Origin of the sequence: Prauserella flavalba (genome assembly GCF_003202235.1) — a bacterium.
In the GTDB taxonomy this organism is placed as follows: domain Bacteria; phylum Actinomycetota; class Actinomycetes; order Mycobacteriales; family Pseudonocardiaceae; genus Prauserella_A; species Prauserella_A flavalba.
The window spans coordinates 55821-169103 of sequence record NZ_MASU01000006.1; the positions used below are offsets into that span (position 1 = coordinate 55821).

Below are 113283 nucleotides of genomic sequence, written 5' to 3' on the forward strand. Positions count from 1 at the left end.
CAAGGGTTCGACGATCCATAACTTGAAAGAGCTGCGCCCCGCTTCTGCAGGACGGAGTGAGGTTCGAATCCTCTTCGTGTTCGATCCCGCTCGGTGCGCGATCTTGCTCGTCGCTGGAGACAAGCAGGGACAGTGGAAACAGTGGTACGACGATGCAATTCCGCTAGCGGAGCGGCGTTACCGAAAACACTTGACCGCACTGGAGGTCGATACAGATGGCTAAGTGGGAGGACGTCAAGGCGCGTAAGCGTCAGCTTGACGAAGCCTCTGGCCGAGATGTCGACGCGTCCGTGGCCGAGGCTAAGGACCGCACGTCAGCCTACGTGCTGGGTTACCGGCTGAAGGAACTGCGCGAGCGAGCGGGTCTCAGCCAAGTGGAAATCGCCCGACGTATGAGCGTCAGGCAGCCGCGAGTGAGTGCCATCGAGAACGGCGACTTGGCTCAGATGGAGGTCGAGACGATCCGTCGCTACGTTGCCGCGCTCGGTGGCGAGCTTCGCCTTGTCGCCGGCTTCGGTGACCATGACGAGATCGTTTCGACGACGGCGGTCGACAGGAGCGAACTCGCGGTGGGCTAACCATCGCCCACCAGCACTGGTCGACCTGCATTCGTTCAATCAGTCGTCAGGAAATTTGCGGCGCACGGCAAGCGACCGTCGCCGACGATCTTGGGATGCCCGGCTCGGGCCGCGCACTCGAGCGTTCCAGCTAGCTTTTTGTTCCTCTTCAACGTCTGAGCCGGGCCTGCTCGGCGGCCATGTACCGCATCACGGCCATCGTTTCCCCGGTTCCGCGAAAGATCAGGGCGAACCCGGAGGTCGCCGGCCTCGGTCGGAACTAGCGTGACCGGCATGGGGGAGTCCGTCGCACTGTCCACCGTTCAGCGGCTCGCTCGCGCCGAGCAGCTGAGGCGCGACGGCGTGCTCGTGTCGGACTGGGAGGCCCTTTCCGCGTTCGAGCGCGCCACCTATCCCGCGATGGTCGCCGCCATGGAGCGCGCGGGGGTGCCTACCGACGGCCGGCCGCCGGTGTGGGCGTGGAGCGGCGTGCCGACGCCGCTCGACATCACGTCGTTGTTGGACCCCGAGCACCAGCTGAGCGCCGGCTATGCGCTCATCGAGTTCGCCGCCCCGGACGGCCTGGTGTTCCTCTCCGACTACGGCTCGTGGAACGACTACCTGGCCGCGTGGTTCGACGACCCCGAGGCCGTCTGGGCGCCCGGTCAACCTGCCGAGTTCACGAGGCTGCCCCAGGCGTGCGTGCCCTACCTGCGGGGCGAATGGGTGCGCACGGTGCGGCCGTTGCCGACGTCGGGGTGGGAGGACGTCTGACGGCACGCTTGCGCCGGGGCCCCCGGGCGGACCCGGTGCCCCGGCTTCGGCGGGTGGTGTCTCAGCCCGCCGCGGCGAGCAGGATCACGAACAGGAGAGTGATGGTGACCGCGAACGCGGTCACGACGGCCTGCTGACCCGGTGAGAGAACGGGGGCGCGGTTCATGTGGTCCCCAAAATGACTGGTAGTGGGCGATTCACCCCTGAAAGCGCCCGACCCGTCCCCATTGTTAGCTTCGGCGGCGAACTGTGGTCCGATTCACAATCGGCGGCCCTTCGCGGTGTAGAACAGCACCGCACCGGCCAGCGCGATCATGAGTGCGAACGCCCCGCCGCCGACGACGAGCGCCTGCGTGATGTCGCTGTCCCCGGCCGTGGCCGCCCGCTCCCGCGTCTCCGCCGCCGCGGGCAGCGCCCCGACAACGAGGACCAGCAACGCCAGCAGGCCCGAGACGATCGAGAGCCTGCGATGGGTCGCGGCACCCGAGGTTCCGGACGTGTGGACAGACTTCTTCGAACGGCTCATCGCGCACTCCCTTCCACCCTCTTGCGGCTACCCGGGGAACGCGCGACGACACTCTGGCGGTTGCCGTCCCGGCGGAGATCACACCGAGTCGATCACCCCGTCGATCTCGCTGGCGAGCGAGATGTCCCGCTCCGTGATGCCGCCCTCCGAATGGGTGCTGAGCCGGAAAGTCAGTGTGCGCCAACGGATGTCGATGTCCGGGTGGTGGTTCTCGTTCTCCGCGATCTCGGCGACGCGGTTCACCACCTGGATCGCCTGCGGGAAGGACGCGAGCTTCGCCTCGCGCCGGATGGCGTCGCCTTCCCGCTGCCATTGGGGCAGGTGCCCCAGCGCCTCGTCGATGCGTTCGTCGTTGAGTACCTCTGCCATGCGTCCATGGTGGTACCGAGGCGAGTACGCTGCACGTTTGCCACGGGAGTCCGGCGAGGGCCGGGCTGAGAGGTGGGCGAGAGCCCACGACCGTTCGCACCTGATCCGGATCATGCCGGCGCAGGGAGGCCACCACTCCTTGCCGGTACGACGCCGGTCACGACAAGGAGGGTTGATGAGGTTCCTTCGTGCGGCGGCCGCACTGTCCCTGACCGGGCTGCTGACCGCCGGCTGCACCCTGACCGGTGGGGAAGACCAGGAGGCCGAGGGGCCCACCACGGTCACGCTCGTCACGCACGAGTCGTGGGCGGCCCCGCAGGAGGTGCTCGACGCCTTCGAGCAGCAGTCCGGCATCCGCATCCGCGTGCTCAAGGAGGGCGACGCCGGTGAGCTGACCAACAAGCTCGTGCTCACCAAGGCCAACCCCATCGCCGACGTCGCCTACGGCGTCGACTCGACGTTCGCGTCGCGGGCCCTCTCGGAGAACGTCTTCGAGCCCTACACCAGCCCGGAGGCCGACCGCGGCCCGCAGCGGTACTCGGTGGACCCGCGGCACCGGCTCTCCGCGGTCGACGTCGGCGACGTGTGCGTGAACATCGACACCGGGTGGTTCGCCGAGCGGGGCCTGCCGGAGCCCGCGACGTTCGACGATCTCACCGATCCGAGGTACCGCGACCTGCTGGTGGTGGAGAACCCCGCGACGTCGTCGCCAGGGCTCGCGTTCCTGCTCTCGACCGTCGCCCGCTACGGCGAGCAGGGCTGGGCGGGCTACTGGCAGCGCCTCAAGGACAACGGCGTGCAGGTGGTGAGCGGCTGGACCGAGGCGTACACGCAGGAGTTCTCCGGCTCCTCGGGCCAGGGCCCGAGGCCGATCGTGGTGTCGTACGCGTCCTCACCCGCCGCGGAGATCGGCGAGGACGGCAAGCCGCGCACCAAGGCCCTGCTCGACACGTGCTACCGGCAGGTCGAGTACGCCGGGGTGCTCGCGGGCGCCAAGCACTCCGACAAGGCGGGCAAGGTCGTCGACTTCCTGCTCTCCCAGCAGTTCCAGAGCACGGTCGCCGACAACATGTACGTGTACCCGGCGCGGGAGGGCGTGGCGCTGCCGTCCGGCTGGGCGCAGGCCGCCCCGCTGCCGGACAACCCCGCGTCGCTGCCCGGCGAGCAGGTGCAGGCGGGGCGTGAGCGGTGGATCGAGCAATGGCGCGCGCTGCTGGAGGGCTAGGGAGGCCCGGACTCCGTGCGGGTCCGCGATCCTCCGCCGTGGGCGTCACGGCGCTCGCGGTGGTGCCCATCGCGTTCCTTGTGCTCTTCTTCGCGTGGCCGGTCGTGGCGATCCTGCGGCTCGGCTTCGCCGACGGCGGTGTCGCCAAGGCGCTCGCCGAGGCGCAGACGTGGCAGCTCGCCGCGTTCACCGTGGCGCAGGCCGCCGCCTCGACCGCGGTCGCCGTCCTGCTCGGCTTCCCGGTCGCCTTCCTGCTGGCTCGCGTGCGCCTGCGCGGGACGGCGCTGGTCCGCACGTTCGTGCTGGTGCCGTTCGTGTTGCCGACCGTGGTGGTGGGGCTCGCGTTCCGGGCGCTGTGGCCGGGCGGCGGCGTGGCCACGATCGTGCTGGCCAACGCGTTCTTCAACGTCGCCGTGGTCGCGCGCACCGTCGGCGGGCTGTGGGCGCATCTCGACCGGCGCGCCGAGGACGCGGCGCGGTCTCTCGGGGCGTCACCGTGGCGGGCGTTCCGCGGGGTCACGCTGCCCGCGCTCGCCCCCGCCGTGGCGTCGGCCGCCGCGGTGGTGTTCCTGTTCTGCGCCACCAGCTTCGGTGTGGTGCTCATGCTCGGCGGGTCCCGCTACCGGACGCTGGAGACCGAGATCTACCTGCGCACGGTGAACCTGCTCGATCTCTCCGGTGCCGCCGCGCTCTCGCTCGTGCAGCTCGCGGCCGTGCTCGCCGCACTGGCCGTCGGTGCGCTGGCCCGCAGGCGCAGGGAGACCGCGGTGCGGCTGCGGTCGAAGGCCGAGACGGCGCGCCGCCCCGAGGGCCGCGAGTGGTGGGTCGTCGGGGTGGCGTTCGGGGTGCTCGCACTGCTGCTGGTGCCGATCGTGGCGCTCGTGCTGCGGTCGGTGTCCTCGCGCGACGGCTGGAGCCTGGCCGGCTACCGCGCGCTCGCGGGCAGCGGGGAGAACGGCACGCTCAGCGTCACCGGCTGGGACGCCGCGCTGAACTCGCTGCGCACGGCGTCCGACGCGACCGTGCTCGCGCTCGTGATCGGTGTGCTCGCGGCGGGGACGCTCGTGGCGCTGCGGCGCTCGCCGGGTCGGGGTGCGCGCGCGACCGGCGAGGCGATGGACGCGGCGCTGATGCTCCCGCTCGGGGTGTCGGCGGTGACGGTGGGCTTCGGTTACCTGATCACGCTCGGCGAGCTGCCGGGCGACCTGCGGACCTCGCCACTGCTCGTGCCGTTCGCGCAGGCGCTTGTGATCATCCCGCTGGTGGTGCGGATGGTGCTGCCGGTGCTGCGGTCGGTGGACGAGCGCCTGCGTCAGGCCGCGGCGACGCTCGGCGCGAGCCCGGCGCGGGTGTGGCGGGAGATCGACCTCCCGCTGGCCGCCCGCTCGCTTGCCGCGGCCGCCGCGTTCGGCTACGTCGTGGCGCTGGGCGAATTCGGCGCCACGAGCTTCCTCGCCAGGCCCGACGCGCCGACGCTGCCGGTGGCGATCGGTGCGCTCGTGAGCAGGCCGGGTGAGCTGAACAGCCAGATGGCCTACGCGGCGTGCACGTTGCTGATGCTGGTGACCGCGCTCGTGGCGACGTTGATCGAGCGGTTGCGGGCACCGCAGGCGCAGGTAGGGGAGTTCTGATGCTGACGGTCGACGGGCTGACGGTGACGTACGGGTCGTTCACGGCCGTGCGCGACGCCGCGCTGGAGATCGCCGACGGCGATGTGCTCGCCCTGCTCGGCCCTTCCGGCTCCGGCAAGTCCACACTGCTGAGGGCGATCGCCGGCCTGGAGCCCGCCGCGACCGGCTCCGTGCGCTGGGACGGCGCCGACCTCGGGCGCGTCCCCGTGCACCGGCGCGGCTTCGGGCTGGTGTTCCAGGACGGGCAGCTGTTCCCGCATCGCGACGTCGCGGCCAACATCGCGTTCGGCCTGCGCATGCACGGCATCGCCAAGCCGGCGCAGCGGCAGCGGGTGCGCGAGCTGCTGGAGCTGGTTGGGCTCACCGGCTACGAGCGGCGCAAGGTCACGGAGCTCTCCGGTGGTGAGGCGCAGCGGGTGGCGCTCGCGAGGGCGCTGGCGCCGAGGCCGAGGCTGCTGCTGCTCGACGAGCCGCTGTCGGGGCTCGACGCGGAGCTGCGTGAACAGCTCGCGCTCGACCTCGCCCAGGTGCTGCGCCAGGCCAAGATCACCACGCTGCTCGTGACGCACGACCAGGAGGAGGCGGTGACGCTCGCCGACCGGCTCGCCGTGCTCGACAGTGGGCGGATCCAGCAGATCGGCGACGTGCTCGACGTGTGGCGCCGCCCGGTGGACGAGCGGGTCGCGCGGTTCCTCGGCGTGACGACGGTGCTGCCGGGCCGCGCCGCGAACGGCACCGTCACGTCCGCGTTGGGCGACGTGCGCCTGCCGTGGGCGCCGGACGGCGCGGTGTCACTCGGCCTGCGCCCCAACGCCGTGCGCGTCGCGGCCTCCGGCGTGGATGCCGAGGTACTGAGCCGGGTGCAGCGGCGCGATCACGTGCGCCTGGCGGTGCGGCCGGACATGGGACCGGAAACGCTGGACGCGGTGGCCCCGATGGCCGAGCGCGCGCGGGCAGGCGAGCGCGTGCGGCTGGTGCTCGATCCCGACGGCGTCGCCGTCATTTCGGCGTAGCCGGCGGCACCGTCTTCGCCCACTCCGCCCAGTCGGCGAGCGAGTCGTAGAGGCGGATCGCCGCCTCGACGGTGACCCGCAGCGAGCGTGTCTGAGGGTTGTCGCCGAAGTCGCCGCGGTCCTTCGCCTCGGCGTAGCCGCGGTAGAGCTGAGCCTTCTCGCGGTAGAACTCCGCCTCCTCGGTGAGGTGCTGCTCCAGCTCGGCCGGGCTCATCAGCCAGAAGAACAGCGAGCGCAGCACCGGGTCGAGGCGCATGGTGTGGTCGACGTCGACGTCGGTGAGCCAGCGGCGCAGCTCGGTGAGTCCGGCGTCGGTGATGCGGTACTCCTTGCGCCGCCTCGGGCCCTCCGCCTCGGCCTCGATGAGGCCCTCCGAGGCGAGCCGGGTGAGCTCGCCGTAGATCTGCGGATGCTTGGCGGGCCAGATCGAGCCGAGCGTGTCCTCGAACCGGCGCGTGAGGTCGTAGCCGCTTCCCGGTTCGCCCGCGAGCAGTCCGAGCAACCCGTGGCGCAGCGACATCTCCCCGCCTTTCCGTGATCCGTGACCGGCTGGAGCGTACCTCCGCCTGTTCCTTCCGACCTGTCCTCCTTGACATCCAAGGTAGGTCGGCATAGACATGTAAAGAGAGACATGTTGTTGAGATCATGTTGGAGTCGTCATGTCAGACGAGGTAACCAAGGCCGTGCTCATCACCGGTGCCGGAGGCGGCATCGGCGTGCCGATGGCGACGGCGTTCGCCGAGCGCGGCTACCGCGTCTACGCCGGGGTACGGGACCTGAACGGCACCCCGCGGCTCGACCGGACCGGCATCCGGCGCGTGGAGCTCGACGTCACCGACCCGGCCAGCGTCCTGCGCGCGCTGGAACGGATCGCGGCGGAGCGCGGCGCGAACGGGCTGCAGGTGCTCGTCAACAACGCGGGCGTGATCGTGCGAGGACCGCTGGAGCTGGTGCCCGACGGGGAACTGCAGCGGCAGTTCGACGTCAACGTCCACGGCCCGCACCGCGTGCTCAAGGCCGCACTGCCGATGCTGCGCACGGGCAGGGGTCGGGTGCTCAACATCAGTGCCGCGAGCGCGCAGACCGCGATGCCGTTCCTCGGCCCGATCTCGGCGAGCAAGGCCGCGCTGGAGTCGCTGACGCACGCGGCGCGCGTCGAGCTCGCGCCGTGGAACATCCCGGTGGTGATCGTCGAGCCGGGCGCGGTGCGGACGTCCATCTTCGCCAAGGCGGAGGAACAGGAACGGAAGGCGCTGGCCGTCGCCGACCCCGAACGCGTCGCCCTCTACCGAGACCAGCTCGGGGCCGTGGGGGAAGCGCTGGGCAAGCAGACACTGGGCTCGGCGGACACCGTGGTGAAGGCGGTGCTGCGCGCGGCGGAGGCCCGGCGCCCCAAGCCGCTGTACGTCACCAGCTCGGACGCCCGGCTGCTGCGCACGGTCTCGCGGCTGCCGTTCGGGATGCGGGACCGGATGCTCGCGAGCACGTTGGGCGTCGCCAAGGTCAGGCCAGTCGCCGGGGCACCCCGGTGAGCGTGATCGTTCTCGCCGGGCGACGTCGGGTCTGGGCAGACAGGCCGCGCTCCGGCTGGCGAAGGAGGGGCACGAGCTGATCCTGATCGGCCGCGACGCCGAGCGTGGCCTGCGGCTCGAACGCGAGACGGGAGCGCGGTTCGTACGGGCCGACCTGTCCACGATGGACGGTGTCACGCACGTCGCCGGGCGCGTGGCCGCCGAGGTGGACCGCGTGGACGTGCTGATCAACAACGCGGGCGTGATGACGCCGAAGCGCATCGCCCATCCGCAGTGAAGGCCACCTTGCCTGCGTTCAACGCAGTGAAGGTGGCCTTCACTGCGGTCAGGTCAGCGCGGCCCCGGTCAGCCGTCCTTGGTGCTGAGGCGGGCGTAGGCGAGGGACAGGGCGATCGCGATGTAGCACCCGGCCCGCAGGGCTCCCTCCGCCAGCGGCCCGCCCGGCATCGGGTCGCGCAGCACGTCGCCGAGGTCGGTCCAGGAGTGGTTGAGCAGGAACGGGTGCAGCCAGTCGAGCGCGTCGAGCAGGCCGAGCACGGAGAACACGATCACGCCGCCGAGTACGGAGGCGAGCACCACCATCGGATGCTCGGTCCACGCCGAGATCGCCAGCGCCACCGCGCCCACCGCCCACAGCTGCAGCGCGACCCAGCCCGCGGCGATGGCGACCTTCAGCATCGCCGCGGGGAAGGACAGCGTGGTGCCCGACAGCGTGAACAGCGAGCCGGTCCCGTTGATCACGAGCCCGGTGAGCACCCCCGTCAGCGCCATCACCACCGTGGCCGTCACCGTGAAGACGGCGACCCCGATGGACTTGACCAGTAGCAGCCTGCCCCTGCCCACGGGCGCCAGCAGCCAGCCGCGCAGCGTGCCGTGTGCGGTCTCGCCCGCCAGCGCGTCGGCACCCGACATCGCCGCGCTGAGCGGCAGCAGCAGGCCCAGCGCCATCGCGAGCGTGCCGACGGGCAGCACGAGCGCGTTGCCGCCCGCCGTGGCGAGCAGGGACTCCCCGCCACCGTCGCCGCCGGGGCCCCCGCCCGGCGGACCCGGCGAGTCGACCAGCGTCAGCGCGATCCCGACGATCACCGGGATCACCGCGAGCAGGCCGAGCACCACGAGCGTGCGCGGTCTGCGGAAGATCCACCGCAGCTCGGCGCGCACGAGGCGCGCCAGCGACGCGTGCGCGCGCCCGGTGACCGGCACGGCGGGAGCCGTCGCGACCTCGGTCATGACCTGACCTCCCCCTGTGGCTCCTGCGTCAACCGGGCGAAGAGGTCCTCCAGCCCGGTGCGGTCCCGGCGGGCCTCGTGCACCTCGACCCCCGCGTGCACGAGGGCCGCGATCACCTCCGGTGGCGTGGTCGCGGTCAGGTCCACGCGCACGCCCTCAGGGGTCAGCCGCGACGGGATCCGCTTGCCCCGCAACGCCTCCATCGCGGCGGTACCGTCCGGTGTGGACACCAGCAGCGCGGGGGAGCCGGACTCCAGCAGCTCGGCCAGCTCCCCCTGCGCCACGACGCTGCCCGCCTGCAGCACGGCGACGTGGGTGCACGTCGCCTCCACCTCGGCCAGCAGGTGTGACGAGACGAGCACGGTGACCCCGGCCGCGTGCAGCTCGGCGATGATCGCGCGCACCTCGCGGGTGCCCGCCGGGTCGAGGCCGTTGGTCGGTTCGTCGAGCACCACCATGCGCCTCGGCACCAGCAGCGCGCCCGCGAGCCCGAGTCGCTGCTTCATGCCCAGCGAATAGCCGCGGTAGCGGCGGTTCGCCGCGTCCGAGAGCCCCACCCGCTCCAGCGCGCCGCCGACGGCGCTCGCGATGTCCGATGTGGCCAGTCGCGGTTCCGCCGCCGCCATGCGCAGCAGGTTCTCCCTGCCGGAGAGGAACGGGTGGAAGCCCGGCCCTTCGACGAGCGCGCCGACGTCCGGCAGCGCGTGTCCCGCGTGCTCGGGGACGGGGTGGCCGAGCAGGCTCACCGCTCCCGCCGTCGGCCGGACGAGGCCGAGCAGCATGCGGATCGTGGTGGTCTTGCCGGAGCCGTTGGGGCCGAGCATGCCCAGCACCGCGCCCTCGGGGACGTCGAGGTCGACGTGGTCCACAGCCACCGTGCGGCCGTAGAGCTTGCGCAGCCCCCTGGTCCGTGCGGCCAACGGCACGGGCGGTGCGGACGCCGCCTCGGCGACGTCCACACCGGTGACCGAGGTCGACGTGCTCACCGCTGCGCCAGCGCGTCCGTGAGCACCTGCTGCGGCACGGCGCCGACCGCGAAGCGGCCGTCGTCGGTGACGATCGCGGTGCCCACCTTGGTCTCGATCGCGTAGCCGGAGCCGAAGTCGCCGCTCACGCGCGTGCCGAACTGGTCGAGCATGCCCTGCACGTCCCGGCCCTCGGAGCCCGGTGCGGCCGTCAGCTCGGCGGGCACGGTGCCGACGTACACGGTGTCCCAGCCCTCACCGGAGAACTCGCCGATCGCGCCTTCGGGCAGCCGCTCGTCGTGGGCCTGCGGCCGCTCCTCGGTCACCGTCGCACCCTGCGGCGGCGTGAACTGGAACAGGTTCGCCGGCTGCTGCGCGAAGTCGATGTCGGTGAAGCCGATCTCCAGCGCGGGTTCGGTGGTGCCGTTGGTCAGCACCGACATCCGCAGCGGCACGCGGGTCTCGGAGTCGACCGCGATCCGCACCTCCCGCAGCAGCGTGCGCTCGGTCGGCTTCGGCGTCAGCACCAGTTCGTAGGCGGGGCGGTCAGCGACCGATGCGGTGCCGTCCACGCTCACCGTGCTGCTCTGCCGCACGTAGTCCAGCATCCGTCCCGCCGCGGACGCCGGGTCCGAGAACTCCTCCTCGGCGTGTGCCCGGTGCTCCCGTGCCTCGGCGGGCACCGTCAGCTTCGTCGCGGAGTTCTCCGCCGAGTCGTAGGACCACACGGTGTCGCCGCTCTGCACCACCGTCAGCTCGCTGCTGCCCTGCTCCAGCGCGATCCGGCTGCCCTCGTCGCCGTCGTGGTAGACCCGGGCCGAGTCCGCGTCGAGCACCGGCAGCCCCGGCATCGACGGCAGGCCGAGGTCGTTCTCGATCCGCACGGTGCCCGCCAGCGCGGGAACATCGGCCCGCAGCACCGAGCTGACCAGTTCCTGTGCGCTGACCGGCGGGAGCTCCGGTGCCTCCCCCGCACCGGCCGGCATCGCCATGACGGCCAGCCCCGCCGCCCCGATCGCGGTGCCGGCCACGGCGACGGTCACTGCTCGCTTCTTCGGGTTCACTGCCCCTCCTGTGGTCAACGTAAAGTGTGCCCCTTCTCGGCTTCGAGCGTGCGCCCCTCGTTCTGAGACCGGCCTGAGATGCTGAGAACCGGCTGAGAGCACGCGCGGGCAGGAGCGGAAACCGGCATCCTGAGAGCGTGAAGCCTCGAGTTCTGGTGGTCGACGACGAGCCCGGCGTGCGGAAGGCACTGCAGCGGGGCCTCGGCGCCGAGGGCATGGACGTGGTGACCGCGGCCGACGGGCCGAGCGCGCTGCGGCTGGCCCAGACCGGTGCCTTCGACGTGCTGCTGCTCGACATCATGCTGCCGGGACTCTCGGGCTACCGCGTGCTGCAGGCGCTGCGGGCGCAGGGGGTGCACACGCCGGTGCTGCTGGTCTCCGCGAAGGACGGCGAGATCGACCAGGCCGACGGTCTCGACCTCGGCGCCGACGGCTACCTCGTGAAGCCGTTCTCGTTCGTGGTGCTCGTCGCGCAGGTGCGGGCGGTGCTGCGCAGGGCCGCCGCGCAGGGGATGCGCGGGCCGCTGCGGATCGGCGGGCTGACCGTGGACCGTGCCGCGCGGGAGGTGCGCTGGCACGACGATCCGGTGGCGCTGAGCCCGAGGGAGTTCGCGCTGCTGGAGGTGCTCGCCGGGCGGGCGGGCACGGTGGTGACCAAGGACGAGCTGTTGCGGGCCGTGTGGGGCGATGAGCAGGCGGCCACCCGCAACGTCGTCGAGGTCTACGTCGGGTACGTGCGGCGCAAGCTCGACGCCGCGGGCGCGGGCGCGTTCGTCCGCACCGTGCGCGGGCACGGCTACGTCGCGTCCGACCCGGAGCTCGACCAAGTGACCACGGGGTGATCTCTCCGCGCCGCTGGTGGCTGCGGCGGACGCTGCGGTTCCGGATCACGCTCGTCGCCACCACGATCACGCTGGCCCTGCTCTTCGGGCTCGCGCTGCTCGCGGGCAAGGCGCTCGGCCCGCTGCTGGTGAACTCCGTCGACGCGGAGCTGCGTGCCGCGCTCGAGACCGCGAGCGCGACGGTCGAGCGGGGCAGGGCGCCCAGCGCTCCCGAGGGCATCGACGTGCGCGTGCTCGACACCGCGGGCATGCCGGTCGACGGCGGCGAGCCCGCGCGGCTCGGCGCAGCGGATGTGAGCGAGCTGAAGGCCGGGCTGCCGGTGAGCACCGAGTTCACCGGTGAGGTCACCACCAAGCTGCGCTGGCTCGGCGCCGTGGCGACCGCACCGGACGGCTCGCAGCGGCTCGTGGCGGTCGGCACGGCGATGGTGGGCTCGGGAGCGGCGAAGGCGAACGGCGCGCGCTGGCTGCTGCTCGTCGCACTGATCGGCGCGCTCGTCGCGACGCTCGCGACGTGGCTCGGGGTGCGCTCGGCCCTGGGGCCCGTCGGCAGGATGCGGCGTTCGGCGAAGGATCTCCCGCCCGGGGGCAGGCTCCCGCTGCCGGAGGCACACGACGAGCTGCGCGCGCTCGCGTCGGATTTCAACGCGCTGCTGGCGCGGCAGGAGGAGATCAGCGAGCGGCTGCGGCGCTTCACCGGCGACGCCGCGCACGAGCTGCGCTCGCCCGTCGCGTCGATCCGGGTGCAGGCCGAGGTGGCCGTCACCAACCCCGATCCCGGGCTGGCGCAGGAGACGCTCGGCGACATCCTGGAGGAGGCCGAGCGGCTTTCCGCGCTCCTCGACGGCCTGCTCGCGCTCGCGCGGTCCGACGCGGGCGAGGTGCCACCCGCCGAGCCCGTCGAGCTGGTCACCGAGGCACGTGACGCCGTGTCCAGGCTGCCCTCGGGTTCGCCACCGGTGCGGGTGAGCGCTGTGGTGCCGCAGGCGTGGGCGCTCGCGACGCACGCCGAGGTGGAGCTGGTGCTCAACAACCTGCTGCGCAACGCGTGCCGCTACGCGGACTCGCAGATCGTGGTGTCCGTGCTCGCCTCGCGCTCCCGCGTGCGCGTGGTGGTGGACGACGACGGGCCCGGCGTCGCGCCGGAGCACCGCGAGCACGTGTTCGACCGGTTCTACCGGGTCTCCGACGACCGCGCGCGCACCTCGGGTGGCACCGGGCTGGGGCTCGCGATGGTGGCCGAGGCCGCGCGCAGGCGCGGTGGGAGGGTGACCGTGGGGGAGTCGCCGGACGGCGGCGCCCGGTTCCAGGTGAGCTGGCGACGGCACGCACGCTAACGTCCACTCGCGTGGAGCCCGTGGTGATCGTCGGAGCCGCCATCGTCCGCGACGGTGCGCTGCTCGCCCAGCAGCGTGCCTACCCCGAGGAGGCGGCGGGGCTGTGGGAGCTGCCGGGCGGGCGCGTCGAGGCGGGTGAGCCGGAGGAGGCAGCCGTGCGCCGCGAGTGCGCCGAGGAGCTCGGCGTCGCGGTCGAGGTGGGCGGGCGCGTCGGCGCGGACGTGCCGCTGCCGGGCGGCAAGGTGCTGCGGATCTTCGCGGCGAGGCTCACCGATCCGGCGGCCAGGCCGCACGCCGTCGAGCACCGGGCGCTGCGCTGGGTGGGTCCCCCAGACGTGGGCGATCTCGACTGGCTTCCCGCCGACCGGGTGCTCGTGCCCGACCTGGAGAAGTTGTTGCGCGACACCGGGTTCGCATGATCGAAAACGCAGGTCAGAGGGCGGTTAACAGGCATCACCTGGCGGTCGCGGGCTTACCGTGAAGGTATGTATGTCGTGCTGCTCACGTACACCGCGCCCCTGCCGGAGATCGACTATGTGCTGCCCGACCACGTGGAGTGGGTCGCGAGGCAGTACGACCACAACCACCTGCTGGCCTCGGGCCGCAGGGACCTGCACCTCGGCGAGGTGATGATCGCCAGGCCGATGGCACGGCTGAAGCTCGACGCGATATTGGCCACCGACCCGTTGGCCGTCAAACACCTGGCCCACTACGAGGTGGTGGAGTTCTCGGCGACCCGCACGTGCCCGGAACTACGCCTGCTCAACGAGGCCATTCCCCACTAGCGCAACCGCTCACGCGGCCTTGGCGATGTCGGCCTTGGCCTTCTTCAGCGCGAGCACAGGACACTTCTTGCAGCGCGGCTTGGACTTGCAGCACTTCTTCTTGACTTTGCCCGATTTGATCAGCTTGCGGACGACGGCCTTGGGGTCGTCTTCGCCCCCGTGCTTCTTGCCCACGGATCACACTCCACGCCGGTCGGCTCCTCGCATCAGGTTAGGTGAGGCTATCCTTGATCGAGGTGTGGCGCTGGGCACAATGGTAGCCCGGCTATCCTGGGTACGACCATCGTTGGCCTCGAGAGCCGATGGCCGCCCCCGTTCTCTTCCCACAGGAGTCGACGCGTGCCCGCAGTCACCGCCGAGAAGGTCCGCACGGACCTCCGAAACATTGCCATCGTGGCACATGTCGACCACGGCAAGACGACCCTGGTCGACGCCATGCTCCGGCAGTCCGGCGCCTTCACCGAACGCGCCGAGCCCGTCGACCGCGTGATGGACTCCGGCGAGCTGGAGCGGGAAAAGGGCATCACGATCCTGGCGAAGAACACCGCCATCCGCAGGCAGACGCCCGACGGCGCGGTGACGATCAACGTCATCGACACCCCCGGCCACGCCGACTTCGGCGGCGAGGTCGAGCGCGGCCTCTCGATGGTCGACGGTGTCGTGCTGCTGGTGGACGCCAGCGAGGGCCCGCTGCCGCAGACCCGGTTCGTGCTGCGCAAGACGCTGCAGGCCGGCCTCCCGGTGATCCTCGTCGTGAACAAGGTCGACCGCGCCGACGCGCGCATCGCCGAGGTCGTCGAGGAGACTCACGACCTGCTGCTCGACCTGGCCTCGGACATCGAGGACGCCGATCTGGACGCGGTGCTCGACCTCCCGGTGGTCTACGCCGCCGCGCGCGACGGCAGGGCCAGCCTGGAGCAGCCCGCCGACGGCGCCGTGCCCGACAGCGAGAACCTCGACCCGCTGTTCGAGGTGCTGCTCAACCACATCCCGCCGCCCACCGCCGACCCCGAGGCCCCACTGCGCGCGCTCGTGACGAACCTCGACGCGTCGAGCTTCCTCGGCCGCATCGCGCTCGTCCGCATCCACGCGGGCAAGCTGCGCAAGGGCCAGACCGTCGCGTGGCTGCGCGAGGACGGCTCCGCCCAGTCCGTGCGGATCTCCGAGCTGCTGGTCACCGAGGCACTCACGCGCGTGCCCGCGCAGGAGGCGAGCGCGGGTGACCTCGTGGCCATCGCCGGCATCCCGGACATCACCATCGGCGACACCCTCGCCGACGTCGAGGACCCCGAGCCGCTGCCGAGGATCACGGTGGACGAGCCCGCGATCTCGATGACGATCGGCGTCAACACCTCGCCGCTGGCGGGCCGTGGCGGCGGCGACAAGCTCACCGCCCGCATGGTCAAGGCGCGGCTCGACGCCGAGCTGGTCGGCAACGTGAGCATCCGCGTGCTGCCCACCGAGCGGCCCGACGCGTGGGAGGTCCAGGGCCGTGGCGAGCTCGCGCTCGCGATCCTGGTCGAGCAGATGCGCCGCGAGGGCTTCGAGCTGACCGTCGGCAAGCCGCAGGTGGTCACGCGCACCATCGACGGCAAGCTGCACGAGCCGTTCGAGCGCCTCTACGTCGACGCGCCCGAGGAGCACATGGGCGCCATCACGCAGCTGCTCGCGTCCCGCAAGGGCCGCATGGAACAGATGGACGGCCACGGCACCGGCCGCATCAAGCTCGAGTACGTGCTGCCCGCGCGTGGCCTGATCGGCTTCCGCACCGACTTCCTGACCGAGACGCGCGGCACCGGCATCGCCAACCACGTGTTCGAGGGCTACTTCCCGTGGGCGGGCGAGATCCGCACACGGCACAGCGGTTCGCTGGTCGCCGACCGGTCGGGCCCGATCACCAGCTACGCGATGCTGCAGCTGGCCGACCGCGGCACGTTCTTCGTGGAGCCGGGCGCCGAGGCGTACGAGGGCATGGTCGTGGGCGAGAACCCGCGCGCCGAGGACCTCGACATCAACATCACCAAGGAGAAGAAGCTCACCAACATGCGGTCGTCGACCGGCGACGAGCTGGAGCGCCTCGCCCGCCCGCGCAAGCTGGGCCTCGAGGAGGCGCTGGAGTTCTGCGCCGTCGACGAGTGCGTCGAGGTGGCGCCGAACGTGGTGCGGGTGCGCAAGGTCACCCTCGACGTGTCGCAGCGGGCCAAGGAGCGTTCGCGCGCGAAGAGCCGCGACAAGAACGCCTGACGCTCGGCCCGATCCCGGCCTGCCGGGAACCGCGTGGTTGGATCATGCGTCACCCAAGTGGCGGTACCTGGTCCAGTACCTCGGTTTGACGTCCGGTCTGGCAGTCTTCGGGTTCCGGCGTTACTGACGGTGCCGATCACGGCAGGTTCGACGAGCAGGAGGGGCTGCGGCGTGCGCGCGACTGGCGGGAGGGCGAGGGTGCGGTTGCTGGCGCTCGTGTTCGCGCTGGTGACCGTGGTGCTCGCGGCCTGCACCAACACCCCGCCGCCGCCCGTGGTCAGCTCACCCATCGCGGAGACGTCCACGCCCGAGGCCGAGACGCCGTCGCAGATCGTGGTGAGCCTCGACGACATCGCGGGCGGGTACAACCCGCACAACCTGGCCGACCTCTCCACGGTCACCTCCGCGCTGGCGCAGATGTTGCTGCCGTCGGTGTTCCGGCCCGCGGAGGACGGCACGCTCGAACTCGACGAGAGCCTGATGACCTCGGCCGAGGTCACCTCGCAGGAGCCGTTCACGGTCTCGTACCAGATCAGGCCGGAGGCGTCGTGGTCCGACGGCGCGCCCATCGCCGTCGAGGACTTCGCCTACCTCGCCGACGCGATGAAGAACCAGCCCGGTGTCGCCGACGCGGCCGGGTACCGGCTGATCACCGGCATCCAGCCGGGTGCGGGCGGCAAGCGGCTCGACGTGACGTTCAGCGAGCCGTACCCGGGCTGGCAGACCCTGTTCGACAATCTCCTGCCCTCACACCTGCTCAAGGACGCCCCCGGAGGCTGGCAGGGCGCGCTCGCGGACAGCTTCCCCGCCTATGGAGGACCGTTCTCGATCAAGACGCTCGACAAGGAGCGCGGCGAGATCGTGCTGGAGCGCAACGAGCGCTACTGGGAGAAGCCGGCCGCGGTCGACCGGATCGTGTTGCGCAGCTCCGACCACGCCGGCATGGTCGCGGCGCTGCGCAGCGGCAACGACCAGTTCGCGCTGGCCGGCACCGACGCGACGGGCCTGGAGCTGTTCTCCGAACTCGGCAAGGACGTCGACCTGCACACCGTCGCCAGGCCGTACCTCGCCTCGACGCTGCTGCGGCCGGTGGGCGTGCTGGCCGACGACCAGGTACGCGCCGGTGTCGCCGCGCTGCTCGACCGCGAGAAGCTGATCGCCGAGGGCACGCGCGGCGGTCCGTCCGAGCAGCTGCGGGCCGGCGCGCATGTGCTGCCGCCGTCGGCGAAGGACTACCGGCCCACGATCCCGCGCTCAGGCTCGCCGCTGACGCCCTCGCCGCGCAAGGCGGAGCAACTGCTCACCGCGGCCGGATACACGCGCGAGGCGGGCACCTGGACCCGCGAAGGGGTGCCCCTGTCGATCGTGGTCGCCTCGCCCGGGCAGCAGGAGCCGTACGCGAGCATCGCGCACGAGCTGAGCAGGCAGCTGATCGCCGCGGGGGTCGAGGTGACGACCGTGAACCCACCCGCCCGCGAGCTGTTCGACTCGCTGCTGCCGACGCCGGTGAGCGGCACGTCCTCCGAGGAGGAGCCGCAGCCCGAGGCCGGTGGCGAGGGCACCGCGACGCCCACCACCGAGCCCACCACCACGACGCCAGCGCCGTCGCCCAACGGCAACGTGGCGGTGGACATCGCGGTGGTGCCGCAGCCGGTGAGCTACGACCCGGCGTCGACGCTGGCGTCGACCTTCGGTTGCCCACCGGGCTGGGACGCCGACCCGGACGGCGAGTCCTCACCGCAGGTGCCGGTCAACACCGCGGCGTTCTGCGACGAGGTGCTCCAGCCGACGATCGACGCCGCGCTGAGCGGAGCCGAGCCGCTGGGCGACAGCCTCGCCTCGGCGGAACCGGCGCTGTGGCAGGCGAACGTGTCGATCCCGCTGTTCCAGCTCGCCGACACGATGGCGATCGGCAAGACCGTGTCCGGCGTGACCGCGGGCCCCGCGATGGCGGGCCCCTTCTCCAACGCCGTCAACTGGACCCGCGCCCCCCGCTGACTCGCTTGAGGCCCGAACGCAGTGAAGGCCACCTTCACTGCGTTGAACGCAGGCAAGGTGGCCTTCACTGCGGAAGGGCGGGCCGCCTCAGAGGAGCTGGGCGGTTTCCGCGTAGTGGCAGGCCGAGGGGTGGCCCTGGCCGCGGTCGACCAGCTCCGGCACCTCGTCGATGCACAGCTTGCGCTCGCCCTCGCTCAGCTCGTTCGCGAACTTCGGGCAGCGCGTGCGGAACCGGCAGCCGCTCGGCGGGTTGGCCGGGCTCGGCACGTCACCGGTGATCACGATCCGCTGCCGGGTGCGCTCCTTGCGCGGGTCCGGCACCGGGATCGCCGAGATCAGCGCCTGCGTGTACGGGTGCGCAGGCCGCTCGAACAGCTCCTCGGCCGGGGCGAGCTCCACGATCCGGCCGAGGTACATCACCGCGATGCGGTCGGCCACGTGCCGCACTACCGACAGGTCGTGGGACACGAACAGGTAGGACAGTCCCAGCTCGGATTGCAGGTCCTGCAACAGGTTCAGCACACCGGCCTGAATGGACACGTCCAAAGCGGACACCGGCTCGTCGAGCACCAGCACCTTCGGCTCCAGCGCGAGCGCCCTCGCGACGCCGATGCGCTGACGTTGCCCGCCCGAGAACTCGTGCGGGAAGCGGTTGCCGTGCTCCGGCCGCAGGCCCACGGTGGCCAGCAGCTCACGCACACGCTCCTTGCCGCCGTTCTCGTAGAGCCCGTGGATCCGCAGCGGCTCGGCGACGATCTCGTTGACCGGGATCCTCGGGTCGAGCGAGGCGTACGGGTCCTGGAACACGATCTGCATGCTCCGGCGCAGCCGCCGCATCTCCTTGCGGCCCAGCGTGTTCAGGTTCTGTCCCTCGAAGGAGACCTCACCGGCGGTGGCGGGCTGGAGGTTGAGCACCACACGCGCGGTGGTGGACTTCCCGCAGCCGGACTCACCGACGAGGCCCAGCGTCTCGTTCGGATAGAGGTCGAACGAGACACCGCACACCGCGTGCACATCGCCGATCCGGCGCCGCAGGATCCCGCCGCCGTGCACGGGGAAGTGCTTCACGATGTCGCGAGCCGAGAGCACGGGCGTCCGGCTGGTCGTCGACTCGACGTCGAGTGCCGTCTCGGTCATTCGCGGACCTCTCCTTCGGTCGCGCCGGCCGGCAGCGGGTCATCCGCCACCGGACGGAACAGGTCGGTGGGCTCGTGGCCCTCGACCCGGTAGCTGAAATGGCAGGCCGCGAGGTGCTCGGGGTTCGACCCGGGCTCCAACGGCGGCTCCTCCTGGTCGCAGATGTCCTCCGCGAGCGGGCACCGGGGGCTGAACGGGCAGCCCGGCGGCATGTTGATCACCGACGGCGGCGAGCCCGCGATGGGCGTGAGCCGGTCCGTTTTGATGTCGAGGCGAGGCAGGCTGCCGAGGAGCCCGAGCGTGTAGGGCATCCTCGGCGTGTAGAACACCTCGTCGGCGGTGCCCTTCTCCACGGGCTTGCCCGCGTACATCACCATCACCCGGTCGGCCTGGCCCGCGATCACGCCGAGGTCGTGGGTGATCAGGATCATCGCCGCGCCGGTCTCCTTCTGCGCGGTCCGCAGCGCCTCCAGGATCTGCGCCTGCACGGTGACGTCGAGCGCGGTGGTCGGCTCGTCGGCGATGATCACGTCCGGCTGGTTGGCCATCGCGATCGCGATCACCACGCGCTGGCGCATACCGCCCGACAGCTCGTGCGGGTACGCCTTCGCCCGCTGCTCCGGGTTCGGGATGTGCACGGTCTCCAACAGCTCCACGGCCTGCTTGCGCGCCGCCTGCTTGGTGATGTCGTTGTGCACCAGGATGGTCTCGGCGATCTGGTCACCGATGGTGTAGACGGGGTTCAGCGACGTCATCGGGTCCTGGAACACCATCGAGATGCCCCGGCCACGGACCCGGGAGAGCTCCTTGTCGCCCGACTCGAGCAGCTCCGTGCCGTTGAACCGCACGGAGCCGGACACGCGGGCCGTCTTGGGCAGCAGGCCCATCACGGCCAGCGACGTCACCGACTTGCCCGAACCCGACTCGCCGACGATGCCGAGCACCTCGCCCCGGCGCAGCTCGTAGCTGACGCCGCGGACGGCCTCGACCAAGCCCTCGTCGGTCGGGAACTGCACGGTCAGGTCCTCCACCTCGAGGACGGTGTCGCCCGTCGTCGCGGCGGGGTCTGTGGGGGTCATGCGCGTACCTTCGTCTGCTGGGGGTCGAACGCGTCCCGCAGTCCGTCCCCGATGAAGTTGATCGTCAGCGCGATCAGGATGATGAACAGGCCCGGGAAGTAGAACAGCCAGGGCCGCGTCGACACCGCGGTCTGGTTCTGGCTGACGAGCAGGCCGAGCGAGGTGTCCGGCGGCTGGACGCCGAAGCCGAGGAACGACAGCGACGTCTCGATCAGGATCGCGATCGCCACGAGGATGGTGGCGTTGACGATCACCGAGCCGAGCGCGTTGGGCACGAGGTGGCGGAAGATGATCCGCGAGTCGGTGGCGCCGAGCGCCCTCGCCGCCTCGATGAACTCCTTCTCCCGCAGGGAAAGCACCACGCCGCGGGCGACGCGTGAGACGTAGGCCCAGTAGAGGCCCGCGATCACGATCGCGATGAGCCACCATGCACCCTGGGTGTTGTGCGCGAGCACGGCGGCGACCGCCAGCAGCGGCAGCGTCAGCACCAGGTCGGCGATGCGCATGAGGATCGTGTCGACCCAGCCGCGGTAGAAGCCCGCCACCGCGCCCCAGATCGTGCCGACGATCGTGGCGAACAAAGCCACGAGCACCGCGATGCCGATCGAGATCTGGGTGCCGCGCAGCACCTGCGCGAAGCTGTCGTGCCCGATGGCGTCGGTGCCGAACGGGTGGTCCCACGACGGCGGCTGCGAGTGGTCGCCGGTGAGCTCGGAGACGTCGTACTTCCACAGCCACCCGCCGACGAAGGCGAGCAGGACGATCAGGACCAGCACGACGAGGCTGCCGACGGCGAGCTTGTGCTGCAGGAACCGGCGGATGACCAGCTGGGCCTGGCTGCGCTCGGCAACGGTGAACTCGCGTTCGACGCGGGTCCGCTTCTCGGGGCCGCTCGGCTTGGTCGGGACGGGCGCGACGTCGCTGTTGATGTTGTCAGGCATAGCGGATCCTCGGGTCGAGCACGCCGTAGAGCAGGTCGGCGACGAGATTGAGCACGATGATGACGGTCGCCGAGATCACGAGCCACGCCATGATCGAGTAGACGTCGTCCTTTTCGATGGCCTCCAGCAGGAACGTGCCGGCCCCCTGCCACTGGAACACCGTCTCGGTCACGACGGCGCCGGAGATGATCGAGCCGAGGTCGAGTGCGGTCACGGTGGTGAGCGGGATGAGCGCGGTGCGCAGCGCGTGCTTGCGCATCACCTGCCCTCGCCGCAGGCCCTTGGCCCTGGCCAGCCGCACGTAGTCGCTGTTGAGCACCTCGAGCATCGCGGCGCGCTGGAACCGGCTCCAGGCCGCGAACGACAGCAGCGCCAGCGAGATGGTCGGCAGGATCATGTGTCCCGCCGTGTCGAGCACTTTGTCCCAGGCGCCGCCCGCCACGTACACGGAACTGTCCCCGATGGTGAACAGCACCTGCTCGCCGACGGCGTTGTTGAAGCTGATGCCGGCTTCCTTCAGCAGGATCGCGAACCAGAAGGTGGGCATCGCGAGGAAGAGGAAGCCGATGAAGGTGAAGGTGTAGTCGACGCCGGAGTACTGCTTCACGGCGCTCACCACACCCGCGATGATCGCGAGGATCAGGGCGAGGAGCATGGCCAGCAGCACGAGCCGCAGCGTGACCATGTAGCGGCTCATCACCTCGTTGCCGATGTCCATGGTCGACTCGGTCGAGGGGCCGAAGTCGCCACGGAAGAGGCCGGTGAGCCAGTTCCAGTACCGCTCGAAAATGGGCTGGTCGAGGTGCAGGCGAACCCGCTCGGCCTCGATGGTCTGTGGTGGGGGCGGCGGGCTGATCGCGAGGAGCCGGTTGAGCGGGTTGCCCGACAGTGCCGCCATCAGGAAGACGACGAACGTCGAGGCGATGAAGATCGGCACCGAGATCAGCAGTCGGCGCAAGGAATAGGCGAGCATGGAGGTCTTCCTGCTGGAACGGGTCAGCGAGCGGCGAAGCCGCTCGTGGCGGTACCGCCGATCAGGGTACGTTCTTGATCTTGTTCTCGCCCGATGGGGGAGGCCGCCGGTGAAAGGCGACCTCCCCCATCGGGATGTCGGATCAGGAGGTCACGCGCCGGGCATCAGCCCTGGCGGATTCCCCACTGGCCGATGTTGTACACCGGTCCGTCCAGTGTCGAGTTGTTGCGCACGTTCGCGAGGTTGTCGTACGCGGCGATGAACGTCGGCTTCTGGTACAGCGGGAGCACGTAGGCGTCCTTGGCCATGATGCGGTTCGCCTCGTTCACCTTGGCGAGCGCGTCCTGGCGGTCGGTCGCCGCGGCCGCCTCGTTGAGCAGGCGGTCGACGTCCGGGTTGCTGTAGTTACCGAAGTTGTTGCCCTGACCCGTGGTCCAGTTCTGGACCGCGTTCGCGAACGGGTACGGCGAGGCGACCCACGCGAACAGCATGATGTCGTACTCACCGCTCTCGAGCGTGCCACCGAGGTCGTCGGTCGGCGAGACGTTCACCGTGACGCCGAGCTGCTTGGCGGCCTGGGCGAACAGCTCGCTCGAGTCCTGGCGGATCTGGTTACCCGTGGTGTAGCGGATGGAGAGCTCCGGAACGGGCTGGCCGTTCGGGGCCATCAGGCGGTCGCCCTGCTGCTGGTAGCCGGCGTCCGTGAGGATCTGCTTGGCCTTCTCGATGTCACCAGTGCCCTGACCGGTCTCGCTGATGACGTCCTCGTAGCCCTCCTGCTGCGGCATGAAGTTGTTGCTGTTCAGCGGCTCGACCTTGTCGGTGAACTGGCCGACTGTGCCGTCGATCAGCGCCTGCCGGTCGACAGCGGTGAACAGCGCCTGGCGCAGTGCCTTGTCCTTCAGCGCGGGAGTGTCGAGGTTGAAGTCGAAGTGCTCCCAGGTCAGGCCGAGGCCGACGTAGGACGACACGTTCGGGATGTTGCGCACCTGGTTCACGAGGTCCACCTGCGGCTGCGGGTAGATGATCTGGACCTCGTTGTTCTGCAGGGCGGTGGGCTCCTGCGCGGCGTCGGTGATGATCCGGAAGATCACGCGGTCCAGCTTCGGCTTCTCGCCCCACCAGCGCTCGTTCGGCACCAGGGTCAGCGACCGGTTCTTCTGGAAGTTCTCGATCTTGTACGGACCACCGGAGAAGGTGGGCATGTTGGCGCCGAACCAGTCGAACGCCGACTTCAGGCCCGCCGGGGTGTTGAGGTCACCGTGCTGCTTGGCGATGTGCGCGGGGTAGATCGGCTGGCCCGACTCCCACAGCTGCTGCCAGTCGGTGAACGGCTTCTCGTAGGTCACGGTCACGGTCTTGCCGTTGTCCGAGCCCTCGACCGAGCGCACCTGGTCGTACCCGGCCGTCGTGGCGACCGCGCAGTCCGGGCAGTCCTTGCCGTTCTGGGTCTTCCAGATGTAGATGAAGTCCTCGGCCGAGATCGGCGTGCCGTCCGACCACACCGCTTCCTGCTTGATCTTGTACTCGATCGTCTGCGGGTTGGTGCTGACCTGCTCGGCCGACTCCAGGACGTCCTCGTTCATCGCGAACTTGAGGTCCGGGTTGCTGCTGAAGGTCGAGGGCAGCACGCCCTTCAGCGCCATGCCGGTCTCGAAGACGTTGCCCTCGGAAGAGTTGAGGTTCCAGTTGGCGATGTCCTTCTCCAGCGCCATGGTGACCTCGCCGCCGTCCTGCAGCTGGTCGGCAGGCGCGGAGTTGCACTCGTTGGGGTTCGCATCGCACTCGGCGAAGATCTGCCCGGTCTGGGCGCCATCCCCGTCGCCTCCGCCGTCGCCACCGCTGCACGCGGACAGGACGAGCGCCGCCCCTGCGACGAGCGCGGCCGCCCGCGCCGCGCCTGACTTACTTCTCAACATTGACTCTCCTTGCTGGACGCCATCGGGGTTCGAGGCGATCTCTCCCCTTGTCGGTGAGCCGTCGATGTGATCGATGGTGCTCGCCGTAACCGTGAACGCTAAGCACAGTTTCGGCGACCGTGCCGCTTCGGACAGCGATCGTGATGCAACGGTGATTACCCAACGATTACTCCGAACGAGTGACGTGGAGCATACCCTCGAACTGGAGCGTCACCGTGTGTCGGTATCCCACCCGCCGTCTTCCCACCACCTCGACATGGCGCTATGCATGACGCGGGGAGAATAGCCCAGTGATCCCGGCATGTGGACACGACGAAAGAACTAAATGCCAATCGGTGACCTTTTGGCGGCCGATCAGTGAACTCGCTACGCCGTTAGGGCCAGTCCGGTCGTCGCACGCGCGCCCGTAGGCTGGCGGCGTGAGGTTGCTGCTCGTGCACGCGCACCCGGACGACGAGAGCATCACCACCGGGGGCACCATCGCGCGCTACGCCGCGCAGGGAGCGGACGTCACCGTGGTGACGTGCACGCTCGGTGAGGAGGGTGAGATCATCCCGCCCGGTCTGGACCAGCTCGGTGCGTGGGCGGGCGATCAGCTCGGCGGCTACCGCGCGGGGGAGCTCGCCGCGGCGGGCGTCGCGCTCGGCTGGAGCCGGCACCGGTACCTGGGAGGGATCGGCCGCTGGCGTGACTCCGGCATGGCGGGCACCCCGTCGGCGGAGCACCCGCGCGCCTTCGTGCGCGGCTCCGTGGCCGAGCAGGCCGGGCAGCTGCTGGACGTGCTCGACGAGCTGCGGCCCGAGGTCGTGGTCACCTACGACTCCTTCGGCGGCTACGGCCATCCCGACCACATCCGCGCACACGAGGTCACCATGATGGCGGCGAAGCGGGCCGGATCGGTGGTGCGCGTCTTCCACACGGTGTCCTCCGCGAGCGCCACCGCACGCGGGCTCGCGCGGTTGCGTGCCGAGGGCGCGCCCTTCCGCGTGCCCGCCGACGGCGAGCTGCCCACCGTCCCTGACGAGCGGATCACCACGGTCGTGGACATCGCGGCCCACCGCGAGCGGAAGCTCGCCGCGCTGCGGGCGCACGAGACCCAGGTCAGCGTCGGCGGCGACTGCTTCGCCCTGTCCAACGGAATCGCTCAGCCGGTGCCGCCCGCGGAGTACTTCGTGCTCGCGCACGGGCCGGCCGACGGTGCGGAGACCGACCTGTTCGGAGGACTCGGGTCGTGACCGGGTCCGTGCGGCCCGCCGACCGGGTCCTGCTCGTCGTGCTGGCGATCGACGCCGCCCTGCTCGCGCTGCTGGAGATGTTCTTCCTCCCGCTGCGGCTCGACGGCCTGATCCTGCCGAGGGCGGGTGACGTGCCGTTGCCGCTGAGCGTGCTCGCGGCACTGGTCACGACGCCGCTGCTGGTGTCGGCCGCCGCGCGGCTGGGAAACCGCAGGTTCGGGATCGTCCCGCTGGCGGTCTGGATCCTGACGCTGCTCCTGGTGGGCGTGCAGGGTCCCGGCGGAGACGTGATCCTGACGCTCGACTGGCGGGCGCTGCTGCTGCTCGCCGCGGGCGCGTTGCCCGGTGCGCTGGCGGTCGGCGGCTCACTGGCGAGGCCGCGAACCGACGCGAGGAAAGGGAGCTGACGATGGCTGAGCCCATCTCCGACAAGCAGGTCGTCGGCGTGCTGCGCCCGTTCGTCCGCGCGACCGGGCCGGTGGTGGACGCGCTGCGGGACGCCGACCCGTTCGGATTCATCGCGGGCGAGCGGGAGCAGGCGGCGAAGGTGGAGCCGAAGCTGCGCGACAAGCTCCTCGACGTCGCGAAGTCGATGAAGGTGCCCGGCACGCGCGTGTGGGCCGCGATGAACGTCGAGCAGCGCACCAACTGGTGGATCAACCGCGTCGGCCGCGTCACCTCTCTCGTCACCGCGGTGCCGGGGCTCGGCGGTGCGCTCGCCGACCGCCTGCCGATCCAGGACACGCTCGGCGCGGCGTCGCAGGGCCTGCTGCTGTGCGCGATCGCGGGCGAGCACGGGATCACCGGCACCGGCGACCGCGTACGGCTGCTCGCGTGGGTGCTGTTCGAGCGGGAGGTGAGCCCGGACCTCGCTGAGGGCACCGCCGCCGACCGGGCGGCGGAGGACGCCGAGACCGAGAAACTCACCGAGGAGCTCGACGAGGCGTCCCGCAAACACGGCAAGGTGACGTTCAAGGCCGTCGCCCGCACGCTCTGGCGGCTCGGCCGCTCCTTGCTCGCCGTGACCGACGAGCTGGAGAAGCGGCCGAGCGGACGCTTCTACCACCAGGCGATCGGTGTGCTTCCCGTCGTCGGCATGGTCGGCGACTACCTCGGCGAGCGCTCCGGGCTGAAGCGTGTCGCCAAGCGGGCCGGCAAGTGGTTCGCCCGAGAGGTCAGTAACGCCAGAACATGAAGCCCATCTGACCGAAGTCCGACAGGACCTCGTCGCCGCCGACCGCGCCGAAGATGAAGTCGGTGAAGTCCCAGAGCACATCCGCGAAGCCGGGCAGGCCGATGATCAACGCGAAGAGCACCAGCGGCGCCCACGGCCGCGCCTTGGCGCCGAACTCACGTGCCTGCGGCGAGAGGTACGGCTCGATCGCGCCGAAGCCGTCGAGGCCGGGCACCGGCAGGATGTTGATCACGAACGCGAGGATCTGCAACGAGGCGAGGTACGAGAGCCCCATCGCGAGTCCGATCGGCATGTCGATGAACACGACCACGACGGTCAGCACCACGCCGATCGCGAGGTTGCTCAGCGGGCCCGCGAGCGACACCCACGAGGCCACCGACCGGTTGCGCAGCGCCCAGCGATTGATCCACACCGCGCCGCCGGGCAGCGGGATGCCCCCGATCGCGAGGATGATCAACGGCAGCACGAGCGACATGACCGGGTCCGTGTAGCGCCGGATGTCCATCGTGAGGTAGCCCTTGTGCGCCACCTCGTGGTCGCCGCCCTTGTAGGCCACGATCGCGTGCCCGAACTCGTGCAGCGTGAGCGAGAGCGCCCAGCCGCCGAGCACCAGAACGACGATGCCGAGGGTGCCGAGTGCGTCGCGTTCGAGCATGCCGGTCGTCGCCGTCCACGGCGCGACGAAGGCGGTGAGGACACCTCCGGCGATGGTGGCCAGCAGGATGGCGTAGAAGAGCAGGCTTGGGCGAACCACTGATCGTTGCACGGCCACAGTCTGTCCTATCCGTTGTGGGGTGCGTGTCCGGCGTTGTCGGATCCTCGTGAGCTTCTCTCGGCGTGTCCGCTTGCGCGCGGCGCCCAAAGTATCCCCCAACCTTGCTACTCGGCTTGACCTGGCCGCACTACACAGGTGTAATCACATTGATGTCATTCGCCGCCGTAAGGGGGGTGGTGGATGGCAGTTACACCGCCAGCCTGGGAGTGCGTGAGAGCGAGGAGGCGGACGTGCGGTTGGACACTAGTGGAAGGGAATGGGGGCACGTCATGGATTGGGGTGGGCACCCGGAGGAGGATCTGGGCGCGCTCACCGATCTGCTCGACGTGACGGAGGAGCAGGACTGGCAGGAGCGCGCGCTGTGCGCGCAGACCGACCCGGAGGCGTTCTTCCCCGAGAAGGGCGGATCGACGCGGGAGGCCAAGCGAATCTGCCAGGGCTGCGAGGTGAAGGACGACTGCCTCGAGTACGCCCTCGCTCATGACGAGCGGTTCGGCATCTGGGGCGGGCTGTCCGAACGAGAGCGGCGCAAGCTCAAGAAACGCGCTGTGTGACACCGGTTTCGAGTCCGGGCCGGGCCGCGATGGCGATCGCGGGCCGGGCCTGGGCGGCCCGGTCCGGGGCACGTCGGTGCTCCGCTGTGTCTCTCGTAGGGTGAGCGCACCCGCCCGCCCGCGATTCGCCTGACACACGGAGATGTCCTTGCCCCGGACGCCCACGCCGCCCCCGGTTCGAACGGCACCGGTTCTCGCGATTCTGGTGTGCCACAACGGAGAAGACTGGCTGCCGCTGACGCTGTCCGCCCTGCGGCGCAGCACGATCAGGCCGAGGCACGTCCTCGCGGTCGACACCGGTTCCACGGACGGCACCGCCGCGCTGCTCGAGGCCGCGGCGGCGGACAGTGCCGACGGCGGCGTGGCGGGGCCGCCGGTTCTCGACGGCGTCATCACGCTGCCGGACACCACCGGATACGCCTCCGCGGTCGCGGAGGCCGTCACCCGGGCGAGTGAACGTTGGGGCGATCCCGGGCAGTGGATCTGGCTTCTCCACGACGACAGCGCCCCGGAACCCGACTGTCTGGACCTCCTCCTGCGGGCCGCGGACACGGCGCCCTCGGCGGGCGTGCTCGGCCCGCTCGCGGTGGACTGGGCCGATCCGAGGCTGATCGTGGAGGCCGGGCTCTCCACCGACGCGTCGGGGCACCGGCAGCCCGCCGTTCCGCGAGGGCTCGGCGACGAGGAGTCGCCGGAGCAGAGCACGGAGGTCCTCGCCGTCCCCAGCGCGGGCTCGCTCATCCGGCGCACGACGTGGGAGGAGCTCGACGGCTTCGACCGCGAGATCGCCTTGCTGCGCGAGGACATCGACTTCGGCTGGCGGGTCAACGCGGCGGGCGGGCTCGTGCTGTGCGTGCCGGTCGCGCGGCTGCGGCACGTGCGCGCGGCAGGCACCGGCAGGCGGCGGGCGAGCGCGCTGCCCGGTTCGTTCGCCGGGGTCGAGGAGGCCGACCGCGTCTACGGGGTGCGGACGTTCCTCGTCAACTCCTCCACCGTCTCCTGTGTACTCGGGCTGCCCCGGCTCCTGCTGCTGTGCGTGCTGCGGGGGCTCGGTTTCGCCTTGCTGCGCAACGGAATCCGTGCGAGGGCCGAGTTCGCCGCCGCGGGTTACGTGCTCGGCGGCTCGGGTGGACTGCGGGCGGCGAGGGCGTCCCGGCGGCATGGCACGGCGCGTGGTCTGCTCACGAGCCGGTTCGCGCGGCTGCGCGGCGCGCTGCGTGGTGGCGTCGTGCATCTCGTGCGCAGGCGCGTCGAGAGCGAGGCGGCGCTCGGCAGGCTGCCGGAGACGATCGCGGACGACACCACGGCGTGGATCCCACCCGAGGTGCGCTACTCGCGTCCGGTTCCGGTGGGCCCCGACGCGTTGCCTGCCGGGGCGGCCCGCCTGCCGCGGTCGAGGGCGACGGGGCTGCGCAGGCCGGGCGAGGTGGTCGCCGTGCCCCTGCCGGAACCCGAGCCGGCCGAGCCGGAGCGGGACACCTCCGCGCGGCCCTCGCCCGGCGGCGAGGCGGCCGAGCGCGAGCTGGTGTTCGTGGAGGTGGACCGGCGGCGGATCCTCGCCGCGACACTGTTCGCGCCACCGGTGGTGCTGCTGGTGGTGCTCACCGCGCTGGCGCTGGTGTTGAACGGCGGCAGGCTCGGGCTCGACCTCGCGGGCGGCGGTCTGCTGCCGGTCGGCGACCTCGCGCAGACGTGGTCGACCTACCTCGACTCCTGGCACGCCGTCGCGGGCGGCACGGCCAGTGCCGCTCCGGTGGCGCTGCCGGTGCTCGGCCTGCTGGGTGCTCCGTTCGCGCCGCTCGGCGGACCCGCCGCGCTGGTGTCGCTGCTGCTGATCGCCGACATCCCGCTCGCGGCGCTCGTCGCCTACGCGGCGACCCGGCGGCTGCGCGTGGACCGCTGGGTGCGGGCCGGTGCCGCTGCGGCGTACGCGCTGCTGCCCGCCGCCACCGCCTCTGTCGCGCAGGGCCGGATCGACGTCGTGGTGGTGCACATCCTGCTGCCCGCGCTGATCGCCGGCGTCGGCGCGGTGCTCACCCGCGCCGACGCGAGGTGGCTCAGCACGAGTGTGCTGAGCGCGCTGACGCTGGCCGTGGTGGGGGCGTTCTCGCCGCTCGCGCACGGCCTCGCGCTCGTGGCGCTCGTGCTCGGCTTCGTGGTGCTGCCCCCGCCGGGCGACCGGCCCGCCCGAGGCGTGCCCGCGGTGGCGATCGTCGTGCTGTTGCCGCTCGTGCTCCTGCTGCCGTGGCTGTCGACGCTGCTGACCCACCCGTCGCTGCTGCTGCACGGCCTCGGCGCCCCCGCCGCCTCCACGGTGGGCGCCGACCTCGCCGGGCTCGATCCCGGCGGGCCCGGCGGCTTCCCACTCGGGCTCGTCGTCGTGGTCGCCGCGCTCGCCGCCGCGGTCGCGCGGCCGACGGCGAGGGTCGTGCCGGGGCTCGCGGTGCTCGTGCTCGGTGTCGGAGGCACCGCGGTGACGCAGCTGGTGGAGCTCGCGCCGCCGAGGGGCGGCGAACCCGCCCCCGCGTTCGCGGGTGTGCCGCTGCTCGTCACGGGCGCGGGCCTGTTGCTCGTGGTGCTCGGCACGTGTGCCGCCGGGCTCGGCACGGCGCCGAGGGCGCTCGCGAGGGCGGGCGCGCTCGGCGGGGTCGCGGTGCTGCTCACGCTCGCGGCTGGTGGGGTCGCGACCGGGCGCGAGGGCTCCGTTCGCGCCTGGGGCGGCTGGACGCTCGCCTCGTCGTTGACACAGGAGCTCGCCGGCACCGGGCGCGGGGTGCTCGTGCTCGCCGGTCCCGGCGAGCCGGTGCGGCAGTCGGGCGGCCGGCTGCCCGCCTACGGCGACGACGCGCTCGTGCCCGTCGCCGGTGCGCCGGAGCGGCTCGACGCGTGGCAGCGCGAGCTGCTCGGCGGTTCGCGCGAGGCCGTCACCTCGGCCGCGGCCGCGGGCGTGCTGTTCCTCGTGCTGCCACCCGGCGAGGAGGGCGCCCGGCTGCGGCAGGCCGCCTCGGACCTCCTGCACGACGCGCCGAGTACCAGCGACGGCCGCGTGGTGCTCCGGCTGACGCCCGCGTCCGGCCAGGTCACGCTGGTCTCGCCGGAGCAGGCGCGGCGCGCCGTCAGCGGTGAGCCGCCGAGCGGAGAGCTGATGACCGGCTCGTCGGTGGCCGAGGTCGAGGCGCGGTTGCCGGACGTGCGCGTGCGGGTCTCCGACGGTCCCGACGGCCGCCTGCTGGTGCTCGCCGCCGAGCAGGAGGCCGGCTGGCGCGCGACCGTGAACGGCGAGCCGGTGCCGATCGTGCCCGCGTGGGGTCACCAGGTCGCGGTGTCGGTGCCGCCGAGGCAGTCCGAGGTCACCGTCGAGTACTCGCCCGCGCTGCACAACGTGCTGCTGCTGGTGCAGGTGGCGGCCCTGCTGTTCACGGTGCTCACCGCGATCCCGGGCCGCCGCGAGCCTCACTCGCCGTCGATGATGTCCGGCTCCACGCCGAGGTAGCTCGCGATCTGCTCGACGAGGACGTCGTGCACGAGGTCCGCCAGCTCGGCCGGGTCCTTGGCGCGGGCCTCCAGTGGGCGCCGGTAGAGCACGATGCGCGCCCTCGTCGGCAGGCCCGCCCTGTCGACGCCCGCCGGGACGAGCCTGGACAGCGGCACCGCGCCGTCGTGGAGCACGCCCTCGGCCTGTGCCGGGGGCAGGTCCTCGCGCACCTCGGGCACGTCGTCGACGGCGACGTCGAGCCTGGTCAGCTCCGTGCGCCAGCGGGCCTCGATGGGCTCCAGCGCGTCGAGGACGAGCGCGTCGAACTTCTCGGCGCGGCTCGCCGCGGCAGGCAGCGACGCGGGGTACAGCGGACCGCGCAGCCCGCGACCGTGCCGGTCGCGGCGCAGGCGCTGCCGATGCCGGGAACTGCGTGCCATTGCCACGTGGGGAAGCCTAACGCGGCCGGGTGCGGGCACACCGGTGTGTCATCGGCGAGCCAGTGCGCCGAGGGACTATCGTGATCAACCGTGCCGAGCGTACGGAAGTGTTCGCGGACGGGCTGCCTCGAGCCCGCAGTCGCCACGCTGACCTACGCCTACAGCGACTCCACCGCAGTGGTGGGACCTCTCGCGACGGCGTCGGAACCCCATTCGTACGACCTCTGCGAGGCCCACGCCCTGCGGCTCACCGCGCCGCGCGGGTGGGAGGTCGTCCGGCACGAGGGCGAGTTCGCCGCACCTGAGCCCTCGAGCGACGAGCTGACCGCGCTGGCCGAGGCCGTGCGCGAGGCGGGTCGCTCCGACCCGCCGCCCGCCCCCGAGCAGCCGGAAGCGACCTCGGGCAGGCGGGGTCACCTCCGCGTGCTGCCCGGCCGCGCCTGAGACTCAGCGGCGCGTAGCGCCTTCTTGGGGGGCGGTGGTCGGGCGAGGGCCTGGCCCCGTACTGGGTAGGCTTCCCCCGAGTACCGAGGCTTGCGGAAAGCCGACCAATCGGACGACCACCGGGGAGAGGGCGTGTCAGACCTGTCGGGCATCGTGAAGGCCTACGACATCAGGGGCGTGGTCGGTGACCAGCTGAACGCCGACCTGGTCAGGGACTTCGGCGCCGCGTTCGCCCTGCTGATCAAGCCGGACTCGCCGTCGGTGGTCATCGGCCACGACATGCGCGAGTCGTCGCCGGGCCTCGCCACCGCCTTCGCCGAGGGCGTCACGTCGCAGGGGCTCGACGTCGTCTCCATCGGTCTCGCCAGCACCGACCAGCTGTACTTCGCCTCCGGCAGGCTCAACATGCCCGGCGCGATGTTCACCGCGAGCCACAACCCCGCGCAGTACAACGGCATCAAGCTGTGCCGCGCCGGTGCGGCCCCGGTCGGCCAGGACAGCGGGCTCGCCGAGATCCGCGACACCGTCGAGCAGGGCGTGCCGGAGTTCGCCGGGCAGGCGGGCACCGTGGTGGAGCGCGACGTCCTCGCCGACTACGCCACCCACCTGCGCACGCTGGTGGACCTCACCGGCAGCAGGCCGCTCAAGATCGTCGTCGACGCGGGCAACGGTATGGGCGGGCACACGGTGCCCACCGTCTTCGAGGGCCTTCCTTTCGAGCTGGTGCCGATGTACTTCGAGCTCGACGGCAGCTTCCCCAACCACGAGGCCAACCCGCTCGACCCGAAGAACCTCGTCGACCTGCAGGCGAAGGTGCGCGAGACCGGCGCCGACGTGGGCCTCGCCTTCGACGGCGACGCCGACCGCTGCTTCGTGGTCGACGAGAACGGCGACCCGGTGTCGCCGAGCGCCGTCACCGCGCTGGTCGCCGTGCGCGAGCTGGCGAAGGAGCCGGGCGGCACGGTGATCCACAACCTGATCACGTCGAAGGCCGTGCCCGAGATCGTGGCCGAGCACGGCGGCAACGCGGTGCGCACTCGCGTCGGGCACTCGTTCATCAAGGCCAAGATGGCCGAGACCGGGGCGATCTTCGGCGGCGAGCACTCCGCGCACTACTACTTCCGGGACTTCTGGCGCGCCGACACCGGCATGCTCGCCGCACTGCACGTGCTTGCCGCGCTCGGGGAACAGGACGGCCCGCTCTCGGAGCTGACCAGGGAGTACAGCCGCTACGCGGCGTCGGGGGAGATCAACTCGACGGTCGACGACCAGGTGGCGAGGCAGCTCGCGGTGAGGGACGCCTTCGCGGGCCGCAACGGTGTCACGATCGACGAGCTCGACGGTCTCACCGTGGACCTCGGCGAGAAGGGCTGGTTCAACCTGCGCCCGTCCAACACCGAGCCCCTGCTCCGGCTCAACGTCGAGGCGCCCGGCGAGGCCGCGGTCAAGGCGCTGACCGACGAAGTGCTGGCGATCGTCCGCGACTGAACCGACCGGGCCGACCGATCGTGATAAAGAGGAAAGATGGCTGTCACCCTTGATCCGCAGCTGCTGGAGATCCTCGCGTGCCCCTCGCCGGACCACGCGCCGCTGACGCCCGGCACGCAGGACGACCCGGCGGCCGACGCGCTGACCTGCACCTCCTGCGGGCGGACCTACCCCGTTCGCGACGGCATCCCCGTCCTGCTGCTCGACGAAGCGACCCCTCCGACGGACGGCGAGCGAGACTCCCGTGACGAACCCAGTTCCGATGGTGCTTGACGACACCCTCCTCGACGATCCCGCCCGGCTGACCGAGGCCGACCGCGCGGGCCTGCTGCGCTCGGCCGCCATGGCGGGCGCACAGGTGCGCGCCACGATCGAGGCCGCCGCCGAGCTCGAGCTGTCCGACCGCCTCGACATCGGCCGCCCCCGGTCGGTGGTGCTCGTCGTGCGTCCCGGCGTGAGCCGCAGCGCGACGTTCCTGCTGAACGCGCTGCTCGCGCCCGCGTGCCCGGTGCCGGTCGTGATCGCGGACAACGTGCCCGGTTGGATCGGCGCGCTCGACGTGGTGCTCGCCCACACCGACGACCCGTACGACAGCGACCTCGCGGCGTCGCTGGAGCGGGCCGCGCGCTACGGCGCCACCGTGGTGCTCTCCGCGCCCCCGGACGGGCCCGTGGCCTCGGCGATCGCGGGCCGCGGCCTGCTGATCGCGCCTCGGGTCATGGTGCCGCCGGAGCTGTCGTTCGCGAGGGCGTTCGCGGCCGGGCTGCTGACGGCCAACACGCTCGGCCTGCTCGTCGCCGACGTCGAAGGGCTCGCCGACCGGCTCGACAGCGAGGCTGAGCGCGGGCATCCCGGCCACGAGTCGTTCGTCAACCCGGCCAAGGCGCTCGCGCTGCGCATGGCCGAGCACACGCCCCTGCTGTGGGGGCTCGACCACGTGGGCGTCGCCGTCGCCCACCACGCGGCGTACGCGCTGGGTGCCCACGCGGGTGTGGTGAGTGACGCCGCCGACTTCCGGCAGGCGCTCGCGAGGCCCGCGTTGCACCGTGCCGCCGCGAGAAGTCTCGGAGAGCGCAACATCTTCGCCGATCCAGACGACTCACATGCCGAAGCCCTGCCACCGCGGGTCTTCCTGCTCGCAGTCCGCACCGGCCCGGCGGCGGACGGCGCGCGGTACCGAGCGAACGAGATGCTGCCCTCAGCCGACCTGCTGGCGCCCGCCGACGAGATCACCGCCGACGACGCGGGCTGCGCGGCTGTACTTGCACTGCGGTTCGAGCTCGCGGCCGTCTACCTCGGTCTCGCGGCTGGAACCATCGGGGGAGCTGGCCGGTACACGCCGGCGACGGCGTAGGCCAGCGATCGAGGAAAGGCCGGTTACCGACAACGGCCGGCGAGGAGTGGAGTTGACCGTGGAACTGCTGCGCAACGCCGTACGGCCATATGCGTGGGGGTCCCGAACCACGATTCCGGAGCTGCTGGGGCGTCCGGTCCCCTCGCCGCACCCGGAGGCCGAGCTGTGGATGGGCGCCCATCCCGGCGACCCCTCGCACGTGATCGGCCCCGACGGCACCGAGCGGAGCCTCCTGGAGCTCGTGGAGACCGACCCGCTGGGCCAGCTCGGCGCGCGCTGCGCCGACCGCTGGGGTGGCAGGTTGCCGTTCCTGCTCAAGATCCTGGCGGCGGAGGAGCCGCTGTCGATGCAGGCGCACCCCTCGGCCGAGCAGGCCGCGGAGGGCTACGCGCGTGAGGAGGCCGCAGGCATCGCACGGGACGCGGCCAACCGCAACTACCCGGATCCCACCGCGAAGCCCGAGCTGGTGTGCGCGCTCACCGAGTTCCACGCGCTCGCCGGGTTCCGCGATCCGCACCGGACCCTCGAACTGCTGCGCGCCATCGACACTCCCGGCCTGACGAAGTACACGGAGCTGCTCGCCGCCCAGCCGGACCCCGACGGGCTGCGGGCGCTGTTCACCACGTGGATCACGCTGCCGCAAGGCGCGCTGGACGAGCTGCTGCCCGAGGTGCTCGACGCGTGCGTGCGGCACGTCAAGGAACGCGGCGAGTTCGGCACCGAATGCCGCACGGTGCTCGAGCTCGGCGAGGCGCACCCGCGCGACGCCGGGGTGCTCGCGGCGCTGCTGCTCAACCGCCTCACGCTGCGGGCGGGCGAGGCGATCTACCTGCCGGCCGGGAACCTGCACCTGTACCTGCACGGCACGGCGGTGGAGATCCTCGCGAACTCGGACAACATCCTGCGGTGCGGGCTCACCCCCAAGCACGTGGACGTGCCCGAGCTGCTGCGTGTGGTGGACTTCGCGTGCGGCGACATGCCCGTGCTCTTGGGCGAGGCCGTGGGCCGGACCGCGGTCTACCGCACGGAGACGCCGGAGTTCGAGCTGTCCAGGGTCGAATGGGCGGCCGGCGACCGGGGCGAGCTCGACGTTCACGGCACCGGCCCGGAGATCCTGCTGTGCACGGCGGGCGAGCTGCTGCTGTGCTCCGATGACGGCACGAAGCTCGAGCTGCGGAGGGGCGAGTCGGTGTGGCTGCCCGCCTCCGATCCGGGTGTGAAGGTGCGGCCGGTCGGTCAGGAGCCCGCTCACCTGTTCAGGGCAACAGCGGGGACCTGTCCCGGCTGATCTCCACACACTGTGTTCGCTCCGTGTGGTGCCGTTCTCCATAGTCCTCTGTACGGGTGACGAACTGCGTCATCCACCAGGGGATCGATTCAAGGAGAACAACGCAGTGACATCGCAAACCGCGGCCGGTGCGGTGCAGGCGGCCCCGGCGGCCAGCCGTCCCGGCACGCTGCTCGCCGCGATCGTCGTGGCGGTCGCAGGGGGACTCGCCACCGTGGTCAACGGCATCCTCATGACCACCGGTGGTGACGACCTGGCCATCGACATCCTCGCGTCGGCACTCGGCGAGCCCGCCGAGTCCATCCGCGCGGCCGGTGCCGACTTCGTCGTCACCGAGGTGGCCGACACGCTCTCCAGCCGGGGCGCCATGGCGCTCGCGTTCGGTGGTGGCCTGCTCGTCTTCGGCCTGCTGCTGGCGCGCGCGGCCATGTGGGCACGCGTCCTGGTGACGGTGTTCGCGCTCGCCACGGTGCTGATCGCGGGCCGTGTCGCCACCGACGACGGCACCGGCACCCTGATCGCGCTCGGCTTCGCCGGGGTGCTGTGCGCACTCGTGGCGATCGTGCTCACGTGGCTGCCCGCCAACGGCCGCTACGGCAAGGCGCTGAAGAACGCTCGCTGACTCACGGGCACTGACTGGGGGTGACGCCGGGCGTGTGCGGGCTCCCCGTGAGCGCACGTCCGGCGTCCCGGGTCAGCTCCAGCAACAACCCGACGAGCGTGGCCGCGCTCGCGTCCCTCGGGTCGCCGAGCCGGTCGGCCTCGGCCCGCGCCTCCCGCGCGCGGGCGTCCTCGCCGACGGCCTCGTACGCCGTCGCCAGCACCCGCAGCGAGATCACCGTCGACGCCACGCTGCCCATCGAGCGGAACTCGGCGAGCCCGGCGCGCAGCAGCGGAACGGCTTCGTGAGCCAGGCCCTCGCCGATCAGGCTCGCCGCGATGGCCCTGGCACAGGACAGCTCCCTCGGCCGCTCGTTGAGCGCCCTCGCGAGATCGTGTGCCTCGGTGTAGGCGGCCACCGCCGCGTCACGCCGTCCCAGCCCCGCGTTGATCGCGCCGAGGGTGCGCAGGCAGCGGGCCAGCGCCGAGCGCGTCGGCAGCTGCCGCAGCAGTGCGACGGACTCCTCGGCGGGCTCCCTCGCCGCCGCGGGCTCCCCGGCCAGCGTGAGCGACCAGGCCAGGTCGCTCAGCGCCAGCGCGATCGCGGCCGGATCGCCGGAGCGCCGGGCCGCGGCCAGCGTCCGCCGGTTGACGCGCACCGAGTCGCCCGGCCTGCCGAGCCGGTTGAGCGCCTCGGTCCTGATCCGCTCGACGTGCCGCAGCGCGGTCTCGTCCGGTTCGCCGTCCAGCAGCGCCAGCGCCTCGTCGGCGACCTCGAGCGATTCGCCGGGCCTGCCGAGCCCGATCAGGCACCGGGCGAGGTTCGCCGTGACCCACGCGGCCGACCGCCGGTCGCCGAGTCCGGTCAGTGCCCCTGCGCACGCGCGGTAGCGGCGCTCGGCCTCCTCGTGCTCGCCCCTCGCGTGCACCACGACCGCGAGGTTCGCCTCGGCCCACGCCGCGACCCTCGGCTGCCCGGCCAGCTGCGCGAGCTGCCGCAGGTTCTCGTGGCAGGCCCGCAGGTCGGCGTACTGGCCGTGCAGCCACAGGTAGCCGGTCAGCCGTTCCAGCAGCAGCACGGCCTCGCGGTGCCAGCCGATGCGGAAGATGGAGCCGACCACCGTGACCAGGTTGGCCTGCTCGGTCGCGAACCACGTGTGCGGGTCGTCGACGAGCCGGGCGACGGTGTCGCGGGCGAGCGACTGGTCCGGCACGTCGTCGGGCCACCTCGGCAGTGGCACCGTCCACGGCAGCTGTTGCCCCGCGGCTTCGGCGAGCCCGACGGCGGCGTGCACCAGCGTGCGGATGCCCGGCGAGGGGCCGCCCTGCTCGCGGGCGAAGACGCGGACGAGGTCGTGCAGCCGGTAGCGGGGCTCGCCGGTGGGGTCAGTGCCGATGGGGGCCAGCAGGCTCGCCTCGATCAGCTCCTCGACGGCTCCGTCCGCGCCGGGATCGTCGATCAGCACCGCGATGGCCCACGCCGGTGCGCTGATGTCCCCGCACAGCGCGAGCGCCCGCACGCCCGCGCGGGCGAGCGGGCTCAGTGCGTGGAAGCTCAGCGCGATGCTCGTGCGGACCTGCCGGTCGCTCACGGCGAGCTCGTCGAGCCGGTTGCGCTCGTCGTCGAGCCGGTCGGCGAGCGTCGCGAGGCGCAGGTTCGGCCGGATCGCCAGGCGCGTGCCCGCGATGCGCAGCGCCAACGGCAGGTTGCCGCAGGCGGCCGCGATCCGGGCGGCGGCCCCGGGCTCGCCGTCCACGCGCGCGGACCCGACGATGCGGGCCAGCAGCGCCACCGCCTGCGCGTCGCTCAGCGGACCCAGCGGTACACGGTGGGCGCCGTCGAGCGCGCTGAGCCTGCGGCGGCCGGTGACCAGCACCGCGCTGCCCGGCGTGCCGGGCAGCAGCGGCAGCACCTGTTCCACCGACGCGGCGTCGTCGAGCACCACGAGCACCCTGCGGTCGGTGAGCCTGCCCCGGTAGGCGGCGGCCCGCGCGTGCGGGTCGTCGGGGATCGCCGGGCCGGTCACGCCCAGTGCGCGCAGCAGGTCGGCGAGCACGTCGGCCGGGTCCCGTGGCTCCGAGGAACCGCTGAGCTGCACGAACAACTGCCCGTCGGGGAACTCCTTCCGCACGCGGTGGGCGACCCGCACGGCGAGCGTGCTCTTGCCCGCGCCGGGTTCGCCGCTGAGCACGGTCACCGGCACGGCGCCGGGTGCGCCGGTGACCGCCGCCGCGACCGCGTCCACCTCGTCCTCGCGGCCCGCGAAGTCGGCGAGATCGGGCGGCAGCTGGCAGATCGGCCACACCGGCGTGGCCTGCACCGGGTGTGTCTCCTCGCCACGCAGCACGGCCTCGTGGGCACGGCGAAGCTCGGCACCAGGGTCGACGCCCAGCTCGTCGAGCAGCGCGGCACGCGTGCGGCCGTAGACGGCGAGCGCGTCGGCCTGCCGCCCCGCCCGCCGCAGCGCGAGCATCAGCAGCGCCGCCGCCCGTTCCCGCAACGGGTTCGCGAGCAGGAAGCTCTCCAGCTCGGCGACGAGCTCGCCGGGCACGCCCGCCGCCAGCTCCGCCTCGGCGCGGTCCTCGAACACCGTGAGCCGCTCGGCGTCCAGCCTCGCCGCGACCGGCGCCAGCAGCGGCACGCGGACGTCGGCGAGTGCGGGTCCCCGCCACTGGTTCAGTGCCGTGCGCAGGTGGGCCGCGGCCGACGCGTGCTCACCGGCCCGTGCGGCACGGCGGCCCTCGGCGACCTCGGTCTCGAACCGCACCAGATCGCTCTCGGCCGCGAGCAGGTAGCCGCCCGCGCCGTGCTCGATGGGCACCGCGAGCCGCTCGCGCAGCCGCGAGACGTAGGTGTGCAGGTTCGAGGCGTACGACTTGGGCGGCGGCTGCTCCGGCCACAGGGCCTCGACCAGCTGGTCGACGGGAACGGTGGAGCCGGGATGGGCCAGCAACATCGCGAGCAGCGACCGCTGCCGCTCGCCCCGCAGCCGGACGGACCGCCCCTCGGAATCGGTGACGAGCAGTGGCCCGAGCACACCGAAACTCGCCATCACGTCCTTCCCCAGGCCGAAGGTCCGACATCTTACGCACCCGCCGGGCAAGCCCTCTAAGCTGCACGCCGTCACGCAACGAGACCCAAGGGGGTAAGGGTGGCAGCAAGTGGTGGCACCAAGGCGATCCTCGCCGCGCTCGGCGCCAATGCGGGTATCGCGGTGGCCAAGTTCGTCGGCTTCCTCATCACGGGTTCGTCGTCGATGCTCGCCGAGTCGGTGCACTCCGTGGCCGACACCTCGAACCAGGGCCTGCTCCTGCTCGGGCAGAAGACCTCGCGGCGCAAGGCCACGAGGGAGCACCCGTTCGGCTACGGCCGCGACCGCTACTTCTACTCGTTCATCGTCGCGCTGATGCTGTTCACGCTCGGCTCCGCGTTCGCGCTGTACGAGGGCATCCACAAGGTGCAGCACCCCGAGGATCTGACCTCGCCGATCGTGGCCGTGGTGATCCTCGTCGTGGCGATCGGCCTGGAGACCTACAGCTTCTACACCGCGATCGTCGAGTCGAAGAAGATCAAGGGCGACAAGACGTGGTGGGGCTTCATCCGCCAGTCGAAGACCCCCGAGCTGCCGGTCGTGCTGCTGGAGGACGCCGGGGCCCTGTTCGGCCTCGTGTTCGCCCTCATCGGTGTGGGGCTCTCCGTGCTCACCGGCAACCCGGTGTGGGACGGCGTCGGCACGATCATGATCGGGGTGCTGCTCGGCGTCATCGCGATCACGCTGATCATCGAGATGAAGAGCCTGCTGATCGGCGAGGGCTCCGGCGAGCGCGAGCTGGAGACCATCGTCGGCGAGCTGACCTCCGGCGACGTCGAGCGCGTGATCCACATCCGTACGCAGTACATCGGCCCTGACGAGCTGCTCGTCGCGGCCAAGCTGGCGCTGCGCAGCGGCCTGCCGATGGCCGACGTCGCCCGCGCGATCGACGAAGCCGAGCGGCGGGTCCGCGAGAAGGTGCCCGTCGCGCGGCTCATCTACCTGGAACCGGACCTGGACCGGACCTTGGCCTGACACCGTCAGGGTTACGGGTTAGGGTCTCGACCGGTCCTGTAACCCAGGCGTTTCAAGGAGGAGACCGTGCCGGGAACCGGTATATGGCGAACGAAGTCGGTGGAGCAGTCCATCGCGGACACCGATGAACCGGATACCCGGCTACGGAGAAACCTGGGTGCCTGGGACCTGACGGTCTTCGGTGTCGCCGTGATGATCGGCGCGGGGATCTTCACGCTCACCGCGCGCACCGCGGGTGACCTGTCGGGCCCTTCGGTGTCGCTCGCGTTCGTGTTCGCCGGCATCGCGTGTGCGCTCGCGGCGCTCTGCTACGCCGAGTTCGCCTCCACCGTGCCCGTCGCGGGCAGCGCCTACACGTTCTCCTACGCGACCTTCGGCGAGTTCCTCGCGTGGATCATCGGCTGGGACCTCGTCCTGGAGTTCTCGGTGGCGGCCGCCGCCGTGGCCAAGGGCTGGTCGGTCTACCTCCAGGAGGTGCTGGTCGCGGCGTTCGGCGACGGCATCACGACGACCGTGGACCTCGGCGGCGTCAGCTTCGACTGGGGCTCCCTCATCCTGGTCGCCGTGCTGGCCGCCCTGCTGACGGCGGGCACCAAGCTGTCCTCGCGGTTCAGCATCGTGATCACGGCGCTCAAGGTCGTGATCATCCTGTTCGTGATCATCCTGGGCATCGCCTACATCAGCCCGGACAACTACACGCCGTTCGTGCCCCCGGCCGCCGAGGGCGGCGAGTCGGGCGCCGGTGTCGAGCAGTCGCTGTTCTCCGTGCTGGTGGGTGGTTCGAGCAGCGTCTACGGCGCGTTCGGGCTGTTGGCCGGTGCCTCGCTGGTGTTCTTCGCGTTCATCGGCTTCGACATCGTCGCCACCACCGCCGAGGAGACCCGCAACCCGCAGCGCAACGTGCCGCGCGGCATCCTCGGCTCGCTGGCGATCGTCACCGTGCTCTACGTCGCGACGTCGCTCGTGGTCGCCGGGATGGTGCCCTACACCGAGCTGGCCACCGACGCCGAGCCCGAGGGCCGCAAGACGCTGGCGACGGCGTTCTCGCTCAACGGCGTCGACTGGGCCGCGCACATCATCTCCATCGGCGCGCTCGCCGGTCTCACCACGGTGGTCATGGTGCTGATGCTCGGCCAGCAGCGGGTGCTGTTCGCGATGTCGCGCGACGGCCTGTTGCCGCGCAACCTGGCGAAGACCGGCTCGCGCGGCACCCCGGTGCGCGTCAACATCCTCGTCGGCATCGTCGTCGCGGTCGCCGCGACCTTCTTCGACGCGAGCAAGCTCGAGGAGATGGTCAACGTCGGCACGCTGTTCGCGTTCGTGCTGGTGTCGGCCGGTGTGCTGGTGCTGCGCAAGAAGCGGCCGGACCTGCCGCGTGGTTTCCGTGTCCCGTGGGTGCCGGTGATCCCGGTCGTGGCGATCATCGCCTGCCTCTGGCTGATGCTGAACCTGACCGTGCTCACGTGGCTGCGCTTCCTCGCGTGGATGGCGCTCGGCGTGCTCGTCTACTTCGCATACAGCAAGCGCCATTCCCTCCTCGGGAAGCGCGAGCAGGAGAAGGTTCCCGCCGAGGAATGACGCGGCGTGATCACTGAACGGAAACGAATAGGTCACTAGCATGAGGTCGGCGTAAAGGCGTCACCCGGCCGAGGTACTGTCCGTGCGGTTCGTACGCCGGAATCGGCGTTTTCCCCGTTGGCTCCCACCCCCGCACGGAGTACCGCATGTCTGTGACCAAGAGATTGCCCCTTCGCGCTCTCGCTGTCGCCACGCTGACGGCCGGCCTGTTCCTCGGGTCGGCCGTCAGTGCTGTCGCGACCGAGCACGAGGACCCGCGTGCCGAGTCCTTCGAGGGCAACGCCGTCACCTGTGAGGACGCCGGTCTCGACGGCGACCTGATCGACAAGGGCGACCTCACCTTCACCGGTGGCAAGGAAGAGCAGGACCAGTACGTGACGATCACCGATGTCGCCGACGGCATCACGGTGACCGGCATCGTCGTCAAGGGCGGCGACAACTACAACGTCTACGTGCCGGGCGAGAAGGGTCTCTCCGAGACGCCGCCGTGGGAGGAGCTCCGTTCGCCGCTGAACAACGGCGGCCAGGTCCCGCAGATCAGCCACTGGTACGTGTGCGGCACCGAGACCACCACGACCACCACCTCCACCACGACCTCCACCACGGAGACCACCACCTCGGAGACCTCGACGACCACGTCGGAGTCCACCACGGCCGAGAGCACCACGAGCGAGCGCGACGACACGACCACGACCACCACGTCGTCCGTCGCGGGCGGAGCCGTCGCCCCCACGAGCGAGGCCCCGGTCTCGCCCGCGGGTGACAGCGGCGACCTGGCCTCGACCGGTTTCAGCGGGGCGTGGCTCGTCGGCCTCGGCGCCCTGCTGCTCCTCGGCGGTGGCGCCCTGGTCTTCCTGACCCGGATGCGCCGCAGCTCCTAGCGGGATCGCCACCCGCAGTGAAGGCCACCTTGCCTGCGTTCAACGCAGTGAAGGTGGCCTTCACTGCGGTGGTGGGCCACGGATGTGCCGTGGGTCCTAGCCTTCCCTGACGCGCGGCTGGCCGAGCAGACCCTCGAAGAGGGGGACCTGTTCGGCCAGCCGCGCCGTCATGTCGGCCCTTTCCAGCCCGGCGGCCAGCACCACGGCGCGGTCCCACTCGGGGTCGGCGACGTAGTCCGCGTGCCTGCGCACCCCGGCCACCCAGCGCCTGCCGTTGATCGGCTCGCGCATCGGGTCGGGCAGCCAGTGGTCGCCGCCGAGCACCAGCGCACCGGTCGGCCCCTGCACCGCGGGCTCCAGTGCGCCGACGCCGCCGTCCGGCAGGTAGCCGATGCCCAGCAGCTTGTCGTCGGTGACCTGGTGGCGCCACGTCGTCGCGCCGCCGCCGAACGTGTCGGTGCCGCGGCACAGCCCGCGCCAGCGCCCGTCGAGCTGCCCGAAGAGGCGGGCGAGCGAGTCGTGCGGGAACACAGCGGGGAACGCGCGCTGGTAACCCCATTGCAGGGGCGCCCCGGCGGTCACCACGCCGACGCGTTCCCGGTCGGCGGCGGGCAGTTCGGCCGCGAGCCTCGCCGCGCTCATCACCGCGAGCAGCCCGCCGACGTGGTAGCCGGCGAGCACCACGCGGGCGCCGGGCTCGGCCAGGTGCTCGCGGGCCCGCTGGGCGAGCTCCGGCACCACCTTGAGCGCATACGACGGCGGGACGGCGGGGTGCGCCGCCCTCGGCCAGAAGCACACGAGGTCGGAGAACGCGCCGAGGTGACGGCTCCGTTCGGGCCCGGTCGCCGCCGTGTAGACCACCCGCAGCAGCCCTGCCGCGAGCCCGCCGAGCGTGAGCACGCCGACGCCGGAAAGCGGGTTCAGCGCGGTCGGCACCGAGCCGTAACCCAGCCGCACCGCGAGCAGCGCGGCCACGCCGACCGCGAGCACGACGACGATCGTGAGCACGATGCGGTGCAGGTACTTGCGTTCCCAGCTCGACCGCGCCCACGCCGCGGCCGCCTCCTCCTCGTCCTCCTCGTGCGTCTCCATGAGCCTGACGACGTCGGGGATGCCGCGACGAGCGCGCCGCAGCGGTACCGCGACCGCGAACCCGAGCACGGCGAGCAGCGCGCCGACCGCGAGGCCCGCGCCCCACAGCAGCGTGATGAGCGTGTAGCTCTCCGGCAGCCGCAGCCCGCGGGTGCCGACGAGCTCGCGCAGCGCGATGGCGAGCCCGGCCCCGAACCCGCCGCCGAGCAGCCCGGCGAGCGCGAGCGCGGGCGCCGCGGCCCAGCCGCCCGCCCACGGCCGCAGGCGCCGCGGCAGCGTGGCCCACGCCGGCCTCGCCAGGAGCGCGGCCGGGATCAGCAGCAGCCCGAACAGCACGCACACGACGAGCAGTGCGGCGCCGATGCCCTCGACGGTGTCGTCGGTGCCCGTGAGCGTCACCGGAAGCGGGGTCCGCACCACCGCGGCCGCGACCGCGAGCGCCGCCGCGAGGCCCAGCAGCACCATGCGCGGCACGACGGGGAGCAGCCGGTGCGCGCGCACCGCCGTGGCGAGCACGGCGATGCCCAGCAGTGCGAGCGTGGCGAACCACAGCACGGCGTCGGCGGTCCGCTCCGGCACCCGCAGCGGGCCCCCGAGCAGCAGCAGTGCGACGCACGTGAGCGCGGCGACCGTGTGCACGCACCGCAGCATCGCGGTGTCGGCGCCGTCGACCAGCTGGTCACCGGGCAGCCCCTTGCCGGGCAGCGGACGTCGTTCCGGCGCCGTCACCTTCCACTTCGCCGACGACACCCGGAAGAGCACGAACACCACCAGCAACAGGGGCACCACGCCGAGCGCCATGCGCACGCCGTCGACGTCACGCACCCACGACGGCGCCAGCGTGAGGCACCCGCTGCCCGGGGCAAGGCACTGCGCGGCGAACAGGTCGAGGGTCACCACGGCGAGCTGGCTCACCAGCAGCATCGTGAGCAGCAGTGCGGCGAGCCGCAGCAGCCCCCGGCACAGCACGCCGAGCACCGCGGCGAGCCGTCTGCCCTCCGGCACCGGCGGCAGCATCCAGTGCGCCACGTTGGCGAGTGAGAAGGGGAACAGCAGCGCCCACGTGGCCTTGGCGGCGCCGCCCGAGGTCATCCGGTTCCAGAGGTAGCCCTCCAGGGTGCGCGGCACCGACCGGCCGAGCGCCTGCAGTACCGGGCCGGGCGCCGGCCTGCGCAGCCGGTCGGAGGGGCGGATCACGCGGCCGACTCCGTCACCGGCCACGTCGACCGTGCCGACGGAGTCGAGCAACGACTCGCCACTCGTACCTATCAGCCCCGGAACGCGCAGTTCGACGACGCGGGCATCGGGGCCGGGGAGGGGCACGTGGGGATCTCCTCGCTGGTTGGAAGGACGACGAACGAACAAACAACGGTAATGTGCTGGTGTCGGTCCGTCCGGTTGGCGGCACAGCGAGTCTGGAGGAATGTTCCGAGATGGCCCCTGAAAGCGTTGCTTCTCTGCACCAGACGCGAAACGGTGTGGAGTTCGCGGTCGCGGATCTGGCGCTCGCGGAGTTCGGTCGCAAGGAGATCCGGCTGGCCGAACACGAGATGCCCGGTCTGATGGCGCTGCGCAGGGAGTACGCCGAGGTGTACCCGCTGCGGGGCGCGCGCGTGTCCGGCTCGCTGCACATGACCGTGCAGACGGCGGTGCTGATCGAGACCCTCGTCGCCCTCGGTGCCGAAGTTCGGTGGGCCTCGTGCAACATCTTCTCCACGCAGGACCACGCCGCAGCCGCGGTGGTCGTCGGCCCGCACGGGACGCCGGAGGAGCCCAAGGGCGTGCCGGTGTTCGCGTGGAAGGGCGAGTCGCTCGCCGAGTACTGGTGGTGCACCGAGCGGATGCTGACCTGGGACGGTGAGGGTCCGAACATGATCCTCGACGACGGCGGTGACGCCACGATGCTCGTGCACAAGGGCACCGAGTACGAGCGCGCGGGCGTGGTGCCCTCCGCCGACGACAACGACCCCGACGAGTGGAAGGTCTTCCTGCAGTTGCTGCGGGACTCGCTGGCAGCCGACACCGGCAAGTGGACCAAGATCGGCGAGGGCATCCGGGGCGTCACCGAGGAGACCACCACCGGCGTGCTGCGGCTGTACCAGCTGGCCGCGGCCGGTGAGCTGCTGTTCCCGGCCATCAACGTCAACGACTCGGTGACCAAGAGCAAGTTCGACAACAAGTACGGCATCCGGCACTCGCTCATCGACGGCATCAACCGCGGCACCGACGTGCTCATCGGCGGCAAGGTCGCGGTGGTGTGCGGCTACGGCGACGTCGGCAAGGGCGCGGCCGAGTCGCTGCGCGGGCAGGGCGCGCGCGTGGTGGTCACCGAGATCGACCCGATCTGCGGGCTCCAGGCGGCGATGGACGGCTACCCGGTCAAGACACTGGAGTCGGTGCTGCCGGAGGCCGACATCGTGATCACCACGACGGGCAACAAGGACGTCGTGATGGCCGAGCACATGGCCCGGATGAAGCACCAGACGATCGTGGGCAACATCGGACACTTCGACAACGAGCTCGACATGGCCGGCCTCGCGCGCTACCCGGGCATCCGCAGGGAGAACATCAAGCCGCAGGTCGACGAGTGGACCTTCCCCGACGGGCACTCGATCATCGTGCTCTCCGAAGGCAGGCTGCTGAACCTGGGCAACGCCACCGGGCACCCCAGCTTCGTGATGTCCAACAGCTTCTCCAACCAGGTCATCGCGCAGGTGGAGCTGTTCACCAAGCACGAGGAGTACGACAAGGAGGTGTACCGGCTGCCGAAGCAGCTCGACGAGAAGGTCGCCAAGATCCACCTCCAGGCCCTCGGTGGCGAGCTGACCAAGCTGACCAAGGAGCAGGCCGAGTACATCGACGTCGACGTGGAGGGCCCGTACAAGTCGGACCACTACCGTTACTGATGTGATGTAGCAAGCTACGATATCATCGTCCCATGGATTGCTATCATGGCGCGGTGAAGCAGCTCATCACGCGCATCGACGACGAGTTGCACGCCAAGGTCAAGGCCAAGGCCGCGGCCGAGGGGCGCAGTGTCAACGACCTGGTGGCCGGGCTGCTGGAAGCTGCCGTCCGCGAGGATGAGAGCCCGCAGGAGTGGCACCGCCGCATGGTCGCGGAGGGCAAGGCGATCGCATTCGAGCCAGAGGTTCCTCCTCCTGGCAGGAAGCAGCTCGCCGAACTGATGCGAGGTACGGGTACGGCCGTCAGTGAGGCGCTCGACTGGACGAGAGGCGAGCGGTGACTGTCCTGTACGCGGACACCAGCGCCGTGGTGCGCGCCAACATGCCCGACGAGCCGGACTACGAGGAGCTGGCGACTCTGCTGTACGACAGCGGACATCGGGTGCTTACCAGCGAGCTGACCCGCGTCGAGTTCGCCAGCGCCGTCGCGACCGCACGCAATGTCGGTCGGATCCAGGATGCGCAACCTGCACTGGCCCAGTTCGATGGCGACTCGACGGCCGGTGTGCTGACGCTCGTGCCGTTCGTTCCACGGACAGTGTTGTCCGCCGCATACCGGCTGGCCTCCGAGCATCACACGCTACGCACCCTGGATGCGCTCCATCTCGCCGTGGCGCTGCACGACACGGCGGCACTCGTCGGCGGTGAACCGGTGACGTTCGTGACCCGCGAGGCGCGGCAGGCCGAGGTGGCGAAGGCGAACGGCCTCGAGGTGCGCTGACTACAGTGGCCACGTGGGTCGACTGGTGGTCATCGAAGGTCTCGACGGCGCGGGCAAGCGCACGCTCAGCGACGCGCTGACGAAGGCGCTGCACGACCGGGGCTCGAGCGTGGCGACGCTCGCGTTCCCGCGCTACGGCGAGAGTGTCCACGCCGACCTCGTGCGTGAGGCGCTGCACGGCGAGCACGGCGACCTCGGCGAGTCCGTCTACGGCATGGCGCTGCTGTACGCGTTCGACCGGCGCGACGCCGCGGAGGCCATCCGCGCCGACCTGCGCACCCACGACGTCGTGTTGCTCGACCGCTACGTGGCCTCCAACGCCGCCTACCAGGCCGCCCGCCTCCACGAGGGCGCGGACAGCCCTGTGGTGGAGTGGGTACGAGCGCTGGAGATCGACCGCTTCGGACTGCCCGTGCCCGACGCGCACATCCTCCTGCGCGTCGCGCCGGAGGTCGCCGCCGCCCGCGCCGAGAACCGGGCGCGGGCCGACGCCGAGCGCCGCAAGGACGCGTTCGAGTCCGACGACGACCTGCAGGCCCGGTGCGCCGGCGTCTACGACGAGCTGGCCGCGCGGGGCTGGCTCTCGCCGTGGCACGTCGTCGACGGCGCCGAGCGGGTCGACGCCGTCGCGCTCGCCGAGGCGATCACCCGGCCAGCCGCTTGAGCAGCCAGTCGTGGAACTCGCCGATGTGGTGCTCGGAGGGCACGAGCACTCCGCCGTCGGCGTAGGAGCGTGAGCTCATCGCGGGCTGGCAGCGCTCGCACGCAGCGAAGTCCTGCTCGTTCACGCGGTGGAACAGCTCCACCGACCGCGAGATGTCCCTGCCGGACCCGATGACCTCGGGCGAGTACAGCCAGTCGCACTCCACCACCGTGCGGTCGGCGGCGAGCGGGAACATCCGGTGCACGATCACGTGGTCGGGCACGAGGTTGACGAACACCTGTGGCCGCACCGTGATCGCGTAGTACCGGCGGTCCTGCCCTGCGGCGAGCCCGCTGAGCGTGCCGAAGCCCTCGCCGCCGTCGACGGTGAACCCGCGCACGTCCTCACCGAACTCCGCGCCGTGGCCCACGTAGTACTGGGCGGCGTAGCCGTCGGCGAACTCCGGCAGCACCTCGGTCAGCTCGGGGTGGATCGTCGCGCAGTGGTAGCACTCCATGAAGTTCTCGATGATCAGCTTCCAGTTGGCGCGCACGTCGTAGGTGACGCGCCTGCCCAGCGCCAGCGACTCGGTGCCGTACGCCTCGATCGCGTCGGCGGCGCCGAGCCGTTCGGTCACCGCGCCGATCACGGTGTCGGCGAATGATGGCGGCTCGTCGGCGAGGCACACCCACACGTAGCCGAGCCATTCGCGCACGGGCACGGTGCGCAGGCCGAACTCGGCGCGGTCGACGTCCGGCATGCTCGTGAGGTTCGGGGCCGCGATGAGCCTGCCGTCCAGGTCGTAGGTCCACGCGTGGTACGGGCACTGGAACGACCGGCGGACCGACCCGGACTCCTCGGTGCACAGCCGCGCGCCGCGATGCCGGCACACGTTGAGAAACGCCCGCACCGTACCGGACCTGGACCTGCTGACGAGCACGCTCTCGCGTCCGATCTGGACGGTCCGGTAGTCGCCGGGCGCAGGGATGTCGGCACCGCGCACGGCGCAGAACCAGAGCGCCTCGAACACGTTCTCCTGCTCGCGCGCGAAGATCGCGGGGTCGGTGTAGTACCTGCCGGGCAGGGTGGAGATCAGGCTGGCGGTCATGCGGCTCCTCTGCTGCCGGCGAGTCTGGCCGGGTCGAACAGGGCGATGGGGTGTTCGGTCGCGCCGTCGGTGACCAGGTCGGCGACCACCTCACCGACCACGGGCACGAACTTGAAGCCGTGCCCGGAGAACCCGCACGCCACCACCACGTTGTCGTGTGCGGGATGCCGGGCGATCACGAAGTGTTCGTCGGGGGTGTTGGTGTACATACAGGTCGCCGCGCGCCGGAACTCGCCGGGCAGCGAAGGGAGCCGCGCTCCGGCGAACGCGGCCATCTCGTCCACCTCGTGCGGATGCACGGTGCGGTCGATCGTCTCCGGCGTGCACGTCAGCCCGCCCCGGAAGAACGCGACCTTGGCCTCGCCGTCCACGGCGGGGAAGCCGTAGCACTGCCTGCCGTGCTCGTTCTCCCAGATGTAGACCGGATGCCGCTCCGGTGCGAACGGCTCCGCACCGCCGGCCGGGGCGAACCAGTACTGCACCTGCCGTTCGACGGTGAACGTCACGCCGAGGTCGGCGAGCAGTCCGGGAGCCCACGCGCCGGGGCACACCACGAGCCGCCCCGCCGTGTACTCGCCGAGCGGAGTGGTGACGCGCACGCCGTCACCGTCGTCCCGCCACGACAGCACGGGCTCGGTGAACCGCAGGTCGGCGCCCGCCCGTTCGGCCAGCCGCAGGTGCGCGGTGACGCTCGCCTCGGGGACCACGAAGCCCGCACCAGGCTCGTACAGTCCGATGTCGCCCTCGGCGGGCCGCATCGTCGGAAACCGCTCGCGGATCTCGGCCGCGGTGAGGATCTCGTGCGCGAGCCCCCACTTCTCCGCGCTGCGCACACTGCCCGCGACGGTCCGCGACTCGGGCCCGCCGACCATGAGGCCGCCGCACCGGGTGAAGATCGGCAGCCCGGCGTCGGCCTCCAGCCGGGGCCACAGCTCGTGCGCCCGCAGCAGCAGCGGCACGTAGGCGGGGTCCTCGAAGTAGGCCTGCCGCGTGATGCGGGAGCCGCCGTGGCTGGATCCCTTGGTGTGCACCGGTTCGTGCCGTTCGAGGCCGAGCACCCGCTGCCCGCGCTCGGCGAGCCGGAAGGCGGCGGCGCTGCCCATGCCGCCGAGCCCGATCACGATCACGTCGTACGCCGTCATGTCGTTTCCCCTCAGGACCGCACTCGCGTCATCGCCGGGTCGAACAGCGGCTCCTCCGCCACGACGGCGGGCACCCGCTCGCCGAAGTACTCGATCTCCACGGCGGTTCCCGGCACGGCGGCGCCCGCGGGCAGCCACGCGTAGGCGATGTTCAGCCCGGTGGTGTAGCCGTAGGCGGCGCTCGTGACGTAGCCGGCGGGCCTGCCGCCCGCGAACACGGGCTCGCTGCCGAGCACCACCGACTGCGGGTCGGCGATGGTGAGACACGTCAGCTTGCGCGTCACGGTCTCCGGCGAGCGGCCGGCGAGCGCGTCGCGGCCGATGAAGTAGCCCTTGTCCATCCGTACCGCGAAGCCGAGCCCCGCCTCGTACGGGTCGTGCTCGGTCGTCATGTCGGCACCCCACGCCCGGTAGCCCTTCTCCAGGCGCATGCTGTTGAAGGCGTCCCGCCCCGCCGCGAGTACGCCGTGTGCCTGCCCGGCCTCCCACAGCGTGTCCCACAGCAGGCGCCCGAGATCGGCGGTGGTGTAGAGCTCCCAGCCCAGTTCGCCCACATAGGACAGTCGAAGCGCGGTGACGGGAACGTTGCCCACGAACGTCTCCACGCCCTTGAAGTATCCGAGAGCCTTGTGTGAGAAGTCCGTTGTGGACAACGGCTGGAGTACGTCGCGCGCCCTCGGCCCCCACAGCCCGACGCAGCACGTGCCCGAGGTGATCTCGCGCAGGTTCACCGCCCCGTCTCCGGGTAGCCGCCTGCGCAGCCAGTCGATGTCGAGCGGGCTGTTCAGCCCCACCTGGAAGCGCTCGGCGTCGAGCCGGGCCACGGTCAGGTCGCTGCGGATGCCGCCGTCCTCCCCGAGGAGCAACGTGTAGGTGACCGTGCCGGGCTTGCGGTCCAGCCGGTTCGTGGTCAGCGCCTGGAGGAACGCGAGCGCGTCGGGGCCGCTCACCTCCAGCCGCCGCAGCGGCGTCATGTCGAACATCGCCACGCGCGAGCGCGCCGCGATCGCCTCGGCACCCGCGATCGGCGACCAGAATCGCGACGCCCATTCGCCGCGCGACGGGACCCGCTCCACCTCGGGCAGGTTCGCGTTCGCCGCGTACCAGTGCGGCCGCTCCCAGCCGCCTGACTCGAGGAAGTACGCTCCGAGCTCGGTCTGCCGCTCGTGGAAGGGGCTGGTCCGCAGGGGCCTTGGCCGCTCGGGCGGCTGCAGCGGGTGCAGGACGTCGTAGACCTCGACGAAGCTGCGGCAGCTGCGCGTGTGCACGTAGCCGGGGGAGAGCTGGACCCGCTCGAACCGGTTGAGGTCGCAGGCGTGCAGGTCCTGCTCGGGCTGGCCGTCGACGAGCCACTGGGCCATCGCCCTCGCGACGCCGGCGGAGTGGGTGATCCACACGGCCTCGGCCACCCAGAACCCGTCGAGGCCGGGGTGCTCGCCGAGCAGGGGCATGCCGTCTGGGGTGAACGAGAACAGCCCGTTGATGCCCTCTTCCGGCTTGGCGTCGCGCAGCACGGGCAGGAGCTCGCCCGCGGCGGCCCAGGACTCCTCGAAGTCCTCGGGGGTGAACTCCAGCTCCGACGGCATGCCCGTGGCCGTGCGCGGGTCGGCGATGTCGGCGGGGTCCACCGGCATCGGGCGGTGCCCGTACGCGCCGATGCCGAGCCGGTCGACGTGCTCGCGGAAGTACAGGTCGGCGTCCTGATGCCGCAGGATCGGCAGCCCGGCCTCGGTGGTCTCGTCGTTGCGGCCGCGCAGGACCGGTAGCGGGTTCGTCTTCGCGTACTGGTGCGCCATCGGCACCATCGGGATGGTGAGCCCGGCGAGCCTGCCGATCAGCGGCCCCCACATTCCCGCACACGAGACGACGACGTCGGCGCGGAACTCGCCGGTCTCCGTGGTGACCCCCGTGACGCGGCCCTTCGCTCGCGAGACGCCGGTGACCTTCTGGTGTTCGAGGAACCGCGCTCCGCGCTCGATCGCCCTGCGGGCCTGTGCTTCCGCGGCGCGCAGCGGCTTGGCGAGGCCGTCGCTCGGGATGTGGAAGCCGCCGAGCACGCGGGAGGCGTCGAGCAGCGGGTGCAGCTGAGCGCACTGTTCGGGCGTGCGGAGGTAGCTGCGCACGCCCCACGACGTCGCCCAGCCGTGCCTGCGTTTCAGATCGGCCCAGCGCAGCGGCGTGGTGGCGATCTCGAGCCCGCCGAGCTGCTGGAAGCACCACGCGCCGTCGAGCGTGAGACCGCTGAGCTTCGCCACGGTGTAGCTGGCGAACTCGGTCATCGTCTTGTTCCCCGTCGTCTGGAAGACCAGCCCGGGGGCGTGGGAGGTGGAGCCGCCCGTGGCGAAGAGGCGGCCCTGTTCCAGCACGGTGATGTCGGTCCATCCCCGTTCCGTCAGCTCGTCGGCCAATGAGCAACCGACGATCCCCGCTCCGATGATGACTACTCGCGGTCCGGTACCCATCGCGGAACCTCCTGCTCAGGCGATGAGATTGACTGTCCATAACGGACTGAAGCCACCCGGCGTGCGCGCGAGAACGTGCCCCTCGGCTACGGCGCTGGGGTGGTGAGTTGTTGCGTATGGGGAGACGAGTTCCGTGCTGAGCAACACGGTGAGGCACGCGAGACGGGCGTGTCAAGGGGCTTCTTCGGGGCACGATCCGGGGCTTGTTACCGGAAAATTTCCCGGTAACAAGCCCGTTCTGGCATGTGGGTTACCCGGGGAAGTGGCCGAGCTGGCCGGACAGCTCCGCGGCCGCCGCGGTCATCGGCCGCACGAGCTGGCGGATCCGCTGGCGGGAGAGCCGGTACGAAGGGCCCGATGCGCTCATCGCGGCGATCACCTCGCCACCGTTGCCGTAGATCGGCACCGCGACGGCGTGCAGGCCGAGCTCGAACTCCTCGAAGCACGCGGCGTAGCCGTCGTCGACGATGCGTTCCAGCTCGGCGGTCAGCTCGTCCGGCGTCGTCAGGGTGCGCGGGGTGAACTCCTCCAGCCTCCGATGCAGCACCTTGCGCCGCTCGCCGCCATTCATGAACGCCAGCAGCACCTTGCCGCTCGACGTGGCGTGCAACGGGGTCCGCCTGCCGGTCCAGTTCTGCGCCGCGACCGAGGCGGTGCCCACGGCCTGGCTGATGTTGATCGCGATCCCGCCGTCCGCCACGGCGATGTTCACGGTCTCGCCGAGGGAGTCGGCGAGCGACTGGCAGGTCTGCGTGCCGAGTCTGGCGAGGTCCATGCGCCCGGTCGCGGCGCCGGCGAGCCGCACGATGCCGAACCCGATGGCGTACTTCCCGCGTTCTCCGAGCTGTTCGACGAGGTTTCTGGCCTCCAGCGCGGCCACGAGTCTCGACGCGGTCGACTTGTGCACGCCCAGTTCGTCCGCGATCTCCGTGATCCCCGCTTCCCCGCTGCGAGCGAGCAGTTCGAGCACGTTGATCGCCCGGTCCACGGACTGGACCGGGCTGGCGGCTCCCTTGGCCTCATCGGAGTTCCGCATGGCGCAACACTAACTCGTGAACGCAAGACCGCTGGGCCGTCCGGGGGACACCGGCGAGTAAGAAGCAGGTGAACTCCTTGACGGGCAAGGGAGCCGGCGCGGATTGTTGCGTATGGCGATATTGATCGCGCAATACGCAACAGATCGTTTCTCGGAGGTCAGGAATGATCCGAGCCTGCGATGTCGCGGACCTTCCCGAGGGGGAGGCCGTGCGCATCCTCGCGCACGTACCGATCGCCGTCTTCAACGCCGAAGGCGCCTACTACGCCGTCGACGACACCTGTACCCACCAGGACGCCTCGCTCGCCGACGGCTGGCTGGAGGGGTGCCTCGTCGAGTGCCCGCTGCACGCGGCCTCGTTCGACCTGCGCACCGGTGAGCCCACCTGCCTGCCCGCCAAACGTCCCGTGCGCACCTACCCGGTGCTCGTGACCGACGGGGTGATCTACGTGGACACGAACGTGCGAGAAGAGGTCGCATGAGGACGGTCGTGGTCGTCGGCACCTCGCTCGCAGGGCTGCGTGCCGCGCAGGAACTGCGGGCGCGGGGCTACTCCGGGCGGCTCGTGCTGGTGGGGCGGGAGCCGCACCGGCCCTACGACCGGCCGCCGCTGTCGAAGGACTTCCTGCTCGGCAAGGTGCGGGCGGCGGATCTCGAACTGGGCGACGCCGACGACCTGCTCGCCCTCGAAGCGCAGTGGCACCTCGGCGTCAGTGCGCGGCGGCTCGACACCGCGACGGGCGAGGTGGTGCTCTCCGGCGGTACCCGCGTCGCCGCCGACGGCGTCGTCGTCGCCACCGGGGCCACGGCGAAAACCCTTGCGGGCACGGAGGAACTGCTCGGTGTCCACACGCTGCGCACCCTCGACGACGCGCTCGCCCTGCGGGCGGAGCTCACCGCAGGCGCGCGGGTGGTGGTGATCGGAGCCGGGTTCGTCGGCGCCGAGGTGGCGTCGGCCTGCCACACGCTGGGCTGTGCCGTCACCGTCGTGGAGGCGGCGTCCGTTCCACTGGCGGGGGTGCTGGGCGCGCGGATGGGCGCCGTCGCGGCGGGGCTGCACGGCGACAACGGCGTCCGGCTGCTCGCGGGCACCGGCGTGGCCGGGGTGACGGCCGCGGGCGGCCGCGTCACGGGGGTCTCGCTCGCCGACGGCTCGTGGCTGCCCGCCGACGTCGTGGTGGCCGGTATCGGGTGTACGCCCGCGACGGATTGGCTCGCCGGTTCGGGTATCGCCGTGGACAACGGGGTCTGCTGCGACCGCGGCGGTGTCACGAGCAACCCCAGCGTCGTCGCGGTCGGCGACGTCGCTGGCGGTGAACATTGGACCACCGCGAGTGAGCAACCCCGCGTCGCCGTGCGGAACCTGCTCGCCGGCGCGACGGTCGAGCACCACACCCGCCCCGGCTACTTCTGGTCCGATCAGTACGGCACGCGCATCCAGTTCGCGGGCACCGCGGGGGACGGCGCCGAGGTGCGGGTGGTCGACGGCGACACCGAGGAGCGCTCCTTCGTCGCGACGTACCACCGCGACGGCGTGCTCACCGGCGTGCTCGCGATGAACCGGCCGAGGCCGTTCCTGCGGCTGCGCAAGCGCCTCGAACACGACGCCGCGATCGTCCAACTGGGCTAGTCTGGGCACCAGATCGCCGGGTCGTGCGAAGTGACGTGCGAAGTGGTGCGAATATGTGGTCATGAAGGCACGTGTGCTGGTCGTCGACGACGACCCCGCCCTGGCTGAGATGCTGACCATCGTGCTCCGCGGCGAGGGGTTCGACACCGCCGTGGTCGCCGACGGTTCGCGTGCGCTGCCCGCGCTGCGTGAGCTGAAGCCCGACCTCGTGCTGCTCGACCTGATGCTGCCGGGCATGAACGGGATCGACGTCTGCAAGGCGATCAGGGCCGAGTCCGGCGTCCCGATCGTGATGCTCACGGCCAAGAGCGACACCGTGGACATCGTGCTCGGCCTCGAGTCCGGCGCCGACGACTACGTCGTCAAGCCGTTCAAGCCCAAGGAGCTCGTCGCGCGCGTGCGTGCCCGCATGCGCCGCACCGAGTCGGAACCCGCCGAGAGCCTCACCATCGGCGACCTGACCATCGACGTGCCGGGCCACGAGGTCACCAGGGAGGGCAAGGCCATCCCGCTCACGCCGCTGGAGTTCGACCTCCTCGTCGCGCTGGCCCGCAAGCCGCGCCAGGTGTTCACGCGCGAGGTGCTGCTGGAGCAGGTGTGGGGTTACCGGCACGCCGCCGACACCCGCCTGGTGAACGTCCACGTCCAGCGCCTGCGGTCCAAGGTGGAGAAGGACCCCGAGCACCCCGAGGTCGTGCTGACCGTGCGCGGTGTGGGCTACAAGGCCGGCCCACCATAATCGAGCCATGAGACAACGACTGGCCTCCTTCGGCTGGTCGGCGATAGCGCTGGCCCGTCGCGCGGCGACGTACGGCCGGCGCAAGGTCGTCGCGTTCGGCGAGCTCTGGCGGCACTCGGTGCAGTTCCGCGTGACCGTATCGACGCTCGCCCTGTCGTCGGCCGTGGTGTTCGTGCTCGGCATGGTGCTGCAGAACCAGATCACCGAGCGGCTGATGGACACCAAGGAGCGGGCCGCGATCGCCCAGCTCCAGGTGGTCGTGCAGACGGCGGAGAGCGAGCTCGTCGGTGACGCGGGCCAGGACGAGGCGCTGCGCAACCGGCTGAACAACGCGATCAAGAAGATCACCAGCAGCTCGACGGCGACCCAGGACACCGCCAGCTCCGCGGCGGGCGCGTTCGAGCCGGTGCTCGCCGCGGGCGATCCCGACGAGGCCTCCGAGCACGCGGTCTACGCGGGTCCCTACGACAAGGTGCCGGGCGGGCTGCGCAACTTCGTCGAGAACAACTCGCAGGCCAAGCAGATCCACACCGCGGAGGGCATCACCTACCTCGTCGTCGGCACCCCGGTGACCACGACGACCCGCCCGTTGCAGCTGTACCTGCTGTTCCCGCTCACCACCGAGCAGAACACCGTCGCGACGGTGCAGAACACGCTGCTCGTCGGTTGTCTGGTCCTGCTGCTCCTGCTCGCCGGCATCACGAACATGGTCACCCGCCAGGTCGTCCGGCCCGTCCGCCGCGCCGCCGAGGCCGCGGAGCGCTTCGCCGAGGGCGAGCTGGACCGCAGGCTCGACGTGGTCGGCGAGGACGATCTCGCCAAGCTCGCGCTGTCCTACAACGAGATGGCGGCGAGCATCCAGCGGCAGATCCGCCAGCTGGAGGAGTTCGGTCAGCTGCAGCGCCGGTTCACCTCGGACGTCTCCCACGAGCTGCGCACCCCGCTCACCACGGTCCGCATGGCCGCCGACGTCCTGCACGCCTCGCGCGAGCAGTTCCCGGCCGGTCTCGCGAGGTCGACGGAGCTGCTGGTCGACGAGCTGGACCGGTTCGAGACCCTGCTGGGCGACCTGCTGGAGATCAGCAAGCTCGACGCCGGGGTCGAGGAGCTCTCGGCCGAGCTGATCGACGTCCGCCCGATCGCGCGCAGGGCCGTCGAGCAGGTCAAGGTCATCGCGGGCACCGCGGGCAGCGACATCGAGCTGGACCTGCCCGACGAGGAGGTCACCGCCGAGGTCGACGCCCGCAGGGTCGAACGGATCCTGCGCAACCTGCTCGCCAACGCCGTCGACCACGGCGAGGGCGAGCCGGTGCGCCTTCGCCTGGTGGCGACCGACGACGCCGTGGCGCTGACCGTGCGCGACTACGGCGTCGGCCTGCGGGCAGGGGAGGCCGAGCTGGTGTTCAACCGGTTCTGGCGTGCCGACCCCTCGCGCAACCGGCGCACCGGCGGCACGGGCCTCGGCCTCGCCATCAGCCAGGAGGACGCCCGCCTGCACGGCGGCACCCTCGACGCGTGGGGCGAGCTCGACCGCGGCTCGTGCTTCCGGCTGACGCTGCCGAGGCGCGTCGGCGAGCCGCTGGGGGAGAGTCCGCTGCCGCTGCCACCCGAGGACGCCGCTCCCGCCCGCGCCCCGCAGCCCGTGCAGCGCAACGGGCACGCCGAGTTCACGGTCACGGTGGTGGAACACGAGGAGGTCCGGTGATCCGGGGCAGGTTCCGCGTGCTGCTCGCGGTGTTCGCGTGTGTCGTGACCCTCGGCGGGTGCGCGGCCATTCCCGCGGAGTCGCAGCCGGAGGCCATCCCGCGCGAGCGGCTGGGCCAGCCGACCCAGGAGGTGCCGGAGCCGACGCCAGATCTCGACCCGCTGTCGGTGGTGCGTGAGTTCGTCCGCGCGAGCGCCCAGCCCACCAACGACCACGCGGCCGCGCGCGCCTATCTCTCGGGCAACACGCGCAGGGAGTGGAAGCCCGACCAGTCGCTGGCGATCATCGAGGACGAGTTCGGCACCGTCTACGGGCCGGGCACCCAGCAGTCTCCCGACGCGGACGAACGGCTCGTGATGCTGCGCGGAAACTTCGTCGGCAGGCTCGGCTCGGACAGCGCGTTCATTCCCTCCGACGAGCCGGTGCAGGTGCCGGTGCGGTTGCGGCTGCAGGCCGACGGGCAGTGGCGCATCGTCGACCCGCCCGACAGCCTCCTGGTGACCTACAGCGACTTCAACGACAGCTACTTCCGCGTGCCGGTGTACTTCTTCGCCCCCGACTCCAGCGCGCTCGTGCCCGACCTGCGCTACGTCGTCGCGCGGCCGCAGTCCGGCCTGCCCGCGCGGGTGATGGACCTGCTGCTCGCGGGGCCGTCGAACGGGCTGAGCGGCGCCGTGCGCAACCCGCTCGGCGAGTCGGCGACGCTCGAGAGCAACGTGACGGGTGCGAACGACGGGGCTCTCGTGGTGCCGCTGACCGGCGTCGAGGAACAGAGCCTGCAGGACAAGGAGCTGATCGCCGCGCAGGTGGTCCGCTCGCTGCAGTACGTGACCACGAGCCGGATCAGGCTGCTCTCCGACGGCACGGCGCTCGTGCCGGGCCACATCGACTGGCGGCCGAGCGAGGTGCCCGCGTACGAGGCGCAGGCGTCACCCAGCTCGGAGCTGCCGGGGCTGATGGCGGTGGAGGGCGTGCTCCGCTCGCTGGGCACGGGCGCGCCGATCGACGGCCCCGCGGGCGACGGCGCGTACAAGGTGGAGAGCGCGGCGCAGTCGATCACCGGCGACCAGCTCGCGGTGGTGGAGCGGGTCGGGCCCGCCGTGCGCCTGCGGGTCGGCGACTACGGGGCCGAGGACCGGATCGTCGACCTGCCCGGCCTGACGATGACGCGGCCGAGCTGGCGGCCCGCGACGTCCAGCGGCGGCAAGTCCGGCGAGCTGTGGACCGTTGTCGACGGGTCCAACGTCGTGCGGGTGCTGCGGGGGCCCGACGGCAGATGGCTGCCTCAGTCGGTGAACGCCTCCGAGGTTCTCGCGGTCGGCCCCATCACGGGCCTGCGCCTGTCGAGGGACGGCTCGCGCGTGGCGATGATCGCGGGTGGGCACGTGGTGGTCGCGTCGGTGGTGCGGGCGCCCGACGGCTCGTCGGTGACCCTGCGCGCGCCGAGGATCCTGCAGGCAGGGGAGCTGCACAGCGTGGTGGACGTCGACTGGATCAGCCAGGACACGCTCATCGTGGCGACGGCCTCCGACTCGATCCCGGTCGCCCGCGTGCCGGTCGACGGCTTGCGGCTCGACCAGTTCAACAGCTCCAACCTCACACCGCCGATGCGGGCCATCACGGCGGCACCGGGCAGGCCGATCGTCGTGGCCGACGCGAGCGGGCTCTGGACGGCGAGCGACGTCGGTGACGTGTGGCGCCCGCACCCGCACACCCGGCCGGAGGCGAAGCCCTTCTATCCCGGCTGACCCGGAACTGTCGGTGGGAGACCGCATGCTGTCGGCGTGCTCACCCGGCGACTCTCCTCGATGGGCCTGGCCACGCTCGACCTGCTGCTGCCCTCCACGTGCGCGGGCTGCGGGCGGCGCGGCTCCCCGTGCTGCCCCGGGTGCGCGGCCGTGTTCGGCACGCCCCGGCCCAGCGGTCAGGGCGGCTACGCGCTGGCCGCCTACGACGGCGTGGCCAGGCGGCTCGTGCTCGCTTACAAGGAGCGCGGGCGCCGCGACCTCGCCGCACCACTGGGGCGCCTGCTCGCCTGCGCCGTGCCGTACCTGCCCGGTGCGAGGCCGGACGAACACGGCACGTGGTGGCTCGTGCCGGTGCCCTCCCGCAGGTCGGCGGCCCGGGCGCGAGGCGGGCCGCACGTGCTGGGCCTGGCCCGGCGGTGCGCGGCCGTGCTCGCCGAGGGCGGGCACCCGTCGGCCGTGGCCCCCGCACTGGAGCTGGCGCCGGGGGCGCGGGACGCCGTCGGCCTCGCCCGCGCGCAGCGCGCCGCCAACCTGGAGGGCAGGCTGCGGCTGCGGCCCGCCGGAGCCCCGCCGGCGGGCGCTCCCGTCGTGCTGCTCGACGACGTCGTGACCACGGGGGCCACGCTCGCCGCCTCCCGCCGCGCACTGGCCCTCGCCGGGTACGACGTGACCGCGGCGCTCACCCTCACGGCGGCCTGATCGAAGAGCCTGTCGGAAAGTTTCACTCGATCGGGTGGGTGGGAACCCGGCGGCGCTGCCCGCGCGTTGGAGGGGTATGAGGCGGCCCGCTGTCACCCCGACGCAGGCAGGTGTGAGCCGCGTGCGCCTGGGGGATGCCCGCAGGGGCGGCGCGCTGCTCCGAACGGGGTCCGCGCGAGCCCGGAACTCCGTGCGTCCATTGCGGATCGTGACCGCCACTCACCGTTCGACGTCCCCCGCCTCGGGGGCTGTTGTAAGTGCGACAAGCGGGCTAACGTGCTCCGCTAACAGCTATCCCGGCACGCAGGGAGGTGACGAGCCGATGCCCCTAGCGCCGGAGGAGCCCTGAAGTTCTCGGGAGCGCGCACGAGGAGTCGTGCCGGCGTGATCCCTTGTCCCCCCGGCGCTTTTCGTCCAGAAGGTAACTCGCCGCAATCAGCGAGGGAGGTCGTGTATGGACATCGTCGTCAAGGGTCGCAACGTGGAGGTGCCTGAGCACTACCGGCTCCATGTCAGCGAGAAACTGGCGCGGCTGGAGCGTTACGACAGGAAAGTGATCCGGTACGACGTGGAGCTCTTCCACGAGCCGAACCGGCGGCAGTCCAAGAACTGCCAGCGCGTGGAGATCACCGGCAAGGGCAAGGGCCCTGCCGTCCGGTCCGCGGCCTCTGCGGGCGACTTCTACGCCGCGCTCGACTCCGCCATCAGCAAGCTCGAGAACCGGCTGCGCCGCATGCACGACCGGCGACGGATCCACTACGGTCGCCGCTCCCCGGAGTCCGTCGCGGAGGCCACGTCCGCGGCCGCGATGGCCGGAGGCCCCGGCGGTCCCACCACGAGCGGGCGGCGTTCGGCCGCGACCGCCGTGATGGAGGCGCCCGCCGAGTCCGCGGCGCCCACGACGGCCATGTCCGCCGAGGAGATCGAGCTCCCCGAACAGCGCTGGGACGACGGTGTGGCCGACTACGAACCCGGCCGTATCGTGCGCGAGAAGCAACATTCCGCGGAACCCATGAGCGTCGACCAGGCCCTTTACCAAATGGAGCTGGTCGGGCACGACTTCTACCTCTTCAACTGCTCCGACACCGGCAAGCCGAGTGTCGTCTACCGCAGGAAGGGCTTCGACTACGGCGTGATCCGCCTGGGCTGACCGTCCGTCAGTTCCTCGACCATTCCAGCCGACGGCCCGTGCGCACCCCGCGCACGGGCCGTCGGCCTGCGCGGACGCCGGCGGCGTGTGGTGCCCGTTCGCGACGCCGTGTGCACGCGGGTCCCGAGATTCCCTACGATGGGGAGTACTGCGTGGTCCCAGGGCCGCGCGTGCCAAGCTGCCCGGCACCCGCTGGGGTGCTGCGACGACGACCACCGGATACAGCTAGCGAGGTCGACCCGGATGCTTCTGAACCGCCTGCTCCGTGCGGGCGAGGGCAAGATGGTGAAGCGGCTGCGCCGCATCGCGGACACCATCAACACCCTCGAAGACGACGTCAAGGACCTCTCGGACGCCGAGCTGCGGGCGAAGACCGCGGAGTTCCGCAAGCGGCACGAGAGCGGCGAATCGCTCGATGACCTGCTCCCCGAGGCCTTCGCCGTCGCGAGGGAGGGCGCCAAGCGGGTGCTCGGCCAGCGGCCTTTCGACGTCCAGCTCATGGGCGGCGCCGCCCTGCACCTCGGCCAGGTCGCCGAGATGAAGACCGGTGAGGGCAAGACGCTGACCTCGGTGTTGCCCGCCTACCTCAACGCCATCTCCGGCAAGGGCGTGCACGTCGTCACCACCAACGACTACCTGGCCAAGCGTGACGCGGAGTGGATGGGCCGCATCCACCGCTTCCTCGGCCTCGAGGTCGGCTCGATCCTGTCCGACATGCCGCCGTCGGCCCGCCGGGAGGCGTACAAGGCCGACATCACCTACGGCACCAACAACGAGTTCGGCTTCGACTACCTGCGCGACAACATGGCGTGGAGCCTCGACGACTGCGTGCAGCGCGGGCACAACTTCGCCATCGTCGACGAGGTCGACTCGATCCTCATCGACGAGGCGCGTACCCCGCTGATCATCTCGGGTCCCGCCGACCAGTCCTCGCGCTGGTACACCGAGTTCGCCAGGATGGCGCCGCTGATGAAGCGCGACGTGCACTACGAGGTGGACGAGCGCAAGCGCGCCGTCGGTGTCACCGAGCAGGGCGTCGAGTTCGTCGAGGACCAGCTCGGCATCGAGAACCTGTACGAGGCGGCCAACACCCCGCTCGTCGGCTTCCTGAACAACGCGCTCAAGGCCAAGGAGCTCTACAACAAGGACAAGGAGTACATCGTCCGCAACGGCGAGGTGCTCATCGTCGACGAGTTCACCGGCCGCATCCTGGCGGGCCGCCGCTTCAACGAGGGCATGCACCAGGCGATCGAGGCCAAGGAAGGCGTCGAGATCAAGGCGGAGAACCAGACGCTCGCCACGATCACGCTGCAGAACTTCTTCCGCCTCTACGACAAGCTCTCCGGCATGACCGGTACCGCCGAGACCGAGGCGGCGGAGTTCCACCAGACCTACAAGCTCGGCGTGGTGCCGATCCCGACCAACCGGCCGATGGTGCGTGCCGACGAGGCCGACCTCATCTACAAGACGGAGCCCGCCAAGTTCGAGGCCGTCGCCGAGGACATCGCGGAGCGCCACGAGAAGGGCCAGCCGGTGCTGGTCGGCACCACGAGCGTCGAGAAGTCCGAGTACCTCTCGAAGCTGCTGCTCAAGCTCGGGGTGCCGCACGAGGTGCTGAACGCGAAGCAGCACCACCGCGAGGCGCTGATCATCGCCAAGGCGGGCCGCAAGGGCGCCGTCACGGTGGCCACCAACATGGCCGGCCGCGGTACCGACATCGTGCTCGGCGGCAACCCCGACATCATCGCCGACGAGGTGCTGCGCGAGCGTGGGCTCGACCCGGTGGAGAACTCGGCCGAGTACGAGGCCGCGTGGTCGAAGGTGCTGGAGGAGGTCAAGGCCGACGTCGCCGAGGAGGCCGAGGCCGTGCGTGAGGCCGGTGGCCTCTACGTGCTGGGCACCGAGCGCCACGAGTCACGCCGCATCGACAACCAGCTGCGCGGTCGCTCCGGACGTCAGGGCGACCCCGGCGAGTCGCGGTTCTACCTTTCGCTGGGCGACGACCTCATGCGCCGCTTCAACGCGGCGATGGTGGAGCGCGTCATGACCACCATGCGCCTGCCCGACGACGTGCCGATCGAGCACAAGATGGTCAGCCGCGCGATCAAGAGCGCGCAGACCCAGGTCGAGCAGCAGAACATGGAGATCCGCAAGAACGTCCTCAAGTACGACGAGGTCATGAACCGGCAGCGCAAGGTGATCTACGCCGAGCGCCGTCGCGTGCTGGAGGGCGAGGACCTGCGCGAGCAGGTCGAGCACATGATCCGCGACGTGGTGAGCGCGTACGTCGACGGCGCGACCGCCGAGGGCTATGCCGAGGACTGGGACCACGAGAAGCTGTGGACCGCCCTCAAGACGCTGTACCCGGTGGACGTCAAGTGGGAGGACATCGCCGAGCACGAGGACGACCTCGACGCCGAGCGGCTGCGTGAGGTGCTGCTCGAGGACGCCGCCAAGGCGTACGAGCGGCGTGAGGCCGAAATCGACGGCAAGGTCGGCGAGGGCGCCATGCGCGAGCTGGAGCGCCGCGTCGTGCTGTCGGTCCTGGACCGCAAGTGGCGTGAGCACCTCTACGAGATGGACTACCTCAAGGAGGGCATCGGCCTGCGCGCGATGGCGCAGCGCGACCCGCTCGTGGAGTACCAGCGCGAGGGCTTCGACATGTTCAACGCGATGCTCGACTCGCTGAAGGAGGAGGCCGTCGGCTTCCTGTTCAACCTCCAGGTCGAGCAGGCCGACCAGCAGCAGGCCCAGGCGCAGGCCCAGCCCGCGGCGGCGGCCGCACCGGCAGCGGCGGCGCCCGCCGCGGCGAGCGCGGGCAACGGCCAGCAGGCGTCGGCGGGCAGGCACGCCCGGCCGGTGCCGCAGCAGCCCGACACGGGCAAGCCTGCCGCGCGTGAGGCCGTGCCGTCCGCGCTCAGGGGCAAGGGCCTCGAGGGCGACGGGCAGCGCGCGCTGACGTACTCCGGCCCCGCCGAGGGTGGCGGCGTCGAGAAGCGCGGCACGGGTGACGGCGAGAAGCGTGCCGCGGGGGCCGGCGCTGGGGGCAGCCGGCGTGAGCGCCGTGCCGCCGCTCGGGAGCAGGCGAAGAAGAACAAGAAGGGTGCTCGCCGCTAGGGCGTGTCTGACAATCCCGTTGCCGGCTGCGCGGGGCCGGCGCGGCGCTCGGTTCGTGCGGGGCACCCGCGCCCGGGGCATGCGTTGTCGGAAAGCCCGAGTACGACCGGTACGAGGGCTTCCCTCCGCCTTGCGAGCCACCACGCTGATCCCCGCTCGCACGGCAAAGGATTGTCAGACACGACCTAGGCCGGTGAGGCACCGGGGTCCGGCCCGCGTCGCGGGGTGCTATGCGGGCCGGACCCTTTCCGCGCTACCGCGGTCCGAGGCTGCCGGGCTCCAGCACGGTGAACGACGTGCAGCGCCAGTTGCCGCGGCGATGCTCGAACCTGGCCGTCACGGCCAGTACGCGTTCCCCGGTGTCGGCGGTGCCGCACACCTCCACCACGCTCTCCGCGGGCCTGCACGTGTACACCTTGTGCAACGTGTAGCGCGGCCCGGTAAGGCGGGCGCGCTCACGCATTCTCCGTTGCAGCGCAGGCGTAAGCCACTGTCCGAGTTGGACCGCGGGTCTGCGGCCGGCGTGGACCTCCAGCATCGCGGCCAGCACGCGATGCAGCTGCCGCCGTTCGAGCAACGGCCGTGGCCGCCCGCCCGCGCGCTGCGCGGGGATGTCCGAGAGCAGGTCGTCGAGCGTGAGCTGCCCCTCCGGCAACCCGGCGCTCGGCGGTGCGTCCCGGCCTTTCCCCGGCTCGTACGGATTGAGCGGTAACAGTCCCCGCAAAGGCGACTGCGTAATCATACTTACCCCCTGGATTTCGGTGAAACGGTAATGCGGGACGGCCCCTCGGCCACCCTGTGGAAATAGAGGTGGAAAAACCGCGATTCGACTCAAAAATCGCCCGAGGTGGTGAAAGAGGCGATTCCGGTACCGGAACGCGGCGCGATGCGCTACGGAGGAATGCGGGCGAAAATTCAACGATCGCCGCTCGGTAGTGTGGCTCGTGGCGCCAACGGAATTGTCACGGCAGCCGAGGAAGGCCGGTGGAGCGGATGCTGCGGGGAATCGTCCTGGACTACGCGGGCGTGCTGACCGACGTGGACGGCACGCGGCTGCTGGACGTGCTCGACACCGCCCGTGACCAGGGTGTCCGCACGGCGCTGCTGTCGAACGCCGCCGGTGGCGGAGCCGTGCGACGGCGGCTCGCGGGCTGGTTCGACGCGCTGGTCTTCTCCGGGGAGGTGGGCGTCGCCAAACCGGCCGAGGAGGTCTTCCGCCTGACGGCCGACCGCCTCGCCGTGCCCGTCTCGGCGTGCGTGATGGTGGACGACTCGGCGGTGAACGTGGCGGGCGCGGTGGCCGCGGGCATGGTCGGTGTGCACCACACCTCGGTGGCCGACACCCTGTCTGAGCTGGGCGCTCTCTTTCCCGGCATCGTGAGCGAGAACGCCTGACGGGGGCCAGTGCGTTCGGCTACGCTCGTGTACCGGATGGTCACGCGCAGCTTGGAGATGGGGATGGCCGAAGAGTTCTCGGCGGAGAAGGGCCTCGACGACGTGTTCGCGCGCGCCGGAAGCGCGCTCGCGGACGTCCAGAAGGTGTACGGCACCCAGAACTGGGTTCAGACGGCGGTCGACGTGACGGCCGGCAAGTGGACCTTCGACGCGGAGCAGATCGACGCCGTGATCGGCCAATGGGAGGACCTGCTCGAGGACCTCACGAATGACCAGACGGCGATCAGGCTCATGATCGACAGGGCGACGCCGCCTTCGAGGGACGATCCAAGCAGCAACTTCGTCGACGGAATCCGCGACGGTGTCAGGTCGCTGGAAGACTCGAACCTGTCCATGATCGCCTACGTCGAGGACTTCCTCGGCCGGCTTCGTGAGGCGAAGACGAAGATCGGGACCACCGAGGAGACCAACGCGGCTCCGATGCAGGCGGCGACGGGACAGTCGAACTGATGACCTCTGCACGACACGTGCCGCGCGTGACAGCTGCGGTGTTGCTGGCCGGCCTGCTCGCGTCGGGTTGTGCGACCGAGGAGCCCGGGACGCCCACTCCCTCGTCACCGACCTCGAACGGCGAGAGTGGCACTTCGGCCGCCGGTGCGGATGTGCCGCCGGTCGCGAACCCGTTGGACGCCTCGGCGTATCTCGACCGCCCGTGCGATCTCGTTCCGCAGAACGTCATGGACGGGCTTTCCTACACCGAGCCCGGGAACGCGCTCACCGCTGAGGAGAACAGCACCGCCGCACTGTCCGGACCCGGTTGCGGCTGGAACGTTCGCGGGCGTGGGCAATCGGTCGTCGTCGGTATCCAGACCGGGAACCAACAGGACGGCATCGGCGGACTCCAAGGGATCTACGACGCCTACCAGGACGGGCAGTTCGAGTACTACGAGCCGACCACGGTCGGCGATTACCCCGCGGCCTTCAGCGACATCTCGGACAAGCGTGACCGCGGAAGCTGCGCGATGTACGTCGGCATAGCCGATGACCTGACCTACTCCGTCTACGCCGGGCCCTACACGGATGACCCGGACGAAGCCTGTCCGGTCGCTGAGCAGGTGGCCGGCGCGGTGATCGACACGTTGAAGGGGGGCGCGTGACATGGGTGGCCTGAGTGGTGAGCAGGTCTTCGACAACTTCAAGCAGGGCGAGGGCACGTCGTCGTTGCAGTTGATCGCGACCGAGTTGCTCAAGCTGCAGAAGACCTACGGCAAGCGCGCGGAGGCGATCGAGGGCATCCAGCGGTCCATGGAGTCGGCATGGAGCGGGGACGCCGGCACCCGGGCGAGGCAGGGGGCCGGGCCGCTGATGCCCGCACTCGAGGAGTCCGCGCGGAACATGGACAGCACGGTCGGCTCGATGAAGACACAGGCCGGCGACTGGCACACCGCGGCCAACTCCGTCGAACCCGTGCCGCCGTTGCCCGAGAAGCCGAACCCCTGGACCACCGGGTTGAAGGCCGCCATTCCCGTCGCGGGACCCTTCATGGCCTCCAGTGACCTGCGGTCGTACCAGGACGGCGTCGAGGCCCACAACCGCGCGGCTCAGCACAACGTCGACGTGATGTCGGCGTACTCGAACCAGACGAGCAGCAACTCGAACTTCCCCCGCACCTATGGCGTGCTCGAGCCGGGTTCGTCGCCGATCTCGGTCGCCTCCAGCTCCACGCCCAGCGCGATCTCCGGTGACCTGCACTCCGACGTCACGCGCAGCTCCACGGTCTCCGCGCCCGCCGGGACCGGTACCCCTGTCACGAGCGGGCCGATGACCAGTGCCGTGCCGCAGGTCGGTTCGCCCGTGTCGACCGGGGCGGGCACACCCACCACCACGCCGGGGCCGATCACCTCCGGCCCGGCCGGGTCGACCGGTCCCACCGGGCCGACCACGGGGCTCGCCGCCGCCGGGCCGGTGACTCCGCCGCCGGGGTCGTCCTCCGGCGACCGGGCGCGGCCCGGGTCCACGCCTCCTGGGCGCAGCACGTTCGGTACCACCAACCCCACGAAGCCGGGCGCTCCCCGCGGGCTCAGCGAGCGGGCGGGCAGCAGGCTCTACAGCCCCGGTGGCGGTTCCAGCGGAGGAACCGTCGGTCGCGGCGGAGCCGGTGGCGTCGGCGGCGTGGGTAGTGGCGGGTCCGCCGGTGACGCGGCCTCCCGCGCACTCGGTGCCGGCAAGGGCACCGGTGCCGGGTTGCCCGGTGGTGCCGCGTCCGCCGCCGAGTCAGCCGCCGCGCGCAGCGCCGCGGGCACCAGGGGCGCCGGCATGGGTGCGATGGGCGCGGCCGGCGCCGGCGGGGCGAGGCGCGAGGAGGACGAGGAGCACCAGCGCGCCGCCTACCTGCAGGAGAACGACCCCGACGAGGTGTTCATCGGTGACCTCGGCAAGACCACGCCGCCGGTGATCGGGGAGTGAGAGCCAACAGGGTCGAGCTGCCGCTCGGCGTGCTCGCCGGCCTGGTCGAACGCGAACGGGTCGGCACGCTTCACGTCGTTCTCCAGCCGGAGCCGATGTGGTTTCCCGAGGAGGAGAAGGACGCGCTCGACTCGGCGCTCACCAGGAGCCTCACCGAGGCCGGGCTCGTCGACCGGCGCGGCCGCGTCGAGGTCGACCTGCTCGACTGGCTGCCCCTGCTCACCTCAGCGTCCCTGGAGTACTACGGCTGGTTCTCCCACGGCGAGAGCACCTGGGGCGTGCTCGCCGCGGCCCGCGGTGTCCAGGGCGTGCTGGCCGTGCGCGCCGGCGACCTCGTGGCGCTCACGCCGGTGGCCGTCGCCGACCTGGCCGACGCCTTCGTCGGGCAGCTGCCCCAGCTCTATCCGGGCGGCGGCACACAGTGGTCGGTGCGGATCATCGACCTTGAGGAGGCCGGCAGGCGCGGTGGGCCGCAGAACCGGCTGCCCGCCGACGTGCAGGAGATCGTCAAGGTCGTGCAGCGCCCGGTGACGGGCGGCGGCGAGCTGTACGTCGCCGAACGCGACGAGGCCGGCCGCTACGGCAGGCTCGACTCCCCACTGCACTATGTGGACACCGACTGGGGCCGCTATCTCAACTACACCACGGGATCCGGCGACGAGGCCGAGATCCACATCGCCCCGGGGAGCGCGACGGCGATCGCCGCGACACTGGAGAAGCTGCGCGCGACGCTGCCGGTGTGATCACCCCCGCCGCACGACCTCGAAGCACAGCACGGCGGCGGCCGCGGACACGTTCAGCGACTCCACGTCGCCCGGCATCGGGATCGACACCCACTCGGCGACGTAGCGGGCGACCTCCTCGCTCACGCCCTGGCTCTCCCCGCCGAGCACGAACGCGGCACGCGCGGGCAGGTCGAGGTCGAACAGCGACGCCGAGCCGGAGGCTCCGAGCGCGTACACGGCGTAGCCAGCCTCGGTGAGCTGCTCCACCGCGTCCAGAGCGGTCGCGCAGCGCAGCACGGGAGCCCGGAACGCGACGCCGGCCGACGCCTTCACCACCAGCGGGTCCAGTGTCGCGACGCCGCGCCGCGGCACCACGACGCCGCCGAAGCCGGCCGCCGTCGCCGTGCGCAGGATCATCCCCACGTTCGCGGGTGTGGTGATGCCGTCCAGCACGAGCACCCGCGACGGCGGCCGCTGCTCGGTCAGCGCCGTGGCCAGCGGGCGCATCCTCGGCGCGACGACGTCGGCCAGCACGCCCTGGTCCTGCTTGCCGTTGCCGGCGAGCACCTTCACCCGGTGCGCGCTCGCCCGCTGGACCGGCACCCCGGCCGCCTTCGCCGCACGCTCGATCTCGCCGACAGCGGGCCCCCTGGCCACGTCGGCGAGTATCACTTTGTCGACATCCAGCGCCGGGTCGGTCAGTGCCTCGAGCACGGGTTTGCGCCCGTAGACGGTCAGAAAGCGGTCCTTCGGGGACACCGCGGAATCGTCACCCACGGCGGGAAGTCTCCCACCTGTGCCAGGATCACCACATGTCCGACCGTCTCTCCGCGCTGGACGCATCGTTCCTGTACGTGGAGGAACCGGCCACCCCGATGCACGTCGGCAGTGTGGCCATCTTCGACCGGCCCAAGGGCGGCTTCGAGTACGGCGCCCTGCTCGCGCTGGTGAACCACCGCCTGGGCTACCTGCCGCGCTACCGGCAGCGCGCCCTGCCCGTGCCGGGGCACCTCGCCAGGCCCGTGTGGGTCGACGACGTGGACTTCGACCTCAACTACCACGTCCGCCGCTCGGCACTGCCCGCTCCCGGCAGCGACGAGCAGCTGTTCGACCTGGTCGCGCGGCTGCTGGCCCGCCCGCTGGACCGGGAACGGCCGCTCTGGGAGGCGTACTTCATCGAGGGGCTCGCCGACAACCGCGTGGCACTGGTCACCAAAACCCACCAGTCGCTGGTGGACGGCATCGGCACCGTCGACCTCGGCCAGCTCATCCTCGACGCGGGCGCCGCCGAGCGCGATCCGGGCGAGGACACGTGGACGCCGCGTCGCCCTCCGAGCCGCGCGCAACTCGTGCTCGACGCCGTGGGGGAGGCCGTGCAGCGGCCCGGCGAGCTGGTCGAGAACGCCCGCTCGGCGGCGCGGGACCTCGCGGCGACCGCCGAGAAGGCCATCGGCGCCGTGGGCGGGCTCGCGTCGGCGCTGCGCAGCGTCGTCCGGCCCGCACCGGCGGGGCCGCTGAACTGCCACGTCTCCGGGGGGCGGGTCTTCGCGGGCCTGCGCACCAGCCTCGACGACTTCCGCAAGATCCGCGCCCAGCACGGCTGCACCGTCAACGACGCCGTGTTCGCCGTGCTCACCGGTGCGCTGCGGGCGTGGCTGGGCTCGCGCGGCGAACCACTGGACGACTCGGCGACCGTGCGCGCCCTCGTGCCGCTCGCGGTGCTGGAGCCCGACGCCGCCGAGTTCTCCACGGCGGGCCTGGTCAACAACCGCGTCAAGCCGTACCTGGTCGACCTGCCCGTCGGCGAGTCCGACCCGGTGCTGCGGCTGCAGCACATCGCGCACGCGATGGCCGAGCACCTCGACGCCGAGCGTTCGGTCGCCGCGCGGGCCATGCTCAAGGTCGGCGGGTTCGCGCCCGCGACCATGCACTCGCTGGCCGCGCGGGCGGCCGGGTCGTTCTCGGGGCGGATCTTCAACGTGCTCATCGCCAACTCGCCGGGCCCGCAGGAACCCGTGTACGCGGGGTCGGCGAGGATGGCCGCGATCTATCCGGTGATGCCGCTCGCCCGCGACCAGGCGCTGGCGATCGGGGTGACCTCGTACCACGGCGGCGTCTACTTCGGATTGAACGGCGACCGCAAGGCGTTGTTCGATGTGCGCCTCGTGGCGGAGATGATCGAGGAAGCGCTGGAGGAACTGAAAGGGACGAACTGGTGAGGGTTTACCTGCCCGCGACGATCGGCATTCTGCGGCAACTGGTCGAGGACGGTGAGTTCCGGCCGCTCAGCGGCACCGGCTTCGCGCTCACCCCGGCGCTGCGGGAGTCCTACGTCAGCGGTTCGACGGAGGAACTGGAGTACGCCGCGCTGCTCGACGCCGCGCGCGCCTCGCTGCGGCTGATCGCGGCCGCGCAGGAGGACGCGCAGGACACCAAGGAGCCGCCGAGGCGGGTGGTGGTGTCCGCCGACGTCGAGGACGTGACTCTGCGGCCCGACCTCGACCACGCGGTGGTGCGCCTTTCGGGGCCGGTGCCGCTCTCGGACGTGGCGGCCGTGCACGTGGACGCCGCCGAGGCCGAGCCCGCCGTGCTGGCCGCCGCCGCGGTGATCGACGCCGCCGATCTGGGGGACCCGGACGCCGAGTTCACCCTGGGGGATGTCGAGGACCACGAGCTCGCCTGGTATGCGCCTCAGGAGCTGCCCTTCCTGCTCGAGCTCATGTAACCATGAGGTCTGACCGCCCACGAAGCGGAGCGATTCCGGGAGGCGAGACTGACCCATGGACGCCGTCACATCCGTTCCGGTACCGAAGAACGAGCCGGTGCGCACGTACGCGCCGGGCACCGAGGAGCGCTCGTCGCTGCAGCGCAGGCTCGCCGAGCTGAAGAGCGACAAGCACGAGCTGACCCAGACCATCGGCGGCAGGCGCGCGCTCGCCGGCGGGGAGCCGTTCGACGTCGTGCAGCCACACGACCACGGGCACGTGCTCGGGGTCAGCGCGCAGGCGACGCCCGCGGACGTCGCGGAGGCGGTGCGGGCGGCGAAGGCCGCGGCGCCCGGCTGGCGCGAGCTGCCCTTCGACGAGCGTGCCGCCGTGTTCCTGCGGGCGGCCGACCTGCTGGCGGGGCCGTACCGCGACACGATCAACGCGGCAACGATGCTCGGGCAGTCCAAGTCGGTGCAGCAGGCGGAGATCGACGCGGCGTGTGAGCTGATCGACTTCCTGCGCTTCAACGTCAGCTACGCGCGCCGCATCCTCGCCGAGCAGCCCAACTCGGTCCCCGGCGCGTGGAACCGCATGGAGTACCGGCCGCTGGACGGCTTCGTCGTCGCGATCACGCCGTTCAACTTCACCGCGATCGCGGGCAACCTGCCCAGCTCGCCCGCGCTCATGGGCAACACGGTGGTGTGGAAGCCGACGCCGTCGCAGCAGCTCGCCGCGCACTACACGATGCAGGTGTTCGAGGAGGCAGGCCTGCCGCCGGGTGTGATCAACCTCGTGACCGGCGACGGCCACGCTGTCAGCGACGTGGCTCTCGCCGACCCCGGTTTCGCCGGTCTGCACTTCACCGGCTCCACGGCGACCTTCAAGCTGCTGTGGCGCAGGATCGCCGAGAACCTCGACGCGTACGCCTCGTACCCGAGGATCGTCGGCGAGACCGGCGGCAAGGATTTCGTGGTGGCGCACACCTCGGCGGATCCCGACAAGCTCGTGCCCGCGCTGGTGCGGGGCGCGTTCGAGTACCAGGGCCAGAAATGCTCGGCGGCCTCGCGGGCCTACCTGCCGCGCTCGCTGTGGGAGGGCGGTGTGCGCGAACGGCTCGCCGACGTCACCAGGAGCGTGAAGTACGGCGACATCTCCGACCTCTCGCTCTTCGGCGGTGCGGTGATCAACGCGAAGGCGTTCGCGAAGCACCAAGAGCTGCTGTCGCGTGTGGACGGTGATTCGGCGCTGGAGGTGCTGGTCGGCGGCGGCTGTGACGACCAGATCGGCTATTTCGTCGAGCCGACGGTGCTGCTGACCGACGACCCGGCGCACGAGGTGCTCTCCACGGAGTACTTCGGCCCGATCCTGGCCGTGTACGTCTACCCGGACGGCGAGTACGAGCGCGTGCTGGAGCTGGTGGACACGAGCGCCCCGTACGCGCTCACGGGTGCGGTGTTCGCCGACGACCGGACCGCCATCCAGCAGGCGCACCGGGCGCTGCGGTTCACGGCGGGCAACTTCTACGTCAACGACAAGCCGACGGGCTCCATCGTCGGCCAGCAGCCATTCGGCGGGTCGCGGGCGTCGGGGACCAACGACAAGGCGGGCTCGATGTTCAACCTGCTGCGCTGGACGAGCCCCAGGTCGATCAAGGAGACCTTCGACGCGCCCACCTCGATCGCCTACCCCCACATGGAGTAACGAAAAAGTCCCCCAAGGCCACCTTTGGTGCGTTGATTCAACGCTGTGGCGCGTCAGCGTCTCCGTTTGGGTGGTGGTGGGAGACGGGCGGGCGCGGCAAAGGTGGCCTTGGGGGACGTTGGCTCAGCTCAGCTGACGGGAAGCGTCAGCCCATCGGCATCTCGCCGACCTGGTCGGCCGGCGGGGCCTCGACGGTGACCGGAGCACCCCAGTCGGAGTACTTCATGGTCATCTTGGCCTCCTGGCCACCGGCACCGGCGGCCTCCATCATCTTGCCCATGTCCATGACCACCTGCACCGGCAGGTTGTCGCTGTTCAGCCACAGCTCCATCGGCAGCTTGGCGGGCAGCTGCTCGGCCTGCTCGGGCGTGATGCCGGACGCGGCGCCCATCTCCGAGGCGATCTTCTTGAAGTCCAGCTCGATCGTGTAGTGCGTGACCTCCTGGCCGTCCAGGGTGGTCTTCTCGCTGTTGGTGATCTCGCCGGCTTCCTTGATGTACTCGAGCGTCTTGGTCGGGTCGCTCTGCTCCATCGAGCTGCTCAGCTGCTGCGACATCGGGTCGGTGCCGTCGAGCGAGATCTTCGCCCACGGCTTGCCGCCCGTCTGGGCCTCCAGGCCGGCCATCTTCATGTACATCGCCTGGTCGACCAGGCGCATCTCCACCGACTGGCCCATCATCTCCATGTTCATGGACATCTTGGTGTTGGCGCCGTCGTAGAGGCCCTCACCGTTGGCCGTCATCTGCATGCCGGCCATGTTCATGTCCATCGAGAACTTCGACGACTTGGACTCAGCCGTCTTCTCGGAGGCCGCCGCCGCCAGCTGCTGCGGGTCGCTGAAGAAGCTCGAGCCCGCGTCGCCGCTGTTGTTGCCCCCGAACGCGTTGCCAGAGTCACCGTCGCTGCCGCACGCGCTGAGCGCGATGACCAGCGCGAAGCCGCTGGCCGCCAGAGCCGTCTTACGCATGAAGATCCCCTTGTAAGTTTGTTCTTCCGAGCGGTTCGCCCGCTTTCCCTCGGACGGGCGGTCCCCTATGAGGGTTCCATGCTTACCGAATTGGTTTCACACCGGCTTAACCAACGCGGCGTGTCACGGCTGTTCGAGACCCGCTCGTGACGCCAGGAGCCTGCGCAGTGACGCGAGCCTTCCCGGCCGCGCCTGCCCGCCCTCGACCACCTCGTCCAGCGCGCAGTCCGGGTCCTCCGGCGGGCCGAGGTGCCCGCAGCCGGAGGGGCACTCCTCGGCGGCCTCGGCAAACTCGGGGAACGAGAGGACAATGTCGTCGGCCGTCACGTGGGCGAGGCCGAACGAGCGCACGCCCGGCGTGTCGATCACCCAGCCGCCGTCCGGCAGGGGCAGCGCCACCGCGCTGACCGACGTGTGCCTGCCCTTGCCGACGGCGCTCACCTCGCCGGTTGCCAGGTCGGCATCGGGCACGAGCCGGTTGACCAGCGTGGACTTGCCGACCCCGGAGTGGCCGACGAGCGCGGACACGCGCCCGTCCAGCCGCTCTCGCAGGCCCTCGGGCTCCTCGTCGTAGCGCGTGACGACGGCGGGAACGTCGAGGTCGGAGTAGGACGCGAGCAGTTCGGCCGGATCGGCGAGGTCGGACTTGGTGAGGCACAGCACCGGTTCGAGGCCGCCCGTGTAGCAGGCGACGAGGCACCGGTCGATGAACCCGGTCCTCGGCGGCGGGTCGGAGAGCGAGGTGACGATGAGCAGCTGCTCGGCGTTGGCGACCACCACGCGCTCGTAGGGGTCGGTGTCGTCGGCGGTACGCCGCAGCAGGCTCGTCCGCTCCTCGACACGCACGATCCGCGCGAGTGTGTCTGGCTTGCCGCTGACGTCGCCGACCAGGCCCACCCGGTCGCCGACCACCACCGGCGTCCGGCCCAGCTCACGGGCCCGCATCGCCGTCACCGCGCGGCCGGGGTCGGCCTCGACGGCGCAGGTCCAGCGGCCGCGGTCGACCGCCGTCACCATCGCGGGTGCGGCGTCGGCGTGTGCCGGCCGGCGCTTGCTCCGTGGACGGGTGCCCTTGCCGGGGCGCACCCTGACGTCGCTCTCGTCGAGCTTGCGCCAGTCACTGCGGGCCAAACCGTCACACCCTCCACTCGTGGGGATACCAGCAATGATGATCCCTCATGGTGCTCGCCAGGGCCCAGCAACCGTGCCACGATGGCGCTCTAGGAGCCACGAACAAGGGGAGGGCCGATCTCATGTGCGGCCGATACGCCGCCACCAAGGACCCGGCCACGTTGATGAAGGAGTTCGACGCGGCCGACGGTACCGAGGGGCACGCGCCGACCGAGAACTACAACGTCGCGCCGACGAAGAACGTCATCAGCGTCGTCGAGCGGCACCCGCGCGACGACGACGGCAACGTGCAGGAGGACGAGCCCGCGGTGCGCAGCCTGCGCGTCATGCGCTGGGGGCTCGTGCCGTTCTGGGCCAAGGACGCCGGCATCGGCAGCCGCATGATCAACACGCGCGCGGAGACCGCGACCGAGAAGCCGGCGTTCCGCAAGGCGCTGTCGCGGCGCCGCTGCCTGATCCCCGCCGACGGCTGGTACGAGTGGCGGGTCGCCGAGGGCGCGGGCAAGAAGGCGCCCAAGGAGCCGTTCTTCATGACCACGCGCGACGGCTCGTCCCTGGCGTTCGCCGGCATCTGGGAGACCTGGCGCGACCCGAAGGGCGAGCCGGACGCGCCGCCGCTGATCACGTGCTCGGTGATCACGACCGACGCGATCGGCCAGCTCACCGACATCCACGACCGCATGCCGCTCGTCATGCCGAGGGACCGGTGGCGCGACTGGCTCGACCCCGACCGTACGGACGCCTCCTCGCTGCTCGAACCGCCGAGCCTCGAGTGGGCCGACTCGCTCGAGCTGCGGCCGGTGTCCACCAAGGTCAACAGCGTCCGCAACAACGGGCCCGGCCTGCTCGAGCGCGTCGAGACCGAGCCGGCGAACCTGGACGAGAGCGGCACCGGCGCCCTCTTCGAACTGCCCAACCCGAAATGACCAGCAAGCGGATCGACACCCCGCACGGCCCGGCCCGTGCCGAGCTGCACTGCGCCGAGGAGGGCACGGCCGGGCTGCTGCTCGGGCACGGCGCGGGCGGCGGGATCGAGGCGCCCGACCTGGTGGCGGTCACCAGGTCGGCGCGCGACGCGGGCGTGCACGTCGCGCTGGTCGAGCAGCCCTACCGCGTCGCGGGCAGGCGTGCCCCCGCGCCCGCGAAGCAGCTCGACGCGGCGTGGCTCGCGGTGGCCGAGGACCTCTCCGCGACGTGGTTCGACGGCCTCCCGCTGGTGTTCGGTGGCCGCTCGTCCGGCGCGAGGGTCGCGTGCCGCACGGCGGCGCAGGGACAGGCCGTCGCCGTGCTCTGCCTCGCGTTTCCCGAGCACCCGCCGGGCAAGCCGGAGCGGACCCGCCAGCCCGAGCTGGACGGCGTCGAGGTGCCGACGCTGGTCGTGCAGGGCGAGAACGACCCCTTCGGCAGGCCGGAGCCCGGCCCGCACCACGAGGTCGTGGTGGTGCCCGGCGACCACAGCCTCAAGGCCGGGCTCGACGGGGTGTCGCGGGCCGCCTCCGAGTGGCTCGGCCGGGTGCTGCGTCCGCTCGTGACGTGAGACTCAGCCCGCGATGGGCGCCACGATGGCGGTGGTGAGCGTCACCAGGTCGGCGGGTGCGAGCTCGATCTCCAGCCCGCGCCGCCCGCCGGAGCAGAGCACCGTGTCGAACCGCTGCGCCGACTCGTCCACCACGACGGGCAGGCGCGAGCGCTGGCCGAGCGGGGAGATGCCGCCGAGGACGTAGCCGGTGGCCCGCTGCGCGGCCGCCGCGTCGGCCAGCTTCGCCCGCTTGCCGCCGACGGCCGCCGCGAGAGCCTTGAGATCGAGCTGCCCGGTCACGGGCACGACGCCCACGGTGAGCTTGCCGTCGACCTCGGCCACCAGGGTCTTGAACACCCGCGCCGGGTCCACCCCGAGCACCTCCGCGGCCTCCGTGCCGTAGGACTCGTGTCGCGGATCGTGGTCGTACGTGTGCACGGTGTGCTCGATCTTCTTCTTGCCGAGCAACGCCGTTGCGGGAGTGCCTTTTCCAGCCACGACCGCGCATCCTATCCGGCCAGGAATTCGCGACGAGCCGCTCGCGTTACACCGATCGTGCCGACCACTCTGACCAGTACCCCCAACCGTTTCCGCGTATCGTGGGAGCCGACGTCCGAGCCGTCGGCAGCGGGCACCACACGCCGGCGCCACAGCGCCGATCTGGAAGGGAAAGGTTTGCCGAGCACGCAGAACTCAGCGGAGCCCACGGCCACCCCGGCTGACACGGAGCAGGAGCAGGAGCGGGCCGAGCGCTTCGAACGCGACGCCATGCCCCTGCTCGACCAGCTCTACTCGGCGGCGTTGCGCATGACCCGTAACCCCGCCGACGCCGAGGACCTGGTGCAGGAGACCTACCTCAAGGCCTATGCGGCGTTCGCGTCCTTCAAAAAGGGCACGAACCTCAAGGCCTGGATGTACCGGATCCTCACCAACACCTACATCAACGGCTACCGCAAGCGGCAGCGTCAGCCCCTCCAGCAGCCCACGGAGGAGATCACCGACTGGCAGCTCGCCCAGGCGGAGAGCCACACGTCGAGCGGCCTGCGCTCGGCCGAGGTCGAGGCGATGGACAACCTGCCGGACGTCGACGTGAAGGCGGCGCTGCAGCAGCTGCCCGAGGAATTCCGGCTCGCCGTGTACCTCGCCGACGTCGAGGGCTTCGCCTACAAGGAAATCGCAGAGATCATGGATACCCCCATCGGCACGGTGATGTCGCGACTGCACCGGGGCCGCAGCCAGCTGCGCGGCCTGCTCGCCGACGTCGCCAGGGAGCGCGGGTTCATCCGTTCCGCCCAGCAGGAGGTGGCCGGACGATGAGCACTCTGGACGGTTCAGGCAAGTCCGACAAGGTCCATTGCGAAGAGGCGCTCGCCGAGATCTTCCTGCTGCTGGACAAGGAGTGCAGCCCCGAGCGCGACGCCGAGCTGCGCAGGCACATCGACGACTGCCCGCCGTGCCTCGAGGAGTACGGCATCGACGAGCAGCTCAAGCAGCTGCTGGCCCGCAAGTGCGGGGGTGACCACGCCCCGGCGGAGCTCAAGAACCGGTTGCGGGCCTCGATTCGCAAGACCGTGGAGGAGCATGGCGGCCACCGGATCTCCGAGACCGAGGTGACCGTGGAGCGGGTCACCGAAGGCAGCGACTGACGTCACACGCACGCGGCCCCGGCACCGAGAACGGTGCCGGGGCCGCTGTGTTCGCCTCGCCTGCTCAGGCGTTGGGCTTCTTGCCGTGGTTCGCGCCGTTCTTCTTCCGGTCGCGACGCTTACGGGCACGCTTCGACATGTTCACTCCTCCATGACTGGCTCCATCTAGTGTGTCATGGGGAGTGACGCTGCCCGCCGGAGGTGTGCCGGGGGTGCCGCGCTCTGGTTGTATTGCGGACGGTGCGTGGGCCTGCGCACCGTGATCGAGAATGACGTTCGGTGGTCGAATAAGCCATGTCCACGCTAGCCGAGCTGCTCGCGGAGAACACCGGACTGCCTGGTGAGGCGGTCGACCATCTGCAGATGGTCGTGGCCGAATGGCAGCTGCTGGCCGATCTCTCCTTCGCGGACTTCCTCATGTGGGTTCCCGTGGAGGAGGGTGAGGGCGACTTCGTCTGCGTCGCGCAGGTGCGCCCGACGACGGGCCCGACGGCCCATCCCGAGGACGTCGTGGGCACGCGGTTCACGAACGAGGATCACCCGCAGCTCGGCAGGGCGATGCGGGAGGTCCGGCTCTGCCGCGAGGAGGACCCGCACTGGTACCGCGACCTGCCGATGCGCAGGGAGGCCGTGCCGGTCAAGTTCGGCGAGGGGGTGATCGCCGTGCTGAGCAGGGAGACCAACCTCGCGTCGCCGAGGGTGCCGAGCCCCCTGGAGATCGCCTACCTCGGCAGTGCGGCGGACCTGTGCCAGATGATGGCCGACGGCACGTTCCCGAGCCCGGACGGCGGCACCGACGTGCACACCAGCCCGCGGGTCGGCGACGGGCTGATCCGGCTCGACCAGAGCGGCACGGTGGTGTTCGCGAGCCCCAACGGGCAGTCGGCCTACCACCGCATGGGCTACGAGTCCGATCTCATCGGCACGCGGCTCGCGCCGCTCACGCGGTCGCTGATCCGCGACCCGTTCGACGCCACCGAGGTCTCGCACCGCATCCTCGACGCGCTCGACGGCAAGCCGGGCAGCCGCACCGAGGTGGAGTCGCGGCGCGGGGCTGTGGTGTTGTTCCGCGCGCTGCCGCTGCGGCCCGCGGGGCGGCCGGCCGGGGCGCTCGTGCTGGCGCGCGACGTCACGGAGGTGAAGCGGCGCGACCGGGCGCTGCTGTCGAAGGACGCGACGATCCGGGAGATCCACCACCGGGTCAAGAACAACCTGCAGACCGTCGCCGCGCTGCTGCGGCTCCAGTCGCGGCGTACGCAGAGCAATGAGGCGCGGCAGGCGCTGAGCGAGTCCGTGCGGCGGGTGTCCTCGATCGCGATGGTGCACGAGGCGCTGTCGATGTCGGTGGACGAGCGAGTGGACCTCGACAAGCTGCTCGACAACGTGCTGCCGATGGTGGGCGAGGTCGCGACGGCCGAGGCGCACGTGAAGCTCACCCGCTCCGGATCCTTCGGCGTCGTCGTCGCCGAGATCGCCACGCCGCTGGTGATGGTGGTCGCCGAGCTCGTGCAGAACGCCGTCGGCCACGCCTTCGTGCCGGGACGGCCCGGTCAGGTCGAGATCCAGGTGAGCCGCTCGGCGCGCTGGCTCGACATCGTCGTGCGCGACGACGGCAAGGGCCTGCCCGCCGGTTTCTCGCTGGAGCGGGCCGACGGTCTCGGCCTGCAGATCGCGCGGACCCTCGTCGAATCGGAACTGCGCGGATCGCTGTCGCTTCGGGGCGTGCGGGACGGTGATTCCTCCGGCCGCCGCTCCGGCGGTACCGAGGCCGCCCTGCGCATCCCGTTGAGCCGCCGCGTCTGACGCCCGGCCCCCGGAGCCTCGCCGACCGCAGTGAAGGCCACCTTGCCTTCGCCCACCCGTCTCCCGCCACCACCCAAACGGAGGCGCTCCGCGCCGCTGTGTTCGATTCCACGCAGTGAAGGTGGCCTTCACTGCGGAGGGGGGCGCGTTTGACGGCGACCAAACAACCCCGCACACGCTTGAGGGCCGGCACCCGAGACGGATGCCGGCCCTCAAACCTTTTGCCGCTGTTTGAATTGCGTTAAAGCATTACGCGGCAAAAGGCATTCGCTTGAGTGCGATCAGAAGTTGCTGCGCGTGCCGATCTGCGCACGGCGACGCTTGAGCGCGCGCCGCTCGTCCTCGCTCATGCCGCCCCACACGCCGGCGTCCTGGCCGCTGGCCAGTGCCCAGGCCAGGCAGTCGGAAGCGACGGTGCAGCGGTGGCACACGGACTTCGCCGCGGTGATCTGCGACAGAGCAGGACCACTGGTCCCCACAGGGAAGAAGAGTTCCGGGTCCTCGTCTCGGCAGGCCGCGCGGTGGCGCCAGTCCATTTCCTTGAGCTCCTTTTAAGGGCGCGGCGTTCCGCGCCAGTCGTCATGGCGGTCGTTTCTTGGGGTGCTTGTGAATGCTTTCACGAGTCACCGAGTTCGACAAGTGTTTTCTGGCAATCGGTGAGTCAGCTCACCCGTGCGAGCTACTAGCCTGACCTGCGGATATGCGCCTGTCAGGTCCGTCCGTCGCGCAACGTCTTGCGGTGAACGGAGCTTCTCCGTCGCTGAGCGGCAACGTGGAGTTTGCCGGAGACGATCAGTCGATGTTGCTGACCGACCGCAACCACTCATAACGCAACCGTGAGCGCCCTCGGCACGCTGATGAACTCCACTCGGGTGCGCTGCCCGACCAGATCGCCATCGACCTGCAAGTTTACCGGGACTTCAGCCGTCACGCTGACTATCGGCAGATCGTCGTGACGCAGTAACTGCCTGCCACGGTGCCTGCTGCGGCTGCGCAGCGCCTGGCGGACGTGCCGCAGCACCGTGACGAGCCCCATGCCCCGCAGCGCGAACAGGCCGAGGCCCGTGTCGAACGAACATTCCGTGTTGAGGTGCACCGGCCGCGAGCCCAGGTAGCTCCACGGGTCCGTGTTGGACACGAACGCGGTGTGCACCTCGGCGGGCTCCTCGCCGGGCATCCGGACCGTCAGCGCCGGCCTGCCGTTGGGCGGACGCAGATAGCAGCGCACCGCCGTCCGCAGGTACAGCGAGGGACTCGTCCGCTTGCCGCGCCGCTTCTCTACCTCGCCTACCACGTCGGCGTCCCAGCCCATCCCGGCGTTGAAGGTGAACCAGCGGTCGCCCGCGAGACCGAGACCGACCTGCCTGCCGCTCTGCTCCTCGAGCGCGTGCAGCAGCCGGTGCGTGGCCTCCACCGGATCGCACGGCAGCCCGAGAGCGCGCGCGAAGACGTTCGCCGAGCCACCCGGCACGACGCCGAGCATCGGCACCGGGCCGTACTTGCCCGGCTTGCCGTCGGTGTCGGCCAGCAGGCCGTTGACGACCTCGTTGACCGTGCCGTCCCCGCCGTGCGCGACCACCAGGTCGACCTGGTCCCGCGCCGCGGCGTGCGCGACGGCCATCGCGTGACCGCGGTAGTCGGTCTCGACGACGTCCAGCTTCACCTGGCTGGCCAGCGCGTGCGCGAGCACGTCGCGACCACCGGGAGTGGTAGCGGTGGCTTGCGGATTCACGACGAGCACTGCGCGCACTACCGCAGAGTAGGTGAGTTCGCCCGTCACGCGGCTCGGTTGCCCGAACTAATCGTTGCGAAACTCGTCACTGCGCCGTGAGCTGTCGTGCGCGGTCGTGGACCCGCGATCCCGTGTCCCTCTGCCGGTCGCTGCCCTCCGTTCGTCCTGCCCCGAACGACAACTTCCGCCGTGACGAGTGCACCCCGGCCGACCGCCGGCTCATCGACGACAACCAGATCTTTGCTCGTGGCCCGGCCGCCCGAAAACGGCCGTCTGGGTGGCATACCATCGAAAGTGTTCACGCACGGTCATCTGACGGGAAGGCGCCCCGTGTCGCTCGCCGACAAGTTCTCCCCCGCGCCGCGCGAGGTGCGCCTCGCCGGTCTGCTCACCGCGCTGCCGGGACTGGCGCTGCTCGCGATCGGTGTGGTGCTGGTCGTGGACTTCCTCGGCCAGGAACCCGTGGCCGGCAACAACATCTACGCCGAGGTCGGGTACTACCTCGTGCTCGGCCTCGGTGTGCTGGCGTGCGCCGTGGGGCTGCTGCTCGGCAAGACGTGGGCCCGCTCGCCCGCGCTGGTCATCAGCCTGGTGCTCGTCGGTGTGGGCTGGTACGCCACGGGACCGTCCGGCCAGCCCGGCTTCGGCGTGCCGATCATGATCGCCGGGGCGGCGGTGGTGGTGCTGCTGTTCCGCAGGCCCTCGCGCGCGTGGGTGCTCGGCCAGGAGGAGGGCGAGAGCGAGGAGGAGGCCGCCAGGCGCGGCGGCCTCGAAGGCCGCCACGCCCAGCGGGAACGCGATCAGGACTGAGTCGTCGCCAGCGCGCGCAGCGGTTCGTCCGTGAGGCGGTAGACCGTCCACTCGTCCTGCGGTGCCGCGCCCATCGCGCGATAGAACTCCACGGCGGGGTTCCAGTTCAGCACCGACCACTCCAGCCGCGCGTAGCCGCGATCGACGCACTCGCGCGCGAGCGTGGCGAGCAGCGCCTTGCCGAGGCCCGTGCCGCGCCGCTCCGGGCGGACGTACAGGTCCTCCAGGTAGATGCCGTTCACGCCGCGCCAGGTGGAGAAGTTGAGGAACCACAGCGCGAAGCCGGCCACCTCGCCGTCGATCTCGCCGACGTGCGCGAAGACGCTGGGCGTCTCGCCGAACAGGGCCACGCGCAGCTGCCCGGCGGTCAGTGTGCACTCCTGCGGCGCCTTCTCGAACTCGGCGAGGTCGTGGACGAGCTGGACGACGGCGTCGACGTCGGACTCGCGAACGCGGCGGATCAGGTGGGTCAAGTGAGGCTCCTTCTCAGGACGCTGGAACGTTCAGGTGCTGGATCTGTGGCTTGCCGCGCTCGTCGCCGAGCACGGTGATGCTCGCCGGGTCGAACTTGAAATGGACGCCCGCGCTCGCGCCGAGGCCGAGCCAGCGGGCGATCAGTACGCGGCTGAAGTGCCCGTGCCCGACCAGCACGACGTCGCCGCCTGCCAGCGCGGTCCGCACGCGGTCGAGCACCTTGTCCGCCCGCTCGGTGACCTGTGCCGCGCTCTCGCCGCCCGGCATCGGGTGCGACCACACGGTCCACCCCGGCACGGACTCGCGAATCTGCGGTGTGGTGAGGCCCTCGTAGTCGCCGTAGTCCCATTCGGCGAGGTCCTCGGTGGTCTCGTCGACGGAGAGCCCGGCCAGCTCGGCGGTGCGCACGGCCCGCTCGCGGGGGCTGCTCAGCACCAGCGCGGGCGCGGTGCCGCCGTGCATGAGCGCGTAGGTGCGGCCCGCGGCGTGCGCCTGACGTTCCCCGACGGCCGTGAGCGGGAGGTCGGTCCGGCCGGTGTGCCTGCCCGTGGCGGACCACTCGGTCTGGCCGTGACGGAGAAGGAGAAGCACGTGCTGGTCCACGCCTGCGAATATAGCGGGCGCCGCCGACTTGTTACTCACGAGTAATATGGCGGCCATGACGACTTCGAACTCGACGTACGCGGCGTGGCGCAAGCTCTCCGGCACCACGGCCGGCCGGGTGCTCTTCTCCGCCGCCGTGTCCCTGCGTGCGCCGTACTTCAGCACCGTGCTGCCGTACGTGCGCGACCTGCGGCCAGGGCGCGCCGAGGTCAGCGCGCCCAAGTGGTGGGGTGTGCGCAACCACATCGGGACCTTCCACGCCATCGCCGCGTGCAACCTCGCCGAGGTCGCGATGGGCATGCTCGCCGAGGCCACGGTGCCCTCGACGCACCGGTGGATCCCGAAGGGCATGACGGTGTCCTACCTCGCGAAGGCCGAGACGTCGCTGGTCGCGGTGGCGGAGCTGCCCGAGCCGCTCGATGTCGGCGGCGCCGGGGAGGGCCCTGCAGGCATCGAGGTCCCGGTCCCGGCAACGGTCACCGACCGGCGCGGCAAGGTCGTGGTGACGGCGACGATCACGATCTGGGTCACGCCCAAAAGGAGTCAGCACTGACTCCTCCAGGAGAGTGAAACTTAACGGTGTTTACCCAGTTGACGTGAACGGTACTCGGGTTTGAGCTTGTGGGTGTGACGGCGTGCCCGGCAGCATGCGCGCCATGCCTTCCCCGCTGTCCCGCAGGCGCTTTCTCGGACTGAGCGCGCTGAGCTCCGCCGCGGCGTTCGGGCTCACCACGATCTCCGCGGGCGGCGCGTCCGCCTCGCAGCGGCGGACCGACTTCTCCCCGGCCGTCGTGATCGGCACCGGCTACGGGGCCGCCGTGACGGCGTTGCGCCTCGGCGAGGCCGGCATCCCGACGCTCATGCTCGAGATGGGCAGGCTCTGGGACACGCCCGCCGGCGACGGCAACGTCTTCAGCGGCATGCTCAGGCCCGACAGGCGCTCCATGTGGCTCAAGACGCGCACGGAGGCTCCGCTCGCGTCGTTCCTGTGGATCGACGTCGTCAACCGCGACATCGAGCGCTACACCGGCGTGCTCGACCGCGTGGACCACGGCGACATGTCCGTCTACGTCGGCCGTGGCGTCGGCGGCGGCTCGCTGGTCAACGGCGCGATGGCGGTGACCCCGAAGCGGCACTACTTCGAGGAGATCCTGCCCTCGGTCGACGCCGACGAGATGTACGGGACGTACTTCCCGAGGGCCGGCGCCGCGCTGGGCGTCAACCACATCGATCCGGAGTGGTTCGAGACGTGCCGCTCCTACAAATACGCGCGACTGTCGCGCAAGCACGCCGGCAAGGCCGGGCTCACCACGACGTTCGTGCCGAGCGTCTACGACTTCGACTACCTGCGCCGGGAGGAGGCCGGTGACGTGCCGCGCTCCGCGCTGGCCTCCGAGGTCATCTACGGCAACAACCACGGCAAGCGCTCGCTCGACAAGACGTACCTGCCCGCGGCGCTGGGCACCGGCAACGTGACGATCAGGACGTTGACCGAGGTGCGGGCCATCCACCACCAGCCCGACGGGACCTACCGGCTCACGGTGCGCGAGCTCGACGATGTGGGCAACGTGGTGGCGACCAGCGAGATCGGCACCCGCCACCTCTTCCTCGGCGCGGGCAGCCTCGGGTCCACCGAGCTGCTGCTGCGGGCCCGCGAGACGGGTGCGCTGCCGGAGCTGAACGACGAGGTCGGGCAGTGCTGGGGCACCAACGGCAACGTCATGCTCGGCAGGGCCAACCACGTGTGGGACACCACCGGCACCGTGCAGTCGGGGATGCCCGCGCTCGGCATCGACGCGTGGGACGACCCCGAGCACCCCGTGTTCGCCGAGATCGCGCCCATGCCGGCGGGCCTGGAGCTGTGGGTGAGCCTGTACCTGGCGATCACGAAGAACCCCGAGCGCGGGCACTTCACCTACGACGCCGCGACCGACTCGGCCAGGCTCCACTGGACCGCCGAGCAGGGGCAGCCCACGATCGACGCCGCGAAGGCGCTGTTCGACCGGGTCAACAGGGCCAACGGCACGATCTACCGGCACGACCTCTTCGGCGACACGCGCCCGTTCGAGAACCGGTTCACGTACCACCCGCTGGGCGGGCTCGTGCTGGGCAAGGCGACCGACCTCTACGGCCGGGTGCGCGGTTACCCGAACCTCTACGTGACCGACGGCTCGCTCATCCCGGGTAGCACCGGCGTGAACCCCTTCGTGACGATCACCGCGCTGGCCGAGCGCAACATCGAGCGGGTGCTCGCCGAGGACCTCCGCCGTCCGTAGCGACCGCAGTGAAGGCCACCTTCACTGCGTTCAACGCAGGCAAGGTGGCCTTCACTGCGGTCAGGGCTAACCGTTGGCGCGGAGCTGGGCGTAGCGGGCCTGGCAGGCGGAGTAGTCCGGCAGCATGCCTGCGTCCTTCGCCTCGGCCAGCGTGGGCGCGGCGGAGTCCTTTTCGGACAGAATGAACTCCAGCTCGGCGGGCCACGGCAGGCCCAGCTCCGGGTCGAGCGGCGTGATGCCGTGCTCGCCCGCCGGGTTGTAGCCGGTCGAGCACAGGTACGACATGGCCGTGTCGTCCTCGAGCGCGATGAAGCCGTGGCCGAGGCCCTCGGGGACGTAGACGGCGTGGAACTCGGTGCTGTCGAGGCGGACGGCGTCCCACTGCCCGAACGTGGGGGAGCCCACGCGCAGGTCGACGATCACATCGAGCAGCGAGCCCCTCGGGCAGTACACGTACTTCGCCTGGCCCGGGGGCGTGTCGGCGAAGTGGATTCCCCTGATCGTGCCCTTCCTGGAAACACTGTGGTTGGTCTGCGCCACGGTGAGCGGGTGCCCGACGGCCTTGAGGAACGCGGGCTCCTGGAACGGCGCGACGAAAAGTCCGCGTTGATCAGGGAAACGAGGGGGGACGAACTCGTAGGCGTCCCGCACCGCCAGCTCGCGCACATCCATGTGGCGCAGCTTAGCCGCCACATCCCAAGCCGGACGGTCGTCTTGTTATTAGCCGCTTGACCAGGGCAGATTCGGGAAAATCTGTGATCTCAACCGCACCCCCGCGCCCAAGACCCCGTCCGGCCTGTCACACTGAGCGGACCGCCGCGTCCGCGGCACAGCCTCGACCACGGGCCTCGACGGACGCCTCGCCCGGAAACACGGCGCTACCGCGCCGGTCAGCCGGGACAGAGGAGCCCAACACAGCTGGGGATGCCGTGCGGCGATCCCCTGAATTTCCAGCCCTGGAGATTGACGTGTCCCAAGCTCAGGTGAGCGACGACGAGATCTTCGGTGGTCACGAGGGCGGCAAGCTCTCGGTGACCGCCACCCGACCCATCACGCAGGCGCGTGACCTCTCCATCGCCTACACCCCCGGAGTAGCCAAGGTCAGCCGCGCGATCGCGGAGGACGCCGCGCTCGCGAAGCGCTACACGTGGGCCGACCGGCTCGTCGCGGTGGTCAGCGACGGCACCGCGGTACTCGGCCTCGGCGACATCGGGCCGAGCGCGTCCCTGCCGGTGATGGAGGGCAAGTCGGTGCTCTTCAAGACCTTCGCCGGGCTGGACTCGATCCCGCTGGTGCTCGACACCACCGACGTGGACGAGATCGTCGAGACCCTCGTGCGCCTGCGCCCCTCGTTCGGCGCGGTGAACCTGGAAGACGTCTCGGCGCCGCGCTGCTTCGAGCTGGAGGACAAGCTCAAGGCGGCGCTCGACTGCCCGGTGATGCACGACGACCAGCACGGCACCGCGATCGTGGTGCTCGCCGCGTTGCGCGGCGCGAACATGGTGCTCGACCGCGCGATCGCCGACCAGCGCGTGGTGATCTCCGGTGCGGGCGCGGCCGGGGTGGCGTGCACCCGGATCCTGCAGGCCGCGGGCGTCGGCGACGTCACGGTGCTGGACTCGAAGGGCATCGTCCACGCGGGCAGGGCCGGGCTGAACCCGATCAAGGAGCAGCTCGCGGAGACCACGAACACGGCGGGGCTGCGCGGCGGCCTCGCCGAGGCGCTGAAGGGCGCCGACGTGTTCATCGGCCTCTCCAGCTCGACCATCGACGAGAGCCTGCTCGCCACGATGGCGGGCGACTCGATCGTGTTCGCACTGTCCAATCCGGACCCGGAGGTGCACCCGGACGTCGCGGCGCGGTACGCGTCGGTCGTGGCGACCGGGCGCAGCGACTTCCCGAACCAGATCAACAACGTGCTCGCGTTCCCCGGCGTGTTCAAGGGCGCGCTGGACTCCGGCGCGCGGTCGATCACGGAGAACATGAAGCTCGCCGCGGCCGACGCGATCGCGTCGGTGGCCGCCGACAAGCTGGCCGCCGACCACATCGTGCCGAGCCCGCTCGACCCGAGGGTGGCCCCCGAGGTCGCCGCCGCCGTGGCGAAGGCCGCGGAGTCGGACGGCGTGACGGGGTAGCCCTCGGCGCCCTCAGCCCAGTGCCGCCCGGATCTCCGCGATCCGGTGCCTGGGCAGGTCGATGAGCCGCAGGTCCGCGATGTCGGCGGGCGCCTGCGGCCAAAGGTTGCCGACGCGGCCGTGTGCGCGGGTCCAGACCGCGTGCACGGCCGCGTTCGTGTTGCCGGGCACCGCGTCGGCGACCACCACGGCGTGCTTGTTGTCCGGGGTGCTGCGCAGCAGGCGCAGCCGGTACTTCGGCGCGACGAGGTCCATGAGCGCCTGCTGTGACCGCTGATCGCCGAGGTCTGGGTGCGCGTTCGGCACCAGGAGGGCCACGCGGCCGGCGTTCACGGCCAGCAGTACGCGTGCGAGCCACGGGCCGGGGGCCGCCGTGAGGTCCACGGCCACGGCGGTGCTCTCGGGCACGGTCGCGGGCTTCGTCCAGTCCGCGTCGCGAACGGTCACGTCGTGGCCGGTGTCGCCCGCGAGCGCGACGAGCGCGTCCAGCAGCGCCGCCGAGGTTCCGCGCGCCTCCACCGACTGCGGGCCGTGCGTGTAGATGCCCTGCTGCTTGCCCTTGCCCTTCTTGCGTGCCCGTGCCGTGGGCTGGCAGACGTACAGGTCCGCCGCGCTGCCGATCGCCTGCGCGCCCGCGTACCGGTGGAACGCGGGAACGATCGCCTCGAACGCCAGCCCGAGCGAGAGCAGGGCCCGCTGCACCTGGTGCCCGAGCGCCGGGTGCCTCGGGCTGTAGCCGTAGGCGAGCACCAGGCGCCCCTCCGGCGGATCGGCGAGGCACTCGATGCCGCGGGCGGCGAACAGGCCCATGCCCTCCGGCGTGTACGGCGGATCGCTGAACACGACGTCCGCCTTCCCGGCCACCGCGAGCGGCAGGCCGAACCGGAGGTCCGCGTGCACGGTGCGGATGGAGCGTTCGCTGCGCCGGTCGAGGTACTCCAGGATCCGGTCGTCGACGTCGACCACCGTCAGCCGGGCCTCGGGGCGAAGCGCGTGCACGGCAAGCGACGTGAGGTCGTGGTCGCCGACGAAGGTCAGGCGCGTGCGGCGCAGGTCGTATTGCTCGTCGAGCCAGCGGGCCCTCGCCACCACGGTCTCGGGCGTCGCCTGCACGTGGTCGAGCGCGGCCAGCGGCGGTGGTACGTCCGCGATCGCCGCGGTCATCGTGGCGAGCAGATCACCGGGCTGCGCGGCCTCACCGGCCAGCTCCCGGTAGCGCGGGACCGCGTCCGGCCGCAGCCGCACCGCGGTGCCCTCGCGTTCGAGGTCGTCGCCGAACGCGGCCAGCAGGTCCTCGACGCCGCGCCGGGGCTCCGCCGTCGCGCGCACCAGCTCGTCGAACTCCTGCCAGCCGTGCGCGAGAAGGGAGACGGCGAGCCGCAGCGGCCGGGCCTGGACGCCGAAGGCGTCGAGCGGGGAAGTCACCAGCTCAGCCTAGATGCTGGAATGCCGTGCCTTCGCGGCTGATCTCGGCTACGGTCGGGCGGGTCCGTCCAGAGGGGAGTGGGCTATGGGAATCGAGTTCCGCGGCGTCACGAAGAAATACCCGGACGGCACCGTTGCCGTCGACGATCTGAACCTGACCATCGAGGACGGCACGATCACCGTGTTCGTCGGTCCTTCCGGCTGTGGCAAGACCACCTCCCTGCGAATGATCAACCGGATGGTGGAGCCGACGTCGGGCACGATCCTGCTCGACGGCGCCGACGTCCGCGACTCCGACGCGGCGCTGCTACGCAGGGGCATCGGCTACGTGATCCAGCACGCCGGTCTCTTTCCACATCGGACGGTGCTGAGCAACGTCGCCACCGTGCCGCTGCTTTCCGGCTGGGACAAGCGGAAGGCGCGCGAGCGGGCGGCGGAGCTGCTGGAGACCGTCGGCCTTCCTGCCGAGCTCGGCAAGCGCTACCCCGCACAGCTTTCCGGCGGCCAGCAGCAGCGCGTCGGCGTCGCCCGCGCGCTCGCGGCCGACTCGCCCGTGCTGCTCATGGACGAGCCGTTCTCGGCCGTCGACCCGGTGGTGCGCGAGGGCCTGCAGGACGAGCTGTTGCGCCTGCAGTCGCAGCTGGGCAAGACGATCGTGTTCGTCACCCACGACATCGACGAGGCGGTGCGGCTCGGCGACAAGGTGGCCGTGTTGCGCGTCGGCGGCAGGCTCGCGCAGTACGGCACGCCCGCCGACGTGCTGCGGCACCCCGTGGACGACTTCGTCGCCGGGTTCGTCGGCAAGGACCGCGGCTACCGGGGGCTGTCGTTCCTGTCCGCGGGCGACGTGCTCGTCGAGGACGTGCCGACCGTGCGCGTCGGCGGTGCGCCGGGGGAGAGCGCGGACTGGCGGCTCGCCGTGAACGACGAGGGCGAGCCGCGCGGCTGGCTGCCGCCGTCCTCCACGGTGGACGGTGAACTGTCCGAATCGGACCTCGTCGCCGGTGGATCGCTGTACCAGCAGGGGACTCCCATCCGCGGCGCCCTCGACGCGGCGCTGTCGTCGCCCGCGAGCCTCGGCGTGGTCGTGGACGCCGACGGCAAGGCGATCGGCGTGGTCACCGCGAGGCAGGTACTCGACGTGATCGAGAACCATCCGCAGGGGGTGACGCGGTGAGCTTCCTCGACGAGCTCGGGCAGTACCTCGGCAGCGCCAACAACCGCGAGCAGATCGTCGACACCCTCGCCGAGCACTGCTATCTCGCCTTGCTGCCGCTCGTGCTCGGCATCGTGCTCGCGATCGCCATCGGCTGGCTCGGCCGCGCCTGGCCGCGCGCGAGGGGCGTCATCCTCGTGCTGGCGAACCTCGTCTACACCATTCCCTCGCTCGCGCTGTTCGTCGTGATCCCCAGCCTCATCGGCACGAAGATGCTCGACAGCATCAACGTCGTCGTGGCGCTCACCCTCTACACGGCGGCACTGCTCGTGCGGCCCGTCCTCGACGCGCTGGACGCCGTGCCGCCCGCCGTCATCGCCTCGGCGACCGCGATGGGCTACCGGCCGGCCCGGCGGTTCCTCACCGTCGAGCTGCCGCTCGCGGTACCGGTGCTCGCGGCCGGGGTGCGCGTGGCGAGCGTCAGCAACATCAGCCTCGTGAGCGTCGGAGCGCTGATCGGCGTCGGCGGGCTCGGCGTGCTGTTCACCGACGGTTTCCAGCGGGAGTACTTCTCGCCGATCGTGGTCGGGATCGTGCTGACGTTGCTGCTGGCACTGGTCGTGGACCTGCTGCTGGTGCTGCTGCGGCGGTTGCTGACCCCGTGGGACCGCACGCCGGCCCCGGTGAAAACGGAGGTGGCGGCGTGATCGGCGAGATCGTCGACTGGTTCACCAGCTCGGCCAACTGGCAGGGTGCGGACGGCGTGCCGACCCGCGTGCTCCAGCATCTCGGCTACGTGCTCCTCGCGCTCGTGCTCGCCTCGGTGATCGCCGTGCCGATCGGGCTCTACGTTGGCCACACGGGACGCGGCGGGGTGCTGCTCGTCGGCAGCGGCAACGTCATCCGCGCGCTGCCGACGCTGGGACTGGTGACCTTCCTGTTCCTGCTGTTCACCGACAGCGACGTCGCCGCGATCATCGGGCTCGTCGTGCTCGCGATCCCGCCGATCCTCGCGGGCACCTACGCTGGCCTGCAGGCCGTCGACCGCGCGGTGGTCGACGCCGCGGAGGGCATGGGTATGCGCGGTGGGCAACGGCTCTGGCAGATCGAGGTGCCGATCGCGTTGCCACTCGTGCTGGGCGGCGTGCGCAACGCCGTGCTGCAGCTCGTCGCCACCGCGGCCGTCGCGGCGTACGTGGGCCTCGGCGGCCTCGGCCGGTACCTGCTCGACGGATTGGCCATTCTGGACTACGGCGAGGTCGCGGCGGGCGCCATTCTCACCGCGTTGCTGGCGATCGTGCTCGACATCGTGCTCGCCACGATCCAGCGGGCGCTGGTGCCCCGAGGGGTCCGGCTCGCCGAGGCGGGCACGAAGAAGGAGGTGGAGGCGTGAGGCGGCGGCTGCTCGCACTCGCCGCGGCGGTCGGCCTGCTCGCCACCGCGTGCGGCAACCCGCTGGAGGGCGGCGCCGAGGGCGGCCCGGCCGGCGAGATCATCATCGGCGCCTCCGATGTCGGGGAAAGCCTCCTGCTGGCCCAGATCTACGCGGGTGCGCTCCGCAATGCGGGCGCCGACAACGTCACCGTGCGCCCTCCCGTCGGCGGCCGCGAGGTGGTGGTCAAGGCGCTCGAGGACCGCTCCCTGTCGCTCGTGCCCGAGTACAGCGGCAACCTGCTGCAGTACTTCGACGAGAACAGCCAGGCCACCACGCCCGAGGAGGTGCACGCCGAGCTGCGGCGGAAGCTGCCGGAGCAGTTCGAGGTGCTCGAGGCGGCCCCGGCCGAGAACAGCGACGAGATGGTGGTCCGCAAGGAGCTCGCCGACCAGGGCATCCGCACGGTCTCCGACCTCGCGCCCCGCTGCGGGGAGCTGGTGTTCGGCGGGCCGGGCCAGTGGGCCGACCGCTGGCAGGCCAAGATCAAGGACATCTACGGCTGCGGGTTCAAGGAGATCCGCACCACCGACACGGGCGGCCCGGTGACCGTCGAGGCGCTGCGCTCGGACGAGGTGCAGGTCGCCGACCTGTTCAGCACCTCGTCGACCATCCGCAGCAACGGCTTCGTGACGCTCGAGGACGACAAGGACATGTTCCCCGCGCAGAACATCGTGCCGCTCGTCGCGAAGGGCACGCTCAGCGAGCGCGAGGTGCGGGCGCTCAACGCCGTGTCGGAGGTGCTGACCACCGAGAAGCTCACCGACCTCAACGTCGAGTTCACCGAACAGAAACGCAACCCGCTCGACATCGCCGAGGACTTCCTCATCGAGAACGGCCTCGCCTAGACGCAGTGAAGGCCACCATCACTGCGTTCAACGCAGGCATGGTGGCCTTCACTGCATTCTGGCTGCGCGGCTGGGTTACTCGAAAGCCTTCGCGATGAGGGCCTTCTGCTCCACCTCGTGGACCTTCGACGAGCCCGCGGACGGGGCGGCCATCGGGCGGCGCGCCACGACCTGCAGGTTCGAGAACACCTCAGGCAGCTTGCGCGGCAGGTTCAGCCCGAAGAACGGCCAGCCGCCCTGGTTCTCCGGCTCCTCCTGCACCCACACGACGTCCTTCGCGGCCGTGTAGCGCTCGAGCGCGGCCAGGAGCTTCTTCTTCGGCAGCGGGTAGTACTGCTCGATCCGGACGATCGCGACGTCGTCGATGCCCTGCTTCTCGCGCTCGACGAACAGCTCCCAGTACATCTTCCCCGAGGTCAGCAGCACCTTGCGCGCCTTGGCCGGGTCGACACCGCCGTCGTCGATCACCGAGAGGAACTTCGACTGGTCGGTGAACTCCTCGATGCCCGACTTCACGTTCTTGTCGCGCAGCAGGCGCTTCGGGGTGAAGACGATCAGCGGCCGGTTCACGCCGTCCAGGGCGTGGCGGCGCAGCAGGTGGAAGTAGTTCGCCGGCGTGGACGGCACCGCCACCGTCATCGAGCCCTCCGCGCACAGCTGCAGGAAGCGCTCGATGCGGCCCGACGTGTGGTCCGGACCCTGGCCCTCGTGGCCGTGCGGCAGCAGCAGCACGACGTCGGAGAGCTGGCCCCACTTCGCCTCACCGGAGGAGATGTACTCGTCGATCACGGTCTGCGCGCCGTTGACGAAGTCACCGAACTGCGCTTCCCACATCACGAGCGCCTCGGAGTTGGCCACCGAGTAGCCGTACTCGAAGCCCACCGCCGCGTACTCGGACAGCGCCGAGTCGTAGATCATCACGCGGCCCTGCTGCTCGGCCAGGTTCTGCAGCGGCGAGTACTCCTGACCGGTCTTGCGGTCGATCAGCACCGAGTGCCGCTGCGTGAACGTGCCGCGGCGCGAGTCCTGACCGGACAGGCGCACCAGCCTGCCCTCCATCGCGAGCGAGCCGAACGCGAGCAGCTCGCCGAACGCCCAGTCGACGCCGCCCTCGCGCGACATCTTGTGCCGCCGCTCCATGACCGGCTTGACGCGCGGGTGAGGCGTGAAGCCCTCGGGGACGTCGACGAACGCGTCGCCGATGCGCTCGATGACCTCGCGGGAGACGGCGGTCGGCACCTTGGCCGGAACCTGCTGTTCCTCCTCGACCGACGGGCTCGGGGCGATCGGGTGCTTCTCCAGCTCGCGGACCTCGTTGAAGACGTGCTCCAGCTGGCTGGAGAAGTCCCGCAGCGCGGCTTCGGCCTCGTCCATCGAGATGTCGCCACGGCCGATGAGGGCCTCGGTGTAGGTCTTCCGGACGCTGCGCTTCGTGTCGATGATGTCGTACATCGCGGGCTGGGTCATCGAGGGGTCGTCGCCCTCGTTGTGGCCGCGCCGCCGGTAGCAGATCATGTCGATCACGACGTCCTTGTTGAACGCCTGGCGGTAGTCGACGGCCAGCCGCGCCACCCAGTACGCGGCCTCGGGGTCGTCGCCGTTCACGTGGAAGATCGGCGCGCCGATCATCTTCGCGACGTCGGTGGCGTACTGCGACGAGCGGGCGTGCTCGGGCGCGGTGGTGAAGCCGACCTGGTTGTTGATGATCACGTGCACGGTGCCGCCGGTGCGGTAACCGCGCAGCAGCGCGAGGTTCAGCGTCTCGGCCACCACGCCCTGGCCCGCGAAGGCCGCGTCGCCGTGCAGCAGCACCGGCAGCACGGTGAAGCCGCCCGAGGCGCGGTCGCCCTTGTCGAGGATGTCCTGCTTGGCGCGGACGATGCCCTCGAGCACCGGGTCGACGGTCTCCAGGTGCGACGGGTTCGCGGTGAGTGAGACCTTCGTCTCACCGTCGCCGAACATGCGGAAGTACTTGCCCTCGGCGCCGAGGTGGTACTTCACGTCGCCGGAGCCGTGCGCCTGGCCCGGGTCGAGGTTGCCCTCGAACTCCTGGAAGATCTGCGAGATCGGCTTGCCGACGATGTTGGCGAGCACGTTCAGGCGCCCGCGGTGGGGCATGCCGATGACGACCTCGTCGAGCTCGTGCTCGGCCGCCTTGTCCAGCACCGTGTCGAGCAGCGGGATCACGGTCTCGCCGCCCTCGAGCGAGAACCGCTTCTGGCCGACGTACTTGGTCTGCAGGAACGTCTCGAACGCCTCGGCCGCGTTGAGCTTCGACAGCACGTACTTCTGCACCGAGGGCTCGGGCTTCTCGTGCGGGACCTCCACGCGCTCCTGGATCCAGCGGCGCTCGTCCGGGTCGAGGATGTGCGTGTACTCGACACCGACCGTGCGGCAGTAGGAGTCGCGCAGCACGCCGAGCACGTCCCGCAGCTTCATGCGCTGCTGGCCCGCGAAGCCGCCGACCGCGAACTCGCGGTCGAGGTCCCACAGGGTCAGGCCGTGGCTGAGGATGTCCAGGTCCTCGTGCCTGCGCTGGCGGTAGTTCAGCGGGTCGGTGTCGGCCATCAGGTGGCCGCGCATCCGGTAGGCGTCGATCAGCTCCAGCACGCGGGCCGTCTTGTCGATCTCGCCCTCGGGGATGTCCTCGACCCAGCGCACCGGCTCGTACGGCAGGCGCAGCGAGGTGAAGATGTCGTCGTAGAAGCCGTCACCGCCGAGCAGCAGCTCGTGGATGCGCTTGAGGAACTCGCCCGACTCGGCACCCTGGATGATGCGGTGGTCGTAGGTCGAGGTCAGCGTCATGATCTTGCTGACGCCGAGGCCGACGAGGGTCTGCTCGCTGGTGCCCTCGAAGTGGGCCGGGTACTGCATCGCGCCGACGCCGATGATCGCGCCCTGGCCCGCCTGCAGGCGGGGCACCGAGTGGTTGGTGCCGATGCCGCCCGGGTTGGTCAGCGAGATCGTGGTGCCGGAGAAGTCGTCGGCGGTGAGCTTGTTGTTCCTCGCCTTCTTGACGATGTCCTCGTAGGCCTGCCAGAACTGCAGGAACGTCATGTTCTCGGTGCCCTTGATGGACGCGACGACGAGCGTGCGGCCGCCGTCCTTGCCCTTCATGTCGATGGCGAGGCCGAGGTTGACGTGCTCCGGCGTGACGGCGTGCGGCTTGCCGTCGATCAGCGCGTAGTGCCGGTTCATGTTCGGGAAGTCGTGCAGCGCTCGCACCATCGCGTAGCCGATGAGGTGCGTGAACGAGATCTTCCCGCCGCGGGTGCGCTTGAGGTGGTTGTTGATGACGATGCGGTTGTCGGCCATCAGCTTGGCCGGGACCGCGCGCACGCTGGTGGCGGTGGGGACGCTCAGCGAGGCGTCCATGTTCTTGGCGATCGCCGCGGCTGCGCCGCGCAGCGGCTTGCTCTCGGGCTCCTCGGCCTTGGCGGGGGCGGCCGGCGCCGCCTTCGCGGCGGCGGGCGTGGTGGGTGCCGGCTTCGCCGGTGCGCTCTGCTTCGGCTCCGGCTTGGGAGCGGCCTTGGGTGCGGCCTTGGGGGCGGGCTTCGCCTCGGCCGGTGCCTGCTGCGGCTTGGCGGGGGCCTGCTGTGCGGCCTGACCGTTGGCGGCGGACGTCCGCTCGGCGGTGGCCGTGTCCGGCTTCGGCTGCGCCTGGGTGGGCTTGAAATCAGCAAAGAAGTCATGCCACGCGGCGTCTACTGAGGAGGGGTCGGCGAGGAACTGGTCGTACATTTCCTCGACGAGCCACTCGTTTGGGCCGAACTGTGACGCAGGGCTGCTGGACACGGCTTGGACTCGCCTCTATCCGTCTCGATCTGGTTGTCCGATTACGCGCCTACCAGGCTAACCCCCTCGCCCGGTGCGTCGTCATCGAAGTCCGCCAACGGAGCCCTCACGACGTTGGCATTTCTCACTGGATCGATCACGGTCCTCGAACACCCGTTCGCGAGTCGTGCATGCCCGACCGCGAGTCGTGCGCTCCGGACCGCGAGTCGTGCGTTCCCGCGCGCGAGTCGTGCGTTCAGGACGCCGAGTTGTGCGCTGCGAGCGGGTACGGTCGCTCGACGGCCAGCAGTGTGCGCGCCGCGTCGGGGTCGGAGCGGGCGACGGCCTCGCCGCGAAGGCCGATCCGGGTCGACCGGTACGGCAACGGCAGTGGCGCAGGTCCGGCTCGGGATCCCACAGTACCCGAGGATCGCGGCGCAAGATCGCCGTGATCGAGCGGTTTCCGCCGGACTCGCGGTCGGGAACGCACGACTCGCGGTCCGGAGTGCACGACTCGCGGTCGTCAGGTGGGTGGCTCGCCGAGACGCCACAGGTGGGCGTAGTGGCCGCCGGCCGCGAGCAGGTCCTCGTGGGTTCCCTGTTCGACGATCTTGCCGTGGTCGAGCACGACGATGAGATCCGCCCTCGCCGCCGTGGCCAGGCGGTGGGCCACCACGAAGGTGGTCCGCTTCTTGGCGAGGGCCTCGGTGGCCTTCAGCACGGCGGTCTCGGTGGCCGGGTCGAGCGCGGCGGTGGCCTCGTCGAGCAGCAGGACGTCGGGGTCCACCAGCTCCGCGCGCGCGAGCGCGACGAGCTGCCGCTGCCCGGCCGAAAGGGCACGCCCTCGCTCGCCGACCGGCTGGTGGAACCCGGCGGGCAGCGCCGCCACCCCCTCCAGCGCGCCCACCGACCGCACCGCCGCCTCCACCTCGGCATCGCTGGCCGAGGGGTGGCCGTAGCGCACGTTGTCGGCGACCGTGCCCGAGAACAGGTGCGCCTCCTGCGGCACCACACCGAGCCTGCCGCGCAGGCCCGGCAGGTCGTAGTCGCGCACGTCGACGCCGTCGATGCGCACCACTCCACCGGTGACGTCGTAGAAGCGGGCCACCAGTTTGACCACAGTGGACTTCCCGGCCCCGGTCGCGCCCACCAGCGCCACCGTGGTGCCCGCCGGGACCTGCAGGGACACGTCGTCGAGCGCGAGCGCGTCGGTACCCGGGTAGGCGAAGCGGACGCCGTCCAGCTCCACCTCGCCGCGTAGTCGCTCTGGCACTGCGACGGGCCGCTCGGCGGGCGGCACCGACGTGGGCGTGCGCAGCAGCTCGCCGATCCGGCCGAGCCCGACCTTGGCCTGCTGGTAGCCGTCGAACACCGACGACAGCTGCTGCACCGGGGAGAAGAACGACTCCAGGTAGAGCAGGAACGCCAGCAGCACACCCACCGAGAGCGTGCCGTCGGCGACGCGGTTCGCGCCCGCGACCAGCACGATCGCCGCCGCGGTCCCGGACAGCAGGGTGACGAACGGGAAGTAGGTGGCCACGTAGCGCTGGGCGCGCAGGCGGGAGCGGCGGTACGCGTCGCTGCGCGAGGCGAAGTCCCGCGCCGAGCGCTCCTCGCGCGTGTACGCCTGCGCGACCCGCAGCCCGGTGACGTTCTCCTGCATGTCGGCGTTCACCGCGCTGACGCGCTCGCGTGCCTCGTTGTAGGCGGCCGAGGCGAGCCTGCGGAAGATCACCGTCGCCACCGCGAGCACCGGCAGCACCGAGAAGGCGTACAGCGCGAGGCCGGCGTCGGTGATCACGAGGGCGCCGCCGATGCCGACGAGCGTGAGCACGCTGACCACGGCCGTCGCCAGCCCGGTCTGCAGGAACGTCGACAGCGCGTCGACGTCCGTGGTCATCCTGGTCATGATCCGGCCGGCCAGTTCGCGCTCGTAGTAGTCGAGCCCCAGCCGTTGCAGGTGCGCGTAGCTGCGTACCCGCAGCAGATACAGCACGGATTCGCCGGTGCGGGCGGTGAGCCGCGTCTGCAGGGCGATGACGAGCCAGTCGAGTGCGATCACGAGCGCCCCGACGCCCGCCGCGATCAGCACGGCGGACTCCACTCCCGCTCGCACGCCGTCGTCGACACCCCGCTGGTACAGGGCGGGCACGGCGATGGTGGCCAGCGCGTCGAGCGCCACGAGGGTGATCACCGCGGCCAGCAGGGCGCGGACCGGTCGCAGCAGCCCGCCCAGCCGGAACGCCGGATCGGGCGCCTTCGGATCGGACTCGCCGAGCCTCGGCTCACCCGTCGCGGGCGGGAGCTCCCGCACCCGCCGCAGCAACTCGGGTGTCGGCGGGAGGTCCAGTGACGCCCGCGAACCGGGGCCGCCGGTGCTCGCCGCCTGGGTGGTGCGGACCGAGGCCGACTCGGCGAGCGCGTCGACGTCGTCGTGCACGGCCGGAGCCGGCCACAGCCGCGGGGTGATGCCCGACTCGTCGCGCACGAGCACGTCCCGCCGGTGTACCTCCTCGACGTCCTCGCCGGGACCTCCCACGAGATCGCGGAACAGCGCGCACCGTTCCTCCAGCTCCTCCGCGGTCCCGACGTCCACCACCCTGCCCGCGTCGAGCACGGCGATGCGGTCGGCGAGCGACAGCGTGGAGCGCCGGTGGGCGATGAGCAGGGTGGTGCGGGTGCGCGTCACCGCCCGCAGGGTGTCGTGGATCGCGGCCTCGGTGGCGGTGTCGACGGCCGAGGTCGCGTCGTCGAGCACCAGGACCCTCGGGTCGGTGAGCAGCGCCCTCGCGAGGCCGAGCCGCTGCCGCTGGCCGCCGGAGAGCGTCAGTCCGCGCTCGCCGACCTGCGTGTCGTAGCCGTCGGGCAGCGCGCTGATGAACTCGTGCGCCTCGGCGGCCTTCGCGGCGGCGACCACCTCCTCGTCGCTCGCGTCCGGCCTGCCGTAGGCGATGTTGTCGCGCACCGTGGTGGAGAAGAGGAACGCCTCCTCGAACACCACGCCGATCGCGCGGCGCAGCTCCGTGAGCCGCGCGTCGCGCACGTCGACGCCGCCGACGTGGACGGAGCCGGCGTGCACGTCGTAGAAGCGGGGCAGCAGAAGCGAGATCGTGGACTTGCCCGAGCCCGCCGTGCCGACGAGCGCGAGGGTCTCGCCGGGCCGCGCGTGCAGGGAAAGGCCGTCGAGCACGGGCTCGCTGCGGGTGTAGCCGAAGCGGACGCCGTCGAGGCGCACGTCGAGCGGGCCATCGGGCAGCGGTCGCGGGTCAGGGCGCTCGCGCACCTCCGGCTGCGCGTCGATGAGCTCGTGCACGCGTTCGGCACCCGCACGCGTGAGCTGCGCCTGTACCACGAGGCTCGCCAGCATCCGCGCGGGACCGATGAGTGCGGAGACGTAGGTGGCGAACGCGAGGAACGTGCCGAGGCTGATCTGCCCGTGCAGCGCCATGATCCCGCCCGCGGCGAGCACGGCGATCTGGCCCGCGGCGGGCAGCGCCGAGGTGGTGGCGGTGGGCACCGCGGCGAGCTTCGCGGCGCGCAAACGTTCGCGGTACAGCGTGCGCGCGGTGCCGGAGAGCTTGCCGATCTCCCGGTCTTCCTGGCCGAAGCCCTTCACCACGCGCACGCCGGTGACGGTCTCCTCCACCTGCTGCGCCACGTCGGCCGCGCGCTGCTGCGCCGACCAGGTGGCGGGGAAGAGCCTGCGCCTGCTGACCGTGATCACGATCGCCACGGCGGGCGCCACGACGAGCGCGATGAGCGTGAGCAGCGGCGAGAGCAGGAGCATCGAGCCGAGCGCGAGCACCGCGAAGATCACCGAGCCCGCCGAGAGCGGCACCTGCATGAGCACGCCGGTCACGAGCTGGAGGTCGGTGATGGCGCGGGAGACGATCTGGCCGGTGCGCAGCGAGTCCTGCTTGCCGCCGTCGAGGCGGGACACCGCTCCGAACACGGCCTGGCGCAGGTCGTGCTGGACGTCGAGGGCGAGCCGTCCGCCGAGGTAGCGCCGGGCGAAGGCGCTGCCGAACGTCAGCAGCTGCAGGCCGATGAGCGCGGCGGCGAGCCAGCCGAGCCTGCCGGTCTCGCCCGCGACGGCGTCGTCGACGGCGACCTTGACGAACAACGGGCTCGCCGCCTGCAGGCCGACGCCCAGCATGGCGGCGCCCAGCGAGAGCACCACCAGCACCGGGTGCCGCCAGCACGCCGCGGCGAGCCTGCGGATCCACCCGGCCTTGCGGCCGGGAGTGTCCAGCGCCGTCGCCGTTCTGCCAGACACTCCCGACCCTCCCTGTTGTCGCCTAGGTGATGTCCCTGCGCTGGTTGGCTGCCCAGCCGCCGATGAAGAACAGCATCGTCCACGCGAGGAAGATCAACGCCGCGGCCCACCACGAGAACGCGCCGGGGGCGCCCGCCGTGTACTGCAGGAGCCACTGCAGGTCCTCGTCGAGCGCGCCGGGCACCGAGACTCCGGCCGCACCGAAAGCCTCGGCGCCGATCGCGCCCACGATGCCGTTCAGGGTGCCGTTCGGCAGCACGCCGCCGAGCCAGGTGATCCCGAACCAGCCGAACGACACGAACACGAGGACGTTCTCGACGACGAGCATCCAGATCGTCAGCGTGATCGTGGCGCCGGTGACACTGTTCCACACGGCACCGACACCGATGCCGAACAGCGTGGCCAGGGTGGTGGCGAGGATGCCCGCACCCAGCACGCCTAGCCACTGGCCCGCGGTCGGCAGCCCGGCGCTGTCCACCGTCAGCACGGTGGCGAGGCTCGCGAAGGCGACGATGATGATGCCGTAGACGACGCCCCAGCCGATGTAGGTGAACATCTTCGCGCTCAGCGCCGACATGCGGTTGGGCGCGGTGAGGAACGTCGTGGTGATCGTCTTCTTGCTGTACTCGCCCGCCAGCGCGAAGACACCGAAGATCACCGGGAACATCGTGCCGATGTTGATGCCGTGTGCCAGCGCGAGCAGCCCGACCGGCAGCTCGCCGAGCTGCACGCCCAGCAGGCCCGCGAGCTCCTCGGCGTCGGAGCTGCCGAGGAAGTCGTTGAGGTCGTTGGTGATCGCGCCCCAGCCGAGCGCGAACAGGAACGCGAACAGCACCGCCGGGATCATGAGACCCCACCAGCTCTTGGTGCTCAGCGTCTTGCGGATCTCGGCCTTGATCAGGTTGCCCATCACTGCTGACCTCCCCAGCCCTGCTGCTGCCCCGGCTGCTGACCTGGTTGCTGTCCCGGCTGCTGCTGGAAGCCGGGCGGCGGGGTCTGCTGGTACGGCTGTTGCGGTGGTTGTCCCGGTTGCTGGTAGCCGGGCGGAGGCGCGTTCCACTCCTGTTGCTGCTGGTACGGCTGCTGCTGCGGCGGGTAGGCCGTCGCGCCCGCGCCGTACTGCGGGCTGGTGAGCTGGAAGAACAGCTGCTCGAGGTCGGCCTTCTCCTCCTGCATGCCGTACACGGCGATGCCCGCCTTGGCGGCGATGTCACCGATCTGCTGCACGGTCGCGCCGGACACGGCGACGCGGCCGTCCTGCGTCGGCTCGACCTGGTGGAGGCCCGCCTCCTGCAGTGCCGTGACGAGACCGTTCGCGTCGGCCGGCTGGACGAGCACCCGCGAGCGCTGGCTCGCGCGCAGCTGGTCGAGCGGGCCGTAGTAGCGCGTCATGCCCGCGCTGACGATCACGACCTGGTCGATGGTCTGCTCGACCTCGGACAGCAGGTGGCTTGACACCAGCACGGTGCGCCCCTGCTGGGCGAACGAGCGCAGGAACGAGCGCAACCACGCGATGCCCTCGGGGTCGAGCCCGTTCGACGGCTCGTCGAGGACGAGCACCTGCGGGTCACCGAGCAGCGCCGTCGCGAGCGCGAGCCGCTGGCGCATACCGAGCGAGAACCCGCCCGCCTTGCGGTCGGCCGCGGGTGAGAGGCCGACGAGCCCCAGCATCTCGTCCACGCGCTGGTCGGGCACGCCGATCGCCGCCGCGTACACGCGGAGGTGGTTGCGGGCGGTGCGCTTGGGGTGGAAGCCCTCGTTCTCCAGCACCGCGCCGACCACTCTGGCCGGGTTGCCGAGCTGGTGGTGTGGCCTGCCGTTGATCGTCGCCGTGCCCGCGGTGGGCGTCACCAGGCCGAGCAGCATGCGCAACGTCGTCGTCTTGCCTGCCCCGTTCGGGCCGAGGAACCCGGTGACCGACCCGGGCTCCACCGTGAAGCTGAGGTTCTGTACCGCGGTCACGGCCCCGAACTGCTTGGTGAGGTTCTGTACCGCGATGCGGCCGCTGCCATCGTGCATGCTGCCTCTCGTTTCCCCTCGTCGTCTGCGCTGTGGCGGTGGTCATCCTGCCGTACGGCCACGTTGGACGATCACGCGAGGTCCACCGGTTCCGGGCGGGGCCTCACTCGGCCCGCGAGAGCGCGAAAGGCCAGGTCGGCAACCCCTGTGGGGAGGTTCACCAGGACCGAAATGCCTGATTGAGAAAACAATTCGGGGCAAGTTCGCCCCCCGGGGAGCGAACTCTGGAGTTATTACTTAAGCTTGTAGGTGGCGGCCCGCTCCCGGTGACCCCCAGGCTGGTTGAGCGGGCCGCCCCTTCGTGTGCTCACGTCCCCGATCTTGGTGAACCGATTGCCGGTTCACCGTCCCTCTGGTTACCGTTTGCCCGGTTCGGGATCGACTGGGGGAGTTCCATGAACGGTTACGGCGTGGACCCGCGGAGACTGGTGGCCTCACCACGCCAGCCGTCGAGCCCGCCGAGAGCGTTTTGGCGTCGCCCGCCGTGGCGGAGAGCTGCCCGGCGAGCCGCGCCCACTTCGACGAGGTCCGTTCCGGCTAGGAGAAGGCGGCCGAGTGCATCGAGCGGATACCGCCGAAGCCGCGCGAGCGGATTGATCCGGAGGATGGCCGACGACGGCCCACGCGGCCGGTACGAGATCAGCAAGATCTACTGGCTGAACGGCCTGCCCTCGGAGCGGAACGCCGAGTTCGTCGACGCGCTGTACGAACATTGGGTCGCCAACGGGTTCCGGGTGCTCAGCGACCAGCGCGCGGCGGACGGCAAGTTCGTTTCCGTCGAGAACGCGGGCGACGCCTTCCGCATGTCGGTCAAGCAGACTGTCGAGGGTGACCTGTCGCTGGGTGCCTCGTCGCCGTGCGTCTGGCCGGACGGCGTACCGCCCGCCGATCAGAACTCCGCGGGCTGATACTCCAGGCCGTGTGCCGTGGCGACGGGTTCGTTGGTGAGGGCTCCCGCGTGCGTGTTGAGCCCCTTCGCGAGCGTGCCGTCGGCGCGCAGCGCGGAACGCCAGCCGTGCTCGGCGAGCCGGATCGCGTAGGGCAGGGTCACGTTCGTGAGGCCGTAGGTCGAGGTCCTCGGCACCGCGCCCGGCATGTTGGCGACGCAGTAGAACACCGAGTCGTGCACCTGGTAGGTAGGCTCGTCGTGCGTGGTGGGCCGCGAGTCGGCGAAGCAGCCGCCCTGGTCGATGGAGATGTCGACGAGCACGCTGCCCGCCTTCATGCGGGAGACCAGCTCGTTGGACACAAGCTTCGGTGCCTTCGCCCCCGGCACGAGCACCGCGCCCACCACCAGGTCTGCCTCCACCACGGCCTCCTCCAGCGACAGCGCGTTGGAGGTGACCGTGCGGATCCGGCCCGCGAAGTCGTGGTCGATCTGGCGCAGCCGGTCGACGTTGGTGTCCAGCACCTCCACGTCGGCGCCGAGCCCGAGGGCGACGCGCGCGGCGTTGAGCCCGGCGACGCCGCCGCCGATCACGACCACCCTCGCCGGGTGCACGCCGGGGATCCCGCCGGGCAGCACGCCCCGTCCGCCGCTGGGCTTCATCAGCGAGTGGGCGCCGACCTGCGGCGCGAGCCTGCCCGCGACCTCCGACATCGGCGCCAGCAGCGGCAGCGCGCCGTCGGGCGCCTGCACGGTCTCGTACGCGATCGCGGTGGTGCCCGCCGAGAGCAGCGCCTCGGTGAGCGGTCGGTCGGCGGCGAGGTGAAGGTAGGTGAACAGCACCTGGTCGGCGCGCAGGCGGCCGTACTCCTGGGCGATGGGCTCCTTGACCTTGAGCACCAGCTCGCCCTCCGCCCACGTGTCCTCGGCGGTCGCGAGGATCTTCGCGCCCGCGGCGAGGTACTCGTCGTCGGTGATGGCGGATCCGACACCGGCGTCGGCCTCGATGAACACCTCGTGGCCGCGCTGGGTGAGCTCGTGGACACCGGCGGGGGTCACCGCGACCCGGTACTCGTGCTTCTTGACCTCTCGGGGGACGGCGATGCGCACGGCTTCCTCCTGCGTGTAGTGCGGTGTTGCTGCCCACGGTGAACCACCCGGACAGCGGTGTCATCGTGGGCGCACGACAATGCTTGCCCCCCGAAGTGGTTGTCGCAGCACAAGTGCTTGACCTCTAGCTAAGTCGAGGTCGCACGCTGGGCGCACACGGAAGGGGTGCCATGAGAGCCGTCTGGCTGAAGGAGTTCGGCGAGCCCGGGATGCTGGTCGAGGGGGAGGCCCCCGACCCGGCGCCGGGGCCGGGTCAGGTGCTGATCGAGGTGGCGTTCGCGAACATCACGTTCGTCGAGACGCAGTTCCGTCGCACCGGTTTCGGACCGTTCCGGGTGGAGCCGCCCGTGATCCCCGGCAACGGGGTCGGCGGGGTCATCGCCAGGGTCGGCGAGGGCGTCGACCCCGGGCTGGCGGGCAGGCGCGTGGTGAGCTCGCTCGGCGGGCACGGGGGTTACGCCGAACGGGCCGTCGCCGACGCGGCGATGGTGGTGGAGGTGCCGGAGGGGCTCGGACTCGACGACGCGGTGGCGCTGCTGGCGGACGGGCGCACGGCGGTGCTGCTCGTGCACGGCGCCGGGCTGCGGCGAGGTGAGCGGGTGCTGGTCGAAGCCGCAGGGGGAGGCGTGGGCAGCCTGCTGGTGCAGCTCGCGAACAACGCGGGTGCGCTCGTGGTCGCCGCGGCGGGCGGTGACCGCAAGCTGGAGCTCGCCTGGGAGCTCGGCGCTGAGTTCACGGTGGACTACCGTAAGCCGGACTGGACCGACCGGGTGCGCGAGGCCGTCGGGGGTGTCGACGTCGTCTTCGACGCCGTGGGCGGCGACATCGGCAGGGCGGCGTTCGAGCTGGTCGGGCGCGGCGGCCGGATGGTCACGTTCGGCGCGGCCAGTGGGGCTCCGACCGAGATCGCCGACGAGCTCGCCGCCGAGCGCGGGGTGACGGTCGGGTGGGGAATCGGCGGGACGCCGCAGGAGCTGCGCGGGTTCGCCGAGACTGCGCTCGCCGAGGCGGCGGCGGGCAGGCTGCGCCCGGTGATCGGGCAGCGGTTCCCGCTGGCGCGCGCCGCCGATGCGCACGCGGCGATCGAGTCGCGCGACACGCTCGGCAAGACGCTGCTCGAAGTCGCCTGAGCAGACACCCTGACCGCAGTGAAGGCCACCTTGCCTGCCTTGAACCAACACAGCGGCGCGCAGCGTCTCCGCTTGGGTGGTGGTGGGAGACGGGTGGGCGCAGTGAAGGTGGCCTTCACTGCGGAGGGGTCACGCCCAGCGCAGGGCGGTCAGCTGGGCAAGCAGGGCCAGGCGCACGTCGGGGTCGTCGAGGTCGAGCGGGACCAGTTCGAGCAGCTTGCGCATGCGATAGCGCAACGTGTTGGGGTGGATCCGCAGGGCCGTGGCCGCCGTGCGCGGGTCGCCGGGATGGCGCAGCCACTCGTACAGCGTCGCCACGTAGCCGGTGCCGTTGGCGGTGTCGTACGCGCGGATCGTCCCCAGTGGACCCAGCTCGGTCACGTGCGCGCCGTTCGCCGCCGTCGCCGCGCGGTGCAGGACCAGTGCGGTCCACACGTCGTCGAAGCACACCACCCTGCCCGCCAGCACGCCCGCGCGCAGCAGTCCGAGCGTCTCCTCGGCCTCCGCCCGCGACCGCGACAGGTCGGTGAGGTCGCGCGCGCCACCGGCCGCGGCCCGCAGCTGTCCCTTCCCGGTGGGGGTTTCGGCGAGCGCGGAACGGATCTCCGGCCACGTACCCGGGCCCTCGCCGTCAGGGACGACGGCGTAGAGCAGCCCGGCCTCCTCGGTGGCGACGGGCCTGCGCCCGATGCCCTGCGAGATCCGTTCCAGCAGCGCGAGCCGCAGCCCCTCGCCGTCGAGGGTCTCTCCTCCGGGCGTCTCCACCACCACGACGCGGTGCGGTTCGTCGGTGAGGTCCAGCTCGGCGACGGCCTTGCGCGGGCTCACCTCCCCGCGCAGCAGCGCCCGCAGCAGCTCGGCCGACGCCCGGCGCTGCACGTCGGCGTGCGCACGCCTGCGCAGCAGGTGCAGCGCGACGACGGGCGCGGTATCGGCGAACGCGGCGGCCCGCTCGTCCGGCACCGGCCCCGGAACCACTGCCCACATCGAGCCGAGCAGCTCGCCGCCCATGCGGATGGGCACGATCAGCCTCGGCAGCGTGCCGTCCCGCTGGCCCGGCACGAAGATCGTCTGCCTGCCCCTGGTGAGCTCCCGGAACACGCCGCGCGAGCGGAACCGGGCGAGCACGTCGTCGGGAATCCGCCTGCCCATGATCGTCGCGACGCGCGCCGGATCGGTGACGTCCTGCCGTGCCGAGTAGGCGAGCACGCGGGAGTTGGTGTCCTCGATTGTCACCGGAGCGTCCACAACGGACGCCACCGCGTCGGCGAGGCGGAACAGATCGCTCGCGCCCGCGTCGTCGCCGTTCTCCAGGGTGTCGGACTCGTCGGCGATCGCGTCGAGCACGGTGCGCAGCAGCCACACGAGCTGGGCCCACGACGTCGCGGCGTGCACCTCGATGAGCCCGATGTCGGCGCGTTTCGCGGCCCGCCGGATCGCGGGCTTGCCTGCCAGCGGCGGCTTCAGCAGCACGGCGGCGGCGTCGTGCTCGGCGCTGTCGCGGATCAGTTCGGTCGCGCCCGCGACGTCGGCCACGGCGACGGCGAGCACCAGGTCACCGGCGCCCAGGCCGGCGGCGCCCGGTTCGGCGATCACGACGTCGGTGACGGCGGGGCAGTCCGCCGGTAGGTGGACCGCGTGCAGCAGTGTGGGACCCACGCGGTTCACGACGGCGCGCACGGAGACCATCAGACCCCCGGCGGGGTGCGCGCGTCGATGTCCTCGGGCGTGAACTGCTCGCGCTTGGTGGTGAGCGCCCAGCGGTGCCCGTCGGGGTCGACCACGCGGCCGTAGCGTTCGCCGAAGAACATCTCTTCGATGGGTGCTTCCACTGTCGCGCCCGCGAAGACGGCTCGGCGGAACAGGTCGTCGGGGTCCTCGGTCTCCAGCGTCAGCAGCATCGGGGTGCCGCCGAGCGTGGCGGGGGCGAGCGCGTCGAGCTGCGGGATCTCCTGGCTCACCAGCAGCCGGGTGTCGCCGATGGCGACCTCGACGAACAGCACCGTGCCGTCGGGCAGCCGGTTGCGGAACAGCTCGACCGCGCCGAACGCCTTGCCGTAGAAGGACAACGCCTCGTCGACGTCCTTGACGAAGAGGTGCGGCACCAGCCCGAGTGCCCGGCTCGGCGCGGTCATGCCGACCGCTCCTGCCTGCCGAGCAGGCCCGCCTCGGCGGCCGCGCCCGCGAGCCGCCGGATCAGCTCGGCCTCACGTGCGGCGGCCTCCCAGCCCCGCGCGGTGAGCTGGTAGTAACGGCGGCGCGCGTCGTGCGGCTGGTCCTCGCTCATGTCCGGAGCCTCCTCGACGAGGCCGTCGGCCGCCAGCCGGGAGAGCGTGCGGTAGAGGGTGCCGGGGCCGAGCTGCACGGAGCCGCCGGTGAGCTCGCTGACGAAGCCCATGATCCCGTAGCCGTGGGCGCGCCCGCGCGCGAGCGCCAGCAGTACCTGGAACGCCGCCGGGGTGATGGGTGGCGGGTTGCCCTTCGCCATGCGAGGAGCATACACTCCAATCTCGTTGTATCCGTAGTGGATATATTCCGATTGGAGTCATCATGGCCATTCGAGGCGTGAGCAAGGTCGTCATCGGGGTGCGCGACCAGCAGCGGGCGAAGCGGTTCTGGACGGAGATGCTGGGCTTCACGGTCGCCATCGACGAGCCCTATGACGACAAGGGCAACCGCTGGATCGAGGTCACCGCCCCGGACGGGCAGACCACGCTGGTACTGAGCACTGATCCGCAGGACGCCTTCCGCGCACCGGCGAGCGACGACCTGCCCACCGCGAACTTCTTCTTCTACGCCGACGACATCGAGCGCACCTACGAGGAGCTCTCGGCCAAGGGGGTCGAGTTCCCCGCGAAGCCGGTGCAGCAGCCGTGGGGCTGGTGGTCGATGTTCCTCGACTCCGAGGGCAACCGCTTCGCACTCCAGCAACGCTGAGCCCTCAGCGCGCGAGCTTCGCGCGGTACCACGGCGTCCTGCCTCCCGGCGTGAACACCGAGAGCAGCGTGGCCACGAGCAGCAGCACGAGCCCCGCGGTCATGGCGCTCACCAGCAGCGTCCGGGCGTCGCCCGCCTGGCCGCCGTCGGCCACGGCCTCGCCCGCGGCGACGAAGCGGGGGACCACGAGCAGGTTCCCGCCGAAGTACAGCGCGATCGTGAGCACCAGCTTCGCGACCACCCAGTGGTAGCGCAGCAGTCCCCATTTCGTGCCGATCCCCAGCAGTAGCCCGCTGATCAGCGCGACGAGGCTCACCGGGAAGTAGAACGTGCCGCCGAGCACGCCCGCGATCACGGACGAGCCGGTGACGACGGCCGGGTCGGTGCTGGACACGCCCACGATGCCGAGGGTCAGCAGGCACGCCTCGACGCCGATCCAGCCCACCGAGCTGACGACGTGGACGAACAGCAGCCACTTGCGGGCGCCGCGGCCGAGCTTCACACGCGGTTCGATCCGGGTCTTGGTAGCCATGCGAACGAGCGTCGCGAAACGCCGCCGTAGCGTCGTCGGCCCGCAATCGACACCTACGCCTACGTACGGTGCGGTACCCGGTCCGCCCCCACCCATCCATCCACCCATCCGCAGTGAAGGCCACCTTCACTGCGTTCAACGCAGTGAAGGTGGCCTTCACTGCAGTCGGCCGGCGACTGCAGGTGGCGTTCAGCGCGGTCGGCTGCCTGCTAGTCGGCCAGGGCTTCGGCGATCCAGTCGGCCACCGGGAGGCGGCGGTCGAGGCATTCGGCGGACAGGCGCATCGTCCAGCGGAGGGCCTGCAGGATCAGTGCGTCCACCTCGCCGGGTGCCGCGCTGGCGAGCGCGATCTCCACCTGTTCCTGCGCGGCCTCGGTGTTGCCGTGCACCTCGGCGAGCAGGGTGCGAACAGCCGTGCGCACGGGCGGGTCGGCCTGGTCGATCGAGACCTCCTCGCCTGCCTCGTCGAAGACCTGCACCTTGACCGGCGCGGAGCCGCCGTCGCCGAGCGTGCTGACCATCGCGCTGCATGCGCCGAACAGGAGCAGCATCAGCTCCCGGGTGTCGGCCATGCGTTCCTCGGCCGACGGCGCGAGCACGGTCAGAGCCTCGTCGTCGTCGCCGAAGCGCATGGCGACGAGAGCGCGTTGCGCCTTCTCGACGAGCCCGGCCGGCTCCTCGTCGCTCTCGCTTCGGTCCGCGTGCACGTGCACCATCAAACACCAGCGCGGGCCCGTTTGGGTGCCGCCCGCTGGGGTGATCGTCATTTGGCCGCGTAGAGGGCACCCAGTGCGAGGCGGCAGAGCAGGTCGGCGAGCTCGTCGTCGGGCAGGTGCCGGTTGTGCGGCGTCGAGTTGATGAGCCCGAAGACGGCGTGTGCGGCGGAACGCGCGTGCGGCTCGTCAAGGTTCGGCACGGCGGCGCGCAGTGCGCGGACCCACACCTCGACGTAGCGCCGTTGCAGTGCCCGCACCTGCTTGCGGTCGGTGTCGGTGAGGTTCGCGAGGTTGCGTTCCTGCACGGTGATCAGCGCGGGCCGCTGAAGCGCGAAGTCGACGTGGAACCGCACGAGCCCGGCGAGGATCTCGTCGGCGTCGCCGGAACGATCCGCGTGGGCTTTGCCGCCGTCGAAGAGGTACTCGCTGATGGAGGTCAGCATCTCGCCGAGCATGGCGTCCTTGCTGCGGAAATGCCGGTACAGCGCCGGTCCGGAGATTCCGACGGCCGCGCCGATGTCGTCGATGCCCACCCCGTGGAAACCGTGCTGGGCGAAGAGTTCGGCCGCGGCCGCGAGGATCTGTTCGCGCCTGCTGGCCTTCTCCCCGCCGGAGAGGGGTGCGGAACCGTGGGACATCGCGTCAGTCTAGGGCAGCGTGGTTAGCGAGCGCTAACATCCGCCCGACTTCCGGCTTGAACCGGTCGGGTCAACTCCCGATCGGTCGCCTTCCACGGTGCCGTTGCGGCTGGTAATGGTTCTCCTCGTCAGTGATTGACGAAGGGGTCCGCCATGCTGGTGAAGGCTTTTCGATTTCTCTCCGTTCTCGTGGTCGCCTCGCTGGTGCTGGTGGGCAGCGCGATCACCTCCGCCGCCCAGGCGGTCAGCTACGTCGCGCTCGGCGACTCCTACTCCTCCGGCGTCGGCGCCGGGGAGTACGGCGACTCGGGTTCCTGTAAGCGCAGTGCCAACGCCTATCCACAGCTGTGGGCGGATTCCCACGGCGCCACGGACTTCCAGTTCGTCGCGTGCCTCGGCGCGCGCACGGACGATGTGCTCGCACAGGCCGACGCGCTGTCGGCGGCGACGACCCTGGTCACCGTCTCGGTCGGTGGCAACGACGCCGGCTTCACCGACGTGATGACCGACTGCACGCTCGGCGGCGACCAGGCGTGCGTCGATCGCGTCGAGGAGGCGAAGGCGTTCGTCACCGGAACGCTGCCCGGCCTGCTCGACAACGTGTACTCGACGCTGCGGAGCAAGGCGCCGAACGCGGAGATCGTGGTGCTCGGCTACCCGCGCTTCTACCAGCTGGGCGGGTCGTGCGAAGCCGGGTTGAGCGAGGTCAAGCGCGAGGCGATCAACTCCGGTGCCGACGCGCTCGCCGAGGTGACCGGGCAGCGTGCCGGCGCCGCGGGCTTCACGTTCGTCGACGTGCGCGAGCCGTTCACCGGCCACGAGATCTGCTCGAGCGACTGG

109 protein-coding genes and 1 riboswitch (2 of these 110 running past the window's edge) are annotated in these 113283 nt (G+C 71.0%); of the genes, 65 read left to right on the forward strand and 44 right to left on the reverse strand.

What is annotated here, in order from left to right; all coding sequences use genetic code 11:
• The 3 genes from BA062_RS16295 to BA062_RS16305 form a co-directional block, all read left to right on the forward strand.
• Window positions 1-223, forward strand: the 3' portion of a protein-coding gene (locus BA062_RS16295) for a type II toxin-antitoxin system RelE/ParE family toxin (protein WP_110337526.1). Its footprint begins 152 nt before the window's first position; the window shows 223 of its 375 coding nt (coding positions 153-375); its start codon lies off the left edge, out of view; its stop codon occupies window positions 221-223.
• The gene (locus BA062_RS16300) at window positions 216-578 is read left to right on the forward strand and encodes a helix-turn-helix domain-containing protein (RefSeq protein WP_110337528.1); all 363 of its coding nucleotides are present in this window, start codon (window positions 216-218) and stop codon (window positions 576-578) included. Before BA062_RS16295 ends, BA062_RS16300 begins: the two co-directional genes overlap by 8 nt.
• A 273-nt stretch (window positions 579-851) precedes the next feature.
• On the forward strand, window positions 852-1331 hold the full coding sequence (locus BA062_RS16305; protein ID WP_110337530.1) for a hypothetical protein: 480 nt from the start codon (window positions 852-854) through the stop codon (window positions 1329-1331).
• Between the two features lie 259 nt (window positions 1332-1590).
• Here BA062_RS16305 and BA062_RS16310 read toward each other — a convergent pair whose 3' ends face one another.
• Together BA062_RS16310 and BA062_RS16315 are read right to left on the reverse strand one after the other, a co-directional pair.
• The gene (locus tag BA062_RS16310; RefSeq protein ID WP_245959854.1) at window positions 1591-1857 is read right to left on the reverse strand and encodes a hypothetical protein; all 267 of its coding nucleotides are present in this window, start codon (window positions 1855-1857) and stop codon (window positions 1591-1593) included.
• A gap of 78 nt (window positions 1858-1935) precedes the next feature.
• A complete protein-coding gene (locus BA062_RS16315) occupies window positions 1936-2226 on the reverse strand; it encodes a 4a-hydroxytetrahydrobiopterin dehydratase (protein ID WP_110337532.1) in 291 nt (96 codons plus the stop codon).
• A 32-nt stretch (window positions 2227-2258) separates the two neighbouring features.
• A riboswitch (TPP riboswitch) is annotated at window positions 2259-2370 on the forward strand.
• Between the two features lie 31 nt (window positions 2371-2401).
• Here BA062_RS16315 and BA062_RS16320 point away from each other — a divergent pair.
• From BA062_RS16320 to BA062_RS16330, 3 genes are read left to right on the forward strand one after another with little or no spacing between them, the layout of a single operon-like run.
• Window positions 2402-3451, forward strand: a complete 1050-nt coding sequence (locus BA062_RS16320; RefSeq protein ID WP_110337534.1) for a thiamine ABC transporter substrate-binding protein — start codon at window positions 2402-2404, stop codon at window positions 3449-3451.
• A complete protein-coding gene (locus BA062_RS16325) occupies window positions 3427-5082 on the forward strand; it encodes an ABC transporter permease (RefSeq protein ID WP_110337536.1) in 1656 nt (551 codons plus the stop codon). The genes BA062_RS16320 and BA062_RS16325 overlap by 25 nt, the downstream gene beginning before the upstream one ends.
• Window positions 5082-6095 (forward strand): ABC transporter ATP-binding protein, encoded by a 1014-nt coding sequence (locus BA062_RS16330; RefSeq protein WP_110337538.1) that lies wholly within the window; start codon window positions 5082-5084, stop codon window positions 6093-6095. The genes BA062_RS16325 and BA062_RS16330 overlap by 1 nt, the downstream gene beginning before the upstream one ends.
• Here the strand turns inward: BA062_RS16330 and BA062_RS16335 are convergent.
• Window positions 6082-6615, reverse strand: coding sequence for a PadR family transcriptional regulator (locus BA062_RS16335; RefSeq protein ID WP_110337540.1), 534 nt, complete (start codon window positions 6613-6615; stop codon window positions 6082-6084). The two genes, BA062_RS16330 and BA062_RS16335, sit on opposite strands and share 14 nt — an antisense overlap.
• A gap of 139 nt (window positions 6616-6754) precedes the next feature.
• Between BA062_RS16335 and BA062_RS16340 the strand changes: the two genes are divergently transcribed.
• Both BA062_RS16340 and BA062_RS16345 read left to right on the forward strand, forming a co-directional pair.
• Complete coding sequence (locus tag BA062_RS16340) at window positions 6755-7627, forward strand: SDR family oxidoreductase (protein ID WP_110337542.1); 873 nt, start codon at window positions 6755-6757, stop codon at window positions 7625-7627.
• Between the two features lie 31 nt (window positions 7628-7658).
• Window positions 7659-7904: an SDR family NAD(P)-dependent oxidoreductase gene (locus tag BA062_RS16345; RefSeq protein WP_110337544.1), complete on the forward strand. Its 246-nt coding sequence runs from the start codon at window positions 7659-7661 to the stop codon at window positions 7902-7904.
• 68 nt (window positions 7905-7972) lie between these two features.
• Here BA062_RS16345 and BA062_RS16350 read toward each other — a convergent pair whose 3' ends face one another.
• The 3 genes from BA062_RS16350 to BA062_RS16360 are packed head-to-tail and all read right to left on the reverse strand — an operon-like array spanning window position 7973 to window position 10886.
• Window positions 7973-8857 carry an ABC transporter permease subunit gene (locus BA062_RS16350; protein WP_110337546.1) on the reverse strand — a complete coding sequence of 295 codons (885 nt, stop codon included), beginning with the start codon at window positions 8855-8857 and terminating at the stop codon, window positions 7973-7975.
• Window positions 8854-9843, reverse strand: a complete 990-nt coding sequence (locus BA062_RS16355) for an ABC transporter ATP-binding protein (RefSeq protein ID WP_110337548.1) — start codon at window positions 9841-9843, stop codon at window positions 8854-8856. Before BA062_RS16355 ends, BA062_RS16350 begins: the two co-directional genes overlap by 4 nt.
• Window positions 9840-10886 (reverse strand): LolA family protein, encoded by a 1047-nt coding sequence (locus BA062_RS16360; protein WP_110337550.1) that lies wholly within the window; start codon window positions 10884-10886, stop codon window positions 9840-9842. Before BA062_RS16360 ends, BA062_RS16355 begins: the two co-directional genes overlap by 4 nt.
• 137 nt (window positions 10887-11023) lie before the next feature.
• Here BA062_RS16360 and BA062_RS16365 point away from each other — a divergent pair, with 137 nt between their 5' ends.
• From BA062_RS16365 to BA062_RS16380, 4 genes are all read left to right on the forward strand, one after another.
• On the forward strand, window positions 11024-11728 hold the full coding sequence (locus BA062_RS16365; protein ID WP_110337552.1) for a response regulator transcription factor: 705 nt from the start codon (window positions 11024-11026) through the stop codon (window positions 11726-11728).
• Window positions 11725-13065: a sensor histidine kinase gene (locus BA062_RS16370; RefSeq protein ID WP_110337554.1), complete on the forward strand. Its 1341-nt coding sequence runs from the start codon at window positions 11725-11727 to the stop codon at window positions 13063-13065. Before BA062_RS16365 ends, BA062_RS16370 begins: the two co-directional genes overlap by 4 nt.
• 11 nt (window positions 13066-13076) lie before the next feature.
• Complete coding sequence (locus BA062_RS16375) at window positions 13077-13484, forward strand: (deoxy)nucleoside triphosphate pyrophosphohydrolase (protein ID WP_245959855.1); 408 nt, start codon at window positions 13077-13079, stop codon at window positions 13482-13484.
• Window positions 13485-13550: 66 nt separating this feature from the next.
• Window positions 13551-13850, forward strand: coding sequence for a YciI family protein (locus tag BA062_RS16380; protein ID WP_110337556.1), 300 nt, complete (start codon window positions 13551-13553; stop codon window positions 13848-13850).
• A gap of 9 nt (window positions 13851-13859) precedes the next feature.
• Here BA062_RS16380 and BA062_RS39865 read toward each other — a convergent pair whose 3' ends face one another.
• Window positions 13860-14024 (reverse strand): hypothetical protein, encoded by a 165-nt coding sequence (locus BA062_RS39865; RefSeq protein ID WP_168213999.1) that lies wholly within the window; start codon window positions 14022-14024, stop codon window positions 13860-13862.
• 165 nt (window positions 14025-14189) lie between these two features.
• On the opposite strand from BA062_RS39865, the gene typA reads away from it, so the two are divergent.
• Window positions 14190-16094 carry a translational GTPase TypA gene (gene typA, locus BA062_RS16385; protein WP_110337558.1) on the forward strand — a complete coding sequence of 635 codons (1905 nt, stop codon included), beginning with the start codon at window positions 14190-14192 and terminating at the stop codon, window positions 16092-16094.
• A gap of 171 nt (window positions 16095-16265) precedes the next feature.
• Window positions 16266-18092: an ABC transporter family substrate-binding protein gene (locus BA062_RS16390; protein ID WP_391355770.1), complete on the forward strand. Its 1827-nt coding sequence runs from the start codon at window positions 16266-16268 to the stop codon at window positions 18090-18092.
• Window positions 18093-18179: 87 nt separating this feature from the next.
• Here the strand turns inward: BA062_RS16390 and BA062_RS16395 are convergent, their stop codons facing one another.
• The 5 genes from BA062_RS16395 to BA062_RS16415 form a co-directional block, all read right to left on the reverse strand.
• Window positions 18180-19229, reverse strand: a complete 1050-nt coding sequence (locus BA062_RS16395) for an ABC transporter ATP-binding protein (RefSeq protein ID WP_110337560.1) — start codon at window positions 19227-19229, stop codon at window positions 18180-18182.
• The gene (locus tag BA062_RS16400) at window positions 19226-20308 is read right to left on the reverse strand and encodes an ABC transporter ATP-binding protein (RefSeq protein WP_110337562.1); all 1083 of its coding nucleotides are present in this window, start codon (window positions 20306-20308) and stop codon (window positions 19226-19228) included. The genes BA062_RS16395 and BA062_RS16400 overlap by 4 nt, the downstream gene beginning before the upstream one ends.
• Window positions 20305-21249 carry an ABC transporter permease gene (locus BA062_RS16405; protein WP_110337564.1) on the reverse strand — a complete coding sequence of 315 codons (945 nt, stop codon included), beginning with the start codon at window positions 21247-21249 and terminating at the stop codon, window positions 20305-20307. Before BA062_RS16405 ends, BA062_RS16400 begins: the two co-directional genes overlap by 4 nt.
• The gene (locus BA062_RS16410; protein WP_110337566.1) at window positions 21242-22222 is read right to left on the reverse strand and encodes an ABC transporter permease; all 981 of its coding nucleotides are present in this window, start codon (window positions 22220-22222) and stop codon (window positions 21242-21244) included. The genes BA062_RS16405 and BA062_RS16410 overlap by 8 nt, the downstream gene beginning before the upstream one ends.
• 164 nt (window positions 22223-22386) lie before the next feature.
• Window positions 22387-24141, reverse strand: a complete 1755-nt coding sequence (locus tag BA062_RS16415) for an ABC transporter family substrate-binding protein (RefSeq protein ID WP_110337568.1) — start codon at window positions 24139-24141, stop codon at window positions 22387-22389.
• A 425-nt stretch (window positions 24142-24566) separates the two neighbouring features.
• On the opposite strand from BA062_RS16415, the gene mshB reads away from it, so the two are divergent.
• Genes mshB through BA062_RS16430 form a run of 3 tightly spaced genes read left to right on the forward strand, consistent with a single transcriptional unit; the run spans window position 24567 to window position 26571 of the window.
• On the forward strand, window positions 24567-25376 hold the full coding sequence (gene mshB / locus BA062_RS16420) for an N-acetyl-1-D-myo-inositol-2-amino-2-deoxy-alpha-D-glucopyranoside deacetylase (RefSeq protein ID WP_110338280.1): 810 nt from the start codon (window positions 24567-24569) through the stop codon (window positions 25374-25376).
• A complete protein-coding gene (locus BA062_RS16425) occupies window positions 25373-25783 on the forward strand; it encodes a hypothetical protein (protein ID WP_110337570.1) in 411 nt (136 codons plus the stop codon). Before mshB ends, BA062_RS16425 begins: the two co-directional genes overlap by 4 nt.
• A gap of 2 nt (window positions 25784-25785) precedes the next feature.
• Window positions 25786-26571, forward strand: coding sequence for a hypothetical protein (locus tag BA062_RS16430; RefSeq protein WP_110337572.1), 786 nt, complete (start codon window positions 25786-25788; stop codon window positions 26569-26571).
• Here BA062_RS16430 and BA062_RS16435 read toward each other — a convergent pair.
• Window positions 26552-27337: a site-2 protease family protein gene (locus tag BA062_RS16435; RefSeq protein WP_110338282.1), complete on the reverse strand. Its 786-nt coding sequence runs from the start codon at window positions 27335-27337 to the stop codon at window positions 26552-26554. The two genes, BA062_RS16430 and BA062_RS16435, sit on opposite strands and share 20 nt — an antisense overlap.
• A 239-nt stretch (window positions 27338-27576) precedes the next feature.
• Here BA062_RS16435 and BA062_RS16440 point away from each other — a divergent pair, with 239 nt between their 5' ends.
• Complete coding sequence (locus tag BA062_RS16440) at window positions 27577-27900, forward strand: WhiB family transcriptional regulator (RefSeq protein WP_110338284.1); 324 nt, start codon at window positions 27577-27579, stop codon at window positions 27898-27900.
• 148 nt (window positions 27901-28048) lie between these two features.
• Window positions 28049-31393 carry a glycosyltransferase family 2 protein gene (locus BA062_RS16445; protein ID WP_168214000.1) on the forward strand — a complete coding sequence of 1115 codons (3345 nt, stop codon included), beginning with the start codon at window positions 28049-28051 and terminating at the stop codon, window positions 31391-31393.
• Here BA062_RS16445 and BA062_RS16450 read toward each other — a convergent pair.
• Window positions 31354-31815, reverse strand: coding sequence for a metallopeptidase family protein (locus BA062_RS16450; RefSeq protein WP_110337576.1), 462 nt, complete (start codon window positions 31813-31815; stop codon window positions 31354-31356). The genes BA062_RS16445 and BA062_RS16450 overlap by 40 nt on opposite strands.
• A 90-nt stretch (window positions 31816-31905) precedes the next feature.
• Between BA062_RS16450 and BA062_RS16455 the strand changes: the two genes are divergently transcribed.
• The 6 genes from BA062_RS16455 (at window position 31906) to BA062_RS16480 (ending at window position 37011) form a co-directional block, all read left to right on the forward strand.
• Window positions 31906-32259 (forward strand): DUF3499 domain-containing protein, encoded by a 354-nt coding sequence (locus BA062_RS16455; RefSeq protein WP_110337578.1) that lies wholly within the window; start codon window positions 31906-31908, stop codon window positions 32257-32259.
• A gap of 132 nt (window positions 32260-32391) precedes the next feature.
• A complete protein-coding gene (locus tag BA062_RS16460) occupies window positions 32392-33747 on the forward strand; it encodes a phosphomannomutase/phosphoglucomutase (protein WP_110337580.1) in 1356 nt (451 codons plus the stop codon).
• Window positions 33748-33783: 36 nt separating this feature from the next.
• On the forward strand, window positions 33784-34020 hold the full coding sequence (locus tag BA062_RS16465; protein ID WP_110337582.1) for a Trm112 family protein: 237 nt from the start codon (window positions 33784-33786) through the stop codon (window positions 34018-34020).
• Window positions 34010-35101 carry a hypothetical protein gene (locus BA062_RS16470; RefSeq protein WP_110337584.1) on the forward strand — a complete coding sequence of 364 codons (1092 nt, stop codon included), beginning with the start codon at window positions 34010-34012 and terminating at the stop codon, window positions 35099-35101. Before BA062_RS16465 ends, BA062_RS16470 begins: the two co-directional genes overlap by 11 nt.
• Window positions 35102-35153: 52 nt before the next feature.
• Window positions 35154-36389, forward strand: a complete 1236-nt coding sequence (gene manA / locus BA062_RS16475) for a mannose-6-phosphate isomerase, class I (protein WP_168214001.1) — start codon at window positions 35154-35156, stop codon at window positions 36387-36389.
• A 106-nt stretch (window positions 36390-36495) separates the two neighbouring features.
• Window positions 36496-37011, forward strand: coding sequence for a hypothetical protein (locus BA062_RS16480; RefSeq protein WP_110337586.1), 516 nt, complete (start codon window positions 36496-36498; stop codon window positions 37009-37011).
• Between the two features lies 1 nt (window position 37012).
• On the opposite strand, the gene BA062_RS16485 is transcribed toward BA062_RS16480, so the two are convergent.
• The gene (locus tag BA062_RS16485; protein WP_110337588.1) at window positions 37013-40042 is read right to left on the reverse strand and encodes an AfsR/SARP family transcriptional regulator; all 3030 of its coding nucleotides are present in this window, start codon (window positions 40040-40042) and stop codon (window positions 37013-37015) included.
• 99 nt (window positions 40043-40141) lie between these two features.
• Here BA062_RS16485 and BA062_RS16490 point away from each other — a divergent pair, with 99 nt between their 5' ends.
• The 3 genes from BA062_RS16490 (at window position 40142) to BA062_RS16500 (ending at window position 43515) form a co-directional block, all read left to right on the forward strand.
• A complete protein-coding gene (locus BA062_RS16490) occupies window positions 40142-41056 on the forward strand; it encodes a cation diffusion facilitator family transporter (protein ID WP_110337590.1) in 915 nt (304 codons plus the stop codon).
• 66 nt (window positions 41057-41122) lie between these two features.
• Window positions 41123-42634: an amino acid permease gene (locus tag BA062_RS16495; RefSeq protein WP_110337592.1), complete on the forward strand. Its 1512-nt coding sequence runs from the start codon at window positions 41123-41125 to the stop codon at window positions 42632-42634.
• 146 nt (window positions 42635-42780) lie between these two features.
• Complete coding sequence (locus tag BA062_RS16500; protein ID WP_110337594.1) at window positions 42781-43515, forward strand: hypothetical protein; 735 nt, start codon at window positions 42781-42783, stop codon at window positions 43513-43515.
• 96 nt (window positions 43516-43611) lie between these two features.
• Here BA062_RS16500 and BA062_RS16505 read toward each other — a convergent pair whose 3' ends face one another.
• Entirely contained in the window at window positions 43612-45930 is a 2319-nt protein-coding gene (locus BA062_RS16505) for a hypothetical protein (RefSeq protein ID WP_110337596.1), read from the reverse strand.
• Window positions 45931-46040: 110 nt separating this feature from the next.
• Between BA062_RS16505 and ahcY the strand changes: the two genes are divergently transcribed.
• The 4 genes from ahcY to BA062_RS16525 are packed head-to-tail and all read left to right on the forward strand — an operon-like array spanning window position 46041 to window position 48958.
• A complete protein-coding gene (gene ahcY / locus BA062_RS16510) occupies window positions 46041-47513 on the forward strand; it encodes an adenosylhomocysteinase (protein ID WP_110337598.1) in 1473 nt (490 codons plus the stop codon).
• Between the two features lie 32 nt (window positions 47514-47545).
• Window positions 47546-47854, forward strand: a complete 309-nt coding sequence (locus BA062_RS16515; protein ID WP_210406906.1) for a toxin-antitoxin system HicB family antitoxin — start codon at window positions 47546-47548, stop codon at window positions 47852-47854.
• Complete coding sequence (locus BA062_RS16520; protein WP_281271642.1) at window positions 47851-48294, forward strand: type II toxin-antitoxin system VapC family toxin; 444 nt, start codon at window positions 47851-47853, stop codon at window positions 48292-48294. The genes BA062_RS16515 and BA062_RS16520 overlap by 4 nt, the downstream gene beginning before the upstream one ends.
• Before the next feature lie 13 nt (window positions 48295-48307).
• Window positions 48308-48958 carry a dTMP kinase gene (locus tag BA062_RS16525; RefSeq protein WP_110337602.1) on the forward strand — a complete coding sequence of 217 codons (651 nt, stop codon included), beginning with the start codon at window positions 48308-48310 and terminating at the stop codon, window positions 48956-48958.
• On the opposite strand, the gene BA062_RS16530 is transcribed toward BA062_RS16525, so the two are convergent.
• The 4 genes from BA062_RS16530 to BA062_RS16545 form a co-directional block, all read right to left on the reverse strand.
• The gene (locus tag BA062_RS16530; RefSeq protein ID WP_110337604.1) at window positions 48939-50045 is read right to left on the reverse strand and encodes an aromatic ring-hydroxylating oxygenase subunit alpha; all 1107 of its coding nucleotides are present in this window, start codon (window positions 50043-50045) and stop codon (window positions 48939-48941) included. The two genes, BA062_RS16525 and BA062_RS16530, sit on opposite strands and share 20 nt — an antisense overlap.
• Complete coding sequence (solA, locus tag BA062_RS16535) at window positions 50042-51187, reverse strand: N-methyl-L-tryptophan oxidase (protein WP_110337606.1); 1146 nt, start codon at window positions 51185-51187, stop codon at window positions 50042-50044. Before solA ends, BA062_RS16530 begins: the two co-directional genes overlap by 4 nt.
• 11 nt (window positions 51188-51198) lie before the next feature.
• A complete protein-coding gene (locus BA062_RS16540; protein ID WP_110337608.1) occupies window positions 51199-53649 on the reverse strand; it encodes a GcvT family protein in 2451 nt (816 codons plus the stop codon).
• Window positions 53650-53899: 250 nt separating this feature from the next.
• Window positions 53900-54685, reverse strand: coding sequence for an IclR family transcriptional regulator (locus BA062_RS16545; RefSeq protein ID WP_110337610.1), 786 nt, complete (start codon window positions 54683-54685; stop codon window positions 53900-53902).
• A gap of 164 nt (window positions 54686-54849) precedes the next feature.
• On the opposite strand from BA062_RS16545, the gene BA062_RS16550 reads away from it, so the two are divergent.
• The 8 genes from BA062_RS16550 to secA all read left to right on the forward strand — a co-directional run bounded on the left by BA062_RS16550 (window position 54850) and on the right by secA (window position 65473).
• Window positions 54850-55167, forward strand: coding sequence for a bifunctional 3-phenylpropionate/cinnamic acid dioxygenase ferredoxin subunit (locus BA062_RS16550; RefSeq protein ID WP_110337612.1), 318 nt, complete (start codon window positions 54850-54852; stop codon window positions 55165-55167).
• On the forward strand, window positions 55164-56315 hold the full coding sequence (locus BA062_RS16555) for an NAD(P)/FAD-dependent oxidoreductase (RefSeq protein ID WP_110337614.1): 1152 nt from the start codon (window positions 55164-55166) through the stop codon (window positions 56313-56315). Before BA062_RS16550 ends, BA062_RS16555 begins: the two co-directional genes overlap by 4 nt.
• Before the next feature lie 61 nt (window positions 56316-56376).
• Window positions 56377-57054, forward strand: coding sequence for an MtrAB system response regulator MtrA (gene mtrA / locus BA062_RS16560; RefSeq protein WP_110337616.1), 678 nt, complete (start codon window positions 56377-56379; stop codon window positions 57052-57054).
• 7 nt (window positions 57055-57061) lie between these two features.
• Window positions 57062-58759 (forward strand): MtrAB system histidine kinase MtrB, encoded by a 1698-nt coding sequence (gene mtrB / locus BA062_RS16565; protein WP_110337618.1) that lies wholly within the window; start codon window positions 57062-57064, stop codon window positions 58757-58759.
• Window positions 58756-60507 carry an LpqB family beta-propeller domain-containing protein gene (locus BA062_RS16570; RefSeq protein ID WP_110337620.1) on the forward strand — a complete coding sequence of 584 codons (1752 nt, stop codon included), beginning with the start codon at window positions 58756-58758 and terminating at the stop codon, window positions 60505-60507. Before mtrB ends, BA062_RS16570 begins: the two co-directional genes overlap by 4 nt.
• Before the next feature lie 60 nt (window positions 60508-60567).
• Window positions 60568-61206 (forward strand): ComF family protein, encoded by a 639-nt coding sequence (locus BA062_RS16575; RefSeq protein ID WP_110338290.1) that lies wholly within the window; start codon window positions 60568-60570, stop codon window positions 61204-61206.
• 454 nt (window positions 61207-61660) lie between these two features.
• Window positions 61661-62356 (forward strand): ribosome hibernation-promoting factor, HPF/YfiA family, encoded by a 696-nt coding sequence (gene hpf / locus BA062_RS16580; RefSeq protein WP_110337622.1) that lies wholly within the window; start codon window positions 61661-61663, stop codon window positions 62354-62356.
• Window positions 62357-62599: 243 nt separating this feature from the next.
• Window positions 62600-65473 (forward strand): preprotein translocase subunit SecA, encoded by a 2874-nt coding sequence (secA, locus tag BA062_RS16585; protein WP_110337624.1) that lies wholly within the window; start codon window positions 62600-62602, stop codon window positions 65471-65473.
• A gap of 253 nt (window positions 65474-65726) precedes the next feature.
• Here secA and BA062_RS16590 read toward each other — a convergent pair whose 3' ends face one another.
• The gene (locus BA062_RS16590) at window positions 65727-66197 is read right to left on the reverse strand and encodes an Rv3235 family protein (RefSeq protein WP_245959856.1); all 471 of its coding nucleotides are present in this window, start codon (window positions 66195-66197) and stop codon (window positions 65727-65729) included.
• Between the two features lie 269 nt (window positions 66198-66466).
• On the opposite strand from BA062_RS16590, the gene BA062_RS16595 reads away from it, so the two are divergent.
• From BA062_RS16595 to BA062_RS16615, 5 genes are all read left to right on the forward strand, one after another.
• Window positions 66467-66868, forward strand: coding sequence for an HAD family hydrolase (locus BA062_RS16595; protein WP_110338292.1), 402 nt, complete (start codon window positions 66467-66469; stop codon window positions 66866-66868).
• A gap of 63 nt (window positions 66869-66931) precedes the next feature.
• Window positions 66932-67378, forward strand: coding sequence for a hypothetical protein (locus BA062_RS16600; protein ID WP_146240045.1), 447 nt, complete (start codon window positions 66932-66934; stop codon window positions 67376-67378).
• On the forward strand, window positions 67378-68025 hold the full coding sequence (locus tag BA062_RS16605; protein ID WP_110337630.1) for a DUF3558 domain-containing protein: 648 nt from the start codon (window positions 67378-67380) through the stop codon (window positions 68023-68025). Before BA062_RS16600 ends, BA062_RS16605 begins: the two co-directional genes overlap by 1 nt.
• Before the next feature lies 1 nt (window position 68026).
• Window positions 68027-69334: a hypothetical protein gene (locus BA062_RS16610; RefSeq protein ID WP_110337632.1), complete on the forward strand. Its 1308-nt coding sequence runs from the start codon at window positions 68027-68029 to the stop codon at window positions 69332-69334.
• On the forward strand, window positions 69331-70077 hold the full coding sequence (locus BA062_RS16615; RefSeq protein WP_110337634.1) for an ESX secretion-associated protein EspG: 747 nt from the start codon (window positions 69331-69333) through the stop codon (window positions 70075-70077). The genes BA062_RS16610 and BA062_RS16615 overlap by 4 nt, the downstream gene beginning before the upstream one ends.
• Here BA062_RS16615 and BA062_RS16620 read toward each other — a convergent pair whose 3' ends face one another.
• Window positions 70078-70836 carry a TrmH family RNA methyltransferase gene (locus BA062_RS16620; RefSeq protein ID WP_110337636.1) on the reverse strand — a complete coding sequence of 253 codons (759 nt, stop codon included), beginning with the start codon at window positions 70834-70836 and terminating at the stop codon, window positions 70078-70080.
• A gap of 35 nt (window positions 70837-70871) precedes the next feature.
• Here BA062_RS16620 and BA062_RS16625 point away from each other — a divergent pair, with 35 nt between their 5' ends.
• The 3 genes from BA062_RS16625 to pruA are packed head-to-tail and all read left to right on the forward strand — an operon-like array spanning window position 70872 to window position 74468.
• Window positions 70872-72278 (forward strand): WS/DGAT/MGAT family O-acyltransferase, encoded by a 1407-nt coding sequence (locus BA062_RS16625; protein WP_110337638.1) that lies wholly within the window; start codon window positions 70872-70874, stop codon window positions 72276-72278.
• Window positions 72275-72784 carry a DUF6912 family protein gene (locus BA062_RS16630; protein WP_110337640.1) on the forward strand — a complete coding sequence of 170 codons (510 nt, stop codon included), beginning with the start codon at window positions 72275-72277 and terminating at the stop codon, window positions 72782-72784. The genes BA062_RS16625 and BA062_RS16630 overlap by 4 nt, the downstream gene beginning before the upstream one ends.
• A gap of 55 nt (window positions 72785-72839) precedes the next feature.
• Window positions 72840-74468, forward strand: coding sequence for an L-glutamate gamma-semialdehyde dehydrogenase (gene pruA, locus BA062_RS16635; protein ID WP_110337642.1), 1629 nt, complete (start codon window positions 72840-72842; stop codon window positions 74466-74468).
• A 145-nt stretch (window positions 74469-74613) separates the two neighbouring features.
• On the opposite strand, the gene BA062_RS16640 is transcribed toward pruA, so the two are convergent.
• On the reverse strand, window positions 74614-75435 hold the full coding sequence (locus BA062_RS16640; RefSeq protein WP_110337644.1) for an SCO4651 family lipoprotein: 822 nt from the start codon (window positions 75433-75435) through the stop codon (window positions 74614-74616).
• A gap of 123 nt (window positions 75436-75558) precedes the next feature.
• A complete protein-coding gene (rsgA, locus tag BA062_RS16645) occupies window positions 75559-76566 on the reverse strand; it encodes a ribosome small subunit-dependent GTPase A (RefSeq protein WP_110337646.1) in 1008 nt (335 codons plus the stop codon).
• A gap of 122 nt (window positions 76567-76688) precedes the next feature.
• Here rsgA and BA062_RS16650 point away from each other — a divergent pair, with 122 nt between their 5' ends.
• Window positions 76689-77492: an SOS response-associated peptidase gene (locus tag BA062_RS16650; RefSeq protein WP_110337648.1), complete on the forward strand. Its 804-nt coding sequence runs from the start codon at window positions 76689-76691 to the stop codon at window positions 77490-77492.
• Complete coding sequence (locus tag BA062_RS16655) at window positions 77489-78103, forward strand: alpha/beta hydrolase family protein (protein WP_110337650.1); 615 nt, start codon at window positions 77489-77491, stop codon at window positions 78101-78103. The genes BA062_RS16650 and BA062_RS16655 overlap by 4 nt, the downstream gene beginning before the upstream one ends.
• 3 nt (window positions 78104-78106) lie before the next feature.
• On the opposite strand, the gene ybaK is transcribed toward BA062_RS16655, so the two are convergent.
• Window positions 78107-78583, reverse strand: coding sequence for a Cys-tRNA(Pro) deacylase (gene ybaK, locus BA062_RS16660; protein ID WP_110337652.1), 477 nt, complete (start codon window positions 78581-78583; stop codon window positions 78107-78109).
• A 177-nt stretch (window positions 78584-78760) separates the two neighbouring features.
• Here ybaK and BA062_RS16665 point away from each other — a divergent pair, with 177 nt between their 5' ends.
• Together BA062_RS16665 and rsrA are read left to right on the forward strand one after the other, a co-directional pair.
• Window positions 78761-79402, forward strand: a complete 642-nt coding sequence (locus BA062_RS16665; RefSeq protein WP_110337654.1) for a sigma-70 family RNA polymerase sigma factor — start codon at window positions 78761-78763, stop codon at window positions 79400-79402.
• A complete protein-coding gene (rsrA, locus tag BA062_RS16670) occupies window positions 79399-79731 on the forward strand; it encodes a mycothiol system anti-sigma-R factor (protein ID WP_110337656.1) in 333 nt (110 codons plus the stop codon). The genes BA062_RS16665 and rsrA overlap by 4 nt, the downstream gene beginning before the upstream one ends.
• A 64-nt stretch (window positions 79732-79795) precedes the next feature.
• Here rsrA and BA062_RS41320 read toward each other — a convergent pair whose 3' ends face one another.
• Window positions 79796-79870 carry a 50S ribosomal protein bL37 gene (locus tag BA062_RS41320; protein WP_098515123.1) on the reverse strand — a complete coding sequence of 25 codons (75 nt, stop codon included), beginning with the start codon at window positions 79868-79870 and terminating at the stop codon, window positions 79796-79798.
• A gap of 155 nt (window positions 79871-80025) precedes the next feature.
• Between BA062_RS41320 and BA062_RS16675 the strand changes: the two genes are divergently transcribed.
• A complete protein-coding gene (locus BA062_RS16675; protein ID WP_110337658.1) occupies window positions 80026-81534 on the forward strand; it encodes a sensor histidine kinase in 1509 nt (502 codons plus the stop codon).
• A gap of 281 nt (window positions 81535-81815) precedes the next feature.
• On the opposite strand, the gene BA062_RS16680 is transcribed toward BA062_RS16675, so the two are convergent.
• Entirely contained in the window at window positions 81816-82070 is a 255-nt protein-coding gene (locus BA062_RS16680) for a WhiB family transcriptional regulator (protein ID WP_110337660.1), read from the reverse strand.
• 287 nt (window positions 82071-82357) lie between these two features.
• Window positions 82358-83284 (reverse strand): diacylglycerol/lipid kinase family protein, encoded by a 927-nt coding sequence (locus tag BA062_RS16685; protein WP_110338294.1) that lies wholly within the window; start codon window positions 83282-83284, stop codon window positions 82358-82360.
• 312 nt (window positions 83285-83596) lie between these two features.
• Here BA062_RS16685 and BA062_RS16690 point away from each other — a divergent pair, with 312 nt between their 5' ends.
• Window positions 83597-84076, forward strand: a complete 480-nt coding sequence (locus BA062_RS16690; protein ID WP_110337662.1) for a hypothetical protein — start codon at window positions 83597-83599, stop codon at window positions 84074-84076.
• Here BA062_RS16690 and BA062_RS16695 read toward each other — a convergent pair.
• Window positions 84067-84549 carry a GNAT family N-acetyltransferase gene (locus BA062_RS16695; RefSeq protein ID WP_110337664.1) on the reverse strand — a complete coding sequence of 161 codons (483 nt, stop codon included), beginning with the start codon at window positions 84547-84549 and terminating at the stop codon, window positions 84067-84069. The two genes, BA062_RS16690 and BA062_RS16695, sit on opposite strands and share 10 nt — an antisense overlap.
• 13 nt (window positions 84550-84562) lie before the next feature.
• A complete protein-coding gene (locus BA062_RS16700) occupies window positions 84563-85153 on the reverse strand; it encodes an acid phosphatase (protein ID WP_245959857.1) in 591 nt (196 codons plus the stop codon).
• A gap of 55 nt (window positions 85154-85208) precedes the next feature.
• Between BA062_RS16700 and BA062_RS16705 the strand changes: the two genes are divergently transcribed.
• Together BA062_RS16705 and BA062_RS16710 are read left to right on the forward strand one after the other, a co-directional pair.
• Window positions 85209-85706: a hotdog fold domain-containing protein gene (locus tag BA062_RS16705; RefSeq protein ID WP_110338296.1), complete on the forward strand. Its 498-nt coding sequence runs from the start codon at window positions 85209-85211 to the stop codon at window positions 85704-85706.
• 103 nt (window positions 85707-85809) lie between these two features.
• The gene (locus BA062_RS16710) at window positions 85810-87429 is read left to right on the forward strand and encodes a GMC oxidoreductase (protein ID WP_110338298.1); all 1620 of its coding nucleotides are present in this window, start codon (window positions 85810-85812) and stop codon (window positions 87427-87429) included.
• A gap of 66 nt (window positions 87430-87495) precedes the next feature.
• Here the strand turns inward: BA062_RS16710 and BA062_RS16715 are convergent, their stop codons facing one another.
• Window positions 87496-88101, reverse strand: a complete 606-nt coding sequence (locus BA062_RS16715; RefSeq protein WP_110337668.1) for a dTDP-4-dehydrorhamnose 3,5-epimerase family protein — start codon at window positions 88099-88101, stop codon at window positions 87496-87498.
• A 296-nt stretch (window positions 88102-88397) separates the two neighbouring features.
• Between BA062_RS16715 and BA062_RS16720 the strand changes: the two genes are divergently transcribed.
• Window positions 88398-89564, forward strand: a complete 1167-nt coding sequence (locus tag BA062_RS16720; RefSeq protein ID WP_245959858.1) for an NAD(P)-dependent malic enzyme — start codon at window positions 88398-88400, stop codon at window positions 89562-89564.
• 12 nt (window positions 89565-89576) lie between these two features.
• Here the strand turns inward: BA062_RS16720 and BA062_RS16725 are convergent, their stop codons facing one another.
• Window positions 89577-90989, reverse strand: a complete 1413-nt coding sequence (locus tag BA062_RS16725; RefSeq protein WP_110337670.1) for a bis-aminopropyl spermidine synthase family protein — start codon at window positions 90987-90989, stop codon at window positions 89577-89579.
• A gap of 85 nt (window positions 90990-91074) precedes the next feature.
• Between BA062_RS16725 and BA062_RS16730 the strand changes: the two genes are divergently transcribed.
• From BA062_RS16730 to BA062_RS16745, 4 genes are read left to right on the forward strand one after another with little or no spacing between them, the layout of a single operon-like run.
• Complete coding sequence (locus BA062_RS16730; RefSeq protein ID WP_110337672.1) at window positions 91075-92166, forward strand: ABC transporter ATP-binding protein; 1092 nt, start codon at window positions 91075-91077, stop codon at window positions 92164-92166.
• On the forward strand, window positions 92163-92852 hold the full coding sequence (locus BA062_RS16735; RefSeq protein WP_110337674.1) for an ABC transporter permease: 690 nt from the start codon (window positions 92163-92165) through the stop codon (window positions 92850-92852). The genes BA062_RS16730 and BA062_RS16735 overlap by 4 nt, the downstream gene beginning before the upstream one ends.
• Complete coding sequence (locus BA062_RS16740; RefSeq protein WP_110337676.1) at window positions 92849-93538, forward strand: ABC transporter permease; 690 nt, start codon at window positions 92849-92851, stop codon at window positions 93536-93538. The genes BA062_RS16735 and BA062_RS16740 overlap by 4 nt, the downstream gene beginning before the upstream one ends.
• Window positions 93535-94425 carry an ABC transporter substrate-binding protein gene (locus BA062_RS16745; protein WP_245959859.1) on the forward strand — a complete coding sequence of 297 codons (891 nt, stop codon included), beginning with the start codon at window positions 93535-93537 and terminating at the stop codon, window positions 94423-94425. The genes BA062_RS16740 and BA062_RS16745 overlap by 4 nt, the downstream gene beginning before the upstream one ends.
• A 75-nt stretch (window positions 94426-94500) precedes the next feature.
• On the opposite strand, the gene BA062_RS16750 is transcribed toward BA062_RS16745, so the two are convergent.
• The 5 genes from BA062_RS16750 to BA062_RS16765 form a co-directional block, all read right to left on the reverse strand.
• Entirely contained in the window at window positions 94501-98166 is a 3666-nt protein-coding gene (locus tag BA062_RS16750) for a multifunctional oxoglutarate decarboxylase/oxoglutarate dehydrogenase thiamine pyrophosphate-binding subunit/dihydrolipoyllysine-residue succinyltransferase subunit (protein WP_245959884.1), read from the reverse strand.
• A gap of 289 nt (window positions 98167-98455) precedes the next feature.
• Entirely contained in the window at window positions 98456-98617 is a 162-nt protein-coding gene (locus BA062_RS39525; protein ID WP_146240046.1) for a DUF4291 domain-containing protein, read from the reverse strand.
• 105 nt (window positions 98618-98722) lie between these two features.
• A complete protein-coding gene (locus tag BA062_RS16755) occupies window positions 98723-102475 on the reverse strand; it encodes an ABC transporter ATP-binding protein (protein WP_110337680.1) in 3753 nt (1250 codons plus the stop codon).
• A gap of 22 nt (window positions 102476-102497) precedes the next feature.
• Window positions 102498-103385: an ABC-2 transporter permease gene (locus BA062_RS16760; protein WP_110337682.1), complete on the reverse strand. Its 888-nt coding sequence runs from the start codon at window positions 103383-103385 to the stop codon at window positions 102498-102500.
• On the reverse strand, window positions 103385-104494 hold the full coding sequence (locus BA062_RS16765; RefSeq protein WP_110337684.1) for an ABC transporter ATP-binding protein: 1110 nt from the start codon (window positions 104492-104494) through the stop codon (window positions 103385-103387). The genes BA062_RS16760 and BA062_RS16765 overlap by 1 nt, the downstream gene beginning before the upstream one ends.
• 605 nt (window positions 104495-105099) lie before the next feature.
• Here BA062_RS16765 and BA062_RS16770 point away from each other — a divergent pair.
• Window positions 105100-105402 (forward strand): hypothetical protein, encoded by a 303-nt coding sequence (locus BA062_RS16770; protein ID WP_245959860.1) that lies wholly within the window; start codon window positions 105100-105102, stop codon window positions 105400-105402.
• Here BA062_RS16770 and ald read toward each other — a convergent pair.
• Window positions 105384-106490 (reverse strand): alanine dehydrogenase, encoded by a 1107-nt coding sequence (gene ald / locus BA062_RS16775; protein ID WP_110337686.1) that lies wholly within the window; start codon window positions 106488-106490, stop codon window positions 105384-105386. The two genes, BA062_RS16770 and ald, sit on opposite strands and share 19 nt — an antisense overlap.
• 170 nt (window positions 106491-106660) lie before the next feature.
• Between ald and BA062_RS16780 the strand changes: the two genes are divergently transcribed.
• On the forward strand, window positions 106661-107620 hold the full coding sequence (locus tag BA062_RS16780; RefSeq protein ID WP_110337688.1) for a zinc-binding dehydrogenase: 960 nt from the start codon (window positions 106661-106663) through the stop codon (window positions 107618-107620).
• 129 nt (window positions 107621-107749) lie between these two features.
• On the opposite strand, the gene BA062_RS16785 is transcribed toward BA062_RS16780, so the two are convergent.
• From BA062_RS16785 to BA062_RS16795, 3 genes are read right to left on the reverse strand one after another with little or no spacing between them, the layout of a single operon-like run.
• The gene (locus BA062_RS16785; RefSeq protein ID WP_110337690.1) at window positions 107750-109309 is read right to left on the reverse strand and encodes a PucR family transcriptional regulator; all 1560 of its coding nucleotides are present in this window, start codon (window positions 109307-109309) and stop codon (window positions 107750-107752) included.
• On the reverse strand, window positions 109309-109755 hold the full coding sequence (locus BA062_RS16790) for a VOC family protein (protein ID WP_110337692.1): 447 nt from the start codon (window positions 109753-109755) through the stop codon (window positions 109309-109311). The genes BA062_RS16785 and BA062_RS16790 overlap by 1 nt, the downstream gene beginning before the upstream one ends.
• Complete coding sequence (locus BA062_RS16795; RefSeq protein WP_110337694.1) at window positions 109752-110108, reverse strand: PadR family transcriptional regulator; 357 nt, start codon at window positions 110106-110108, stop codon at window positions 109752-109754. Before BA062_RS16795 ends, BA062_RS16790 begins: the two co-directional genes overlap by 4 nt.
• A gap of 62 nt (window positions 110109-110170) precedes the next feature.
• On the opposite strand from BA062_RS16795, the gene BA062_RS16800 reads away from it, so the two are divergent.
• Window positions 110171-110557, forward strand: coding sequence for a VOC family protein (locus BA062_RS16800; protein ID WP_110337695.1), 387 nt, complete (start codon window positions 110171-110173; stop codon window positions 110555-110557).
• Window positions 110558-110561: 4 nt separating this feature from the next.
• Here the strand turns inward: BA062_RS16800 and BA062_RS16805 are convergent, their stop codons facing one another.
• The 3 genes from BA062_RS16805 to BA062_RS16815 all read right to left on the reverse strand — a co-directional run bounded on the left by BA062_RS16805 (window position 110562) and on the right by BA062_RS16815 (window position 112443).
• A complete protein-coding gene (locus tag BA062_RS16805; RefSeq protein ID WP_110337697.1) occupies window positions 110562-111089 on the reverse strand; it encodes a hypothetical protein in 528 nt (175 codons plus the stop codon).
• Window positions 111090-111298: 209 nt separating this feature from the next.
• Complete coding sequence (locus tag BA062_RS16810; RefSeq protein WP_110337699.1) at window positions 111299-111805, reverse strand: hypothetical protein; 507 nt, start codon at window positions 111803-111805, stop codon at window positions 111299-111301.
• A 47-nt stretch (window positions 111806-111852) separates the two neighbouring features.
• Window positions 111853-112443, reverse strand: a complete 591-nt coding sequence (locus BA062_RS16815) for an SACE_7040 family transcriptional regulator (protein WP_110337701.1) — start codon at window positions 112441-112443, stop codon at window positions 111853-111855.
• Window positions 112444-112596: 153 nt separating this feature from the next.
• On the opposite strand from BA062_RS16815, the gene BA062_RS16820 reads away from it, so the two are divergent.
• Window positions 112597-113283, forward strand: partial view of an SGNH/GDSL hydrolase family protein gene (locus BA062_RS16820; protein ID WP_110337703.1) — the 5' portion only. 102 nt of this gene lie beyond the right edge of the window; 687 of the gene's 789 nt are visible here — the first part of the coding sequence; the start codon lies at window positions 112597-112599; the stop codon falls past the right edge of the window.

Coding starts and splice junctions, on each gene's coding strand:
- BA062_RS16300 (WP_110337528.1), top strand. CDS start 216: ATGGCTAAGTGGGAGGACGTCAAGGCGCGTAAGCGTCAGCTTGACGAA.
- BA062_RS16305 (WP_110337530.1), top strand. CDS start 852: ATGGGGGAGTCCGTCGCACTGTCCACCGTTCAGCGGCTCGCTCGCGCC.
- BA062_RS16310 (WP_245959854.1), bottom strand. CDS start 1,857: ATGAGCCGTTCGAAGAAGTCTGTCCACACGTCCGGAACCTCGGGTGCC.
- BA062_RS16315 (WP_110337532.1), bottom strand. CDS start 2,226: ATGGCAGAGGTACTCAACGACGAACGCATCGACGAGGCGCTGGGGCAC.
- BA062_RS16320 (WP_110337534.1), top strand. CDS start 2,402: ATGAGGTTCCTTCGTGCGGCGGCCGCACTGTCCCTGACCGGGCTGCTG.
- BA062_RS16325 (WP_110337536.1), top strand. CDS start 3,427: ATGGCGCGCGCTGCTGGAGGGCTAGGGAGGCCCGGACTCCGTGCGGGT.
- BA062_RS16330 (WP_110337538.1), top strand. CDS start 5,082: ATGCTGACGGTCGACGGGCTGACGGTGACGTACGGGTCGTTCACGGCC.
- BA062_RS16335 (WP_110337540.1), bottom strand. CDS start 6,615: ATGTCGCTGCGCCACGGGTTGCTCGGACTGCTCGCGGGCGAACCGGGA.
- BA062_RS16340 (WP_110337542.1), top strand. CDS start 6,755: ATGTCAGACGAGGTAACCAAGGCCGTGCTCATCACCGGTGCCGGAGGC.
- BA062_RS16350 (WP_110337546.1), bottom strand. CDS start 8,857: ATGACCGAGGTCGCGACGGCTCCCGCCGTGCCGGTCACCGGGCGCGCG.
- BA062_RS16380 (WP_110337556.1), top strand. CDS start 13,551: ATGTATGTCGTGCTGCTCACGTACACCGCGCCCCTGCCGGAGATCGAC.
- BA062_RS16395 (WP_110337560.1), bottom strand. CDS start 19,229: ATGACCGAGACGGCACTCGACGTCGAGTCGACGACCAGCCGGACGCCC.
- BA062_RS16400 (WP_110337562.1), bottom strand. CDS start 20,308: ATGACCCCCACAGACCCCGCCGCGACGACGGGCGACACCGTCCTCGAG.
- BA062_RS16405 (WP_110337564.1), bottom strand. CDS start 21,249: ATGCCTGACAACATCAACAGCGACGTCGCGCCCGTCCCGACCAAGCCG.
- BA062_RS16410 (WP_110337566.1), bottom strand. CDS start 22,222: ATGCTCGCCTATTCCTTGCGCCGACTGCTGATCTCGGTGCCGATCTTC.
- BA062_RS16415 (WP_110337568.1), bottom strand. CDS start 24,141: ATGTTGAGAAGTAAGTCAGGCGCGGCGCGGGCGGCCGCGCTCGTCGCA.
- BA062_RS16430 (WP_110337572.1), top strand. CDS start 25,786: ATGGCTGAGCCCATCTCCGACAAGCAGGTCGTCGGCGTGCTGCGCCCG.
- BA062_RS16450 (WP_110337576.1), bottom strand. CDS start 31,815: ATGGCACGCAGTTCCCGGCATCGGCAGCGCCTGCGCCGCGACCGGCAC.
- BA062_RS16465 (WP_110337582.1), top strand. CDS start 33,784: ATGGCTGTCACCCTTGATCCGCAGCTGCTGGAGATCCTCGCGTGCCCC.
- BA062_RS16470 (WP_110337584.1), top strand. CDS start 34,010: ATGGTGCTTGACGACACCCTCCTCGACGATCCCGCCCGGCTGACCGAG.
- BA062_RS16485 (WP_110337588.1), bottom strand. CDS start 40,042: ATGGCGAGTTTCGGTGTGCTCGGGCCACTGCTCGTCACCGATTCCGAG.
- BA062_RS16500 (WP_110337594.1), top strand. CDS start 42,781: ATGTCTGTGACCAAGAGATTGCCCCTTCGCGCTCTCGCTGTCGCCACG.
- ahcY (WP_110337598.1), top strand. CDS start 46,041: ATGGCCCCTGAAAGCGTTGCTTCTCTGCACCAGACGCGAAACGGTGTG.
- BA062_RS16515 (WP_210406906.1), top strand. CDS start 47,546: ATGGATTGCTATCATGGCGCGGTGAAGCAGCTCATCACGCGCATCGAC.
- BA062_RS16530 (WP_110337604.1), bottom strand. CDS start 50,045: ATGACCGCCAGCCTGATCTCCACCCTGCCCGGCAGGTACTACACCGAC.
- solA (WP_110337606.1), bottom strand. CDS start 51,187: ATGACGGCGTACGACGTGATCGTGATCGGGCTCGGCGGCATGGGCAGC.
- BA062_RS16540 (WP_110337608.1), bottom strand. CDS start 53,649: ATGGGTACCGGACCGCGAGTAGTCATCATCGGAGCGGGGATCGTCGGT.
- BA062_RS16545 (WP_110337610.1), bottom strand. CDS start 54,685: ATGCGGAACTCCGATGAGGCCAAGGGAGCCGCCAGCCCGGTCCAGTCC.
- BA062_RS16550 (WP_110337612.1), top strand. CDS start 54,850: ATGATCCGAGCCTGCGATGTCGCGGACCTTCCCGAGGGGGAGGCCGTG.
- BA062_RS16555 (WP_110337614.1), top strand. CDS start 55,164: ATGAGGACGGTCGTGGTCGTCGGCACCTCGCTCGCAGGGCTGCGTGCC.
- mtrA (WP_110337616.1), top strand. CDS start 56,377: ATGAAGGCACGTGTGCTGGTCGTCGACGACGACCCCGCCCTGGCTGAG.
- mtrB (WP_110337618.1), top strand. CDS start 57,062: ATGAGACAACGACTGGCCTCCTTCGGCTGGTCGGCGATAGCGCTGGCC.
- BA062_RS16575 (WP_110338290.1), top strand. CDS start 60,568: ATGGGCCTGGCCACGCTCGACCTGCTGCTGCCCTCCACGTGCGCGGGC.
- hpf (WP_110337622.1), top strand. CDS start 61,661: ATGGACATCGTCGTCAAGGGTCGCAACGTGGAGGTGCCTGAGCACTAC.
- secA (WP_110337624.1), top strand. CDS start 62,600: ATGCTTCTGAACCGCCTGCTCCGTGCGGGCGAGGGCAAGATGGTGAAG.
- BA062_RS16595 (WP_110338292.1), top strand. CDS start 66,467: ATGCTGCGGGGAATCGTCCTGGACTACGCGGGCGTGCTGACCGACGTG.
- BA062_RS16600 (WP_146240045.1), top strand. CDS start 66,932: ATGGCCGAAGAGTTCTCGGCGGAGAAGGGCCTCGACGACGTGTTCGCG.
- BA062_RS16605 (WP_110337630.1), top strand. CDS start 67,378: ATGACCTCTGCACGACACGTGCCGCGCGTGACAGCTGCGGTGTTGCTG.
- BA062_RS16610 (WP_110337632.1), top strand. CDS start 68,027: ATGGGTGGCCTGAGTGGTGAGCAGGTCTTCGACAACTTCAAGCAGGGC.
- BA062_RS16625 (WP_110337638.1), top strand. CDS start 70,872: ATGTCCGACCGTCTCTCCGCGCTGGACGCATCGTTCCTGTACGTGGAG.
- pruA (WP_110337642.1), top strand. CDS start 72,840: ATGGACGCCGTCACATCCGTTCCGGTACCGAAGAACGAGCCGGTGCGC.
- BA062_RS16640 (WP_110337644.1), bottom strand. CDS start 75,435: ATGCGTAAGACGGCTCTGGCGGCCAGCGGCTTCGCGCTGGTCATCGCG.
- BA062_RS16650 (WP_110337648.1), top strand. CDS start 76,689: ATGTGCGGCCGATACGCCGCCACCAAGGACCCGGCCACGTTGATGAAG.
- BA062_RS16655 (WP_110337650.1), top strand. CDS start 77,489: ATGACCAGCAAGCGGATCGACACCCCGCACGGCCCGGCCCGTGCCGAG.
- rsrA (WP_110337656.1), top strand. CDS start 79,399: ATGAGCACTCTGGACGGTTCAGGCAAGTCCGACAAGGTCCATTGCGAA.
- BA062_RS16675 (WP_110337658.1), top strand. CDS start 80,026: ATGTCCACGCTAGCCGAGCTGCTCGCGGAGAACACCGGACTGCCTGGT.
- BA062_RS16680 (WP_110337660.1), bottom strand. CDS start 82,070: ATGGACTGGCGCCACCGCGCGGCCTGCCGAGACGAGGACCCGGAACTC.
- BA062_RS16705 (WP_110338296.1), top strand. CDS start 85,209: ATGACGACTTCGAACTCGACGTACGCGGCGTGGCGCAAGCTCTCCGGC.
- BA062_RS16710 (WP_110338298.1), top strand. CDS start 85,810: ATGCCTTCCCCGCTGTCCCGCAGGCGCTTTCTCGGACTGAGCGCGCTG.
- BA062_RS16715 (WP_110337668.1), bottom strand. CDS start 88,101: ATGGATGTGCGCGAGCTGGCGGTGCGGGACGCCTACGAGTTCGTCCCC.
- BA062_RS16730 (WP_110337672.1), top strand. CDS start 91,075: ATGGGAATCGAGTTCCGCGGCGTCACGAAGAAATACCCGGACGGCACC.
- BA062_RS16750 (WP_245959884.1), bottom strand. CDS start 98,166: ATGTACGACCAGTTCCTCGCCGACCCCTCCTCAGTAGACGCCGCGTGG.
- BA062_RS16760 (WP_110337682.1), bottom strand. CDS start 103,385: ATGGGCAACCTGATCAAGGCCGAGATCCGCAAGACGCTGAGCACCAAG.
- BA062_RS16765 (WP_110337684.1), bottom strand. CDS start 104,494: ATGCACGATGGCAGCGGCCGCATCGCGGTACAGAACCTCACCAAGCAG.
- BA062_RS16770 (WP_245959860.1), top strand. CDS start 105,100: ATGGCCGACGACGGCCCACGCGGCCGGTACGAGATCAGCAAGATCTAC.
- BA062_RS16780 (WP_110337688.1), top strand. CDS start 106,661: ATGAGAGCCGTCTGGCTGAAGGAGTTCGGCGAGCCCGGGATGCTGGTC.
- BA062_RS16785 (WP_110337690.1), bottom strand. CDS start 109,309: ATGGTCTCCGTGCGCGCCGTCGTGAACCGCGTGGGTCCCACACTGCTG.
- BA062_RS16790 (WP_110337692.1), bottom strand. CDS start 109,755: ATGACCGCGCCGAGCCGGGCACTCGGGCTGGTGCCGCACCTCTTCGTC.
- BA062_RS16795 (WP_110337694.1), bottom strand. CDS start 110,108: ATGGCGAAGGGCAACCCGCCACCCATCACCCCGGCGGCGTTCCAGGTA.
- BA062_RS16800 (WP_110337695.1), top strand. CDS start 110,171: ATGGCCATTCGAGGCGTGAGCAAGGTCGTCATCGGGGTGCGCGACCAG.
- BA062_RS16805 (WP_110337697.1), bottom strand. CDS start 111,089: ATGGCTACCAAGACCCGGATCGAACCGCGTGTGAAGCTCGGCCGCGGC.
- BA062_RS16810 (WP_110337699.1), bottom strand. CDS start 111,805: ATGGTGCACGTGCACGCGGACCGAAGCGAGAGCGACGAGGAGCCGGCC.
- BA062_RS16815 (WP_110337701.1), bottom strand. CDS start 112,443: ATGTCCCACGGTTCCGCACCCCTCTCCGGCGGGGAGAAGGCCAGCAGG.